A 113,366-nucleotide genomic window follows, 5' to 3' on the forward strand; every position below is an offset into this window, starting at 1 on the left:
ACCAGAACGTCCATATTAGTGGTCTTGTTTCTTAGGGCTCTGATCATTCCTTTGTGAAACCTTAGACCTGAGTAAAACTGGACTGGGATCGAGAAGATTAACTGCAGGAGTGGAGAGGCTGATAATAATACTAAGGAGGTGAAAATTGAAGAAACCACTAGCCTGGTCAACAAGTCTTTAAAGTCGGATTTTCTGCTTTGTTTTAAGTCTGTAATTTCTGCCTTATACCCTCTCTTTTTGAGCTCCTCTACAATGGTTTGAGATGAAGTACTCATTGGGTTTATTTCGACAAGGAGATTGTCTCTCCCAGACCTAACGCTGATTACTCCATCGAGGTTTTCTACTATCTCTTTGACTTTCCGTATTTCCTCCTCGCTTACGTCCAAGCTCACGTTGAATTTTTGTGTTATTACATCATATCCGGCTTTTCTAACGGCGTTTATCACGTCCTTCAGCTTCGCTCCTTCAATAACTATTTTCGCTTCACCTGAAGCTAGATTAACGTTAGCCTCCTCAACTCCAGGCACTCCTTTAATAGCTTTTAATACTGTAGATGCACATGTAGAACAGTGCATTCCTACGATTTTCAGCTCTTCTTGTTTCTTTATCCTGAGTTCCATTTCAAGGCATTCCCTGCGGGCCTTCTTTTAAGTACTTCTCTGGGTCTTTTTCAAACGCTTTCTTGCAGCCGTTACTACAGAAGTAATATACTGTTCCTTTATACATTGTCTTATAGGGAGTTGTGTCATCTACTTCCATACCGCATACGGGGCAAGTATGTACCATGATCTTATACTTCGCAGTGAGAATTTTTAGCCTAACGTTTACAACGTAAAATTGTATTCGTCATTGCGTAGCTTTTTGTAAAAAAGTGTTTAGTAACACGGTCAATATGAAAACAAAGTATATTATCAGCACGGGTTTAAGTTACATTATGGAAAGGAGTAAACTGTCTCAGTTAGAATACAAAGTTCTCCAATTGCTCAGAGAGGATGGGAGGAGGAGTGCCAGTAGTATAGCTAAGGAATTAAGCGTTAGTAGGGCTACTGTTGCGAAGGTGATTAAATCGTTGAAAGATAAGGGCGTTAAGTTTACAGTGGATTATCAGGAGGAGGGGGAGATAACATTGTTTTTAATTTCTCGTCAATGTGTAGAAGGAAGTGCGGAGTGTTATAAACTCATAGACGGAAAATACATTTCGTTAGTAAGGGGGAAATTGCATGAAATAGAGGAGATACTTAGTAAAGTTGAGGGCGAGAAGGAATACTTTATTTCAACCCAGAAGGTGAATACGGTTACGGTTATAAGAGGCGAGCTTCGCTGTGACTACTGCGGGGGAGAGATAAGGGGTGATCCCATCACTTTTAAGTTAGGTAAGAGGATATACTATGCATGCTGCAGGACTTGCGAAAAAGAACTCAGGAAGAGGTTGAGTAAGACTGGCGGCTAAAAGGGGCTGCTCTATTGTCTACCAGTGTGTAAGTTACTCTCTATTTCTAACCTGACACACGTATCCCCCTCAAGTGATCATACATATTTACGCTCAACTCGTTAAAACTAGACGTGGGGGAAATCTACCTTCTCATACGAATCTCTTACGCCCTCGTGAACTGAGCCCGTCATTATCTTGGAGGTGGTCAATAGAAAACTTGAGATTTTATAAACATAACCCACAGTGAGGAGTTGGAAGTGATTAAAAATTACATAAATTACATAGCGGAAATATTATAGTCTATGGAATTAATTCTAACGGGGTTTACCTCTGACGGTAGGATATTTAGAAAAGTGTATTATGATAAAGAGGGGAAGAGGCTGATAGAAATTCTCATAAGCGATAAGGTGATTGTTAAGGTCAGTGATTCAGTATATGATGGTATAAATTACCTGAACTCTTTAGGTTTAAAAGCTGAGTGTGAGAGGACTGATGTACTAGATCTCTTTATAAGGAATAAGAACGAAAAGGTCAAGTTTGCTTACTACTTGCATAAGGAGGACATGTTAGTACCTTTCGTAGGTGAAGCAGAGTTGGATAGGATTGCCCAGCAGATCGTGGATGGATACATTTTAGAAATTTTTGGGAAAACTGAAAAGCGATTAACTTAGTTGACTACTTGGAGAGTCCAACACTCTTTATCGGCATTTTCATTTTAATTCTTCGAATATCTTTTCGAAACCTTTTACTTCCCTTAAGGGTCTTCCGCTTCCGCCTCTTTCGACTGCAAGTATTTCAGCCACGATGCTCAAAGCAATTTCTTTATCACTTTTAGCTCCTATGTCTAATCCAGCAGGTATTCTCAACTTTTTGAGCTGTTCTATACTTATTCCGGCTTGTATAAGCCTTTTCATGATGACCTTAGCCCTTTTTATGCTCATAACGACTGCTATCTCTTTAGCCCCTCCTAAAATGGATTTCATTATAGCCCAAGTGTCGTAAACGTGTCTTGTTGCTATTATGACGTATTTATCCTTAACTACTTCGTCAGGTACTTTAAAGGAGTCTCCTTTTATCACCTCATCAGCCTCGTAAGATACATCATCAGCAAATGGATCTACTACGGTCACTTTATACCCTAAGTCCTTTAAATAGCGGGATAGAATGGGGGCTATGCTTATGCTTTTTCCTACGCATTTTGTCTTGTCCACTTTAACACTATCTCTGTCACAAAATACCGGTTCTTCGATTTCAGCTTCTCCACTTGAGGTGAATATGACTATGTCCATAAGACGATATGTGAAAAGAAAAATAAAAAGGATAATTAAGATACCTTATAAAAATCTTATATGCTAGTAAAGAATCTTTTCAGTCTTCTCCGTAAATTTCCTTAATCTGGGCAGTTACTTTGTCTAGTGCTGTCTTCTTCTCTTTGTACTCTTTGAGGAGCTCTAATAATTTCTTACCCTTATCAGTGAGGTAATACAGACCGTCCTTTGAGGTTATTAGGTCTTTCTCTACGAGTCTGTTTATATAGTTGTTTGTTAATTCATAGCTTAGATTAGCCTTGTACATTAACCAAGTCTTCTTTGCACCGTTCTCGCATTGAGATAGTATATCATGTATTATTTCATACCTTGTCCTCTTTTTTCTTCCCATTACAGTTTCTGTCATCAACATGTAATAGGATAAGAAACTTAAAAATTTTACTTCTATTTTGTTGGTGTTATAAAGGCAATATCAAAGATACTATCTCAATCTCAAAATCGTTATATACAAAAACAGTATGAGGAAAGTCTTATTGATGCTAAAGTTTTCCTCCAAAATTATGTTCAATATACTGAAAAATTTGACTAAATATTTCTAATTATTTATAATTCTCTCTAAACCTGGTAAAGAGGAGCCACGAGGCGTAAGAAGAAAGTAAAGACGATGAAAACACTTTTGAACTTAATATACAAATTATGTCACAAGAGATGACTAGTAAGCCGGTAGTTACTATCCACTAATTTAGTTTATAGTCTGTCTCGATAAAACATAAGATTTTTGGAAAGGAAATAAAGGAACTTAAAGACCAATTTAACTTTCCTGAACATATCGTAAAAGAACACATAGTACCCTACTTAAACTTGAGCTACAAACTTAAAGAAGTAGTGTATCTGCAGTCTGAGTAATGAACTCACTTTTTATACCGAGACTGTTAAGAGTAAATGAAGTGAAAGGCGAAAGTAAGGGTACAAAAAAGAGATTTCATTTCTATTTACCCGAAGAGAAGATTGTTCAATATGTCACAAAGGTCATAGAGGTTATTCTGCTTATAGCTATAGGAATAGTTATAGTGTACACAATAGTAGATATTTTCTTGTTAATTCCTTCAGGCCTGCTGGGCGAGATATTCGGACTTGTCGGTAACGCGTTTCTTGTTGTGGTGCTTCTAGAGCTATTTCAAAGTATAGTAGACTTTGGAAAAGGTAGAGGGAGAAGTGTAGTATACGTTATGGACGCTACCATGAGCTTCGTCCTAAGGGAGGTCATTATCGAATTAATTAACGGGGTGAATCCTTTTTCATAACAATAGAAATCTTTTTATATTCATTGAAATTAATTTCGTGAAGAGGATGATGAGAAGTAAGTAAGCTGTAAATCCGATGAGGTCAATCCCCCAAGGGTTAGAGAAGTGGTTAGGGATGTTGTTGCTGTGTTGAATCTACGCCTACGGGGTGATGGGGCAATGCCCCAAGCCCCGTACACGGAGATGTGAGCCCCGTGCCGTTGGGCTCGAAGGAGACCCATGACCCACCTGGTAGTGGTTGAGGGCTAAGTCCCTACACTTGATCATGAACATAAAATGAGTGAAATGAGAGTGTAGGGACAAACGGTGAACAGTTTGTCTGATCTTTTATATTTGGCCTCCATAATCCTGCTCATAGCATTCAGTAGGTTCCTGATATCTTTAAGGCTTACAAAAAAGAGGCGTGATCACTGAGTGCTTTTTCGTTGTTTTTGTTGAAAAGCTTTAATTTAATCACCACGATGTTAATGATTATGATAGACGTAAATGACTTCCAACCTGTATTGAGGATGGGCATTACGATAGATGAAGAGGAATATATTGCGAGGAAACTTTCCTCAATGATTGACATAAAAAAAGAGAGGATTTTGGACATAGCTCCGGGTAACTGTCTGATCCCTATTTATCTATCTTTAGAACTTAATAAGGAGATAAGCGGAGTTGACGACTGGAAGTATTTCCAAGAAGGATGAGGCTGAGAGATTAATAAGAAAGTATGGTGCCAGAGTGAATTTGTTTTATGGTCTCCCTCAAATCCCCTTTAAGGATAATAGTTTCTCTATAGCTTACAGCGTAATGTACTTTTACAACCTAAAAAGAGAGATAATGAAAGTACTCGTTTCGGAGATAAGGAGAGTTCTTGAAGGTCAAGGTACTGTTCTAATAGTAGATCCTATAATGACTAGAGGGAAGATAAGAAAGGAGATGGAAGAGGGGAAATTTAAACTTGTAGAATATACCGAAGCAAATGCGTTATCTTTTAGTAAATGGGAAAAAATTGCTTAACTTCGTCACTCCAGCCTATAGTTAAACTTAGATTTAGAGATAGCTAGGAGTACTATTCCAACTAGAAGGATGAGTGAAGGAATGTAAAATCTAGGCTCTGGTGCAAGCTGGTTAAAGTAAGGTATATAATTAATTGCGGGCGTTACGTCTATCACGAATATTATTATCGACAGAATAGTAAGGAATAAACCCATAATTAATATGGTATAAGAATACGTGTACTTTACGAATAGGTCATGCCAGTCTACCTATCTTGTCTTAACTAAGTAAGCTCCGTTCCGATCATGGCGAAACAGTTCATGCGACCGAAACCTAATTCCCTTGCTTCCTCATTACCCTTCTTGACGTTGAACTTTATTATGTCACCCACTCCTTTGGATTCTCCACGTTCTTACTTTCTATCACATTTCCTTGGTCATCAAATTTGATATGCCCAACATATCCCTTGAAAGTCATGTTAAACACCTCCACTATTCTCAATTGCGAATTTTATTACATAGTCCCAGTTAGTCTCCTTAGCCCTTAATTACTGCAAGCCCTAAATCATCGAGTATCATGGCATATCCTAATAAGGGGTCTAATAGCTTAAGTCTCTTTGCCTCTTCTTTTCCTAGCTAACTTAGATAAGTCCACTTTAGTGATGACCATTCCATAAATCTTCTCCAAGTGTTCACCGCTAAAACGGTAAACTGCAAGTAAACCAGGTATTTTTTGGAAAGTAACTTGTGAATATTTTGAATTTAGGCTTTGTTGCTGCCGCATTTATTTCTACAGTTATTACTGGATTACTCTACTATCAGCCGTCTTGCGCGTATCAGTCTACAATGAACATAATATACCACGTACCGTATGGGCCAGTACTTCTCTTCAGTCACCTTTACGGCGCTTATATAATGATAATTCTAGCACACATTCACATGTTCAGGAACTTTTACGTAGGTGCTTACAAGAAGCCAAGAGAGTTACAATGGATTACTGGAGTCCTTTTGTTGCTCTTAACACTAGGTGCGTCATTTTTCGGGTACAGTCTAGTTAGCGACGTGCTCGGAGTAAATGCAGTAGACATAGGAAGTGAGTTGATTGTGAATACTGGGTTCCCTGGTGCGACCGTAATTGTTAACTGGCTATTTGGACATGGTGGACTAGCAGCAATTTCAAGCAGTCCCTTAACTAGAGCTGAACTATTCGATAGATTACTTGGTTGGCACATAATATTTAGTAAAACAACCAGTTCTAGTGAACCTTATTGCTTTAATCCCACTTGGTATGTTCACTTTCATATGGGTCTACAAGCTCGGTAGGGCGATAATAAGGAACGAAGGCACAACAACCTCTATGGGAGGTGGATATAAGAGGAAAGACATTGCGTTTGTTGGGATAGTAGTTATTCTGATTATAGTAGCTATTTTGTGCGGTCTTATGTGGACTCTACCTTCAGTAGGTCCTCAAGCAACATATGCCGGTATGGACTTAGGAGTGATATTAATACTATTCGGAGGAGCCCTTCAATTATACCATTATATAATATATGTAAAATGATGAGTAACTAAAAATTATAAGTTAAGTATTTTTTTCCTCTTAAAGTATTGAGAAGCAAAGGGGAAATAGGTTCTCTCTTTGTCATCTCAAAGATAGAATTCTTGATAACGCTTCTTTAAACCATTCTAACTTATCAGGGTCTAGGTATTTTATCCTTTCATCATAAGGGAATATGAAAGATCTTTTGAAAACTCCTTTCTCATATATTAAATCTAAAACTTGATCTTCTACAAGGGATACATTTTCTGATGGTACCATGTTAACGACTAAGACTCTGTAACCGTCATCCCACTTTTTTGCATATTCAATAGTTTCGGAAAGTCTGGTCATGTCTGTCAGAAACACATTAATGTTTGCAGTTGTTATATTGTTTTGAAACTTTATTGGATCACTATGTGGATCAATGTTTGTGAGCATGTCTGAAACAAGCATATTCCAATTAGATCTATTATACATGGTTTGTAGCTTATCCTTTTCCACGTCAAGAAAATAATCAGAATAAAGGTACTTGTTTATATTAAAATAGTCCACAATATCGAACTCATCATCTACAAGAACTCTAACTGTCTGGAAGGGATCTAGCTCTTCTATCAAAAAAGGGATCTCTAATGACTTTAAATAATATGCTGTAAGAACTGTGAACGTTGACTTTCCTATCTTGCTTATGGAACTCAAGAACCGTACTCTCTTTTTCATATAATATGTCTTTATAACTTAATCAAAAATAAGTATTTAGCTTCAACATAATACAAATTCAGATATCTTTATACGCTCTTTACTCTTTATTAGAAATTAGTCTTGATTAGAAAAGAAAAATTATAATTATACTCTTTTCATTAAAATAAAATATTTCATACAGCAGATGAAATTTAAATAAAAGGCAAATCTTCTAGTCATATTGACCTTCTGGACTATGTGTGTTTTAGGAAAAAGTTTTAGTAACTATGCTAAGAGATATCATTGATGGCTAAATCAAAGAAGAGTAAAAAGGAGAGTAAGCTCATATACGTACCTTTCATCATATTCGTAGTAATATTAGCTATTCTAATAATCTTACCTTCTATAAAGCCTCCTACGACCCAGGCAAGCGAATCAGTTCCATTCCTACATTTTGTTAAGGTCTCAAATCAGGACTATGCGTCATCACCGAATGTTGTTGATGTTTATTTAGTCTCTTGGGAGGGATGTCCTTACGGAGCTGCCCAGTCATGGCCCTTGTATCTAGCCTTAAGCCACTACGGTAAAATTAACGCTACCCCAATATGGTCTGATCCAGAACCATTACCCTCACCTACTGGAGGTGTATCAGCACCAATGCAAGTACCGGGCTTATTATTTCAGTCTTTTATACCTAATGGAAGTGTACATTTTCATTTCTTCTACATGATAGGAAGGATGTTTACTAACAATAATAGTATTAGCCTGACAAACGGTACTATAGTCCCCTATTCTGGTGATTCCATAGTAACTTTAGAACTACAAGAACTCCAAAAAGATGTGCCTAATTGGGTCTATAACTTGATAGTTAAATATGAGCTTAACACACCATTTGGGCAGTATCCTAATTTAGCTGATGCTGGAAATCCTCCTCATATAGCTACAGTAATATTAATAACGGGACCTAACGGTACCTGGATGATAATTGGATATGACCAAACGGTGAACTCAGTAGCTCCTTATTACTTCGCTACCTCGGGTTATACGCCACAAGAACTTTATGGGAATATTTCAAAAGGAGTAATACCGAAGGTTAACGTTACCTCTAACCCTTACGCATTTGCTCAGCTAGAAACAACGTCTTATATACAAGAAGAAGCTCAACAAATATTGAACGTGATAAAAGAAGCTATGTAAGGTTACGTTTTTAGACCTATTTTAAAAGCTGGTTAACTAAAAATTCTACAGTAGGAATTCCCTGAACCACCCTTTCGTTATTTTATTCCATAGTTCCACCTTATCCTTTAGCTCACATTCAGTGCATAATAATGGATCTTGTCCTTTACTTTTGTAGTACCAGAAAGATATAGGGTCTACAATGTTTATTGATTCCTTGGTGACGTTCTTTACTAACTGGATGTCATATAATAAGTTCTCGAGTTCAAACACTTCCTTTACGTATTTTGCACCTATACCTTTGGATATTACACTGTTAACGAAGTTGCTCACTAGCTTGTCGAAGGCTGAGTATTCAATGCTAAAGTCCTTTTGGGCGGCTAAAAAAGACGAGAGTAAGTATGCGTTAATAGTAAACTTTCCTTGCTCATGGTAATCCAGTAAGTCGAAGCCTCCTAATCTTACGAATTGCTGGCCGTCATGGATGAAGTAACCTACATACAGTCCATTCTTTTTATTCTTAGAGTAATCGAGAAATTCAAGGGGTATAGGTTTAAGCCCTCCCTTAGAATTGGAAGTGAAGAATTTACCACTCCTTTTAGGGATTTTCTTACTCATGAACTCACCCTCACCAATATCTCCTTGATCTACGAACATTGCCGTAAAGAACGTGAAATTATCAAACGAAGATAATGGGTTCCCCTTTTGAAGGTCGAACTTTATCGTGCTTAAAACGTAATTTAACGTTTGTAAGTCTGGATTAATAGGCATTATAGCATCTCCTTTAACGTGCGATAATGATTTCACTATCTTATCCAGTGTAGTAAGGCTTAGGTTCTGCATAACCAATGAGATCAGTTTACCTTCATGGCTTAGTAACGGTAAGATATCGAATTCCTCAGGAAGTGTCCTCATCTGCTCTATTAGTAACTTAATGTCCTCCTTCTTGGGTCTGGGTTTCTCTCTCTTAACCTCCCTTTGTCTTGGCGTTCTTTTCTCTACACAACCTGGGAATGACGCCGAATTTGCGATATTTAACTCGTCTATTTGAGTCTGTAAGTAATCAGAGAGTTGGGTTAACAAGTCTAAAACGGCTCGATGTATCGTGGACTTATCAAAAGTTTCTCTTAGTTTCTTGACGTCTTCATCCTTACAAACATAAGCCAATACAGAAAATTCATCTTCCTTATTTAACATTATGGGAATGTTATTTGGCGTTGTTACCACTACGATTGAACCTGGCTGTGTGTGTTCAAGTAGGTAAGCGAGTAGGTCATAGGCTTTCATTTTACCCTTCTATTCTATGGTAGAATAGCAATTAATACGTTTTAGCCAAAGATGTTGAGGTTTTGGAAACCCTTGAATATTATGTAACCTAGAACAAATGTCATGGCAATTACCATTACATAGCCCGTTACTGGTTCCTGAGATAAGGGGTAAGGAGAAGGCGGAATATTGTAGAAGGGGTAGGATATTACCAAGATAACGGCTAGAGTCGTATCCCCTAACATCCACAAGACTAACAAAAGTAGCTTTTCGATTAACCTCATATTCTTAACACCCATGCCAAGTAGTACTCCTCCAAAAAACATCGATAACTCGTCGAGAGCTCTAAACGGAATTTCAGCACCTCCTAAAACAAAGAGCTGAGGAAAATGCCATAATACCACTAAGAGAGACCCTAGATAGCCCAATAATGAAGTTCTAAACTTATTACCCCAGTAGTAATACCCAATAAGTGAACCTGCGAACACTAGGGCATAATGTGATGCCATAAATACAAACTCTTCATTAAACATCAAGTCTTCAACCAATGGGTTGATGAATGCCAAGGTTAACACAATAGACACTATTAAAGGTCTCTTATCGTTGATCTGTAATTTCTTCATAACTTTAATTTTTCAAACTGTAAATAAAAGGCTTTTTTACTCTGGTTAGAATAGGATAAGTATGAAAGCTATAACGGTAAGGCCTAATAGTATAGGAGCGGAAGTAAGGGACGTCGTGGTAAAAGAGACTTTAGGTAGAGGCCAAGCGTTGATCAGAACAGTGATGACGGGGATATGCGGGACTGATAGGGGAATAGTAAGCGGAAAGATCTCATTTGCTTACCCACCTGAAGGTTATTCTTTTTTGATCTTAGGACACGAGGGTTTAGGTAGAGTTGAGGAGATAGGAGACGGTGTAGCTACACTGAAAAAGGGGGACTATGTAGTACCGGTTGTCAGGAGAGGGTGTGGTCAATGTTTGAACTGTAAAATAGGAAGGCAGGACTTTTGCGAAACGGGAAAGTTTGTCGAGGCTGGAATAAGAGGAAAACACGGCTTCATGAGAGAATTTTTTGTCGACGACGAGAAGTACCTAGTCAAAGTTCCAGAAGAGGTCAAAGATGTGGCTGTCCTCACGGAACCCTTGTCTAACGTAGTAAAAGCTACGGAAGAGCTTCTCTTCGTCCAGAGAAGAATGATATGGAATTGCGAAGACTCTACTTTCGAGTGTAGAAACGCCTTTATAGTAGGAACCGGTCCAATAGGGACGTTTTTCGCCATGACTTTGAGGACTCTAGGTTTTCAAGTGTATTTGCTTAACAAGAGGGAACCAAGCGAGACGGAAAGATACATCTCGGAGAAAATAGGGGCAGAGTTTTACGACACGAAATTAGGTATCGATAAATTACCCGATGCAGACCTCATAGTAGATACAAGCGGAGTTCCTGAAGCCTTCCTTCCGCTTATGAAAAAGATGAGACATAATTCAGCTCTAATCCTCTTCGGGACTATGGAAGGTGAAAAAGCGGAGATAATGTCAGATCTGGTTACCGAAATAGTGGAAAAGAACATACTGATAATTGGCAGTGTTAACGCCAGTAAAAAAGACTTCCAAGGTGCGTTGAATTACCTTTCCATATGGAGGTATCGTTATGGAGATGTTCTAAACCGTATGATAACCAGTAAAGTTGAAGTAGAGGAAGCACCTGAAGTTTTATCTAAAAAAATAAAAGGAGAAATAAAGACTGTGATTAAATGGTCCTGACGTAGTTTCTTAGAACTCCTATCCCAGTAACCTCTACCTCTATGACGTCTCCTTCTTGTAAGTATTTTTTACCTGAGAACTCAGCTACTCCAGCAGGAGTCCCTGTAGTTATTACATCTCCAGGCTCTAGAGTTATTCCCTTGCTCAAGTAGGCTATCATATCCTCTACACTAAAGATCATATCCTTAGTAGTACCATCCTGAACTATAGTTCCATTTAACCTCGCTATTATTCTGAGTGAGTAAAAGTCATTTATTTCGTCCTTTGTAACTATCCATGGTCCTACCGGTAAACCTGTATCGAGGCTTTTTCCCATAACCCAGTTCAGCCCATAAGGGTGTACTTCGGGAAACTGATAATCCCTGAAACTTACGTCATTAACAATCGTAAAGCCGAAAACATAATCCATGGCATCTTCTTTTCTTACGTTCTTAGCCCTCTTTCCTATTACAATACCTATCTCACCTTCATAGTCAACCCTCTTTAACTCCTTAGGGATCAAAATATAATCCTCAGTACCGATTATAGCATTTGAAAATTTTGTAAAGAAATAAGGAAAAGGTGGAGGATTCATGAGAGTCTCTGAGGAATGAGACTTAAAATTTACAGCTGGTAGAAACACCTTCTGAGGGGATATGGGTGGTAAGAGTTTTTTAACCTTAGTTTCTTTCAGCGGTAATCTCTCGACTATGTCGAAGGCTTTGATGACGTTATTAATGTTGCTAAATACACATTCCATCCCTTCTTTTTCGAATTCGAAGAATTTACCTTCTTTATAGACTACAACTACTTTTCTTCCGTCTTCGATTTGAGCAAAGCCTAATTTCATGTTTATTATAAACTCGTGATCAATTAAATTTGTGCTCATTATCAATGACGAGATAGAAGTAAGCGAGGATGAGAGAGTAATCCTTTTAGGTAAGAATGGTAGTGGAAAGACAACGCTCATAAAAAGGGCTCTGTGTCTTGGAGAACCAATTAAAGTGACTATTGACGGAGAAGACTTCTGTAAAAAGAGAGATTACTCTTTGCTCTCTGCAGTCTTTCAGGAGCCCTCTACACAGATTCTCGGGCTCACTTGTGAAGATGAGTTAAAACTTCAGTCCTTATTTCATGACGTAGACTTTTCAATCCCGCAGAGGATCATGGGTGAGTATTTTAACGTTAACTTCTATAAGTTGTCAGACGGGTATAAGAAGAGGTTCGTCATCTCTACAGTCCTAGCTTCAAGACCTAAGCACATAATGTTGGACGAGCCCTTCGCCAACCTCGATAAGTACGCGATTCCCTTAGTTAAGGAAGTGATCCCAAAAGGGAGCTTGATCACGGAGCATAGAGTAAAAGAGGTAAGGGACTGGGGTGACAGGTTTTATTTACTCACCAAGAAAGGGGTTAAGGAGATAAGTAGGGATAAACTTTACGATGAGAGGTTTCTGAAGGAGAACGGGTTGAGAGGCTTTAGTTTACAGCCGATCCAAACACGTTTAGGTAAAGTGATATTCGAACAAGATTGGATTAAGGTAAGAGAAGGTGAGGTATTCTGTATAGTAGGTAGAAACGGGATAGGTAAGACTACAACGTTGAAGAGTCTTGTTGGGAAAATTTACGTAGTTTTTCAGAACCCAGACTTGCAGTTCTTTAACCCTACTGTGAGAGATGAAGTTAAAGACGAGAAAGTTCTGAAATTATTTAAACTGGACGAGATTGCGGATAAGAGCCCTTTCCAGTTGAGTTACGGTCAGAAAATGAGGGTCCTAATTGCTTCGGCTTTCGCTTCCTCCTATAAGTTGATCGGTCTCGATGAGCCCAGCGTAGGTATGGATGGCGATGCGCTTATGAGTTTTTACGATATGATTAAGATGTTGAAGGAACAGGGAAGGGGTATAATAATAGCAACTCACGACGAAGATCTTATATCAATATGTGATACTGTGGTAGATTTAGAGGAAAGGCGACGCTTAAAACAAACGTGATAACCCCTAATAAGATAAAGAGTAAATCTAAGGAAGTTGGTCTTAGGTTTAATCTCCCCCTATATTCACCGTAGAGTTTTATAGTATAGGCTACGTACAAGTCTTCAGCTACCTTTACCATTTGGACGACTAAGGGCAGAAGGAGCTTAGAAGGTTTGAGACCTATCTTTCTTGCTTTTGCATTAAACATTATCTGAGATACGATCTCATTAAAGAGAGGAAAATAAGCCAAACCTACTACTAACGGGACCCCTTTCTCTTTTAGTATATTGAGGACTGTGTGGTAGTCTACATATTCCGACATCAGAAAGTACAAGTTTAAGTAAGTGAGTGCCCTTACGGTGAATATGTATAAGTTGAGTTTATGAAATTCCGAGAGAAGGAGAAAGGAGAGAAGAGAGATCAAGACCTCGATCAAGACTACATTTCGCTTTCTAAAGAGCAAAGCCAGAGTTATTAATAACGGTAAAATGGAATTGGACAGAGAAGTGGAGAGGGCTATGGTTACCAAGAAGGTGAGTGAGTAAAAGAATGACGCTTTTGTGATCTTTACCAAGTTAGATCACTCCTAAGGAGTGCGGCCGCCGGGATTTGAACCCGGGACCTCCTGCGTCTCCTGCGAGCTCGTGGCAGGCAGGCGTCCTAATCCAGGCTAGACTACGGCCGCACTGTGAGTTATTACTTATACTATCACTTATTAAAAATTTTCTCGTTAGCAATTACATGTGAAGTATACCTCGGCAGAGAACGTACTGTATACCTAATTTTATTCATGCTGTTATACTACGAGGTAAGGTAAAGATTTCGTTAGAGAATCGGTCTTCTTTTCATTCCACTGTGACTATATCCTTCTCCCTTGAACCTCTCTTCTTCCCAAACGTTGCCTCTTTCATGATATCCTCTTTCCTCCCAGAAACCGTCCTGATATTCTGATGTAAAGTGAATAGCAGTTAACCATTTAGCGCTTTTCCACGCATAAAGGTGAGGTATAAAGGGACGTGTAGGAAATCCTGACTTTTTGTCTAAAGGTTTTCCGTTCATCTTTAAAGCTATTATTGCATCCTCTGACAAAGCGTCTTCAATTGGGACTACTGAAATGTATCCGTCTAATGAGTAGAACATTACCCATTTTGCAGTGCCTTTCACCTTAGCTAAGGATGCTATCGTTTTCATCTTTATCCCTTCCCATTTTACACCAGCTACACTCCACCCAGTAACACAGTGGAAGTCCCTTACGTATTCCGTATCTATCATCTTCAGAAGTTCCTTATAAGTGAACTCCAACTTATTCTCCATTTCTCCTAATATCTTTAGTCTGTAACTTTGTAAATCAACTTCTGGGACTCCTAATGCAGCATAATATATGAATTTTTTAACGTATCTCTGACCAGGTGGAATTTGTTCTTGCATTAGTAAAAATAATGAGAGTGACTTAATAAAGTGGTGTTAAAATGATGCTAATACTCTGTATTTAGCCATTGTCTGGGCTTTGGAATAACAATTAAGAAGTTGCTTCACCGAGGTAGACCACCTGAAGTTCTCCTCCACCCTTCTTATACTATTCTCTCTGACCTTATCCCAAAAGTCAACACTTTCTGGTTTGAATATTAAGTTAGGGTTGTTAAGTATACTCGTATCTTTCTTCTCGGTAGCTATTGATAGCAGGAGAGACGTAGTGAGGGCTCTACCTAGCTCCCATATGTTTTCTGGCTCTACTAAAAACCCGGTTCCGTTTTCACTGTCTCCCCTTATGTCTACTACGGTCTCTCTCAGCCCTCCTACAGCATATGCTACAACCGGTACTCCTAAAGCCATGGCTTCCACGGAGACTAAACCGAATGGCTCCCATCTAGACGGTATCGCAAAGACAGATGCTGCATAGTAGAACAGTTTATAAATATCCTTGGGTAAGGATGAAGACATTATAATCCTAATATTTCCTCCCATTTCAGAAGCTTTATTAATTACGTCTTGAAGTAACCCATAATCTCCTGAAGGCAGTCCCGATATGATCAGTTTAGCGTTGGGAATTACATTAAGCGTCTCCCTGAATGCTCTTATCAATAAATCTACTCCCTTCTGGTAAACCATCCTTCCCGCAAAGAGAACTAAAGGTCCGTCATCGAGTCTGGCATAAGTCCAATCGTCTTTGATCCCTATCCTGAAGCGATTATTCCAAAGCATATTCCCCGTTAAGTAATCCTCAGGTATAATCCTCAATCTTTCCAGTTCCTCATAAAGTCTCCTCCTTACGATATTTCTATCTGTAGTGTTGAACCTAGCTTTAGCGTATTCTATCACCTCACTTATGTTCCAGTCGGTACCGTTGTATGTTACACAGCTCTTATTCTCTATCCAATTACCTATGAAGTTATAAACGTCGTAAGTTAGGTAACTCTTACTTACGGTTGCTATCATATCCGCTTCATAGGCTCCGAACTTTTCTATGAAACCCGAGGACAAGTCGTCCCACACTTGTCTCGTAGTGTATAGTTCGTGTTTTATTACTTTCCATATGTAATGCGGGCAATTCACCAGACCTGACCAGTCCTCTGAGGCGTAATGCCAAGGGAATCCTACCTTGTTAATTAGATGAATTGTATATACCAAAGGTACTATAATTCTCCTAGTTTCAAATACTTGTTTTGCCCCTACACCTGCTAAAACTGAGTGCCAATCATGGACGTGAATAATTGACGGGACGTTTGAGGGTATAGAGAACTCCGAATATTTCATTACACCTCTTGCTAATAAAGAAGCCTTCTCGGTAATGTTTGCGTAAATGCTCCAATTGTCCATTAAGACCCCGGTATTGTAGTCTAGTCCCTTTACTAGGATCACGTTAAACCCGTCAAGTTTTCCTTCTTCAAATCCCAACTTATAGTGATATCTATTTCCGTCAAGTCCAACTCTGTCTCCTTCTGCGACTAAAGGTAACTCCCTGAGAGAAAGAAACTCCCTAAATTTAGGGTCTAAATGCCTCCCGTGACTGGGCATCAACACCGTTACTTTGTAACCCTTCTCTGCCAAGATCTTGCTTAGGTTATAAACTACTGGACCAAGACCTCCTAAACTAGCCACCTTTGTGAGTTCGGCAGAAATCATCCAAATGCTCTTGATTTCGTCGGGCATCCAAAGCGATTCATATCTTCTCATTTAGACCACTCCTGGACATACTTCTCAAATTCCTTGTATTCGGGGTGGTTTTTTAATACCTCGTAAAATTGCTTCAAAGTCCACACTTCTTTTCCCCTTTGCCCATTTACGTTAAATATGAAAGGTTCATTATTTATTCCTAGTTTATTCCTCATTTCTTCTTGGAATAATGTTATGGCGTAAAACTCGTTAATGAATGCATCAATAGGTGAATTGAAAGAACTAAAATAGGAGTGAACCTCTGCGGGCCCACCACTGCCTAAGAACATATAGTAATAATGATCACTAGTAGTGAAGTACCTCCATGCCTTCATATAATCACCGCCTAACTCTTTAGCTAACATTTCCGTCCTCCTCACCATCTCATCATACGCCCATTGCATAATATTTCCTAACCAACTAGTCTCGTCTTTGTTTACGTCTGCCCAAGATACAGTTTGGTCTAATGGAATTTCGTCGTACACGTTTTGATAGACTTCCCGCGGTAAAACCATCTTAACGCCAGCTCTCTTCAGCTCTCTGGGTAACCAGCGTAGGAAGTCTAGGATTCCGCTTTCTGGCCAGTGATGCTCACCGAACGTCTCATAGTCTACAAAGATCATCCCCGTGTCTCCCTCAGACCAGCTTACCCAGTCTGCAAATTTCTTAGCTGTTAAGGGATACTGATCCCAGTTTCTGTTTGAAAATCTAAAGGCAATATCATCACTTAGTCTGTAGTTCCTCAGAAATAGGGATAGGTTCGTTCCCTTAACCCTATAAACGTGGTTCGGACTTCTCCCTTTCAACAAACTTTCCTTTCCTTCCGTGACTATTGCCTTGAAACCCATCTTCTCCACTTCTTTCGCTATCCTGAAGTTAGTGATCAACTCCGTATTCTCGAAAGTCACCGGTTTTTGATCAAAGAGTTCTTTTATTAACTCTATGTGCTTTTTCACTTGTTCTCTCCATTCGTCCAAATCTGCCCACAATGACGTGACCGAGTGGTAATAAGTTTGTGAGAGGAACTCGACTTTTCTGGTATAAGAGAGTTGTTGTAGGAGTTCTATTACTTCTCTCCCCCACTTTTCCGCCTGCTCCACAAAAGTGCCAGAGATAGAGTAAAAGAACTTTACGTCATATCCTTCATTTTCACCTCTTTCAATTTCCTCAAGGATTATCTTGGTTGCTGGTATGTAACATTTCCTCTTTACCCTCTCAAAGACCTCCTTATTAAGGGAGTCGTCAAAGTACTTCGATAAAACGCCACTTCTGTACATTGGATTCCAAAGAAAGTCCTTTCTTATTCTGAAAGGTTGGTGTACTTCAAAACCTATACTGACGTGCCTCATGTATATATATGTTTTATAAATCATTGTATAAAAATTATTAAGTAATGACAATCCACATAGAAGATGTAAAGGTAATAATCCCGATAGGAGGAGAAGCGACTAGACTTAGACCTTTGACAGTAGAGACATCAAAAGCCGCCGTTAGGCTTCTGAACAGACCTTTAATTGAGTACACTTTATTGGAACTAGCTCGACAAGGGATAAAGGAGATAATTTTCGGTGTTAGGGGATATGTAAACTATCGTTCCTTGTTCGACTTATATAAGGAAGGAATTGGTTTTTCAGCTAGGTATCACATCAAACCTAGAGTCCACTTCAAGTACCAGCCAAGGGTTGATAGTATAGGAAATGCAGATTCAGTGAGGATAAACCTCGAATACTATGATATTCAAGAGACCTTTTTAGTGGTTCAAGGGGATAACTTATTCAAACTTGACGTTAAAAAGGTTCTCGAGTTCCATGAGAACAAAAACGCGTTCATGACCATTGTGTTAAAGCCTGTTGAAAACGTGGAGGAGTTCGGAGTTGCTGAACTTGAAAGCGACAATAGAATTAAGAGGTTCGTTGAGAAACCTAAAAAAGAAGAAGCACCAAGTAATTTGGCAAATACTGGCTTATACATCATTAGTCCTGAAATAAGGAAGGTCTTCAAGAGCGAGGAAGTTCAGGAAATGTATAAGATGGGAAAAATGGACTTTGGTAAGGACATAATACCGTACTTGATAAAGAAGGGATATCCCGTTTATGGGTATATCACTAATGATTTATGGTTCGATGTAGGTACTCCCGGAAGGTATTTGGACGCGATGCTGACCTTGCTGAAGACACTCGATGCTAAAGACATGCACGGAATTAGAATTGAACCCAATAGAAGGATCTTTGTTCAAGGTACGAGTCCAGACTCGAGGAAGAGAAGACTAGCTATTAAGAGGATGTATAAGAAGGGAGAGCTGAAGCTAGAAGGTAACATACTTATAGGGAGACATTGTCAGATAGGTAAATATACATATATAGAGGAGTCAAGCATTGATAACTTTACGATCATAGGAGAAGGAGTGAAAATAGTAAAAAGCTCAGTGATGGACAGATGCTATATCGGAGATTATGCTATAATTGAGAACTCAATTATAGCAAGACATGTAGAGATAAGGTCGTCCAAATCGAGACCTACAAGAATTATAAACAGTGTAATTGCAGAAGACGTAGTAATAGGAGAGGGAAGCGAAATTGTGAATTCTAAGATTTATCCTCATAAGCTTATTAACGCCGAAAGTAAGTTATACGATACAGTGCTCACATGAGGGCTCTTAGCATAGGCAACGGCAAGATACTGGTTAACTTAGATGAGTTCGGTAGGATCATCGACCTTTACTACCCTTATATAGGGATGGAAAATCACACTAATGGTAAACCCGTAAGGCAGTATATATTTACAGATAGACTATACCAAGATATTGAATGGAAAACGAGCCTTTCTTATCTTGACAACACGAACATAGGTGAGGTTAAAGCCGATATAGACAACAAGTTATCTCTCATCGCCTACGATTTCGCTGACCTATACGAGCCTTTATTTTACCGGATTATTAAAGTATACAACAAGTCAACTGAACCAGTGAAGGCAAAACTGCTTTTTCTCTTTGATCTAGACCTTTACTCAAACCCTTACGGAGACACAGCATTCTATGATCCTGAGACAAATGCAATCATCCATTACAAGTCTAAGAGGTATATAGGAATAAAACTTCTGGGAATCATGAAAGACTTTAACGAGTTCACCGTAGGTAAAAATGACGTTTTTGAAGATGTAAATGACGGTAACCTGAAAGGAAAGACTATAGAAAACGGAAACGTTCAGTCAGCATTAGCCTTTTCCTTGTCGCTAAATCCTTTAGGTAGCGAAAAAGCTTACTTAACAATAGCTTTCGATAGGACATTACAAGGTTTAAGAAAACTTCTTAAGAGGGTTACATCGACGGAAATTGAGTCCTCATTCACAAACTCGTATATGTTCTGGAAAAACTGGTTCAATAAGTTTGAGATAAAAGAGATAGATGAAAAGCTCCGAGATTTATTCCAGATAAGTCTATTGGTAATAAAAAATCACATGGATCAGAACGGCTCAATCATAGCCTCTTCAGATTACAGCTTCGTGGGAGTCTATGGTGATTCCTACACATACTGCTGGCCTAGAGATAGTGCAATAGCTGCTCATGCACTGGACTTAGCTGGTTATGGGGATCTTGCTGTTAAACACTATGAGTTTATTTCAAAACTCATAAGTGAGGATGGATTCTTATTCCATAAATATAATCCAGACAGTACGCTAGCAAGTTCATGGCATCCTTGGTTGATGAATGGTAAGAGGATTTACCCGATTCAAGAAGATGAAACGGCTTTACAAGTTTGGGCTATCGCTAAACACTACGAATATTATAAGGATATAGACGTGCTAGTCTCGATTTACAAAGATTTTGTTAAGCCCGCCGTAAGGTTCATGATGAGATATATTGAAGACGGTTTACCGAAGCCAAGTTTCGATTTATGGGAAGAGAGGTATGGAATTCACATCTACACAGTATCAACTGTATTCGGAGCACTTAAGTCTGCATCAAAGCTAGTAGCAGACATGGGAGATGAGGTGCTCTCAGGAGATATGATAACTATTGCCAGATATATGAAGGAAGAGGCTCTAAAAAGGATGGTTCATAACGACAGGTTTGTAAGACGTTTGGACGAATACGGGAACAAGGATCTTACAGTAGATGCAAGCATGTATTCTCCTTTCTTCTTCGAGATGGTAGAGCCAGAACATGTGGTCATGAAAAACACAATAAAGATTATTGAAGACTTACTAACGGTTAACGGTGGGATCATAAGGTATGAGAATGACTACTACAGAAGGGAGAGGTCTCAGCCTAATCCGTGGATAATAACTACCTTATGGGTTGCAGAGTATTACGCTGAAATAGGGGATATCCAGAGGGCTATGAAGTACGTAAAATGGGTAATGGATAGAGCTTTACCAACCGGTTTGCTTCCAGAGCAAGTTTATCCAGATTCACTGCAGAGTTCGTCTGTAATGCCTCTAGTGTGGTCTCACTCTGAGTTTATCATTACCTTAGATAAACTAATAACTAATAAGTAGTAAATTAAAGTGTGTTACCGCCGGAGGAATGCGAAAGGCGAGAATGGCTCTTATCCCTTAGAACTGGAGGATATTCCTCTTCAACCATTTGTGGTATAAACTCAAGGACTTACCACGGGTATCTAGTAGTACCTTTGAACCAACCCCACAAAAGATATGTAATGTTGTCTAAATTCGAGGATTTTTTGATAACCGATGAGGGTGAATTTCCGCTAAGTACAAACCATTACGAAGGAACATATTACCCAGACGGATATAGGTACTTAAAGGAGTTCAAATGGGGCAGGAATTACGTAAGATGGGTTTACGAGGTTAATAACGTTAGGTTAGAAAAGACTTTAATAGCTCATGAATTTGAAAATGCTATAACTGTAGAATACAAGGCGACCGATGGACGAGTTAAAATTTGTCCTCTAATTACCTATCGCAGTCACCATCTTGTAACACCTAAATCTATATTCTTTGATGTTTACTTTCAAGGACAAAAGGCTAGGGTAGTAAAAGACGACATTCCCTTCCTGAACTTCCTATTTGAAAACGGTATCAATGCAGAGATGACCGGATACTGGTACTATAACTTCTTTTACATCTTAGACTATGAGAGAGGTTCAAACCACAAGGAAGATCTCTTCAACCCATTCTGCGTAACAAGTAAAGATAACACCTTAATAGTTCACGTATACTATGACAAGTCTGGTTACGAAAAACTAAAGGAAAATCCCTATGACGTTCTAAAGCTCTTAGCAAGTGCCTCAACTGACTTTCTGGCCAAGGGGAAAGAAGGTTGGGCTATCATTGCAGGTTATCACTGGTTTGACGAGTGGGGTAGGGATACATTCATATCCATGGAGGGAATTTTACTCTTAAACGGATTGTATAAACTTGCTGAAGATATAACTGCACGGTATCTGAGCTACTCAGAGAGGGGGATGTTACCAAACCACATAACACCCGAAGGTGAACCTATTTACATGGGTGTTGATGTCAGCTTATGGGCGATAAATGCAGTTTACAAAATTTACACCTTCAGTGGTGATAAGGAATTTATCAGGAGAATTTATCCTCAACTTCAGGAAATAGTTGAATGGTATTCTAAGGGAAACGGGATAGTTTACATTAAAGATAACTTACTATTTCATAAAGGAGCGCCGAGAACGTGGATGGATGCAAGTTATAACGGTAGGATAGTCACACCGAGAGAAGGTGCTGCAGTGGAAATAAACGCATTATGGTATAATGCGTTAATGGTGATGAACTTTTTTTCTAAACTTCTAGGAGATAAACAAGATTCTTATGTAGAAATGGCTGAAAAAGTTAGAAACGCCTTCAACGAGAAGTTTGTAGCAAGTTGGGGTCTTTACGATTATATTGACCAGTATATGATATCTGATAAGTCCATAAGACCTAACCAACTTTTCGCATTATCATTACCCTTCAACGTTTTACCCCCAGAAATGGGCAAGGTAATGCTTGCTACGATTGAGAATGAACTTCTGAGACCTTACGGGCTCAGCACACTTTCCATGAGAGATCCCAGATACAAGCCCATATATAGAGGAGATAGGGCTAGTAGGGATGAAGCTTATCATAACGGTCCTATATGGCCTTGGTTGATAGGAGCTTATATAGACGCTAAATTAAAAGTCGAGAGTGATCTGATAAAGGCAAAAATGCTTATCGACATCTTTAGACCCCTACTGGATGTCATTAAGGAGAATAACGGATATATTCCTGAGCTATTCGAGGATATACCTCCGTATCTAGCTGGTGGTTGTATAGCCCAAGCGTGGAGTGTAGCTGAAGTTTACAGAGGGTTTAACAAAGTGATTGGCATTTAGGGTACCTTGCTGACTAAAGGTAAGAATTATAAACGGCAAGTTGGAATAGAAAACCATGATAATAAAAACACTCATGCTTCCAGACCCTCCAATAGTTTCCGTAAGGGATAAACTAGCCGAAGCATTTAAGAAAGTTAACACGAGAGGTATAGGAAGAGTTATAGTAGCTAATGACTCAATTGAAGGGATTATTTCCACTCGTGATTTACTTACTTTCGTTACGGAAAGGTGTGAAGAAGGTTGTGATAGGGGAGATATATTTGCACTTATTGAAAAACAAGTCGCACAAGTTATGACGCCTAGACCCGTTTACGCTTATGAAGATGATGATGTGATGGATGCATTAACATTAATGGTAGCTAGAAACTTCGGAGCCCTCCCAGTTTTGAATCGAGAGAAAAAAGTATCGGGCATTGTAACAGAAAGGGAACTACTCCTAATTTTTCAAGATCTAGACGAGTTATTTCCAGTGAAAAAGTTCATGACCAAAAAAGTAAGTACTGTCTATGAAGACGTCCCCGTGTTTGAAGCTGTAAAATTAATGATCAGGAGGGGGTTCAGGAGGTTACCTATAGTTGATGACCAAAATAAGGTTAAGGGTATAATAACAGCGGCTGACGCACTAAAACTCTTTACTAAAGCTGTGGTTAAGAGTGATCCAGACATGTTCTTCTCAAAGAAAGTCTCACAAGTAGCTACTAAAGATGTTCTAACTATAGACCCAGAGAAATCTATAAATGAAGCCGCAAGTACTATGATCATGAAAAAAGTAGGTTCGCTTCTGATACTGAAGGAAGATGGTACAGTGGGTGGTATAATTACGGAAAGGGACTTAATCATAGCTTTACATTATCAACTACATATAAGAGGAAAATGATATCTTTTTCTGTAACTAACATACATGAAAAAATAGATAGTATGTTATTTCTAAGTTCTGTAAAATAGTACAATAAAAGTATTATAAACCAACTTATGCAATCTATATATAGATTAAGTTGTTACACTTTAAAAATTAAAGTTACAATGAGATGGAATTAAAAATTAATTCTTTGTAACCAATATTTATAATGATGAAATTGGAAAAAGAAATCAAAGTATCACATCAAGTCGATGTTGTGTTGCAGATATTAGCTGATCCAGGCTTCACAATTCCTAGGATATTTCCTAACATTAATAGAATAAAAGTAGATGGTGAAAAGTTTGAAGCTGATGGAAAAGTTGTACTATCCTCCTATCATTTAACTGGGAGAGTGTTCCCTGGTTACAATGAAGTGAAGTATGTATTTGATTATGATAATGATAAAGGAGGTGTACTTAAAATAAGTAAAGTTAATGAAAACGTGATTAGGATCACGTTAGAGTATGACAGTTCGCTTATAGCTAGAATAGGAACGTTCATACTTAATTCTAACCTTAACAAGCTGGAAAAGAATATAAACGAGGATATTAGGTTAGAGAGAATAAAACGTAAAATCTAGTTCCTCTTTCTTATCATATGGAAATAGTTTTCTCTCCAGATGCGCCTAAACCGATAGGTCCTTACTCTCAAGCAGTAAAAGTAGGAAATACAGTATATGTGTCTGGACAAATTCCAGTAGATCCTAAGTCTGGAGAAGTTGTTAAAGGAGGGATTAAGGAACAGACAAGAGTTGTACTCGAAAACTTGAAGGCTGTCCTAAAGGCTGCCGGATTTGAGTTAAGCGATGTTGTAATGAGTTTCGTGTACTTAAAAGACATGAACATGTTCTCAGAATTCAATTCCGTATATGCGGAATACTTTAAGGAAAAACCACCCGCTAGAGTTACAGTGGAAGTATCAAGGTTACCAAAAGATGTTTTAATAGAAATAGCTGCTATAGGCTCGAAAGGTTAGTTAAGAAAAAATCTTTTTCATTAGTCTTTCTACGTGGGGGCACCCGTACGGGCTTCCGTGCGTACCGTGCTCAATGCATGTCGCTGATATAGGTTTACCTTCGAATAATAATAGAGATGCTTCATCGTCCTCTATTATCTTATAGAATGCCCCCTCAAAGACTACTCTATATGCAGCTTCTGCCATGTTTATATTCACCTTTGTTGTCTTCTTTTAATCTTTATTATTATCAAAACTCAAATATAAGCTTTTCTATGCATAAGCTTAAGGATTCTTAATTCAAAAGATTTTCATTGTATATAGATAAGGCAAAAAAGATTTCACTTAATATTACGATTATTCCATTTAAATACGAGATTAGGAAGGTTACTTGCAGTCTGCATAGTAATTACGGTAAACGAATCTGTGAGGCTTTCAATATTTGCAGTTCTTCCCCTAACTAAGGTTAGAACTAAGTTAACTAGCCAAACCACTGTAGCTACATCGGCTATGAAGGCACCTATAGAAGCCACTAGTTCACCTGGTATAAATGTCTGTGATAGAGGGAATATTTCAGCCTTTCTTATAAGCCCGGTTAAACCGAGCTCATCAAAACCTAGTACTACCATAGAAGAACCAACAAGGTAACCATAAAAATGAATCCACATAAGCCTTGAAGAATACCAGCTCCTTCCTGTCATCATAGGTATCATCAAATAGATGACAGCAAAACCTGCAGGGACTATAGATAACAATATAAAGCCGTGAAAATGCCCCACTACCCACATGGTCTCGTGGATAACTGCGTCAAATGTGATGGTTGCATTCGATATTCCAGTGACTCCGGAAAAGATCGAACCAACGAAGGATAGTGAAGTGAAGGCAGTTAATATATTCCACTCAACTCTAGCCCCTTTTACAGTAGCTAGGAGGTTAAAGAAGGTCATCAATGAGGGTAGTACTACTCCGTAAGTTAATATTTCCGTTAACACCTTTATCGCTATTGGTAAGTCAACCATGTAAAGGTGATGAATAGGTACGTTGTTGGAGAATAATAGGTAAAGGACAGCAGCAACTCTAGCCATTTTATCGCTATATAAAGGCTTGTTGGCTAACATAGGTATAAGTAAATACATAGCACCTACTGCAGGTAACCAAGCCATGTAAACTACGGCATGCCACAGAATTCCGAAGGCTATTTGATTTGCTATAGCATTCATACCCACTAGCCCGTAAAAAGCTAGTATATCCCAAATATTAGCTACTGTTTCTCCTGAATAGCCTATGGCATATAATAAGACGTCCATTAGTGTGAATACTAAGAAAATCGGCAGTTTTTCTCTGCTCGGATTTTTGCTGTGAAGATAATAATGGTAAATAATCCACAAAGTCTGCATATAAGTAGCAACGTCTATTAACATCCAGCCGAAATACCAGAGGGGCGATACGACATAAAGAGAGTATTCTGGTAATCCTAGAGGAACCAGATAGTACCAGCCTTCTGACGGGAAGTAATTATCGAATCCTTGGGAATTTACTATAAGTATCGGTCCCTCAAGTAACATGAAGGCTATGTTAAATAAAATGAAGGACACATTAAAGAACCATTTAGCTCTAGGTTCCATCTTCAGCATTTTGAATGTGAAGTAAATGAAGATAGCAAACTCTAATTGCTGTGCAAAACCGAAAAGATCTCTCATTCCGTGCAAGGTAATAGAGGCGTAGTATTCTTGCGGTGTTAAAGGTAATGTTTGAGTAAGTCCCCACGAAGCTTCTTGTATTCTAACCATTAAGGCGTCTACAACTCCTAATGCTCCCCATACTATACTCATCACGATCATAGCCATCGTTATTCTCGTTACCCAATCCTTATCCAGTTGAAATATCGCGTTTACGATTGAAACTAATTGTTTCATGATTATCAGAGTTAAATGTAGTGCATTAAATATTTGAATTTATAACTTTTTTATGAAATTTTCTTTTTTGTAGAAAAATTTAATTTGCTAAATTGCAATATTTACAAAAAATAACTTATAGAAATGGTCATGAGTAGAAAAAGACGAGTCTTAATCACTACGATTAAGCTGACTCTTTAAAAGAATGTGGCTTAATAATACTGACATAATACCAAGGGCTCATATTTAAATGGTATTATTTGTAGGCATATTAAATACATTAACACGATAATCAGTTAATTATGTTCATACTTTTCACAAAGGATGGAGAATATTACCTATATCTAGATGGTACTTTGAGAAAGACCCAAGAGAGACCTAAACTAAGAGGGGACGTGATCGGCTATGTTATCAAGTATGAGAACGGTAAGGTTAAGCTAACCTCTACACCAGTTTACGACTCCTCTAAGCTTGACGGTTTGAAAGAGGCGGTACTCGTAGATCGTATAGAAGAACTTAACGCATATATCTTCCAAACTCCCGATTCCGTAATCCTACATTTCGGAGAGATCAGAGGTAATGTGGTTGAAAATATTCCTTACTTACTAGTTCACGGTGTACCCATACCTAAAGGAGACGTGAAAACCTTGATGAATTACATGGACACAAGTTATGAACTAACCAAGTACATGCTCAGGGAACACAATAACCCTGAAGTAGTAAGGGCAGCGGTAATCGCATTATCCCGCTTAAACAAGTGCAATGAGGCCATACAGCTCTACAATACTTTGACCTCGAAGTTCCCAGAGGAATCTTTAGCAGTAGCTGAGTGCTATGAGAAGGTAGGAGAAGAATTAGAAGCCCTGAAAATATACTCCTTCTTCTCGGAGAATAAATATAGGGAATTAGAGAAGAAGTTAAGGGAGAGAGCTAACAGCTTAATAGACGAATTTGATAGAACCAGTAACGTTAAAGCGTTATTTGAAGCCTTAAAGGTATTACCAACTTATGATGCTCCAGCCCTTAAACTGGGCTGGTACTTCTTATCTAAGAAAAACTATAAGGAAGCTGTTAAGTATTTCGAAGAAGCGGTCAAACTAAGAAGAGACTTCAGTAACTTGTTGGCTCTAGCTAACGCTTATGTTAAGAACCAACAGTACGAACAAGCATTGAAAGTGATCGAGGAAGCTGAGAAGCTAAGGAGGAACTCCTCCACGGCTTATCTGAAGGGCTTAGCCTATGAGGCACTTAATTCCCCTTCAAATGCTATGAAGGAGTTCTTGTTTGCTTGTAAAGAGGGGTTCGTTGAAGCATGTAGTAAAGTAAAACCTTATATGCTCTACACACCTAGGGACGAGTTCGACCCAAGCAGTTGGATAGGGTATGTCCTTTACGGTTACAAAGTAGAAAAAGTAATAGGTACTGGAGGTATGGGTTATGTCCTCCTGGTGGAAAAGGGGATGAGAAAATTTGCCATGAAAGTGGTAAAGAAGGAGTTTCGTTATGACGAGTTACTTTATGAAGTAGCTAAAATGCAAGAGATATCTAAGGGCTCAACTAATTTAGTAAGGATATTTGCAAGTTTTGTAGATGAGAATTTTACAGACTACTACTCATCTCCACCGGCAATAGTTATGGAATATATGGAAGGAGGGGATCTGAGGGAGATTTTAGTAAATTCGGAGTTTTCGACACTAAGGCATTCGAGTAAGTGGAGTCAAATAGTTGCCGTGATCTTTTCAAAAATAGCCGATGCCGTAATTCACATTAATAAAAACGGGTACGTGCACTGCGACATAAAACCATCTAACGTTCTGTTCACTTCAAGACTTCCTAAATACGGGGATGAGGCGCTTGATGTATTAACTACAGGTAGAGTTGAGCCGAAACTTTCTGATCTTGGGTCGGCAGTAAAATTGGGTCTACCGGTCATTCACTACACACCGTACTATGCTCACCCAATGCAAAGGTTCGGAGGAAAGGCTGAATATAACTTTGATGTGTACTCATTTACAGTCTCACTATACGTAGCTTTGACAAATAACTTCCCCTTCCCAGAGTGGTTAGAAAGGGAGATAGAGGAAGCAGTAACTGATCCATCTAAAAGAGAAATTGCTCTAAAAGACTTCTACAGCCTAGAACCCAGGTTGGATTATATTCCCGAAGAATTCCGTGACATAATTGAAAAAGGCCTTAAGGGAGAACTCTCTATGGAGATGATAAGTAGGGAATTAAAGTACATAGTACGTTATAACTATGGTATAGACCTACAAAGTAATAATACTGCTAGCACTACTGAAATATGACACGAGGACGCACTCCTTTTCTCAACATAATTGAAAAGTTTTTAACTATTTCCTTAATCTTTTGTCAAACTTATATTATTTAAAAATTTCCGATTATTGCGATTTTATTGAGTGTGTTCAACAATTTAAATTATTTGAAACTTATTCATAGATCAACCTCAAATCCGATGTTGTTTAATAACTCCTTTAATAAAAGGGTTATTATCAAGATTTTTTAACAAAAATCCTACGTTAGGTTAGGAAAGTTTTACTCATTTATTTTAGTAAATATTAATTTAACAAAATAGTTAGGCAAACTTATTTTATTACCGTAAAGCTATATGAGTTCCTAAATCGAATTACAACATTGTGGTTCTCTTAGTCACCCGACTGACCACAAAATGTAGTTCCGAACCGATGGTGGGAACTATAAACTTTTTTGGAACGGAATCCCTCATTAGAGGAAGTCAGATCAAATACAACTTAATCCTAAACTCCATAGGTAGTTTTTCAACGTTTCTGATAAGATTCATTAACCTCTCATCTTTATCTTGTTTGCACCGAGCCTTATAACTTCCTCAACAACCAACCCTACTAACCTTCCTAGCAGATCCTTCAGGTGAAAGGAGTGAATCCTTGAGAGTATAATCAAGTATTTGTCGTAACGTCGTTGAGCTTTTCCTCATATTTTTTTAAAACTTCCTCGATTTCTTTTTCTGCACTCTGGTAAATTTCTAGAATCTTATCTAACTTCTCAGATAATATTGTCCCTCCAGCTCCCTTTCCTCCTTTTTTGGTTTCAATTCCACCCAGAAGTCCTTCAATCTTCTTTACATACTCCCAAGCAAATTTATACGACACATTTACGTTTTTAGCTGCCTCAGCAATACTTCCAGTGCTCTTAATGTTCTCTAGCAGTTTGACCCCACCCTTACCCAAAATAGGTTTACCGTCATCTGTTTCTATCCAGATTTTGAACCTAATCTTCATAAGTCTAAGCCTTCAGGGTATATTAGTTTCATAATATTATCAATTTTTTGCTTAACATCCTCTAAATCCTCCCCTACAACGTTAACATGCCCCATCTTTCTCCTCTTCTTGACTTCACTCTTACCGTACCAGTATACCTTTCCAAATTTCAACACCTCATAAGGAACATTGTCAGTCCCAATTATGTTAACCATTCCACCATAAGAAAGTAGTGTTGTATCTCCTAACTCTATTTCACTTATAGCCCTTATGTGCTGTTCGAATTGAGATACGAAAGCAGCATCAAGTGTGTAATGACCCGTATTGTGGACTCTAGGTGCGAACTCATTAATTAATATTTCTCCTTTTCTTACAAAGAACTCAATGCCCATAGTCCCTACGTACTCCAGTGAGTCTGCTAATCTCTTTGCAATATCCTTAAAACGATCATCGTTAAGTGGTCCGTAATTATAAACTAGAATACCTTTCTCGTTATAGTTAAAAGTAGGAGGATAAACCTTGAAATTTCCCTTCTTATCTCTAACCGCGATTATTGATGCCTCATAGTCATAATCCACAAACTCTTCAACCACAAATTTACATTTCATATCTTTTATGAATGAGTATTTTTCCACGTCACCCTTTATGAAATAGTGTCCCTTTCCGTCGTATCCTCCTCTACTCTGTTTAATAACACCTACGTTATTGAACTGGTCTTTAAGTATCCTTAACGCCTCTTCCCCATCTTCCGCTACGTAAAATTTGGGGGTCGGTAAGTTATGATTCTTATAATACATCTTCTCCTTCCATCTTTCTCTTTTCAGCTCAACAGTGTTTATATTAGGGAAGAGCTTATCCTTCTCTTTAGCGTATTCCAGAGCTTCTTCTTTTACGTGCTCAAACTCAAAAGTCACAATGTCAACTTGGTTGATCATCTCTTTGTATTCTTCGAGCTTGAAACACTTATCTGCAACCCTGCAAGCTGGGGCATTAGGTTCATCCATCACGTAGAAAGTGAAAGGGAACTTCCTCCCTTCAAGGATCATCATTAAACCTAGTTGTCCTCCTCCTAGAATTCCAATCTTCCTTTTATTCGAGTCTTGTATTAAGGACTTCATTTCTCATATCCTCTATGAACTTCTTTACTTTTTCAGCTATATCCGGATACTTAATACCTAAAATCCTTAAGGCGAGTAATGCAGCGTTTTTAGCTCCACCTATAGCTACTGTAGCAACGGGTACGCCATAGGGCATCTGGACTATTGATAGTAGGGAGTCTAACCCATTGAGGTTTTTAGACGGAATTGGTACTCCGATCACCGGTAAATGAGTTAAGGATGCAGTCATACCTGGGAGATGGGCTGCACCTCCAGCCCCCGCTATTATAACTTCAATACCTCGCTTATCTGCGGTTTTAGCAAATTCTACCATGAATTCTGGCGTTCTATGAGCAGAGACTACTCTAACCTCGGTTTCTACTCCGAAATTCTTGAGAATTTCAACGGCTTCTTTCATATATTCCCAATCGGATTTGCTCCCCATAATGACGGCTACTTTTGGCATGGTTATACTTTATCAAGAGGAAATTTAAGCTAAAATGTTAATTGAAAAAATTTATTTATGTTCATGTAAATACTAATTTTGAATGAACGAAATAACGCTATTACGTAGGGCTGAAGAGATTATCCTAATGCTTTCCAAAAACGATTTCTTAGAGAGTCTAGGATTTCAGATAGAAGATAATGAGACATTTGAGACTTCAATTCTTAGTGTGAAGATAAAAGGTAAAATAATGAAGAAGATTGAGGAAAACTCAGTGTCAATTCTCCTTCACACAAAACTTGGGTCTTGCAAAATCGACGTAGTAATTATTCCACTTGACGAGTACTCTAGCAGAATTAAAGTTAACGTAAGTGGTTGGGGCTTTGCAGGCAAAATTATGAAGAACAAAGTTATAAATAATTTGATCAACTTCGTAATCAAGGCTGAATTTGAGCCTAGTAGTATGATACAGAAGAAGCTAAAACTTAAGCTTTATACGAACTATATGGGATTTTTAAAACTCCTTGAAACACTGCCTAAGGATGAGTCTGTATACTACTTTCTAGTGGTTAATAAGTCTTATATAGTGGAAATAGTTAACGGGATACCTCTATATGGGGAGGAGATCAAAAAGAACTGTGAAGATATATGTTATATAGAACTTTATGAGTTTAAGCCAACTACTATTTAAATCTTTCTATCACAATAATATAACTGTATGGACGTTTACTCAGAAGATGAACTATTTAAAGTTATCAGAGGCGCTTATGAAGAGGGGCTTAAAATCCAGGTTTTAGGTAATGGTAAACACGGGAAAAAAGTAGGTGTAAACGAGTATGTCTACACTAGAAAGATGAACTGGTTTGAAATTAAAAACGGAGTTGTGGAGGCTTTAGCGGGAGCTGACGTAAACGCGATCAGAAAAGAGGCTAGCGAAGAAGGTTTACTTTTACCAACACTATACGATGGGACAGTAGGAGGATTACTTGCTACGAATTTTCCTTCACCACTTTCTACAGCTTACGGTAAGCCTATAGATTTTACTAATTGGGTAAGAGTGCTTACTCCTTATGGAGGTATTAAGTGGAAGATGTTAATTGGTTCCAAAGGGATTGTGGGAGCAATTTCTAGAGCTGAACTTAAACTCTACCCAAAGCCCTCAAAGATCTTAACTTACGAGAGGGAGGAGGTAGTTGATAGAGACATATCAAAACTAATGAGCCTTTCACCCCTAGTATTACTGGTAGACTATCAGGGAGGGAAATTTAGAGTTCATGCCTCATACACTAAAGAGGTAATGCTAAAGGGTTATTCAGTTGACGAGGGAGTTCCTCTAGTTGAGGTAAATGACGAGAGGAAAGAAGTTATAGTCGAAGGGGACGACTTCGAGAGTTTCAAAAAGGTTGTAGAAGTATCACAGCCTTTATACGCCTACTGGATATGGAAGAGCGGAATTTTTGTTTTGGTAAATGCGGATACAGAAATGTTAAAAGAGGCTCATATAGAGTATTATACTAAGGATCAACCGAAAGAGGTTTACGTTAAACTTAAGAGGTTGTTAGACGCTAGGAGTATCTTTGTTTAGGGGTCTTAATGACTAGACATTTCATAATAGATTGTGATACTGCAGAAGACGACATAATGTCATTATTTGCTTTAATTAAGAACGGGATATCAGTAGAGGCTTTAACGATCGTAGAGGGTAACATATCTTACGAACAAGAAATAAATAACGCATTATGGGCGTTAGAGTTCATCGGAAAAGACGTTAAGGTCTACCCTGGAAGCGATAGACCGTTAGTTAAACCGTTTAGGAGTGTTGAGGAAGTCCACGGAAAGGGTGGTATAGGAGATGAAATAGTCAAGCCCAGTAAGCTTAAGCCGGAGAACAAGAGAGCCATGGACGCAATAGTGGAGCTAGCCGACAGATACGCTGGGGAATTAGAGTTCTTAGCTATTTCCCCTTTGACAAACTTAGCACTAGCCTATTTGAAAGACAAGAGCATAGTTGATAAGATCAAGAAAGTTTGGGTGATGGGAGGTACCGCGTGGGGAAGAGGTAACATAACTCCGGTCGCTGAGTACAACATATGGGTAGACCCGGATGCAGCTAAGATAATATTCAATGCGGGTTTCGACATCACTATGGTACCTTGGGATGTCATTGTAAACTACCCCATTAATGACGAGTTGTGGAACAAGATAAAGAGCATGAACACAAAGATGAGCCAGTTTTACATCAAAATCTACTCCCACTATAGAGATTACTCGATGAAGAACGAGAAGATAGGTGGCACTCCTCACCCGGACTTGATAACCACAAGTATTGCTATAGACAGAAGTATTATTAAGAAATCAGAGAGACATTATGTAGATATAGAGAACTGTGACTGTCTGACTAGGGGGATGACAGTTATCGACTACTTAGATCTGTGGAAGAAAAAGGCGAATACCGAGGTAGTTTATGAGATCCACTTCGACAAATTTCTCAACCTACTCTTCGACCTGCTAAAGTGGTTTTAACAAATTTAGTTAAGTTTAGATTTTTTAAACAAAAGTTTTAGACAGACGTGATGAGAGTAAATAGCCTCACTTGAAAGCTTAGTTTATAACAGTTTTTAAGGCTCGGCATGAAGATTAACACATGGACTTGGAAAACCTGAGGGACAAACTAAAATCTTTTTATTTATCTTCTGGAGGGTTTTTCTTAGACGGTTATGATCTCTCAGTGATATCCTACGCACTACTTTTCATTGTTAAGGAAATGTCCTTAACTCCTTTGCAAGAGGGTTTAGTCACCGCTTCTTCCTTGATGGGTATGGGAATCGGTGCTGTACTATTTGGATACTTGTCCGACAAATTAGGAAGGAAAAAGTTATTTGGACTCGACCTCTTCTTCTTCACCGTATTTGCGATCCTATCAGCTTTGTCCACCAATGTGTGGGAGCTTTTCGTCTTTAGGTTCCTTCTTGGCATCGGTATAGGTGGAGATTACCCTATAAGTAGTACTATTGTCTCTGAGTTCTCTCCCTCAAAGAGTAGAGGAAAGTACCTCGTGGGTTCAGTGGCTATGTATTGGTTAGGGACCCTGTTTTCGGCTATAGTGAACCTGGTCTTCCTAGGCACTGGAGACTATTTCTGGCGTTACTCCTTCGCTGTAGGTGGGATATTAGCTATCCCAATAATCCTAGGTAGGATATCCTTTTCTGAATCCCCAAGATGGCTTGTTTCCAAGGGGTTCATAAATGAGGAGGGTCTACCTACGCAAGAGGAAGAAAATAAAGGAGTTACAACCAAAGACTTACTAAGGGGAAAGGCAGGCTTAATGCTACTATCCCTTTCAGTTATTTGGTTCTTATTCGACGTGGCGTCTTACGGAATTGGACTATACTACCCTTCGTTACTACATCAGTTTGCATTCCCTTCTAAAGTAGAGACTCTTTACGGTACGATGCTAATTTCAGTAGGGGCTATAATAGGGTATGTAATAGCCGTGGCAATTATCGATGAAATAGGAAGGAGATTTACATTATTTTCAGGACTGGGCTCCATGAGCTTTTTGCTGGTCTTAGGCGGTCTGGCTAAGGTATCTGGAGTAATTCTCTTACCTTACTTCATGGTATTCGTTGCAATGGAGCAATGGGCGGGAGCAGTAACACTATTTTATCCAACTGAGATCTTCCCGACCTCTGTAAGGTCAACCGCACAAGGAATTACTACCGCCGCAAGTAGGATAGGGGCAGTACTGGGGGTCTTCGTGTTTCCCTCTATGGTCAAGTCTTTGGGGCTTGGGAATTCATTTTTACTTTTCGGCGCCATATCGCTTCTCGCCCTACTCATAAGCATTGCTAGTGTAAAAGAGACTAAGAAGAAGAAGTTAGAAGAGGCAAGTTTAGGAAAAGTAATGAGAGCTAACAATCGAACTTAGTGCACACAGAAATTTCCATCTCTCTCACGAGGTCTCTCAAGATGATGTAGTTCTTGTAGAGTTCTTCCAGCCCTTGTTCTGTTATACCGAATATAATGTCGCCATTCCCTATGTATGCTTTCTTTGCTATGAATCCTTTTTTCTCGAGCTCTTGTAGAGACTTGGCTATCCTCCTTCTTCTCACTCCCAGATACTGCTCAATCTCCCTGATACTCATCTCGTCCTCGGACAACACCGTAAGGATGGCTAGTTCAAGTATGTCCATATATGATAGACTTAGAGCTGAAGTATTTAAATCGCTTTTCAGAATTATCAAGTACGTAAAGTTACACAGCACGTGTACTGCTATTTACAGATCTCTTACGATTCAAACCGTTCAACTAGTTAACTAATTACAGTTTTAGTTCCCTACCCGTTAAGAAAAGGAATAATGCTAAAGTAAGGGACACTCCAGAAGAAATGAAGAGAGATAATGCTGGAGAAAAGGAAATAGCACTCGCTATGAATCCCATCAACCATCCTATCTGTTGCAGGGAATTGATCGAGGCATAAGTTTCGGGGCTTCTGCTATCAACTTCCTCTAACGCACTGGGGATAATAGCCTCCCATGAACCGAAAAGTATGGAAAAGAAGGGAGACACTAACATAAGTGGTAATAAAGAAAATATGACTAGATAGACCGGTAGAAAAGGTCTCCTAATGTAAGACGAGATAAAAGTGAGAGACATCCCAAAGATTTCCGCTAAGGTAGCTAAAACTCCTACGAAAAAGTCGTTAAGGTTGTATATGGTCTTAATCTCCAGATATACATAAGGAAAAACTAGGGAAATAGGAAAAATAACTAGGATTGGGATAAGTGATTTTCTATTAAACGTTATCTTACCTCTGGGTAAGACCTTCTCTTCTAGGAATAAGATCGGAACAGAAGAGACCCAGTTAAACACTCCTGCAATGAGGAATACAAGACTTATTCCAAAATAATCAGCTAAAAATCCACCTATTACGGGGGTAAACAATGAAGGTAAAATGGAAAACCCCCAGACTCTCGTTATTACACCCTTGCCGCAAGAGCTCATGTAGGAGTAGAAGTTAGGTAGCGAGAGGAATGTGGTATAAGTTATTATAAAGCCAATAGCTAACTCAGCGAAGTCCTTAGCAAAAGCTACTATCAGATAACCGAAACCGGATATGAACATACCTAACCACATGGTTTTTACTACTCCTATACTCCTAGAAATCTTAGCCCCGAGAACTGGCATTGGTATTGCAAAGAGGGTGAAAAGTACATATAGTAAACTAACGTATTGACTGGGTATGAACGACGTTGCGTATATTGAAATAAACGGGTAACTGAGATAATAGGAAATCCCCCAGAAGACCCAACTCAGCACTATTACCCCTACTTTCTTCATCCTCCTATTCTTCACATTAAAGGTAAAAGCTTTTTATGAGTGTTTAAACAATTTATACTGATCCATATGGGTGAAAAACTGTCGGAACAGTTACAACAATTAGGCGAGAAAAATCTAGAAGAGAAAGCAGATTATAATATGAGATATTATCTATATTTATACAAAAAGAGCGTTGAAGACCCTGCAGGATTCTGGGGAGAGTTAGCTAAAGAATTAATAGACTGGTTCGAACCTTGGCGAAAGACGTTCGTCCAAGAAGAAGGGTTACTCACCAAGTGGTTCGTAGGTGGGAAACTTAATGCTTCTTATAATGCAGTAGACAGACACTTAAACTCTCATAGAAAGTACAAGGCTGCTATAATATGGGAAAGCGGCAGAGGAGAGAAGAAAGTAGTAACTTATCAAGACCTTTATTACGAAGTTAACAAGTGGGCTAACGCGTTGAGGCAGCTGGGGGTACAGAAGGGTGACAGAGTAACAATATACATGCCCTTAACTCCAGAGGGTGTAATTGCGAAGTTAGCTGTAGCTAGGTTGGGGGCAATCCACAGCGTAGTATTTGCCGGCTTTGGAGCACAAGCATTAGCTGATAGAATTCAAGACGCTGGATCCAAAGTAGTTATTACAGCCGACGCTTATTATAGGAGGGGTAAAATTGTTGAGTTAAAGAAGACTGTAGATGAAGCTCTACAGATACTTGGGAATAACAGCCCCGTCCAAAAGGTTCTTGTGTACAAAAGAACGGGGACTGAGATCCCGTTTGACGAGAAGAGGGATGTCTACTTTGATGAAGTCGGTAAGTTTAAGCCTGTAGAGCCTGAACCGGTAGAAGCCACTCAACCCTTATTTATCTTGTACACCTCTGGGACTACGGGTAAGCCTAAAGGAATCGTTCACAGTACCGGAGGTTATCTGGTTGGTACTGCAGCAATGCTCCTTTGGAGCTACGGCCTAAGTCAGGATAACGATGTATTGTTCAACACCTCTGACATAGGTTGGATTGTAGGTCACTCTTACATAACTTACTCACCCCTAGTTATGGGTAGGACAATAGTAATTTATGAAGATGCCCCAGATTATCCGTACCCAGACAAGTGGGCTGAGTTAATAGAGAAGTATAAGGCCACGACATTCGGTACTTCAGCAACGGCTATAAGGTCGTTCATGAAGTACGGAGAAGACTACGTTAAGCAACATGACTTGTCTTCACTGAGGATTATCGTCACTAACGGAGAGCCCCTTAACTACGCCCCATGGAAGTGGGGACTAGAAGTCGTAGGAGGAGGAAAAGTATTCATGTCCCACCAGTGGTGGCAAACAGAGACCGGAGCTCCCAATATCGGTTACATACCTGGTGCAGTTTACTTGCCGATGAAATCAGGACCTGCCGTAGGCTTTGCTTTGCCTGGAAATAAGGTTCAAGTACTTAATGAAGAGGGCAAGCCAACTGCCCCGAGAGAGAGAGGATATCTCGTAATGTTACCACCGTTCCCGCCTATGATGATGATAGGAATGTGGAACGATCCGAATAACGAGAGGTTAAAGAAGACTTACTTCAACAAGTTCCCCGGAATTTATTATTCTGGAGACTATGCGATGATAGACGAGGACGGTTACATATGGGTAATGGGAAGAGCAGACGAGACAATAAAGGTAGCTGCTCACAGAATAGGTGCGGGAGAAGTTGAATCGATTGTGACAGCCCATCCGGCAGTGGCAGAAGCAGCAGCTGTAGGAATTCCAGATCCAGTAAAAGGTGAGGCTGTACACTTATTCGTAGTGTTAAAGTCCGGATATTCAGCGTCCCCCGAGCTAACAAAGGATATTCAGAATCACGTAAGGAAGTACATGGGAGCAATTGTTACGCCTGAGGTTCACTTCGTGGACAAGCTACCTAAGACAAGATCAGGGAAAGTAATGAGAAGAGTAATTAGGGCTGTAATGATGGGACAAAATGCAGGAGATATATCAACTCTTGAAGACGAGGCATCTATGGAAGATATAAAAAAGGCTGTAGAAGAGTTTAAGAAATCGCTAAAAAGCGAATAATAAGTTTTTATCTAAATTATCTATTTTATATATAAAAAGCAAACAACTTACGACTTTATTTTAAAACACACACAGTAAGTATAAACTCTCTATATGTATACTTTAGCTGCTTTATGCCCAGACCGGTATTTATAACTCCATTTTTACTAAATACTCTGCCTAACTAAATTTAATAAAAAGAGGGGAAGAGTGGACACTAGACACACAACTACCCATACATAAAATCCTGCAATAGATGGTATTATTAACTCATTCATTCCAATACCTATTTGTATTGCGTTTACCACAGCCAGTGAAAGAGAGGAATTATCACTCTTTACGATATCAACAACCAAGGAATAAATTACCGAAATACTCATCTCATTAAAAAATCCCATAATGAATAATCCCACCTCATAGTATTGTGTATACAAGGAGATTACCGGTATCACACCAAGTAACCCAGTTATTACGATCCACTTTATTTTGTCCCTTCTTTCTATTAACGCAGATAGAGCTCCTCCGAGTACTGAGGAGAGAAGTAGAATCGACGAGATTGATCCAGTTATTATTGCAGATCTACCTAGTACGTAAAATGAGAATGAAGGAAAATACTCGCTCACTACATAATAGGAGCCCCATATACCTGATGTAGCTAAAGCAATGATAGCTACCCTAACGTCTTTTATGACCTTAAAATTCGGCCTACTATTAGGATATGAAGCAAACCAGTTTACAATACCCATTAGAGCTGTTAATGAACCTAAGAACATAGAAGCAAGTTTGAAACCTAATATAGAGTCTACGAAACCCCAGTTTAACCCTAATATACCCCCAACTGCAAACATAGCGTTGTAAAGACCGAGGGCAGTTGTAACTCTTCCTTCATTTAAAACTGCTAATGTGCCTCCAGCTGATGAGAAAAAGAACGATGCTCCAAAACCAGTAAAAGCGTATAGAATTAGTACTGCATATGGTTCTTTAAATAAACTGATGAGGAAATCTGATACTCCCATAATTATAAGACCTATTGTATAAGTTCTTTTCATACCAAGCTTTGTAGAAATAATTGCGGCAGGGACTTGCATTATAGCAGCTGAAGCAAAGAAGGACAAGGGAATTAAGCTCACAAAATAATGAGGCGCATTTATACTTCTAATTAAATACGGTAAATAAGGAGAAAGGAAGAACCAACTTATCCCATAGACTGCCCTCGCGAGAAGTATTGGAATGCCTCTCAATTTCCATTAATGCCTGATTATGTGTTTAAAACATTATCTCTGTATTCGGAAAATTTTTAAAGGAAATGAACCGTAATCTACCTCGTGTTTATTAGAGGAAATAGAAAATTCCTCAAAACTCTAGCGTTGACAGTTATTTTCACTTCTTTATTTTTGCTCACATTAGCTTCTTCACACCTTACCGCAAAAATATGGGCTAGTGATTACGGTTACGGGTCCCCAACGACGCAAATAATTAACTCTACAGTCGTTAGTACTCAATCCACTACTACTCTAACCACTTCCTCGCAGGGAAAAATTACTCCTGACCAAACTATCACTTGCACTAAAACTATTACATCTACAGTGACCATAACTTCTACAATTATGAGTTATGTTACGGTCCATGTTGTAACTTCAGTCATAACTTATATAACCACAAGCGTTACAAACAGTGCTGAACTGTACAAAGGAGTTATAATAACTATAGCTATAGAACTTATAGGGTACCTTCTTTTAAGGAAAAATAAGAAAACAACTTATAGGAATTTGCGTGGATAGTTCCTTCTACTTTATTCTCCAGTTTTTCTCCCTTAACCAGTTTCTTACGTCATATATAAATATGTTGTCATGAGGACAAGCTTCAATGCACTCTCCTGCACCAATACACTTAAAAGACTTGAGTTCACCCTTCCTTAAAAAAGAGGCCCTCATGTCTGTTATTCCGACTGGGCAAGATAGGTTCGGAAACATTTCCGGTTTAGAATATATGTTATCAAGTTCAACAGATATATACCCAGACACTCCTACTTTTACATTGGCTAATTTAACGTATGAGAGCAAACACCTTTCACTACTAGCTTACGAATACCAGAACAGAAATCACCAACCATTGCAAGCTCTACCCCAGAACGTATACCAGTTATGGCAGGAATACGGACACGGTTCAATACCCTTCATATACGTAGCTGGTCTTTTTTATCAAGTAGGTTCCACGGCCAGTGCGTCCATCATTTCTGGTAAAAATTGGACATATGCATTCTCTCAGCTTAACAATTTATCGTCTCCTTTTGCTCAACAAGTTTATTCTACTGCAAATATCCTAACCGCCGAGTTCTGTATTGCTACCAATAACTAACCATATAATGTGTGCGGAATACATGAAATACAGATACTGGAGCACAAGTTAATTAGTAAAATTTCTGGAAACAGTAGTCTAGTTCCTCAAGTATACGCTATTCATGATACATTTAATCCTACAACCGATAGCGAAATGATAATAACTGCAATTAGTCCCAATCCAAGAAATTCATTTAGACACCCACCTGCTGAATCTTATTGAAAGATAGTAAAAAACCACTGTTTCTACGACTAAAACAGTAAAGCTTTGGATCATTAAGATTAAGCTAGTTTTTATAAGTCCCGTTAAGTTCTGTATTAAAATAGACGCTAAAGTAGTGGGTAAAGGGTATATCAGCTCGAAGATCACGTGAGGAAGTAAATAATATGGATAATATACTGGAGGTAAGATGGTCAATAAGGTTCCAGCTATCGCTCCAATCCCCCAAGAGTAACGAACGTGGGAAATCAAACTCCCTATGAAAAAGCCTATTGCTGAAGTATTTAGCAAAAGTATCAACAATGTTATAAACACAAGTAAGAAATTGAAGGGATTTAAAAGGTGATAGATAATAGCCAAAGTTACATATGTTAAAATACCTGGAGATGAGTAGATAAGGTTCGATAAAGTCAATGCCAAGATGTAATCACCTGCACTTATTTCAGTAGCTACAAGAAGGTCTTGTATTTTAAGCTCTAGTCTTAGAAAAGCGAAATCGGCAATGAACGAAAGACCATTAGATGCAATGACTGTTATTAGCCCTCCATCAACAGCGAACTTTACAAATTCTCCTTTCGTTATTACGTAAATTAAGAAGAGTTCTGCCAAAGGTACTGTTAAGTAAGAGAGTACGTAAACTATGCCCCTCACTAAGGGAGCCACACCATAAAACCTAGCAAAGGCTAAAATGAACTTAATCTTCAAGGGTCTCACCAGAGTATATTATAAAGAGATCTTCAAGTGTTATTGGTCTCACAATGTATTTACCTAGATACTTAACAGCTTCTTCTCTGTCCACATAAGATATTCTGAGCTTACCGACCAGTAGGTCTCCTATACCCTCGACTCTCACCTTATTTTCGAATTTCGACAAAAGCTCCTTAACACTACCCTTGGCGATCAGCTTACCTTTGTGAAGTAATACTACTTCGTCCGATAACTCTTCTGCCTCCTCCATATAATGAGTTGTTAGGACTAGTTTCACGTCACTCTCTTTCAGCACTGACCATACTTCTGTCCTTGAATAGGGATCTAGACCTACTGTGGGTTCATCAAGTAAGATAACTTCAGCACTTGAAGCCAAAGCCATAGCAACAAATATCTTCCTCTTCATCCCGCCAGAGAGCAAATCTGAAGGTTTATCTTTAACTTCCCAAAGACCAATTTCCTTTAAAGTCTTTCTAGCTATCTGGGAAGCTTCGGACAAGGAAAACCCCCTTGCCGTAAGATACATTAGTAAGTGTTCTAATGGGGTAGCGAATCCCACTGGGTGAGCCTCCTGAGGAATTGATGCGATTATTTTCCTTACTTTCTTAGCGTCCTTTACAACGTCATACCCCTCTATAAGGGCTGTACCTTCTGTGGGTAAGAGCTGAGTGGATAGAATTCTGGTAAGGGTGGTTTTACCTGCTCCGTTCCTACCCAATATGGAAATGCTCTTAGCATTCGTACTAAAGGACACATGGTCTAAAGCAGTTGTACCGTCATTATATCGCTTCGTCAGATTAACAGTTTTTAACACGGGGTTATCATAATTTTTAACCTAAAAACCTTAACTATTTCTCCCTATAGTAAAGATCAAATTTTTTATATTTGATTTTTTAATAACAGTATACAATCATGGAAGAAGAAAAAATAGTATTCCCTGATGGTAGGAGCGTTGAGATACATGAATTCTTAGCATTTATGTATGGCTTATCCTCAAGTGACGTAAGCGTCTTGCACTTATTGATGGTTAAAGGGAAAAAAATGACCTCTGATGAGATTTCCGAAGAATTAAACGTAACTAAGGCTTCTATCAATAAGTCGTTGAACAACCTCCTTGACAAGGGCTTGATCATGAGGGAAAAGGAGGAGAGTGAGGATAAAAAGAAAGGTAGACCGGGTTATCTTTACTGGGTTGATAAAAACAAATTATATGAAAAATTAGAAAAAGATCTTGAAAAACTTGCGACTGAAGTGAGGCAAGGATTAGAACAACACTTACAATAAAATGTCATCATAACAAAATCTCTTTTACTCTTGCTTTTTCTCTTCTGGTGATTTCTGTTCTTCCTTCTTTTGCTCCTTACCGGATTCCTTCTTCCCTTCTTCCTTCTTTATCTTCTTTATTCTTTCGGTCTTAATACTAATATTTATCTTAATCTTTTCACCACTACACTCCCTTACCAGTAACCCGTCTTTTTGGTTATAATCCCCGCATTTCACTTTCTCTTTAGAAATTAGTTCCTTCACGAACTCTTTAGCGTTCTTCAAGTGCCTGAATTTCCTCTCTATTTTCTCCTCTTTATCGCCTTTAGTAATTTGCACTGTGAGGTGATATTTTACCACTTTCATACCCTTACCTATTTACCTTAACTATAAAAATCTGATTCACGTAGATCAACTTAATGTTCATAATCCCAGTTACTAAAAGTGAAATAGTCTATGTAATCATAGCCTTTCTTTTAGGGCTTTTAATCGGTTTTTTAATAAAGAACGTCCTAAAAATAGGGATAGTCCTTTTAGCTATAATAATCTTACTTATAGTAATAGGCGTAGTCTCACCTAACACGGTCTTATCGTTTATAAAGACCTCAGTTACGACGATTACACCAGAAGCAGAGAGATATGCTAGTGAGGCGTTAACTTACCTTCCCTATAACTCCATCTTCTTCATAATAGGACTTGTTATAGGACTATTAAAAGGGTAGAAAAATATTTGCTGTAATTAGACAAATAAAAATGATAACTTTTTTTCTTCTAATTATGCCCTAATTACACTTTTGTAAATCATTTGAGCCCTTTTTGCGGGATCAGGGTGAGTAGCCAAAATATCTGAGAAAGGGGAAGGTTTCTCATTTAGCCACTCCTCTACCAGTATAGATGGATCTGTTTCCTTTACTTTTACGGGAGGTGCAGTAACAATGATCCCAGTGAAAGGGTCTAACCTAATGTTCTGCATATATATTTCTATTTTAGCTAAGGCATTTACTAGATTTATCGCATCCTTTCCGAACAATTGAACTGCATGAAAGTCCGCATAACTTTCTCTCAGCCTATTAAACCACAGTACGAAAAGTTGGAGTCCTAATGTTATAATAAACAAGGCTCCCCCAATGGCGAGCATAACAATTCCCAAAAATAAGTCTGTCTCATCTACAGCAAATATTAAGCTCACCCAGCCTAAATTGAGGAGTAGATTACTTACGAAACCCAAGACTGAAGGTATCAAGCCTATAGCCATACCTATTTCCACGTCATTATGCTTAATGTGTCCTACCTCGTGTCCGATCACAGCAGCAAGTTCCTCCTCGCTTAGTATGTTAAGCAGAGGTCTGGTTATTCCTATTCTCTTCCCTGTTACATAGTTCCCGTAGGCAAAGGCGTTAGGATAAGGTGCGTTTACGATAAATACCCGCGGGGGTTTGATCCCAGATGCTATCGCGATCCTCTTCACCATTTCGTAAACCCTCCCATAATAAGGATGATCTTCTGTTATCTCAAAAGAGTCTCTGGCGACCAAGTAAGGTGAAATAAGCCACTGAATTAACCAGAATAAGCCCAGAAACGGTATAATGGCAATTACGGGGAAATTAAGCAGTTGTAAGAGAATGTAAGTTACAATCGCTTCAGAGATTATCGTCAAGACAAGTGATAGGTATATTTTAAACCTCAGCTCGGGTAAAGTTTCCATTTAAAGATAGTGATCCTTCGGAAGGAAAAATAGTTTATTGATTAAAATACAGGTAGTGAGACGTTAAGGTTCTCTTTTACCCACGTAGTGTTTATGTAATGCGGAGCCTTCCCTATTAGTATATCGTGAAATAGTACAGCTCCATAAACTGACAATACACTAGGTTCATCTATAAGGTCTACCGCGAGTCCGGATATCACGTAAACTTTACCATCACGAACTGCTGATGTAGTACTATAATATTTTTCAATTAATTGTATAGTATAGGTGTAGTTGTAAACACTCTGTGCTATTATCACTTGCGGGTTTGCAATAAGTATATTCGAAACAGTTACAAGCGGGTAACCGGATTCGTTAGCAAACACGTTTTTACCTCCAGCCAAGACTAGAAGATTATTTATAAACACGTTACCCCCAGCTGTGTAAGCTTCACCGTTAGGCTCTATCCAGATTAAATACGTCACGTTTACTGAAGGGGTATAGTTAATCATATGTGAGTTCATCCAATTAACTATCTCTTTACCAACTTGCGTCTTGTTAAATTGTTGGGCAATATTAAGGATGTTTTCCTCGATTTGTGCAAGGGATAAAGCGTAATCGGTGTTTGTAACGAGTAAATTCAATCCTGCTTTTTCCATATCTGGTATGTATTGGTAGTCTAGCCCATACTCAAGAACTACTATGTCTGGATGAAGGAGTAAAATACCCGATATGTTAGGAGGGCTGATAGAAGAGAACATAGTCACGTTAGATGGTATCAGCGACGTTTCGTTCAAGTCTTGTAAGAGCTCGAAGGAATATTCGTCTAAGCCAACTATATTTTTGCCGAGCCCTAAGGAAATTAAGATCTGAGTATCTGATGGGGCTAAACTAACGATTCTCAAGGACTTTTCTGGAGTTGTCACTATGGGCTTGGAGTGAGTACCCATCTTGCTGTAGTATTGAGTATAAATTAGAATAGAAGATATCACTATCAGCACTAGAATTATTCCAATTAAGATTAAGCCTCTCATAAATATGGATAGGTTATCCAATACATATAAATTTTTTGTTGCCTTTAACTTGTATGGAAAAGTTTATTATATGGATAGGTTGACCATTTCTCGTGAATAAAAGTATTCTGAAGTATTTCTTATTTCTCTCTATTATACCGTCTTTTATCTTGGCTCTTATCGTAGGGGAAGTTGTAATTCCAATTAATGATTTGATTCACCCAAACGGTGTATATTCAATTATACTTTATAGAATAAGGCTGCCTACAATAGTAACCGCTATGTTAGTAGGCATAACACTATCAATAAGCGGGGCCATTATGCAACAACTATTGAGGAATCCTATTGTAGACCCTTATATATCAGGAACGGCGTCAGGAGGAGCATTAGGTGCAATAATTTCATATTTCTTGTTAAACTACTTTATAATGCCCTTCCTCCAGCCCCTATTCGCTTTTGTTTTTTCTCTTCTCTCCACCAGTTTGACAATAATAATAGGAAAAAGGGGAGGAGTATACGGCTTAGTGGTCGGGGGTGTTATAGTCTCTTACATCTTCACTTCAATTTATACAATATTACTTACTATCCTAGAGTACAAACATCCTAATATACCTCCCTTGTTGTTCTGGCTCCTAGGAGAGATTAGTATTGTTGGGTGGGATCAGGTCATCCCCCTGATACTAATTTCAGCCATGCTTGTAATACTATCACTAATTTACTCGAAATCTATCGACTTAGTTGCAATAAGTGACGAGTTGAGCTATGCCCACGGCATTAACCCCCAAAGGTTCAGAATCTTCTGGCTAGCCTTCATAAGTTTCGTGGTATCTTACGAGATATCCTTGGTAGGAGTGATCGGTTTCGTGGGCATTCTCATCCCTCATCTGGTGAGAAAGGTCGTTGGAGGAAATATGAGGGATCTTACTGTGTACTCTTCTGTCACCGGTGCATCCCTTATGTTAATAAGTAACGTAATATCTCATGGTGTCTTCGGGACTATTATTCCAGTAACTCCAATAATCGCCCTAATGTCCTCCCCGGTTCTTGTTTCGCTCATGGTGAGGATAAATGATGGTCAAAGGGTTGAGAGTTAAGTTCGGTAATAAGATCGTAATAGATAACATAACTTTCGAGCTTAAGGAAGGGGTGACGCTTCTTTTAGGGCCAAATGGATCAGGTAAGACCACCTTACTCAGGAGTATAATAGGTATGGTTAAATTGGACGAGGGGGAAGTTTCCGTAGACTTAGAAAAACTATCCTATTCACCTTCCGAGTTCTTTTCTCCTTCCATGAAAATCTGGGAAGTCTTAACAGCAGGGAGAAAGAGAGGAAATTACGATAGATATGTTAAACTATTAGGGTTGGATAAGCTCATGCAAAGGGATTTCTCCACGTTAAGCAGTGGAGAGAAGAGGTTAGTGTTAATAGCTAAAGCACTTGGTGAGGGAAACTTGGTCATAATGGACGAACCATTCTCTAACTTGGACTTTGCTAACAAATTCAAGATAATAGCTATAATGAGCCAGCTGAAGAACGAAAAGCTATTCCTTATTACAGCCCACGAGCTGGAAGTTATAAACTATGTCGATAGAGTGATCCTTCTGAAGAACGGAAGGATTATCTACGATGGAAAGCCTAAAGACCTCTCGGATGAGTTACTGTCCTTTGCGTATAATTATAAAATAAAGAGAGTTGACTTAAACGGAAAATTCTTTTTCACTCCAGAATTTTAATACCTCATCAATTTATCATTAATAAATTAATAAATTATTACACGATTCTAACATCGGTTTACTAAGTTATACACTTACGTTTAACACTGTTAATTGAAACTGACTTTCGATATTATACTCAAATTCTATTAAAAATAGATGCAGAATTTCAACTATGAGAAAGATTACCACACCATGCGAAGATGCATTTAAGATTGTAGTTCCAGTATTAAGGTTAGCAATTGCTAAAAGACTCATAGAGAAAGGAGTGCCGGTAGTTAAAGCATCAAAGGAGGTAGGTATTTCAGCAACTACTTATGAAAAGCAGATAAAGATGAAAGGAGAACAAGTCAAGAAGGTAAACAGTGATGAAGAGATAAGTGATATGCTGGACTCCTTAGTTGGAAGAATATTAAGTGGACAGACCATAGAGACCACTTCTTTCTGCATTTTATGTTCAAGGTCTAGGAGGATCTTCAATCTTCCTCCGTGTCCGAACCTTTAAATAAGAAAGAAAGGGAAGCTATTATTATCCCAGCTACTAAACTTATTATGAAAAAAACCAAAGATAGAGAATAGACAACGTAAATCGGCGAATCATTTATGAGTACAAATCCTACAAGCACTCCTTGTGTGTAATTGTTTTTCAATAGTAATTGCGAATTGTAAAAACCTTTTCCGAAAACATAATATATCCCGTTACTATACGTTGTGTTTATTATTTGACTATTTACTGGGATTACTTGTAACGGTTCGGACGTGTTGTCTTTGTATTCAAAGACAAAGCTGGAGTAACTAATACTAATAGTGTAATTTCCCTCTGCTTTAATAGGTATAACACCCTTTATGTACGAGCTCTTTGACAGGGTCAGATGTAGGTATAAGAAAATTAAACCTACTATGATAAAAACTAGACCGATTACTAGAAAGCTCTTTTTCACAGTGATATTTTATTATGGAGAAGAGACTATAATTTTAATCCTACTATCTTAGTGTTAAAACGTTCTGTAAAATGACATTAATCTGAGTGAATAATAAGAGGCGATAGGGAAAAATTACCTAGCTTTAATTTTTTGAATCTCCTTAACAGTCCTCATGACTACCTTTATTATCTCACTCCTAGGAGGCTCTTCGTATGTGCCTTTACAAAAAGCGTCAATTGCAATTATATACGTATTGAGAGTAGTGTCCAACACCTTTATTTCGGGTTCCTTAACTATGAAATCTAATTCTTTAATCCTCTTCTTTAGTTCTGGTATCAAGTCATCTGGATCTATGTCTTTCGTAATCTCATACTTAGTCCGCACTAGCCTATACTCCTCCTTATGAACAAATATTGCAGCCTGAATCATTATGTTATTAGGTATCTTCATAATAACATTCTCGTCTGTAACTATGGTAGTGTACATCAGACCGATGTCAGTTACAATACCAGTATAACCCGGGATCAAGAAATCGTTGCTCCAAAACTTTGGAGGATAAGTAGGTGCTAAAAGTCCATATTGCCATGTAGTTATAGTTACTCTGTCTCCTATCTCGAAGGGTCTGCTGAATATTAAAAACAGTCCCGAGAACACGTTAGCCAATGAAGTCTGTAAAGCAAGACCTGCAACCAGACCGAATACAGTACCTCCAAACAGTGCACTAGTAATGCCCACGTGCAATGCTGTTAACGCAATAACCCCGACTACTGAATACCCTAGTATTTCAACGAGGAGACTAAGAGTCTCGCCGGTCGTCTTTCCAATAACATTACCGACGTGTTGCTTAAGAATCCTAGCTATAATTGTGATCATCGATATCCCAACTACAGCAATTATCAAAGCAGTTACTACGTCTTGAACTTCCAGAGGAACATGAAGTACGTTTGCTACCACATACGACGCTGCAACCCCTAAGGCAATTACTATTATCGTAAAAATAATTATATTAACTAACTTGGTATTCATAACACGTTTTAAGACTAAATTAAAAAACTAATTATCAGGGAGATATCTTACTATCACTAGCTATAATCTTCTTTGCCACCCTATTAATTATCAGAAGGATAAAGGCAAAAAGTGAAGTTCAGATAGTTAGTGAGAAACTGGATAATAGAGATCTGCTTATTATGGAAGCGATAAAGAGAGGATATAAAACTTTGACCGAGATCTCTGATTTTACCGGCATCCCAAAGTCGACTACATATAGGAGACTCAAAAAGCTCACTTCCTTAGGCTACTTACAAGGAACCAGGGAGTATGGCAGAGTATACTATGATCTCAATTTAGGGACAAGAGGTATAAGTACTAAAATTAACAAAGGCATAGAAGAAAAGATTAGGAATAATGAAAAATAGGAGAAAAGAATTATAATTTCTTATATAATTCTTATAAAAACATAGAAACACTTTTGTTTTTCTACTTTGTTTCACAGATATAGTTCTAGCGGAAATTTCGGGAAAAAATTGTTTCAAGAGATCCTTATATATTCGACATCCTTATTTTCTTAATGTGAAAGCTTTAGGAACTGTAATAGGGATTATAATACTCCTGCTAATAGTTTTAGCTTCAATAGCCATAATTCTCGCGTATTATGGTGCATTCGAGGAAATGGGTGCACAACTTTCTCAAGCCCAAATAAACATCTACGATCACCAAAACGAGAACTTGGAAGTAACTGCTATAGCGTACTATAATAACGTCTCCCATAGTGATTGTGGAATAGGCAAAGGTGCATATCACGGTAAGGCACTCGGTATTTATAAATACAATTTAAGCAACATTACGGTAACAATAACAAACGTAGGTAATGTGCCTAGTACAATTACTTACATTGCAATATCGAATCAGTCCGGAGTTCAATTATTTATAATGTATGTGGGAAAAACTCTTCCTCCTTCGCAAAGTATAAACATTACGATATATCCTCAGCAATTATACTATCCTTACTGGCCTAATTGGATGTCAGCACCTATAGACCAGTACATTCCTTATCAGATAGTAATAGACCAGTGTCATAACCAGCAGACTCCGTATTATCAAGTTCCAGTAATAGTAGAGACTCAATACGGAAATATGTTCTATAATAATCTTAACTATAACCTAGTCTAAACTAAAAAAAGTAGAGTTTTTTATTAGAATAAGTGAGCCACTGCTATACCAAACAGTCCTAAGATAAACGCTATGATAACGTATATTATTACTGCTAACAAAGCTATTGCTATAGCTCCTAGCCATCCAGTCTCAAATATAGCCTTAAATACGGCTAGTATACCTATGATCCCCACTATTACGCCTATACGTGGAAGGCCTATGAACCCGAAAATGAATGTTATTATGGTAAAGACTATGAATGCAAAAAGAGTGGCAATTAGTGCATCTCCGAAAGAGTTTTCCTTCGATACTGCCTTAGATGCTAACCATACTGGGATGGACGTAAAAATCCATGCTATTAAAAACACTATTATAGCTCCTATTATACCGTGTAAATCTATATGCATAGTAGTATAGTTAAACTCCACATTTATAAAATTACTCTGACCTCAAATAAAATTTGTAAATTAACCCTATTTGTAACAGAACATTCAATTTTAAATGACATCAAAATAATACATTTTCTAACTTAATCTAAATTGAACTAGTAGAGAAAAAATCATCGAATGAGCTGAAGAATATAGTTCATTCCGGTGGTATCTCCTTATAGACTAAGTCAATATCTATTCCTTCCCTACTCCTCACTTTTTTAGCGCTGATATAAGTTATCAGTCCTAGACCCACTAAGGAGATAATGTAAGCTGTAGCTATCCAATTAACCCCACTAGTCCTCACTGCGCTGAAGCTGTAGTTGTTATAGGGGTCTAAGATCTCACCTTCCATTAATAACATTATCGCCGTAGATAAAGCGGAACCTATTATTAGTTGCCTATTTCTCTCCTCAATACCCACCTTAATACCGGTAAGTGAGACTAAAATAAGGTATGCCAGAGCTAAAGGAGTATACGAATATAGTGCAGTTGCACCGCTTACGGAAATTATTGGAAGAGCTAGGAATACTAACGTGGTAGCTAAGTCGAGGAGATGAGCGTAAACCGGAGATGCGAACTTGTTAAGCTTTGCGAATATCGCTGGGAATAGTCTGTCAAATGCAAATGCGAACACATATCTTGCAAATACTACTACACCGAAAGCCATAATAAAGAAGTTCCAAGCTATCAGACCAAGACCTAGAATCCATTCGAGTATCTCATTGTGTGAGAGAAAAATTGCTAAACTCCAGAAATTATAGGTATATGTAGGATAGTAAGCTGTGTTCGTGGGGCAACCGATTTCGGCATACATCTCGAAGAAAGGTATTGTGATCATGAGGAACGTCATTATACTACCTAGATACAGATTCCATTTTAACGATCCTTCTTTAGCCTCAGCAGCTACTGCTGGTCCCGCATAAAGCCAGATATATGCAAATGATAAGAAAAATGGGATCATGTAGAGTGTTGAAGCCCAGCTGAAAGACCAAGGAGAAGTGTTTTGTGGAGAAAGTTGGAACTCACTGATGAAATTAGGGATTTGAGACCTCACTGAACCAGCGTTTAAGGCTAAAACTAACATTGCGAGGATTAGAGTAATTGTGGAGAATATACCGAGAGCGGTAGTTAGGCTAAAGCCCCACTTAGGTCTTATTATATTTATGAGGATGATTATCACAAACGCTATAGCACCTAGAGCGTAAATTAGGAGGTCTTGAGTAAGCGTGAGAGTTCCGTAAGGGTTAACAAATACCGTATTTGAGAGGTTAATCAGTTCCTCTTGATGGTTAAGTATACCGATCTCGTACAGAACTAGGTTTATTGCTGAGACTGAAAAGAACGCTGATAGTGCGAAATAAGGTGGCATATTAAATGCAAATGCTACTCCCATTATAGCCCCTATCTTACTGTTTAATTTCCTTGAAATCCATACGTAATCTCCCCCAGTTCTCGGCATCCTCATTAAGAGGCTCGTATACGTGTAGACAAGAGGTAATGTGAGGATAAAGGTAAGCAAAGAGGTTAACCATAGTATTGAGCCCGGTTGAATATAGGGAGAAATTCCTTCGAAAACTGCTAGACCAGCTCCCATATTTGCAACGTTCAACATAACTAAGTCTTTTAGTGTGACATTCTTCACTAACCCGGACGACTCTCTCAAAAACAGTTTTGACATAAATCTGATTAAGTTAGTGAAATTAAAAAGCGAACTCAAGTTCGCCTTTAATTATCTATTATTTATTCGTTTATTCACAGAGATAGTAATTGTTTTTAATCTAAATCAAAAATGTGAAGCAAGATTAGAATAGAAGAAAAATAATAATTTATGTACTACTTAGAATCATCTTTAGGATAAAAGATTTAGCTCGATTAAAAACAACTAGACAAAATATATAAAAATCACTAATCGTGAGGAATTTTAACTTTACCCTCTGGAAATAAGTTTCACCTTTTATCTATAGGGACGTAATGTTTATACTCTGGACCCACATATAGCGCTCTGGGTCTAATGAGTCTATGTTGTTCTTCTACATACTCTATAAAGTGGGCTAACCAACCTAAGGTCCTCGAGAGAGCGAATAACGCCGTATACATATAAATCGGGAAGCCCAACCCATAGAAAACTATCCCGGAATAGAAGTCTGTGTTCGGGTAGATACCCTTTGAGCCGAAAGTTTCAATTCCTAGTTTTTCTAGCCTTTCCGCAATTTCTAAGTACTTCTTTATCTCAGGGTTTTGCTCGCCCAGCTGCTGTGCTAATTTCTTAAAGATCTTCGCCCTAGGGTCATACATCTTATATACTCTGTGACCGAAACCCATTAATCTCTTTCTTCCCTCGACGATGTTTGTCTTAAACCACTCATCTACTTTATCTGGTGAGCCTATCTCGACGAATTGCTTAAACGCTTCTTCGACAGCCCCTCCGTGCAGAGGCCCTTTAAGTGCGGCTAACGCAGCGACTATGCAAGAGTACATGTCCGAAAACGTAGAAGAAGCTACTAAACCGGCTGTAGTTGATGCAGGAACCTCATGATCAGTATAGAGTATTAACGCTGCGTCCATAGCTTTGATTTCTTTTTCGCTTACTTTTCTGTCAAAGGAAGCTTCAAGAAAACTCTCGGCATAACTTTGAGAAGGTGATGGTATCTTAGGCTTCAGTCCTTCTTTAGCCCTAAAGACGTTTGCTACGACTGTGGCTGTTTTAGCTATTATTTGGATAGCGTTATCTCTATCTTTCTCCTTATCCCACTTAGGGTTATAGACTGACGCCATTATGCCAAAGGCACTCTCCATAATCCCTATTGCGTCGCAATCTCTCGGTAGGGAGTAAATTACGTTAATTACTTGCTCCGGTACTTCGTAACTCTCGTTGAGCTTAGCCTTCACTTAGTTTAGTTGCTTCCTATTGAGAAGCTCTCCATATAACATTAGATAAATTAACTCCTCGTAGGAAGAGTACTCAACTAAATCGTTTATATCGTAGCCTCTATAACGCAATACCCCGTGATGACCGTCAATGAAGGTAAGTGAAGTAGTCTTTATGAGTACGTCCTCAAGACCCCTACTTATTTCAACCAACCTCAGTCACCCCCTACCCATTCCTCATCTGATTTAGTTGAAATTGCTGAAAGCAGGTGCTTTTCACTTATGATATCACGGATGGAGATTATACCCACTACATTATCCTTACCATCTACGACTACGAGGTGCCTTATGTTATATTGATGCATCAGTCTTGCCGCGTTAGAAAGAGGTTCGTCTTCCCTGATCGTAATTAGCTTACCGTAAGTACCTAATTTCTCTACAGGTTTATTTAAGTCCTCTCCTTTAGCTACTGATTTCAGGAGGTCTCTTTCGGTAAATATTCCTACCGGTTTGTCACCATCCACAATCAGAACTGAGCCTACGCTATTCTGAGCCATGAGCTTTACAGCATCTATGGTCTTAGTCCCTACGGGAACTTTAAGAGGGGATCTATTGATTAAAACCTTTACTTTAACTTGACTCATAAATACTTATATTGAATTCGTAAACTATAAATCTTTCCCAAGTTAATAATGAAAGAAAAATATTAAAATTTTAACAAAAAAAGCAACGTTAACTCAGAGAACGTTCAAGATTTTACTCCTTCCTTAGCTAACTCCCTATCTAAGTTCTCGTAAAAGTAGTAGTTTATAATCTCGTATTGCTCTTTTCTGGTCATCATTTTGTCCATTAAGTTCTTTTGCGTACCTTCCTTGAGCAAAACTTCTAATGCGTCTTTCATGGCCTTAGCTGCGACCCGAAATATCGTAACGGGAAAAATAACGTACTTATAACCCATAGCCTTGAATTCCTCAGCACTTATTAGGGGGGTCTTGCCGAACTCGGTCATGTTAGCTAAGAGGGGAGCTCTCACTTCCCTTGCAAACCTTTCGAACTCTTCCTTGCTCTCTAATGCCTCAGGGAAAATTACGTCAGCCCCAGCCTCCAAGTAAATCTGAGCTCTGGTAATGGCATCGTCTAAACCATAAATAGCCCTAGAGTCCGTCCTGGCTATAATCAGCATATCCTTCCTAGCTTTCAGTGCAGCTTTTATTTTAAGCACCATGTCCGTAGGTCTCACTACCTCCTTACCTTCTAAATGACCGCACTTCTTAGGTAAGACCTGATCCTCGATCTGAATAGCGTTAGCCCCCGCACTCTCCAGCACTTTTACAGTCCTATATACATTCACAGCTTCCCCGAAGCCTGTATCTGCATCGACAATTATAGGAATATCTGTAACTTCCCTAATCCTTCTCACCATCCACGCCAACTCGTCTAACGTAATTATGCCTAGGTCTGGCATACCGAGGGAAGAGGTTAAAGCTCCTCCTGAAAGATAGACTGCCTTAAACCCAACCTTTTGAGCTAAAAGGGCAGTAAAAGGGTTAAAGACCCCGGGTATAACTAAGAAGTCAGACTTCCTTAAGACCTCTGACAAACTCTCTCACCTTTATACTATCAAAATTTTTAATAAGTTCAATTTGTTTCTTGCTTAAACCCAGCCTACTCGCCTTTTCCTCTAACTCCTCATCACTCATCGGGTTAGCGTAATGCCCTCTGGGTATTTTGACCTCCTTACTGAACTCTCCCTTATCCGTGATAACTGTTATCCTAGTAGGAAATTCTTTAGGATAAACTGAAGTGTAATCGTCTCTCTCAACTACCTCTATTAAGTCCATAAGCTTTTCCAATGTGGGCTCTCCTATTAAAGAGTAAGAATCAAGCCAGAAGTCTTTCCTGATTAAGCTTACCGCAACTATAAAGGGTAGACTATGATCAGCTGTTTCCTTGTTTTGAGGTCTCCACTTTTCACGGCTGTCAGCAAGAATAGTTTTCCCAGCCTCATAAGTCTCTACTACCACTTTCCTTATCTCACCGTGGTATTCCAGTCCAATTGCAGCCTCCACTGCGGCTTGCGCATGGTATTCTACAGGGTACTTTTTGATCATGGTCCTCAGGATCCCTCTTCCGTCTGGTCTAAACTTACTCAAGTCCATATCCCTAGCCACTATGGAGGAGAAACCGAAGACTCCGGAAAACGGTAACTCGGGTGCTGTAAAACCGGATTTAGCTAAGAGAGTTACGAATACAGCGTTCCTGACAGCCTCAGCCGCTGCTCCAGCCTTCCACATGGAGAGCTTACCACTCCTCGTCTCCCTCAAAGCCACGTGTGGGATTATTGAAAGGGATATGGCATTCTTTGCCTTATTCCGGTCTAACCTAAGGAGGTTTGAGAGGGCTGAAGCTGCTGCTATCCCGAGGAAATTTACGTGGTCATAACCCTTCTTTCTTAGGGAAGTAGTGTCACATAAGTTAACACCCACATCGTAGCCCACGGCTATTGCCCTGATTACGTCCTCACCCTTTGCTTCAGGGGATACCGCTAACAATCCCCCTATCATGTCGCTGGGATGTAGGGGCTCTAAGCCTAGATAAGTGTCGTTGAAGTCTAAGTATCTTATTAATAAAGTGTTGTAAAAGGAGGCAAAGTCAGGAGTGGTGGAAAAGTTACCCAAGGTATGAATATTTCCGGGATAAAGGTCACTTATGCTCTCGACTATTTTTGCTGGAGGGGAATCTCTAGAGGCTAGTGCAATAGCCACTGAATCCAGCACTCTCCTCTTAGCCTCTGCATAAACTTTATCTTCGACTTCCTGAACCGAGACTACGTATTCAGCTATTATATCCGAGAGATCCATAACTAATTAGTTTAATTAATGATAATAAATTTAATGAGGTAAATTTAAATAAGATTGATGAGAAGTTTCTCATGTGATAAATCATGACAAAAGTAGCCTTTATTGGATCTGGTAAGATAGGGCAAACAATAGCATTTAACGTCATAATGGGGAGTTACATTGATGAGGCAATAATTTACGATATAATCCCAGAACTACCTGAAAAGTTTGAGCATGAACTCAGGCACGCATTGGCTTCGAGAAAACTCAAGGTAGAAGTGCTGGGGACAAACAACATAGAGGACGTAAACGGTGCAGACATAGTAGTGATCTCTGCAGGAAAGCCGAGGAAGCCTGGAATGAGCAGAAGGGACTTATTTGTTGACAACGCGAGGATAATGATAGATCTAGCTGATAAATTGGCTAAGAGAAATAGGGGAGCACTTTACATCATGGTGGCAAACCCAGTAGATATGATGGCTTCAGTCTTCATGAAATACTCTGGGGAATATACGATTAGTACAGGTGATCAAGTAGAGACGATGAGGATGAGGTCTTACATAGCTAAGAAGTTAAAGGTTCATGTGACCGACGTAAATGGGTATGTGGGTGGGGAACACGGAGAAGACGCAGTAGTACTGTGGAGCACGGTAACTGTGAAAGGGAAACCGTTTGATGAGAGTATGGGAGTGAGTAAGCACGAAGTAGAGGAATATGTAAAGAAAATACCGGGAGAGATAATAAGGGTAATGGGAGGTACTACTTGGGGGCCAGGTACGATCATTGAGGAAATTATAAGGGCTGTGGTTTTAAACGAGAACAAGGTAATGAGCATAGCGTTCCCGCACAAATACGAAGACGAGATCATTCACATAAGCGAGCCCGTTGTTGTAGGGAGGACTATAGGACCTTCATTGGAGCCCTTATTAGACGAAAAAGACAGATGGCACTTAATGGCTTCTATTAAGGACTTCTACAGCGTATATAAGGAGAACTTGAAACAGCTCGAGCAAAGTCTAACCGCAAAACAGTAAAAGATCTTTCACGTAAACTTTCTTTTTATCCTCTGAACTAGTTGTAATTTAACACGTTTTTGTAAGTGATTATATTCTGTTTCTTTTTCTTTTTTCTTTGGTTTATACTTATATATTTCGATATCATAAGTGATATCTATGAGAAGGAAGAGAAGGCTACAACACATTATTCTATCTATCCTCAGCAATAAAGGAGCTATGACTGGCGCTCAGATAATGAGGGAGATAGAAAAAATAACTCAAGGATTTTGGAAGCCTTCTCCGGGCGCTATATATCCCACTCTAGACAAGCTCCTTGAGGAAGGTTACGTCTCTATAGCAAAAGTAGAGGGTACTCAAAAGTTTTACCAGATTACTGAGGCAGGGAAAGCGCTGTTAAGTCCCAAGCATCATTTAGAGACAGTGATAGAGGAAGTCCTTTCAGACCTAAGGTTTATCCTTGAAAATAAGGGTGAACTTGACGTAGAGTTGAAAGAGAAGTTGAAAAAAGGGCTTAAGGAGGCGATAAGTAGTCTTGATTGAAATAGAACACATATCAAAAACATTTAAAGTCAAATCGAAAGAGATCCGAGCTTTAGACGACGTGAGCTTTACAATTCCTAAGTCTAGCGTAGGGGCGTTAGTGGGTCATAACGGTGCAGGAAAGACCACATTGATAAAGATCCTATCAACCCTGATTATCCCTGATCAAGGAGACGCAAGGATAAACGGAATCAGTATCAGAGAAGAAAAGAAAGTAAGAAAAAATATAGGTGTAATGATGGTAAGTGAGAGAGCTTTCTACTTCAGGCTTTCGGGCTTTGATAACCTAGTCTTCTTCGGGATCGTCCAAGGCTTGTCAATTTCCGAAGCGAAAAAGAGGGCAAAGGAGCTCCTAGATTTAGTTGGTCTATCTGAATTTTCCAATATTCAATATATGAAATATAGCACCGGAATGCAAAGGAAACTGGCTTTAGCGAGAGCACTCTTATTAGACCCACCGGTGATTCTTTTAGACGAACCTACGCTAGGTATGGATCCGGTTAGTTCAAGGGATTTTAGGAGTCTGGTTAAAGAGTTGTCTAAGGAGGGTAAAACGATCCTAATGACTTCACATAACATGAAAGAGGTTGAAGACCTAGCCGATAAAATAGTCTTATTAAAGAGAGGTAAGGTAGTTGCTCAAGGTACTAGAGAAGAAATTACTTCAAGCATAGGGAAGATCAAGGTAGTTATGACCGATAGTATACCAAAAGGTTACGAGAAATACGTAAGCGGTTTCGTTCAGGGAAAAGTTATACTGAGGGTCCCGGAGAAAGGAATAGAGGTAGAAGGTGAGGTATTAGGTGAAGAGGAACCTACACTTGAGGATGCGTTTGTCTACTTTACAGATGAGGAGATCGACAACCCTAAAAATAGGAGGAGAGGGGGAGGGTTCAGGAGATGGGAGTAATAGATAAACTTTACGCTTACATTTACTTGCGGGGTTTTAAGATATGGACTAGCTACAAAACACAGCTTATCCTGAACTTATTGTCTTGGGTCTTACCAGTCTTCACTTATTACTTTGTAGGTACTTCTTTAGGTAATATTGTAGTCAGTTCTATGCATTTTAAAGGTGCATCTTATGTTTCGTTCATGGTAGTCGGACTAGCATTCCAAGGTTATATTTCGTCTGTAATAACGACCTTAAGTGGTAGGTTACGCAACGAGCAACTTTACGGTACGATAGAGTACTATGTAATGTCATCTGGTGGAGTACTCTCTTTTTTGATTTATTCAGCTTTGTGGGGGTTTACAATAAATACTGTAAACGCAGTAGTAATCTTGCTCATAGGCTACGCTTTAGGTGTTAAGTATGACGTTAACATCATTTCAGCTATAATCCTTATCTTTCTATTACTTACCTCTTCCTTAGGTCTCGGAATGATTTCAGCCGGATTTACGATGATTGTTAAACAAGGAAACCCAATATCTTTCTTCTTTTCTACGTTCACTACACTGACGACCGGTGTTGTATTTCCCGTGTCAGTCTTACCAGGTTTTATTAAGTTAGTCAGTTACGCAATACCCCTCACGTGGGCTCTCGAAGGTCTCAGGTATGCCCTGCTTGAGGGTTATTCGTTATCGCAAGTCAGCGAATATGTAATAGCTTTGTCATTATTTACATCCGTTCTGATCCCATTAGGTATCGCATTCTACTCTTATGCCTTTAAGAGGGCTAGATATAGGGGGACGTTAAGTGAGTACTGAGACCACTAATTTTTAAAAGGGAGGAAATTTTATACCGATACTGAAAGTATTCGAAAACAATAATATAAATATTCAGATGTTCGCTCAGGATATTGAAAACTCATTGAAGGATTAAGGGTGGCAAACTAGCTTAATGCAAAATGGTCCTAACGATTATATCATAAGGGCTGAATCCTTTTTATAATGATAGAAATCTTTTATGTTCGTTTATCCTGAATTAATTTGAACGAGATGCCCAAACCCTGCAGGGTGATGGTGGCAATGCCACAAGCCCTGCAGGCTTACACGGAGATGTGAGCAAATGCCTTTTGGCTCGAAGGAGTCCCATGACCCACCTACTGTTAAGCTTGGTAGGTGGTTGAGAGCTAAGTCCCTACACTTGATACATAAAATGAATAAAATGAAAGTTTAGGGACTAACGGTACAAAAAGGCTGGTCATATACACCACAAGGTAGAGGAGATAATAGTAAGGATAATGGGAGACCTAACAATGTTATCGTAGTGGTTGAAGAAGACAACATAGGGGCTTTCGGTAGGATGTGGATAAACGCTAAACTAATGGGAGAAATGGAAAGGAAAGTGAAAAACGGTTTCTACTCTATGTAAGATTAGACGATAAGAACAGCGTCTTTTCCTTCTCCGTCGTTATTTACCCTTTATTTTCTTTCCTATGCCTATCCTTAAACCCTTCCATTCTGGACTTCGCAGACTTGGTTATGGACAGAAGGGCTAACTCCATTATAGCAGCTCTTATTCTTTCCTTTTCAGCCTTAGTCCACTTCTTTATTACTTTTACAGCTTCTAAGTCTACGTTCTGGATTATATCTTTAGCTATCTCCTTCGACTTCATGAAAACGTCGTCCGCTATGTAATCAACAATCCCTATTTGTTTAGCTTCCTCAGCAGTAATGGCTTCCCCGTGATCGCCAGCCTGTTTACAGCCTTCCCCCAGTACTTATGCCCTACACTTATAGCCATGGGCGGTATAAGACCCAGTTTTGCCTCAGGTATAGAAAATTTAGACTCTTTACTCCCTACCACCACATCACAGAACAGCAATATTTCACAACCTCCTCCGTAAGCTAGCCCATTAACCGCACATATGAGAGGCTTTTCGAGCTCGATCAGTGACTCCACGGCATAGTAAAGGGTGTTAAAGAACTTCTTAGCATCATCAGCGTCTTTAAGTTCAGCCATGGCAAATATATCGTCCCCAGCCGAAAACGCCCTCCCCTCCCCTGTTAAGACTACCACTTTCACTTTTCTATCGTTATTAGCAGTTCTCACCTTATCCCCTAATTCCTTCCAACTCTCCTCGTCAAAGGCGTTTAGTCTATCAACTCTGTCTAACGTAATCCACGCTATGCCGTCCTCATCCACTTTGTACTTCATTCCTACTCGCCTCTTTAATAGCTCTTATTATATTTACGTAACCAGTACACCTACAAATATTTCTTATAGAGTACTTTAACGACTCATCAGCCGCTTTCGGATCTACATTCTTTAAATAATCATAACTAGCCATTAGAAAACCATGCGTACAGTATCCACATTGAGAAGCATAGTTACGAACAAACGCATTCTGTAGCCACTCCACATTAAGACCTTTTACCGTCCTTACATCGAGGTTAACGGCTTGAACTGCTAGAAACAAGCAAGATTTCACAGAAACGCCGTTAATAATAACCGTACAAGCCCCCGCACTTACCTTCATCGCATCCTTTCTTTACCTCAGTAAACCCGTGTTTGCGTAAGAAGTCTACCAGTAAGGTTCTACCCTCTATTCTGTCCTCTATCAACACCCCGTTAACCCTGGCTTTAATTTTGGCTTCATCAATCACTCTCATTCTTTCTCCAGTCTTCCAGTTTATCTTCCTGTCTTCGACTAATCTCAACTCGTAGTAACCTTGGTCAAACGTGTTGATCATTTCTCTTGCTAGCTTTAGCCTACCTTCTCCACTCATATGATGATCTGACATCGGTTTTTCGCCAACACTTTCAAGCGCCTTTATCAACTCTTCTTTACTCTCTCCCTCTAGGGTTATTGGTTTCGGAAAAACTCCTCCTATAGAAGCCCTGAGTTTTCCGTCCTTCATCTTAACTACGGCGAGTATAGCAATAGGATACGCTGAACCTCCTTTCTTTATTGCCTTAAAGTAAAACTTAGAGTTATCGGGTTTACTGAGAGTGACCTCAGTTAGTAACTCTCCCTCCTTTAAAGTAGTATAAGGTTCTACGTACAGATCTTTAACTTTAATTTTTCTACTCCCCCTTTTACTTAAAACTTTAACCTCGCCGTCTAAGACGAGCAGTGCTGGGTAATAGTTGGCAGAGGGGTCTGCGTTAGCAAGAGAACCACCTATAGTTCCTCTATTCCTCACCTATAAGTCCGCTATACTGATGGCTACGTTCCTTAAAAGAGGGAGGTTCGAAGCTATCTCACTGTGTCTAGTTAAAGCCCCGATTCTGTAAACGTCGTCCTCTTCTTTTACATAATCTAAATCTAACTCGTTGATATCAACCAATGTGTCAAAGGGGATCCTTAATCTCATCATCGGGATAAGACTTTGCCCACCTGCTAACGGTCTCCCTCCTTCTTCTAAAGCCTCTAGAGCTTCCTCTAACGTCTTCACTCTAACGTATTTGAAAGGTCTAGGGACTCCAAGTACATACATTTAGGTCACCCTTATGGGAATTTCACTTACCCTTCTCTTTAACAATCTAGACACTGCGTTGGCAATAGCAGCTGGAACACCCATTATGGGGCCTTCTCCACCTCCATACGCACCGGAAGGGATATAAGGGGAAGGAGTTTCAAAATGGATATATTGGATCTCGATATCGACTAGATCCCCTAACGTGAGTGACTCATAGGAATCAAAAGTGGTAACTAATGGATTTCCCCTCTCGTCATACTTCATCTCTTCATACAGAGCCATGTTAATCCCGTGGACTATACTCCCAGTCATAATACCCTCCAGAATGTCCTTTTCCAGGATTTTACCTATATCGTGTGCAACAACATATTTGACCGCTTTAACTTGACCGTCAACAATCTTGACTACAGCAAGGTGTGCGTTAATCCCATAACCCAGAGCCGAATTAATCCTATCCCCCTCGACCGGTTTTAAAAGCGGTGAATAAAAATAACCAGTTGATACAAGAGGAAAGTCGACGTTAAACGCCGAAGGATTCCAGTGATAAGCTGAGACTAACCTCCTGATGTCTACGGACTTTTTCGGGTTTTTAACGTCTACAAATTGCCCGTTCTGAAATGCTACTTCTTCAGCCTCTAGGTACTTTTTAGCTAAGGTAGTTAGCTTTTTCTTCATATCCTCAATAGCGAGAATTAACGCACTTATGATTACTGGAGCAAACTTACTGGAATAACTACCGCTAGCCAAGTTCCACGGCTGATCTGTGTCGACTTGATTAGTAACTGACACTTCATTAGGCTTCAACCCTAACTCTTTACAAACGATGTCGACTATAGTCGTCTCGTGTCCGAGCCCTTCGTTCGTACCATTTACGAACACAGACAGAGTACCGTCGGGGTTGAAGCTTAAGGTGACGTAGTCTGCCGAAGCTGAGTGCGGATTCCTCCTATTATTTAATGCCAGATCCACGTAGGCTAAGTTAGTAACAGAGGGCTCAACAAAGACAGCTAAACCTACTCCTACATCCTTTTGCCCCTTCCACCTCTCGTATTCCTCCCTAATTGCATTAACAACCCTTAAGTAATCTTGTTTCGGGTAAAGACCTCCTCCGGGAGTCTCATAAAACTCTACACCATCTATTACTCTATCAAAACGAGTTATTAGGTTCTTAATCCTTAATTCTAACGGATCTAAACCCAATTCGTCGGCTAGGTGATCGATAGCAGTTTCTAGAGCGAAGAAGAATGGCGGTCCTCCATAGCCTCTATTAAGACCAGTAGGGCTCTTGTTAGTGACTACCACTCTATATCAACCTGAGATGTTCTTTACGTCATAAGCGCCATTTAGACACCCTTGAACCCTAAATAAAGCTCCGGGCTCAGGCGGTCTTACGTAAGCTCCGACATCTTCTATAAAGTTATATCTTATCCCTAGAATCTTTCCGCTTTTAGTAGCCGCTATTTCGACCTCTCCTTTTCTTTCAGCTCCAGCGGAACTCGCGATAAAGTGTTCTGTTCTGCTTTCCACCCATCTGACGGGTGCTTTCAGGAGCTTAGAGGCTGCAGCTGCCAAGGTTATGTAAGGGTAAATTTCATATTTGATACCAAAACTACCCCCTATGTCCTTAGGGGTCTTCATCTTCAGCTTAGTTATAGGTATGTTCAACGCCTTGGTAATAAAATAGGCCTGGAGCATTGGACCTTGAATGTTAGCCCATACGTTCAGTTCTTCCTCAAAGTGAACGAGAACACCATACGGTTCAAGAGGCAATGCCGAATGACGTGCAAATTTAAATGGATGTGTGATTATCACTTCAGCCTTAGAAAAGACGTCAGGATCACCAAAAGAGAAAACTTTGTCCATCACGACGTTAGTACCGATCTCCTCATGGACTAGAGAATTCCCTTTGAGCGCGTCGTCTATAGTTACTACCGGCGTTAACTCCTCAAAGTCTACTTGAACGTAATCCAGTAGGTCTACTGCTTTATAGTAATCCTTTGCGAGGACTAGGACTAAAGGCTCTCCTACGTACCTCACCTTCCTCCTCGCAAAGGGGAAATACTCGATCTTTTTGTCGACAGTAGTAGGAAAGGGATTTATAATCACTTTGGAAAGGTCTTCTGGGGTCAGGGCGATTCCTCCGTGGCAGAAGACGTCCTTGACATCTATTCTCTTAATTATACCATGAGCTATAGAACTCCTGAAAATGACCATTTGAAGAGTCCCCGGTAAGTCCGGAATGTCATTAATGTACACCCCTTCTCCTTTTACTGCTCTTTCTCCTTCGATGTACATATAATATCCACATTGTATTGAAACTTAATAAAATTATTAAAGCTAGTCAACTTTTGTTAAGGTATAAGTAGTAAACGGTACGGAAAAATAAGGATAAAACCTTAATATCAAAAGAGTGTACCTTGATATCATGAGCTCGGAAGGAGAAAAGGACTTTAAATCAAATGAAAAGGTCGATAAGTGGAGTATAGTATTATTTCTTGTAGAGGTGTTTCTACTAATAGGGATTGTAGCATCGCTAATTGGGATCTTGCCGGTACTAGCTCACACGTAGGAGACCTTCTCAAAGCCCTTAATGTTGAACTGGAGCAAAACCGTGATTACGAACAATCAATACTACATCTAAAAATTCATGGTTGGAATTTTTGAACTTACGATTATCTATTTAAGGTCAGGGATTAAATATCAGATATGCCATTAACTCCGGTTGTTGAATTACATAACGTTAAGAAAGTCTATTACGGAAAAGTGCCAGTCGTTGCATTAAAAGGCGTAACTTTGAACATCTATGAAAGGGAAATAGTTTCCATTCAAGGGCCCTCTGGTTCAGGTAAAACCACACTTCTCACAATTATCGGAACTTTGAGTAAACCCACTGAAGGGGAAATTTTAATTTACGGTAAGGACGTGACTAAACTTCCCGATAAGAAAATAGCTAAGTTGAGGAACAAGTACATAGGCTTTGTCTTTCAAAGCTACAACCTGGTAGACAGACTTTCTGCATTAGAGAACATAGAATTACCTCTTATTGCAAGAGGAGTGCCCAGATCTGAGAGGAGAAAGATCGCACTAGATATCCTTGATAGGCTAGGTCTGAAAGACCTTGCTAAGAAAAAGCCTAGCGAAATGTCTGGTGGCCAACAACAGAGAATCGCAATAGCCAGAGCATTAGCCCAAAATCCCAAAATACTTCTTGCAGACGAACCTACTGCAAATCTAGATACAGCCTCCAGTAAGGTTGTCATGGACACGTTCTTAAGGGCGAATAAAGAGTTCGGTACCACGGTTATTATCGTCACTCACGAACCTGACATAGCCGCTTACGGGCAGAGGAAAATTCACATGAGAGACGGTCAAATAGAGAAAATAGACTAGGTGAGAGCAGTGAATAGAAAAGCAATAATGTTATTCCTCTTAACTCTAATACTTTTCTCTACTTCATTTGATACCGTTTACCACAGAACAACATTTTCTGCCCCTTACGGTAATTTTCCACCTATTACTGCTATAGAATGGGGTTCTTTAGTACAGCCTCAGAACGTAACTCCAGGGGACTTTAATGTGCCATTATATGTCGTGATAAAGGCCGATGTTATAGGAGCATCTTTATTATCGACCACCTATCAGCCTTTCGGTCAGGCCCTAATTCCTATAAACGGTTACATACTTTCAGCTAATAAGACACAGTCTGTAATCGTATTCTTCGTAACCGTACCTCTCAACGTTTCCCCAGGCTTGTACAAAGTGTTTTTGTCCATAAACTACACATATGACAACAGTATATTTGAGGCCACTACTCAAATACCAATTTACATTTCCTCAGTAATTTATCCTAAGGTTATATTTCAATGGGGTAATGGTGAATTTGTATCGCCCGGACAAGGAATATCACCCCTTACAGTAACGGTAGAAAACCCTAGCAATAAAGTAGTAAGTAACGTTATCATTTCGGCTGAATTACCCAAAGGAATTTACAGTCTGACAGGATCGAGAATTATAAACTTTACAGTCTCGGCGGTTCAACCATATTCGGCTATAAGTGTATCACAGTATGTAAACGTAACCTCTGAAATATCTCCAGGTTCGTACCGTGTCAATTACACACTAACTTTTACAGATGAGTTAGGAGGAGTCCATATGGCAACATATAATAACGGAACCTTAGTCCTATTCCCCAAGGAGCCACTCATTGCTAAAAGCTACCCTATCTCCTTAAAACCTGGACAAATATCTACCTTCATTGTATACCTTAACTCAACAGGTGCGCTACTTACGTCTTTTAGTGTAAATTCCCAAAGTGTAATGATTGTGGGGTATAACGTAACGACTCCTATAACTTTTTCAGGGGTTTTGCCTATATCTATAAGCGTTTACGTACCTTACGGCACCACCCCTGGAATCTACCCACTCACTATAACTGGGACTTATATTTACGGAGGAACACAGTATTCCTTCACCATACCTGACTATGTGGAGGTGGGAATTAACACGACTGGGCCCGAAGTGGTGAGCCTAGAGTGGGTCTCATATCCTTATCTTGGGAGCAGTTCACAAGCAGAGTTGACGGTGTTTAACCCCTTACCTTACCCCATCTACTCCGTGAATGTCTCAACCCACTCTGTTGAGACCGGACAGCCCTATTATGTGATTCAAGAGATTCCTCCCTATGGAAATGTGCAAATTCCCATTTCGTTACTTGTACCAGATAACGCGTCTTCATTATTATGCCTTTATTTTAATATTAATTACTACTCCGAGTACGGTGAATTCACCTCTTCCAGCAAAATAATAGTCCCGGTTTACTCAAAGCCTTTAATTAGCTTGTCATTAGTCCCATCTACAGTAGTTCAGGGTCAGCAGTCAGAAGTGCTACTCGAAATAAGGAACTTAGTTAACCAGAGCTTATTTGACCTCCGCGTAAACGTATTATTTAGCGATATCCAAGTGGTGGGAGCTACGAATACTACGATATACCAACTTAGTCCTTCTTACACCGACTCAATACCTTATAGCATTTACGTCCCCCCTTACCTCTCTCCTGGAGTTTATCCCGTGCAGGTTACAATATCTTACTACTACTCGGGAATACAGAATACACAAGTGTTCACACTACCCTTAGTAGTTACTAGCGCACAGAACGGAATTAACGTCTACATCTCTCCTTCTACCTTATATTACCAAGTTAGCCAGAATCTGACTATAACGCTGTTTAACAACAATAACTACACTGTCACCAATGCCTTTTTAAAGATATTTACTAACTCACAACTACTATCGCTTTCCCAGACTCAGTTCGAGATCAACGCTATACCTCCATACCACAATTACACGATCACCGTCCACACGTTCTCACCAATATCGGCTACGGAAACCTTACCACTTTCACTGAGCTTACAATACCAGACACCCAATGGTTTTGTAACTTACAACGAAAACTTGTCATTATTAATTACCGGACTCATCTCAATCCAAATACTCCAACCATCAGTTACTGAGGTAAACGGTTCTTACATCTTCCAGGCTACTTTGCTGAACGATGGAAACACACAAGCTAATAACGTTATCATCTATTACCCCGGAGGGAGCACTTATATCGGTCAGCTACCAACAGCATCACCTCTCCCTATATCTCTGACCTTAACCTCCAACTCTTCTCATATTCCTATCGTCATTTTATACCAGACGCCGACCTACCAGACCGTTAACATTACATACACTTATAACGGTCCCATCACAGTGTTACAAACTACAAATACTACTACATCACATCAGAACTTGTTTGGTGTAGCATTGTTATTCGGGATTCCAGTAATAGTAGTAGTGATCATAATTTACTTATTACTCAAGAGGAGGAAGACAGATGAAAACATCTGATGTTATAAAGTTCTCATTTGACGCACTGTTAGAGAGGAAAACTAGAGCGGTCTTAGTGATTTTGGGCATAATGGTAGGCCCTTTTATAGTTGTTTCACTCGTGGCTACGATTCAAGGGTTCGACATAGGTCTGAACCAACAGTTAACTAACTTCTTCTCGCCCTTAAACATATACTTAGCACCGAAAAGCCAAGGAACCCTAAACCAATATGTCATTGATGGGATCTCCCACTTACCGGGAGTAAAAGCAGTTGTACCGTACTATCTTATACCTGCATACATAGACACTCCTAAGGGACTAGAGGCGACTGTAGTTTTCTCAATGGACGTCTCCGAAATTAATTTAGTAATGCCCGGTCTAAAGCTTCAAAGCGGTTCATTACCCTCGCCTAACTCTTTTGACGAATTAGACGTGGGCTATTATATTGCAAACCCCCAATATTCTGGTCAACCTACTTATCACACTGGGCAGATTATGGTTGTCTACCTGATTAACCTTGAAGGAGAGAGGGTAAGTAAGACATTTGTAGTCGTAGGTCAGTTGGCGCAAATAGCTTCTTTCGGAGGGGCTAACTTTAACCAAGCATTGTATGCTCCTTTCTCTCTCGGACAGTCTATCTGTGGGACAAATTACGCTGGGGCTATAGTAGTAGCATCGTCCCCGAGTGAGGTTGAAGGTTTGGTAAATATCATCAAAGAAAAGTACGGTAATTACGTTCAGGTCACTTCAAGTCAGCAAATACTAAACCTAGTAAACGAGGAAATCTCCTCTTTCGAGGCTCTACTAGTAGTTGCAGGTGTAGCGTCGTTTGTAGTGGCGTTTTTCACAGTCTTAGCTACTATGATTACTTCTGTTGTTGAGAGGACTAGGGAAATAGGACTGTTAATGTCATTGGGATTTGAAAGGAGGCAAGTAATGCTAATGTTCCTATCAGAGGCAACAATAATGGGAATAATAGGAGGAGGAATAGGAACAATAGGAGGATACTTCAGTTCCTTCCTACTGGCGTCAATTGCATCGAACTCGTTTGAAGGAAGAGGTGTAGCCTTTAACGTTGTTCCCTCGATTTCAGTAGAACAGTTAGTGTTTATTTTCTTGGCTATTATTGCTATTACCACTTTTGCTGGACTTATCCCTGCTTACAGAGCGTCAAAAATAGAACCAGTAAAAGCACTAAGATACGAAGTATAGGTGAGGTTATGAAAAGTTCAGATATAGTCAGGTTTGCTTATAGAGCTCTTTTCGAGAGAAAAACTAGAGCTATCCTGACTATTTTGGGAATAGTAGTTGGTCCTCTCATCATTACAACTATAACGGCGTCTGTTCAAGGGTTGAGCCAGTCAGCTATAAACCTTATCCTAAGAGATGTCTCTCCTGAGGTAATATTTGTCACCCCCCTCAACGGTTACCTATCATCTTATACGATCACACAAATCTCCCACTTAAATGGAGTCGCTTACGTAGTCCCATTTTACACGATACCCGTAACGATCTATACTTCCAAAGGAGAGATCAGTACTACAATTTTGTCGGTTAACATCTATGACTTGCAAAAAGTCTTGCCAGGAATTAGCATTAAAAGTGGGACGGCCCCTTCAGCTCAAAGTTATAATCAAGTCGCTATAGGTTACGATCTTCAGAATCCTCCTTCTCCTAACCAACCATCTCTACATGTAGGTCAGGAGATATCTGTGAGCATAGTATTACCTAACGGGGATCAGAAAACGGAGACTTTATTGGTGACGGGAGGGCTTAGCGATTTCGACGTTAATCTGGGGACTATTAGTATTAACAAAGCACTAATTATGTCTTATTCAATAGGTGAAGAGATATATGGGACAAAATATTCAGGAGCTATAGTTTTAGCTTCCTCATTACAAGATGTAAGTAAAGTTGTGTCTGAGATCCGTCAGTATTTGGGCTCTTACGTAAGTGTAAACTCCGCACAAGATGTAGTATCCTTTATAAATCAACAAGTAGCGTCCTTCAACCTACTACTACTTATAGTCAGTTCTGCGTCTTTTATAGTAGCTTTCATAAGCGTACTAACTACTATGATTACTTCTGTTGTTGAGAGGACTAGGGAAATAGGACTTTTAATGTCCTTGGGATTTGAAAGGAGGCAAGTAATGCTAATGTTCCTATCAGAGGCAACAATAATGGGAATAATAGGAGGTGGAATAGGAATAATAGGAGGATACTTCAGTTCTTACGGTTTTCTCGACTTCCTTCTCAGTTCACCTCTCTTCAAGAGCTTACACGCCCAACCAATATTTACCGTTACCCAAGCCTTGACCCTTTTCCTATTTATAGTCCTCATTTCCACTTTCGCTGGGCTCATCCCTGCTTACAGAGCGTCAAAAATAGAACCAGCAAAAGCACTAAGGTACGAAGTATAGTAATAAACGTTGCAAGACAAGGTATGATGAAAGAAACACCAGATACAATACGTGTAATAAAGGAACTAAAGAAACTAGGTTATTCTTCTTTCGCGTTAATAGGCCCTACAAATAACAGGTTCAACATAAAAGACTATCTTACCTACGGGCTGAATCCTTTTTCATAACAATAGAAGTCTTTTTATATTCATTTATTGACTAATTTCTTGAAGAGAATGATGAAAAACTAAGTAAGCTGCAAATCCGATGAGGTCAATCCCCCAAGGGTTAGAGAAGTGGTTAGGGATGTTGTTGCTGTGTTGAATCTACGCCTACGGGGTGATGGGAGCAATGTTCTAAGCCCCGTAAACGGAGATGTGAGCCACATGCCTTTTGGCTCGAAGGAGACCCATGACCCACCTGATAGGTGGTTGAGAGCTAAGTCCCTACACTTGATCATGAGTGAAATGATTGAAATGAAAGTGTAAGGACAAACGGATATCAAATACTTCGGAAAGATAGGGGACAAAATTTACCTTTATTCTCTGATGAAATCCTCAAAGATAATGATATATCCCTCTTACGTGGATTCCTTTGGAATAGTAGTTGCCGAAGTACTCGCAAACGGCTTACCGGTAGTTGTGTACGACATCCCAGCAATAAAACACTATTATGGAGATTGCAAAGCTGTTAAAGTAGTGAGGTCTGGAGATAAAGAAGCACTGTTTGAAGCCGCAGTTGAATTACTGGGTAATTATAAAGAATTCAAGCAGATCGCGATTGAATGTGCTAAGAAGTATAGTTGGAATACAGTTTACGCGTTCTCCAGTAAAGTCCTTCAAAGATAAATTAAAGATTAGATAATAATTAACGTGATAATTAAGGAAAAATTTACTGTTCAGCAAATAGTATCGTCACATAAACAAATTATATTATTAAACACACAGAGTTTTATCAGGTGATCAAATGAAACTAATTGAAATCACTAAAGATGAAATTAAGGGTAAGATTGGCCTAATGCCTTTAGGAAGCATAGAACAACATGGACCCCATTTACCAATAGGAACAGATGGAATTATAGTTGAATGGATAGCCCAAAAAGTTGAGGAGAGATTTAGAGATCAACTAATTCTCTATCCTACCATCTACTACGGTTGTTCTAAAGAACATTACGGGTTCCCCTTCATCTCAGTGGGTTATATAAACATGATAAACTTCTTACTAGATATCGTTAATAGTTCAAAAAACGCTGGAATTTCCTCTCTTATAATCATTAATGGTCACGGAGGAAATGAGTCCGCATTAGACATAATCAGAAGAGAAGTTAATATGAGTAATGATAAATGTTTTAAACTCCACATATTCTCTATAGTAGGAAGAGATAGAGACCTCTTTCCTAACATAATAGACATGCACGCTGGCTCCGTAGAGACTTCCAGAATATACGCAATTAATAGGCGACTGGTAAGAGAGGACAAGCTAAAGGAGGTAGACGATTTTACTATAAAAGATGGAGTATTTAAGACAATACCAACCAGCGAGGCAAACAAATACGGGATTATTAATGTTGGTGGCAGGGTGGAGGTTGATGAAGAAAAAGGAAAAATGTCGTTAGAGAGTGCTGTTAAAGATCTCTCAGACTTAGTACGAAAAGTCCTTGAGCAAGTAAAGAATTGTAATAACAATGCTTAAATTCAAAAGGAGAGAAAGTCAATCTTAAAATGACAGAGTTTGAACGATATTAATAAGATAGCTCTTATAGGAGCGTTCAGAGCCTTAGGCGGTTCGTTAGTCTGGCCTTTTATAGGGTATGCGCTCTATTCAGTTTACAAATTACCACTCGCATTTGTCTCGATTTTCTATCTCTTACAAGGTATCATAAATTTAATAGCTTACTATATCGGCGGGATTCTTACAGACAGTTTGGGAAGAAGGAAAAGTATGACAATAGCGATAGTGCTCTCCTCAATTTCGCTTCTTCTAGCATCTCAAATATCTCTCCCAATTTTAGTCTCATCGCTAATTCTAGTACAAACTTTTTTCAACGATATATACTTCGTCTCTTCTACGTCAATCGTCGGTGATATTTTTGAAAATAAACTCGACAGTTTGATCAGAGCTTTCAGCAGGCAGAGGGTTGGGATCAACGCCGGTTGGGCTGTCGGACCCCTCATCGGTGGTTATATTTTTCAAGTCCTTGGCTTTAATAAACTCCTTTTCATTGCTTCAATTATAGCTTTAGTCCCCTTATATTTCGTGAGGATGCTACCAGATTTTAAAGGTGGTGTTGAAGTGTCATTTAAAGTCTCAAGAACACTATTAACGTTTCTTATCCCTACTGCATTAATATTCATGCTAATGAGCCAACTTGGCTTTGGTTTAATTACCTATTATACAACAATTCCTCATTTCTCAGTAATTCAGGTGAGTTTGCTCTTCATGGTAAACGGCTTAATGATAGTAATGCTTCAGGACTATGTAGGGAAATTGATAACAGACGTCAAAAAATACTTGCCTTTAGGATGTGTTATTTACGGGGTTTCGTACTTCTTGGTAGCTTTTATAACAGACTACGTAGAGGCTGTGGTAGACATAATATTCATAACATTAGCTGAAATCATAGTCTCCCCTCTGGTTCAAGCTGTAGCAACATCATTAACTGAGAGGAGACAGAGGGGAAAACAAATAGGGGTTTTCGGTATATTTACTTCCTTAGGCAGAGTTCTGGGCTCTTCTCTCACCAGTTACTTAATGACGTTCTTTCTTTACTCTCCCGTCATTTTGTGGGGGTTGATTAGCTCACTAGGATTTATTTCAGCCCTACTCTTCTTTCTCTCATTAAGATCATTCAAACCAGCTCAGAGTCAAATACGCTGAATTTTTTACCAACTCAACTACATTTAACATTTCGTTCTTAGTTAGCCCCTCCATGAACACTATTTTGGCTATTTGAACCGACTTTGGTATTTCAGCACAGGTGGGATTAAAGAAAAACTCTATACTTTATTAAAGAGATGATAAATAATAGGCAGAGTTTATTAAATATCCACATGAGATTAGAAGACTTGGAGAGAATGAGAGAACTTGCTTTGGAATACGATAAACTACTGAACGAGGTGCTAAACGAGATACAACCTCTAGCAAGAGAATGCCTAGCACTTGAGTTAGATGATACATTATCACCGGTCTTCGCAGTAGAGAATGTTAGGACACAGAATGCTATTTTAGCTTTCCCGTACAAGTGCGGGGAAAAGGTAGGTTATTTAGTCATAACAAAGGAGGGGAAAGTATATTTTGAAGATTTTCAAGGTAATGTAGAAGAAAGAGGTGAATTATTTGTTAAAGAAAATAGTTAACAAAAAAGGAATGCTATACGAGGGACCAGTATGGTTCAAAAACACTCTGTATTTCGTAGACATACTCAAAGGAGAAGTCCATACATTAAGGGGAGATAAGCACACGTGGATTAAAGTAGGAACTTACGTCAGCTCCCTTCAGCCTTACAAGAAGGGAGGACTGGTTGTCACAGCGGATAAGAGTTTTTACCACGTGAGTGAAGAGGGCGTAAGAACAATTTATGAAGTAAAGGAGTGGGATAACAGAAACAGGTTTAACGATGGTAAGTGTGATGCCATGGGAAGATATTGGGTAGGTACTATGAACCTCGAGGAAAAATATCCTACCGGTGCACTGTTCGTGTTGGACAAGGGATTGAGATTTAGAAAGGTTCTTGAAGGGATTACTGTCTCTAACGGATTAGCGTGGAATTTAGACAACACTAAGATGTATTATATAGACTCGCCTACTAAGAAAGTGTTTGAGTTTGCCTTTAACCTTTCTACTGGAGAAATAAGGGATAGAAAGATTCTAGTCGATCTAACGAGGTTTCAAGGAGTCCCAGACGGGATGACGATCGATTCAGAAGGATATCTATGGGTAGCAATATACGGAGGAGGAAAAGTAATTAGAGTGAGTCCTAAAGGTGAAATAGTAGGTGAGATCAAAGTCCCTGCATCTCACACTACCTCTGTTACGTTCGGGGGGAACAATATGAGAACTCTATTCATAACTACAGCAAATGACGACCCTGAAGGCGGTTATGTATATGCTGTGGAAACTGATATAAAAGGAGTTGAAAGTTTTGAGTGCGAATTTTGAGCTAACCTTCCTCAAGATACCTAAATAGAAAGGAGTTTAAGACTAATAGTATTCCAGCTATAACGAAGTCTATACCGTAGCTTAGATAATGAGTAAGGTATCCTGAGAGTATTGAACCGACGAAAAGAGATACCCCTACTATGGTACTATATACTCCTAACCCACTGCCTTGGCTCCTTTCTCCTACGATTTTAAACACGAGAGTGCTGGATGACGAATAAAATAATGAGTATGCAATCCCAGCTGCTAAAGGATAAAATATCAACCCTGAAACGAAAACTGGAAGGCCGAAAAACAGTTCTGTTACTATTCCCATTACTACGTAAGATACTCCTCTAAGAAGTAGCGAGAGATGAGCTATTTTCTTCTCTTCAGCTCTTACTAACAATCTTTCTGAAATTTTAAATCCTAAAATCTGGAAGATCATTCCAATTGTGATCACAGTTAATACACTAGATTTATCTAAGCCTTTTACATAAAGGCCTGCTGGATACACAGTATTAAAAATTCCACTACTAATGTAGAAGATTACAATACCAAGATAAAGGAGTGGAATATAATTTGTAGGTTTTATCCTCAATCTCTTTAAAGAGAACATCTTAAAGGAATGAGGGTTGGGTAAATGAAGGAACATCATAGGCAAATGTCTCATTCTTATCATGAAGGATTCCTTATGATGTAAAATTGCTACCCTCTCAAACGTTATAACTGGTTTTGGAATTAGCTTTAATCCCGTAACAAGAGTGATTAAAGCGATTAACCCCAAAATTTCCTCTATTTGATAGATCTTGAGAAAAAGTACAAGGACAGTTGAGATTAACAAGCCTATTAGCATACCTAGAGAGGACAAGAAAGAGAACTTTGAAAACAGTTGACCCCACTGCTTTTTCTCAGCTGATTCCATCACAAGTAAGTTAAAGGGAGTAGTAGAGGCTGTACTCATGAACGTAACTAGAGAGTAATCAGCTGCTAACAGAGGTATTGAATTAACAAGTGGCATAAGAAGTAAAGATACTGAAGTTCCGCCCATGCTTATAAGGATCTGTTTCTTTCTATCCATTCTATCAGCCATAAATCCCCAGAAAAGCGAAGATGGTATTAAGACTGCATTACTCAAGGATATAGCAAAAGATACGTCAAGTGCATTACCACCTAAAGTTAGAATTTGAAGAGTAATGAGTGTAGACAAGGGTCCGGTAGATGCGTTAAACGGCAGTACTAGCCACATCCATCTTGTGTCCTTGTACTTTATCATTCTGCTTAAATGACCTTACTAATATTTAAAAAATTTGTTGAAATGTTAAATGTAGTTAAACCGTTAATACCTTAGAGAATTGAAGGTTAAACTTCTGCCTGAAAATTAAGCAAACTTAGAAAATGTAGAGTAAACTTCATTAGCCTTTGGTCTGGTATTGGGTTCACAGGAAAGCATACTGGCTATCTCGTGGAAGATCTCTTTTTCGATCAAAGGTATTGAGATAACCCACTTACACAATGCATTTTTTGCTTCCTTTACTTTTTCCAACGCTTTTCCAACATCGCCCTTAAGGTAATAGTCTACTCCCTCGTTTAGAGATAAAATATCAGGCCTATCATTTCTACCAGTGAGTAAAACGTACGAAACAATCCCGAGAGCGAAAATATCCATAGAAGTCTCAGCACCTTTACCGAGGATTGCATTTTGCAATTGATCTGGCGGAGCATATTCTGCTGTAAGCTGTTTTATGTTACCTCCTGTTCTCGTTGAGCTACCTAAGTCCCCTATCTTAATCATTCCCTTGATCCTAGAGTACACTTCTTCTCCGGTCTTACCTACCGGTTTTGCTAAAAATATGTTCTGAGGTTTGAAATCTAAATGAACATAACCTTGTCTGTGAATATGGTCAAGTGCTAAAGCGCTTTCAGCTATAATCGAATACACGATTTTCCTCCATTTACTTGAGTATCTTACATTAGGATTGTTAAAGAGATCCATTACCGTCCCTCCTTCCATAAACTCCATTATTAGCCTAGGGGGATCCCTGAGATATAATTCAGTATTACCCTTCAGAATTTCTTTAATTGAGTTTTGATCTACGTTAATGGCATAGATCTTTACCGTATATTGGCTGTTGGAAAGGGCAATTAAGTTCGAAGCTTCTACTTGTAAATCGTAATAATAACCTTTTACTATAGTGGTACCCCTAGTATTGGAATTCAATTTAAGGACTTTGATAGCGTAAGGAACGTTATCGTAGATACCTTTTAGTATATAACTCGTTCCACCCTCACCTATTATCGAAAGGACATTATAAACGCCTAACGATTTACCGACCCAAAGTTTTGGATCCCATTTCTCTAAAGGAGGAAGCTTGATATATGGTTGTACTTTCGGTGGTGCTGAGCTTTGCGAAGAAGCAGGTGAACTAGTTACAACTCCAATCTGTAAGTCAGCATACTCCCCGGTGGAGAAATATAATCTTAAAGGTAAGACATTCGTTTTAGGTAGTGGGAATCTAAAACTAATTGATACTTTATTTATGCCTATGTTAAGCATATTTGGACTAAAATCAGTAGTAACGATATTATTAACAAGGGATTGTACTCCAGTTATTGTTAATGGTCGATTGACATATAACGTGAGGTATATTGTAAATCCCCAAGTATAATCGTCTATTATCCCATCTAACAACTTTATCCTAAGGGGTATCTTGTAAAGGTTTATAAAGGGGGCTAAGAAGTCCGGTATCGGAACAAGAGGACTATTACAATGGGGACAAGTGTTATAGTTATCCGGAAGGGTTACTCTACACCTTTTGCAATATTTGGCCATACTTATTGATGTAAATACTCAAAGAGTAAAATAAGTTATCAAAAGAGGTTTAGATTAATTTAACATTTCCGTTCTTAACATATATACGTAGATCGTCATTTTCCTTCTCATTAGCGGAGTTTATAATCGTAGGAATAACGCTATTTAAGGTATCAAACTTATCGACGTAGATATATAGTTTTGATGCCGATATCCTATCTAAGAGTTCTTCTATTCTTTCTTTTATTTTGTCTAAGTGCTTAATACCGTCGAGAGACAATATAATTATTGTTTTATCTTTGCGATGTATAATTATCTTACTCTTAGAATAGAAGAACGCAGTATTAGATAAATAATACTCCTTATTCTTCCTTAACAGCCTACTTAACAAACTCGAGTTATCCTCTTCTACATAAACAGAATTCAGGTCTTCCTTGTATCTAATTGCTAATTTTGAACTTCTAACTTTATTTTCGAAGACGAATAACTTATAAAGATCTTTCAGAGTCATAGGGATTCTCAATTCCTCACCTATTACGACCTCTGCAAGAATTCTTTCAAAGTCTGTAAGCTTAATTTTCGGAGCATAAATTATAATATCAACTGGTAAAGAAGCGAACCTATCCTTATATGACGATATATACTCATTACCGTCACCGTTTAAAAATATTATCACAAATAATACCTCTTTACCATTAATTATTAATCTTTCTATTTAAAACTTAATGCTTTCCCTAAATCTAATATAAATTAATAATACTTCTTTCAGTCGTGTACAGATAAACAAAATTCATTTTCCTCCATTATGCCAAGAAGGAACCCTTGGATTTTCTATCCTATCCCAAGTATCATAAGGTTTAATATCTAATACTGGAGTTCCGTCATACGCGTTTACACCTTTGACCGTTAACACGTTCTCTTCTATCCTTATGAGTTCAGCAACTGAGATACCAATAGGGTTTGGCCTAAATTGAGACCTAGTAGCGAAAACTCCTACCTCTCTTGAACCCCTAACTCTTTTTAGTCTGCCGTCGAAAGAGGCTAAGTGTAGGTGGTAAATTAAAATTATATGGGAAAATTCCTCGATACCTTTTAAACCTTCTTGATATTTCTTATCAATAATAACTCTTACTTGAGCGTCACGAGAGGCTGAATTGTCATCCCTTTTTATATACCCTATATAATCAAAACAGCATTTCACATGATAGTTTTTCCGTCTATAGTTTATAAAGTATTAAACTGAATGGGTCAAGTTGTCTATTCTTCCGCCATCAACTACTATTACCTGCCCAGTAATATACCTAGCTTTTTCCGACACTAAAAATGAAACCACGTGTGCAACGTCCTCAGGTTTTCCTGTAGTATGTAAAACCGTTTTATTTCTGAAGAATTCCCTTAATTTTTCAACTTCTTCCTCACTTTTTCCTCCTATTGTCATGTCAGTCTCGATCCACCCAGGTGCTACTGCATTTACTCTGATTCCGTATTTGCCTAATTCGAAAGCCAACCTTCTGGTCAGTATTATTACCCCCGCTTTAGTAATTGCATAGAATGTAGTGCCTTCTGCCGCAGTCCCTATTCCTGCGTTAGATGCAATGTTTACTATAGAGGCATTACCTGCGTTTTTAAGTAAAGGTAGGAACTCGTAAGTCGTGTATATTACTCCGTTGAGGTTAACTCTCAACATTTTGTCGTATTTTTCTTCGTCAAAATTTTCAAAGGGCATTAAATACCATAGACCGGCGTTATTCACTAATACATGCAATTTATCTGTTATCTCCTCAACTTGCTGCTTAGCTCTTCTTACTTCTTCTCTTTTTCCTACGTCACATTTTAGAGTTATAATCCCTTCTTTTTCTAGTTCCTTAGCTTTCTCCACAGAAGAGTTATAAAATATGATAGTCTTATATCCTTCTCTATTCAAAGTTTCTGCTATAGCTCTACCTATACCTCTTGATCCTCCAGTTACAAGTGCATATTTCATAACTTATCGCAAATAGAATAAAGTAAGGATATAAAAAAGAGTGATCAATTACAATATAAAAAATAGGAGAATATTTTTCACTTTTTTTCTTTATATATTTCTTAATTTTTTCAGCTAAGTCTTGATTGATCTGTTTTAGGCCATGAGCTTTTTGGGCGTGTATTTTCAAGATCTCTATAATCTCCTCCTCGCTTGAGGCTCCTCTTATTTCATACCCACAATTCATTCCTATATCGGCACAGCTAAAGTTGTACTTCTTTTTTCCGAATAGCATAAAAATACGTCAATAAAGAAGTATATCTTAGTTTATTAGAAAATTTTTAACATTTAATCCGTTATAAAAGTAAAAAATTCTAACATCAGTTTAATACTACTAAGCACGTTCTGACAATTATGAAATACAATTTCAGATGTGAAGACATAGGGATGAGTTGCGGATACGAAATAAGAGGAGCCTCTACAGAGGAAGAGTTACTAGAAGAACTGAAAATCCACGCAAAAATGTCACATAATCTGAACTCTATACCTCCGGATGTATTAGAAAAGATAAAGAGAAATATAAAGAAGGGTGGAAAGTATAGTTTTAGTTGTGCCGATGTAGGAATGAAATGCGGTTTTGAGATAATTAACGCGGATAGTGAAGAAGAACTACTGAACGAACTAGCAATTCACGCCAAACTCAGCCATAACATGACAACTATTCCACAAGATACTCTAAATGCGATAAAGTCCAAAATAAAAGTCATGTAATTTTTTTACCTCCTTCACTAATTTTGCCTTTTTATCACAGAAACTATAAAAGGTTTGATTATTGTGTAGAATTAAATCAATCATAAATGATACGAATTATCTTGCTACACATTATGACGGTTCAGCTCTCTATTACACACAGTCTATTTCACGATTAACATTGGTTATCCTTCCTACAAGGTTATATCTTTGATATTATTACATTGTTATTGGTCAGAAGATACTTCTCCAAATATAGAAAAAGAGTAAGAGAACAAAAATGATAATGACGGGTTAAGCACTCCTATGTGAATTATCTGAGAAGATAATATAGAAAGAATTATTAGTTTAGAATTAGAGCACGAAAAGAAATTATGATACTCCTTCTCTAACCTTTTTACCTTAATTCTGGAGGAAAGAACAGTTTAGCTCTGTTTAAGAGAACAGTTTTTAGATTAGCTAAGAGTGTTCTTATTTGGGATATTTGGTCTGGAAAATTTGATAGGCTTAAAATCTGATCGGCTATACTTACCATTTGCAGATCGTTTTTGTATATTTCATCTAATTGTTCCGTATAGATTTTATATCTAGCGTAAATATCAGCTCCTCCTCCTTGAGTTGAGTTTAATATTCCTATTAAAGTTCTAATTTCGGATATTGTATCCTCAATATTTTTGAGTAAAGGTGAAAAAGGTTGACTTCTTACTATTTGAGACTCAGTATTGGCCAGATTATTTATCGCAGTTTCCAACTTCATTATCGTAGCTTGTCTAACTAAGAAATCGTCTTGTCTTATTAGATCCTTAGCTTTGTAACCCCTATACCCCGGTACTAGTAATTGTAATTTTTCAAGCGGAGTTAACTCCTTAGGCATAGACTAATTATAAATTTTCAAGAAATAAATTTTACGTTTTATTAATTTGGGCTCTGCTGTTGTGAATTGGAAGTCTGATTGGTTGTTTGCTTACACCTCGTAAAATATCCTGCTGAAACGACTACGACCAATAACCCAATTACACCAAGGACTACGGACTCAACACCAGTGGTCTTAAAGCCTAGATAAATTAATATAAAACCTATACCTTCAATAGCTGGAAAAAGTACCTTGTTCCTTAATTCGCTAATCATAAGGTATTTTGACTTAATCATTCTATATAAAATTCTTCCTAATGTTCCTTTTTCTTAGGTCTGAAAGAGTGAGCGTGAGAAGGGTCATATACGCTCGACCTGATTTGATCTTTATAACGAGAGGGGTCTGCTATCTTTCCTACTAATATCATACTATCTTTTGTTATCTTCTCGGCCTTAACCTTCTGAGCTATGTCCCCTACAGTTCCGCGTATAATTTTCTGGTCTGGCCATGTAGCCTTATAAACTACAACAACGGGCATATCGTCTGGTACTCCTCCCTCTTTCAGTTCTCTAACAACTTTGTCTATAAGTTGGACTCCAGTATATATAGCCATAGAAGCCCCTTTCATCAAGTGAGGGGCATAGTCCTTTATAGAACCTTCCATGGGAACTGCTCCAGAAGCTCTAGTTATAATAACAGTCTGAGATATTTTTGGTAAGGTCAGTTCAATTCCCAAAACACTTGCTGCCCCAATTGCTGCAGTTATCCCAGGTACTAGTTCATAAGGGACTCCAGCATCTTCTAACGCCCATATCTCTTCGATCAAAGCCCCATATATGGAGAAGTCACCTGACTTCAGCCTTGCTACGAGCTTACCTTCCTTAGCCCTCTTTATCATTATATCAGTTATTTCCTCTAGTGTTAGTGAAGCAGTGTTAACTATTTCCGCATCTTTCCTTGCCCACTTTAACACTTCTGGATTGACTAGGGAACCGGCGTATAAAACTACGTCTGCTTCTTCCAACCTGTTCTTAGCTTTTACAGTTAGTAACTCCGGGTCTCCAGGTCCCGCTCCTATAAACACTACTTTACCCATTTTCACGTTTTTTCACCCCTATTATCATAGAAAAATAATCCTTATCTGAAATCGAGGGATCCCAAGGAATTATTTTCTCTCCTTCTAAATAACACCTACGAGCATAAATAAGCTTATATTGGGACTCTAGTAATGCCGTTATGTCCCGAAGATTAACATTAGCCTTTAATACTATTATAGTATCGAACTTGCCGTTAGCTTGTGATATAAGGTCTAGCCTATCCGCTGGAATAATTGCAATACCTTCGTTCCCTAATGCTATAGGTAACTTACCCTTATTTGCACAAGCTGCTATCGACGAGACCCCGGGAATTAGGTCGATTCTATCTATACAGTTAATAAATTTGGAAACTCTGTAGTAAGTACTGTAGAGAGATGGATCACCTAAAGTTACAAACGAGTTAACCCCGTCCTCAACGTTATTACAGATATCCTCCCCTATCTTTCGTAAAGAGCCCTCATCTACTTCTTTACCCATAGGGAAACCAAGAGGAACCACTTTCGCCGTTTGGGAGATATAAGGAGAAATGACGCTTAATGCCAGACTTCTGTTAGTGGTAGTTGAGTAAGGGACAAAAACTACTTTAGATAAGGAGAGAATCTTACTTGCCTTTATCGTTACTAACTCGGGGTCCCCTGGACCCAGACCTATAACAAATAACTCTTTAGTCAAGCCTTCTCACCATAAATAATGAAAACGGGATTCCTAGATATCATTGCATACCCTTTACTTGTCTTCATACCTTTCGCCACAATGATCTCTATAATCTCGGTTTTGTACCCTAGCTCTAATAACGCATTAGTCGCATTAACCGCAGTCTCTAATAGTATAGCGTCGGCAACTATTCTACCTCCTTTCTTCAGTTTTGGGTCTATAGCGTTTATTATTTCCCTTATCCTCTCCGAACCCCCACCGATAAACACGGAGTCCAGTTGCTCGTTAATTTCACTTATAGCGTCCGGAGCTTCTCCTTTTATAACTACCACGTTCTTTACGTTAAACTTTTGGAGGTTTTTCAGAGTAAGGTTATAAGCTAAATCGTCCTTTTCTATGGCGTAAACTCTACCTTCATCCCCTACTATCAACCCAGCCTCAACTGTCACACTACCAGTACCGCTTCCTACGTCTAAGAATCTAGCTCCGGTAAAGAGCCTCGCCTTTGATAGGGCTAAAACTCTGATCTCTTCTTTCGTCATTGGTATCTTCTCTTCCCTTATGAACTCCTCGTCCGGAATACCGGGTACTCTCACGGTTCATTCACCCTAGCAAGAACTTCTCCTTCCTCTGATAAGGCTATTACTTCAACACTCATTTTAGTAATGGATTTAAGCCTCTTTAACGCCCGCTCCGCGACTACTTTCATAACTTTCACTCTCTCTTCCTTATCTAGGTAAGTAAGGGCTTCTGACACTGTCAACGAGTTCGCTACTTTACGTATTTTCTCCACTTCTATACCCGCGAGGACTGAAGCGTAAGTTATGGTTTCAACCCTTGCATCACCATATTTATTATGGGTGTTCATAATTCCAGCGGCGACCTTCACTAGCTTTCCGGGTAAACTGATCAACGTCACCTTCTCGAATCCCATTTCTTCGGCGAGCTTAATAGTATCGCCCACTCTATCACCTATTTTTACCACTATATCTCCGAACATTCTTTTACCTATTTCAAAACTAACGTTTCCGGGAGCCACAACGAGACTTTTACTCCCCGAATGCTTTATGACGCAAATTTCCGTCCTAAGGTGATCCATATAGTCCTCGTCACTTACAGGGTATTCTATACCGGTAGTCCCAAGTATTGATATACCGTCTACTATACCGATTGACGGATTCATAGTATTTCTAGCGATCGTCCTTCCATTGGGAACTGATATCTCTACTTCAACGTTTTCATCCGTAACCTCTTTGACTGAAGCCTTGATCATCTCCATCGCAGTGGGACTTATAGACTTACTCCCTACCTCACCCCTCAAGCCAGGTCTAGTTATTACGCCTATTCCTTCTCCTCCCTTGATCGTAAATGATGAACTCCTTTTAGAGCAAGATACAATCTCCAACCCGTCTAAAACATCAGGATTATCTCCTGCAAACTTCCTAACAGTTGCACAATACTTGTCGTCCCTCCTTTCGTATTTATCAACGGGCACCTCTATTCTAAGTCCGATAGGAGTTGGGATCGTTACACTCTTTGGATTCTCTCCCCTAATCAAATAGATGACTGAAGCTTTAGAGGCAGCCGCAGCCGCCCCTCCGGTCGTTATTCCGAATCTTTTAAGAGTCGTTATTAAGCTCAAAGTTATACCTCCTATCATACCCTCTGGGCGTGATCATTTTACCGTTACACGTATAAGTCCTTGAATTCCCGACTATCATCGTAGTTATCATGTTTATTATTCCCTCATGCCTCTTCCAATCGGAAAGGTTTGTAATTATCACCTGCTCGTCTTCTCTATAAGCACTCTTAACAATCCCTACCGGTGTCTCGGGCTTTCTATATTCAGATATGATAGCCATAGCCCTTTCCAGTAAGGGCTTGTTTATAGGGTTATAGAGAACTATAACGAAATCTCCCTCAGCCGCTTTCTTCACTCTGTGAAGTATCTCTTCCGCTGGTACGAGTAAGTCGCTCAAGCTTATGGAAGCAAAGTCCATGGCTAATGGTGAACCCAACTTGGCTGCCGCAGCTAGAGCCGCGGTAACGCCTGGTACTATTTCGAAGTCCAAATCTAAATTGTTCTTACACATCATCTCCAATGCTGGACTCGCCATACCGTATACTTGGGGGTCTCCGCTGGAGATCAGAGAAACGACCTTGCCTTCTTGAACCTTCTGAATCGCGACCTTAGCTCTATATAATTCCTCTTTCATTCTAGCCGTTATTACTTCTTTCCCGTCTACGAGGTCTCCTATTAATTTAGCATAAGTAGTATAGGCTACTATCACGTCACTCTGCTTAATTGCTTCTACCATCCTGAACGTCCTTATAGGAGGTGCACCGGGACCCGTACCTACTATGAACAGTTTCCCTTTCATTTCATAGCCACCCTTATTAACTCGTTTACTATTGCCACGGCTATACTACTACCACCGTAAGTGCCTTTAATAACTATGGCTGGTATACCGCTTTTTATCAGCTCCTCCTTAGATTCAACTGCGTTAGTGAAACCAGGGGGAGAGGCTACTATCAGAGGTATTTCTAACGACTTCTCCTTCTGTACTCTAAGTGTCTCCACTAATGCGGTAGGTGCGTTCCCTATAACTACTATTTTTGGTGAAGTCAATCCCATCCTAATACTCGCAGCTGTCCTAGTTATACCTAATTTCTTTGCTAGCTCACCGGAAGAATCTAAGTAGTTCTCAACCTTTTTCCATCTTATCCCAGCCATTACCATTTTAACATCTGTTAGTATGGGAAGTTGAGCCTTCAAAGCTTCTATACCGCTGTTTATAGCTTCAGGAGATATGTATACTTGTTTTGATATCTCTAAGTTTCCACTAGCATATACAGCCCTACTTATAATTTCCAGCTCTTCCCCGTCTACCCCGAGATCCTCCTTAACCTTTTCCCTAATTATACTCATAGTCCTCTCCTCTATTTCCTCTGGATCCTCAATATACTCTTGCCTTTCGTCAGTATCAAACGCGTTCTTAACCCGGTAAAATAGGGCGAGCTTTACAAGTTCGGAATCAGCTAGAGGGCGTGTAAAATATACGTTTATCTCTTTGTCCTTGTATTTGGTCATTGTCCACTGATAAAACTCAGAAGCCCCTATCTCTCCCATTATGTCTTTTGCTACGTGGTTACCCCTCCCTAAAAAGGCTAAAGCAAATACAAAGTGGTCGAATCCCTTCTCAGTAAGGTCTAGGAGAAGGTTTCTCCAATTGGGCTCCGTATATTCATTATGTGATAAAAAAACTGGGACTTCAAGTTTTTCTTCGAGGTATGTAGCTAGTTTCTGCATATCTTCTACGAAAGCGTGTCTCCTTGAACCGTGAGTTATCATAATGATTGCAGATTTTTTCACAATACATGGATAGTCTATCCATATATTTAACCTTTGTTAACAGTTTTTCATGAGTTTCTTAAACAGTTGGGTACGTGTACTATTATTAGGTCACTAAACTTTAAATCGCCCTTAATTACGTCCTCGGCTTTAATTCTGTATACTTTTTCGTCAGGAAAACTCAACCTCTCCATCACGGTAAGAACTGGGTTACAGCCTATCTGTAATAGCTTTTCTGCTACTTTCCTCACTCCGTCAGGATAGGGTTCTGGAATAATCAACAAATCACGCCCGATCTCTAACGCTTTCTTTATTTCGTCATAATCTAATTCACCTCTAACGTGAAAAGTAATAAATACAATCTGAGCTAGATCTTTTCCGATTATAGCGAGAGCCCTTAGTACTGAAGGTATACCGGAAATTATAATGTATTGTACACCTTGCCTATCGCATTCCCTTTTTATCCTATTAAGGAATTGGTAATCTGAGACCATGGGATCGCCGTGGAATAACACTGCTACATCTCGTTCTCTAGCAATTCTAACTATTTCCGGAATCTGTACTTCCTGCTCTTTATAGTTAAGATAAATTAACTGTTTACCGTCCATTTTGAGAAAATCAAACCTGTCCACAACATTTCTCCAGCCTGCGATAACGTCCACTCTTTTCAAAACATTAAGTGCTTTAATTGTTATTAATTCAGGATCCCCACTACCCACACCCACAATATAAATCAAGTTACTCACCAGCTGTGGCTACTGCAACAGTGACTTCTCCTTTGTATGATATCTTCCTTAAAATCAATTTCGAATCCTTTCCCCCAGCTATGAGGGCGGAAACTTCAGCAACTCCTTTCAGCCCTAGCTCAGTGAGTTTCTCTGAAGGTGGTGTTAGACACTCGTCATTAAATGAGTTGATCTCTTCAAGGGTTACCTTCCTGAAAGGAATTCCAAGCTCTTTACTCGCAATTTCAGCCTGCTCCCTAATAGACGCTATGACCTTTACTCTTCTCTTATCAAGGGAAAGGAGATCTAAAACGTAAAATATTGCCTCCTTGATGGTTTCAGGTGAAGTCTCCTTCTTACTCCCTACTCCTATTGCGACACTCAATGGCTTCAAACACACAATGTTCTCATCATCACACCTATTGTTGTTTGTAATAATCACTGAGTACTTGCAACCATCGCCTATGACGTAATTACCTTTTACTTGCGGAGGCAGAGATGAAATTCCTTTCACGCATACTCTCTCCCCTCTTAACAGAGCTGAAGTAACTTTAACTATCGCATTGACGTTAACGACCTTAGCTATGAGTAAATTTGCAAGCTCTTCTATACTAGTTACACCCATTTGTTCACTTGCCGTAGTGATAACTAGAGTGGAGTTCAGGGCTTGGGATATCTCCCTAGCAAGATCGTTTGCGCCCCAGTGAGAACCGATAACGGGGATTACAAATTTTAACTCGTCGTCTATAGCTATCACTGCTGGATCCTTGTCCTTTCCTTGAGCGAACTTACAAATACTCCTTACCACTCCCCCCAGAGCCATTACAAAAACTAGTGCGTCATAACATTTCCATAACTTCTCCACGTTTTCTAAACTATAGCGAAATAGGGAAACGGGATAGCCCTTATTTTTTATTACGTCGGCAACCTTCTTTCCACTCTGCTCATTAGAAGCGTAAATTACTGCAATACCCCTACGCCACCACATCCACTTAAATCTAATATTAAGGAATAAATACGTTACTTTTTAAAATGTAATTAACGGAGATTCTATCTTAAAAAGAAGAAAGGGAGTTCAAAGCTAAGATAATAATTAATCAGCAAAGTAATAATTACTTCTATTTTGTCCTTTCGTCCTCTTGTTCTTGTCTCGCCATGTCTATTATTTCGGCTACCATAAATCCTGCCAATAACCAAAGCACGAAAGCTCCTAATGTCACTTCCGTACCGGAGGGAATTGAGGTTATCATAACATACATTGTGAATAACGCAGCTCCTAAAGATAGAGATATCTCTACCTTTCTCTTCTTTAGTCTCTTCAAGGATATCCTAGTTAGAGAGAAATCAGTTGCTAGGTGAACGTATAAGTTACCAAGCAAGGATACGAAACTTACAGTTAGAAAAGCATTGTACGCGTTGCCACCAAACACGATTAAGGACAGCATTACTATTAACCAATAAGCTCCCACTGTAACTAACACCGCATTGAACGGCTCTCTACCGTTCTTGAGTTCTGCGAGTTTTTCGTGGAAGAATCCGTTTACTGTCATAGCATAAATTGTTCTAGACGTAGCAAACATAAAAGTTAATGTAGCTAGTACCCCGTCGTTAATTGCAGCTAGTGTTGCAAACGCTAGTGTAGCTAAACCGAATCTATCCTGAATTAGTGTAAGGAGGGATATCGGAGAGCTTAATTGTAAGTGGTAATATATTATATGGTCTACAATAGCATAGACATCAAATGATGCTAATAGACCTCCTAATAATATTACTGTAACTATGGCCCTTGGGACTGTCTTCTTGGGGTCTTTTACCTCACCGGATAAAGGAGTTATTGAACCATATCCAGTTGGAATGCTAGAGCCGAATATAACCGCGGCAGCTAATGCGGAAAGTGGTGGGATTTTAGATACTGGATTGTAAAAGGTAAAATGAGTAGAATATAAAAACGTTATTGCTAAGAACCCCATTATTACTATTTCTAAAGTACTGGCAAACATTGCATATTTAAATGAAGGTTTCTTTCCCAATAGGGCAAATGCTGAAGACAAAACAAGGAATACAAGCGCTATTTGATAAGTGTTGAAAAATGGTAATATAGTAGAGAGTACGGCAACTGCACCTAACACATACGCGCTACCGTATAAGGCTGAATACAACAAGTAAGTCCAGCCTGTCTCAAAACCGAGACGTTTAGTTAGGGAGTAATACGAGTACGTGTAGTAGCCTCCACTCTGAGTAAACTTAGTTGAAAGTTTATATGCTACTAGACCGTTGAGTAGAACTAACAAAGTACCCAAAATAATAGCTACTGGTGCAAATGATCCACCATACGAATAAGAAGCCACGCCGTAAACTAATATGCTCAGGAAAGGTGCTTGTCCTCCAAGACTCATGAAGACTAGGTCTCTTAGCCCTATCTCTCTAGTCGGCTTTTGAACTCCTCTCTGTGACGACTTTGACATACGCTAAACTTCTTCATCACCCTTTTCACTAAAAAAACTTACTACTAAAATTTAATTAATACAAGTTATTAAGAAAAATCACTAATTATTTATCTGATATAGCAAAGAACAATAGGAGCTTATAAAAATCTAGATAATAAACACGTTTAATGGAAACAATTTTAACTACGCAAGGAGTACTATTGCCTACAGATGAAAACACTACTTATATCTACATGGACTAACATATCAACTAATGAGCAAGAGTATAATGTTGTTGACTCTAGGGGAAACGAAAATGAACACATGATAAAAGACTATAAACCTTCACTAGCAGAATATAGTTTTTTAAAGGAGGATGTAAAAGACGTTAAAATGATAATCCTATTGCCTTCTTTTCTTACGGTGCACCTAAACGACTTGCCAGACTCTTATTCCCTTCTTGAAAACTCCCTTAAGGATCTCGTAGTCCAGAAATTCCCAGCAGCAAGGGAAGCTGACGTTTATGTTTTACCATCGTCAGGAACATTCAAATCCAGTAAAAATATTATTCACATACATGACGGCGGTATCGGAAACCTTAATTTCTTTATTTACATGGATATCTATGAGGAGTTAAGGAAAGAGGATCCCGAAGTCGTAATGGTAGACCTTAGTGAAACCTCCTCCTACTTATCTTACATCACGTCAAACGCAGTTAGGCTAGCAATTGAAGATTACGCATTTAATAATAAGAAACAACTAATGCTTATTGAGTTAGCGTCAGACTTCTCAAATAGGATTGTTACTATGAGAAAGACGTTAATAAAGGACGTAAATATACACCAATATCTAACGTCTGATATTAAACTCGCTAAGGGAATGAGCACCCAAGGGAAAAGCGAGCTTTACGGTATAGGAAAGGCATTAGAATTAGGATTTCCATTAGCCCTAATATACTTACTTAGGGAAGCTGTTGATCTAGTTTCACCAGAAGAGTTCAGGAAAAAAGTCCTTGAAAGCGTACAAGTTCTAAAAAATAACGGAACTTACTCCGTAATCGCTTCCCTTAGGGCGAGTATGACCTCACCATATTACTTTATGGGTTATCATTTTGTAGAAGCCAACAGAAAACTCAGTGAAGGTGAAATAACTCTGAATAAATTAAACGAGTTAATGGATAACTATACTGGAGCAACTAGAGCGTTAATTAGGAGGGAGATCGAGATTATTAGAAAATTGAGCCAACTTGTCAAAGACGGAGAATATTTACTTGACTCTTTGATAAGGATGGGAAACACCAGAGTTCTAGACTGGCTAGATGGTAGGGTATATGAGGGGAGTAAGGTTAGATGCGAAATAACAGAGGAAGAGATGGTATCCCATGCCGGTATGGGAAGAAAGTTCACTAAGGTAAGTAAGGACGGAAACAACATAATGGCTAAATATGCAGAAGAATGTCTTGATAATATATTGTCATGGATAAAGAGTTTAGGAAGAGAAGAATAACTATCTTTACCAACCGATTTAACATTAAATAATCTTCACTACTTCGGAAATTGTAGTTAAGACGAAAGTACTTCCAAGAAATAAATATATCATAGAAGGCTTCATTTTATTAGCCAATCTAGCGAAAAAGTATCCAACAATAAGGGCGGTAAAACCGATTATGATTGAGTCAACTAAGTTTAACAACCCAACGGTAAAATAATCTATTGCTCCGCTAGTTGCCGAGAATAACATGGCTAGTGTAGCAGTTCCTATCATTTTCTTTATACACATTGTGGAAAACAGAATTATCATTACAGCTATGAACATGATACCTCCGCTGGCCCCCAAAGTTCCGGTAACTATACCTATTAACACAGCCATGAGAAAGCCTACGGGGTAGGAAAACTTACCCAAATTCACGTGCCTTAACTTTAAGCTAGGATTTTTAGACCTCCTGAAGGAAATGTAAGCCATTACACTAGTGAATATTGCAAATGTAGTTTCTAGTAATTTTTCCGGAGTTACTATAGCTATTCTTACCCCTATCTGAGCACCAGTTACAGCACCTAGAGCTAATACTGCGCTTATCCTGAAATCTACGTTTTTGTTCTGGATATAAGCTATAACTACTGATACTGTAGTTATCACGTCCACCAGCAGGCTCGAGCCTACAGCGCTCTTAAAAGACAGACCTAGATAGGATAAAGCTGGAACCACTATCAAAACACCACTAGACCCAGTTATTCCCGTTAAAGCCCCTACTCCTATCCCTATTAATATTAAGACTAAAACAAATATTATACTCAACGTGCTTCGTCCAAGATGTAATGTATTAACCTAAAAATTCTTAGTCTATTTATTTTTATAAGACTAGCTTATAGTGTTTTAAGACTAGATAGATATATGGCACTTGCACCGGAACCGTTAGAGGGCAATATAAAGTTCTACAACCTGAAAAAGCTCGAAGATTTAGGTTATGATATTTTTTCCTTACCTTACTCCTTAAGAATTCTTGTAGAAAATGTAATTAGAAACTTGGATAACAAGAAAATCACAGAGGAAGACCTTGAAAAAATTGCTAGATGGAAAGTTGGTGAAGAGTTCTCATTTATGCCTACAAGAGTAATAATGCAGGACTACACTGGCGTACCACTCCTTGTTGATCTTGCAGCCATGAGAACCGAGTTGGCTAAGAGAGGGAAAGATCCCTTGAGAGTTAATCCCATAATACAGTCTGATTTGGTCATAGACCACTCTGTTCAAGTGGACTATTACGGAACGTCTTATGCCCTAGTACTTAACATGCAGAAGGAGTTCGAAAGGAATGTGGAGAGATATACATTTCTTAAATGGGCACAAAGCAGTTTCAGAAACCTCAGAATAGTACCACCCGGTAACGGTATAATTCACCAAGTTAACCTAGAATTTCTGAGTAAAGTAGTTGACGTGAGAGAGGTTAAAGGAGAACAAGTAGCCTTCCCAGAAATAGTAATAGGAACTGATTCCCATACGACTATGGCTAACGGTGTAAGCGTCTTATCTTGGGGTGTAGGAGGGCTTGAAGCCGAGGCAGTAATGATGGGAGAGCCTTACACAATGGTAGTCCCAGAAGTAGTAGGAGTTAAACTAGAGGGAGAAGTCAGGGAAGGAGTTACCCCCACGGACGTAGTGTTATATATAACTGAAGTATTAAGAAAGAAGGGAGTAGTAGGAAAATTCGTTGAGTTCTTCGGACAGTCTCTATCAAATTTGTCCGTACCAGATAGAGCTACAATAGCTAATATGGCTCCAGAGTACGGGGCTACTGTAGGTTACTTTCCAATTGATGAAAGAACAATCAATTACTTATACGTTACCGGCAGAAACTACAAACTTGTTGAGAAATATGCAAAAATACAAGGACTATTTTACGATGGAGAGCCAAAGTATACAGAGGTTGTTACGATAAACTTGTCGGATATTGAACCCTCTGCAGCCGGGCCTAAAAACCCTGATGAAAGGGTTACGCTAAAGGAGTTGAAAAAGAAAGTCCAAAAGAATAACAAGAAATCGGGAACATACGTAAAGGACAATGACGTAGTTTTAACTGCAGTAACCAGTTGTACCAACACTTCCAACCCCACATTAATGATAGGAGCTGGGATCTTGGCTAAAAAAGCCGTTCAGCTCGGGTTGAGGACTAAGCCCTATATAAAAACTAGTATGGCACCAGGTTCACCTATCGTAGTTGAGTATTTAAAGGAGGCCGATTTATTACCTTATCTTGAAGCCTTAGGATTCCACGTTGTGGGCTTTGGTTGTACTACATGTATAGGAAACGCCGGTCCCCTACCTCCTAAAATTGAGAACGACATAAAAAATAACGGTCTGGAGGTCTACGGAGTTATAAGCGGAAACAGAAACTTTGAAGGAAGGGTTAATCCTTACTTGAAGGGAGTGTTCTTAGCCTCACCAATCCTTGTGATTGCTTTTGCACTTGCTGGAAGAATTGATATTGACTTCTTTGAAGAACCGATTGATTATGATCCTAATGGAAAACCTGTCTACTTAAAGGACATTTGGCCGTCGATGAAGGAGATAGCAGATTATATGAACCTAGCGATGAACCCTGAACTCTACAAGTCGAGGTTCGATAAGATCTTCGAAGGAGACGAGAATTGGAAGAACCTCAAAGTTCCAGAGTCAGAACTGTACAACTGGGATAATAATTCAACTTACATAAGGATGCCTCCTTGGTTTTCCATCGAAACTAAATTTGGAGATATAAGGGGAGCGAGAATACTCTTGCTCTTGGGAGATAAGATCACCACAGACCACATCTCTCCAGCTGGACCAATAGACCCCAAGTCTGTAGCTGGTCAGTATCTTAAACAGCTAGGTGTTACGGAACTCAACACTTACGGTGCCAGAAGAGGAAACCACGAAGTTATGTTGAGGGGAGGTTTCGCAAATCCAAAACTTAAAAATATGTTAGTCGATCAGCCGGGAGGTTATACGAAACACTTCCCTGACGGCAAAGTTATGAGTGTATATGAAGCTTCCGAACTGTATAAGAAAGAGGGCGTTCCGCTCGTGATCGTTGCCGGTAAGCAATACGGCTCCGGAAGTTCTAGGGATTGGGCTGCTAAGGTTACCGCACTTCTAGGTGTTAAGGCCGTTCTAGCTGAATCATTTGAGAGGATACATAGGAGTAATCTGGTTGCTATGGGAGTAGTCCCAATAGAGATCCCTGACTGGAGAAGTTTAGGCATCAAGGGAGATGAAATAGTAAACATAGAGCTCAACAACCTTACTGCTAAGGGGAAAGTAAAGGTGGAATTCTTGAAGGGTGATGAAAAGATAGAGATAGAAGGCAGAGCTAGAGTTGATACAAACGTAGAACTAGAGTACATTAAAGAAGGTGGAATTTTAAAGTATGTCTTCAATAAGTTATTACATGAGGGTTAGGATTAGGGGAATTTATAGTACAGCCTTAACTTATTTATTCCTTAAATCCGGGTACACCATCGTTCAACAGACTCCTCAGATCGTTGAAAGATTCGGCATTGACGTAATTAATGAACCTGCAGATGTAACGGTAAAGGATGGAGTGGACAAAGGGGAGATAGTATCAATCGGAGAGGATATTTATGATTTTTTACGGTCTACTTTGAAGTACTCCTCCATTTGGAAGTCTCCCGTGAAACTTTATTCTGTCATCGAACCTAAAAACTGTGAATACATGGGTTATCAAGTGGAGCCGTGTATGGAGAAGGGAACTGTTATAAAGCCACCAGTTGAGGGAAAAATAGTGCTCTCACCGGTAAGGGCTGTTGGTAAAACAGCTATGGTATGGCGAGGCGAGGGAAAAACCTTCTTTTCAGAACACATTAAGGGGGAAGTCAGAGAGAAATTGCAGAGTATAAGTTCGCCCTTGAATAGAAAAGGATATAACGTTAAATGGAGAAGTAATGCAGCTTTTATGCAATATTCAGAACTAAAAAAGGAACTTGAAGAGCTCGTAATGAAGTATGAGTCTGAAGATTTTAGAAACCAAGGAGAGGAGTTCATAAGAATAATCTTGTCTCTAGAAGACAAATTATTTCTTGATGGAATAAGGAGTTTAGTAGTAAAAACAATGAAGTTTCATCATATGCTCAAATATAGTTACCACCATAATGAAGTTGACGAGGAAGAACAGAAGGAAAATCCAGATCCCTCGATATTATTACAGAAGTTAGTAAGAGATACTATGTACATAGAACACCTAAAAGCTGACGGTAAAAAATATGTACTCAAGGAAGGTAAAGTAATTTACAGCGAGATAAACAAGGACTACTATATAATTAGACTCAAAAGAGAGCTTAACGCAGGAGGACAGTATGACGGATTAGGAGTTCCGATAGAGCAAGGAGATTATGATATTGTGGAGTTCGACTCAAGACAGTGGTATCAAATACATAAATATTACAACGCTGATGGAAACCTTAAAGGAATATACGTTAACATATCAACTCCTCCTGAACTTTTGCGAGGAAAAATCAGGTATCTTGACTTAGAAGTGGACGTAGTAAAAAAGGAAAATGAAGTAAATGTAATAGACCTTGAGGAGCTGGAAAAGAAAAGAGAATTATTGGGGGAAGAATTATATAAAAAAACTATACTAACTTTGGAAAGTGTTAAAAACTTATTAGTGTCCTTCTAGTTCCTCCCTGCTAATCGGTATAATTTTCACTGTATCTTCCTTTTCGTCATATATGATTCTTACCAAATCTCCTTCTCTAATGTTGATCTTTTGCCTTATCCTTGAAGGGATCGTTACCTGGAAATTCCTAGATACTTTTACTACATCTTCAACAGGCATTCTAATCCCTTTAATATGCTTAGAACTCATGCTATAAAAATTTTATATAAAAAAACTTTGTCTCTATGACCTTAACTTCTTTGTAACCTCGCTAGACACTTCTTTCGATAATTTTTTGGTTTGTTCAGTATTACCTAGTCTTCTTGTAGTCTCTAGACTCTGTTGCAATCTCCTAGTAGTTTCCATTAACTCTATCTTTCTCGTCTGTTGGGCTAATTGCTGCATTTGCTGCAGAGTCCTAGTAGCCTCGGTTAAGTTGTTAGTACTTAAGTCTGAGGACAGCTTATTCATCAGTGCATAGTACTGGTATTCACTAAGTAGATCATTATTTATGCCACTAAGGAAAGACTGGGTATCTCTTGCTGGGGTTATTTGAATTATACTCACTTGAGAGTCAGGCCTACCACTCGCTGGATCTTCATAATTTACTTTTACCGTCATCAAATTACCAGTATAGTTTGGAGGTACTGTTACTTCTCCCAATATTCTCACAACACCTTCAATAGCCCCTAGTTTGACTGGCGGACCAGGGTAATTAAGAAGTTTTACCGGAGACTCCGATATTATGTCAACCGTTACATTTTTAGCACCTATTTCGGTTACTGCAGCTTGCGGAAGAGCATTTGCTACTTCCATAGGGTCATTAATATGGTTCAATATACCTCCACTTTTATCAGCCAAAGTCTTAAGTAATTGTTCATTATAATCGTCACCAATTCCAAATGCTATGACTTTGAATCCAGGAGGCAATGCCACCTTTTCATAAGGTGTAATATCGGTTACGTCGGTGGGTTGCCCGTCTGTTAACAATATAATGTATCCGGGCGTCTCATATTTCTTAGCGATTTCTATAGCTTTACCGAGGGCTGTGTATAGTACTGTTTGTCCTCCAGCATTAATTTGCTGGATTTGAGAGACTAAAGAGGGGGCATCAGCATACTCGCTTAGGACATTAACAGAGCTCGAGAACGTTATAAACGTTATCTTATTGCCTCTTGGAATTCTCTGAAGAAGTTCTATTGCTCCGTTTTTTGCCGTGTCTAATTTTACACCATACATCGAACCTGACGTATCTAACAGTATTATATAATGAAAACCAGTTGCAGTAGTTACCCTTTCTGGCACAATTATTATTCTGAACACTGCTCTAACTTGTGAATTGAAAGAATACTTATGGCTGACTTCCACCCTACTAGAAATAGTCATAAAAAACACCTTGTTAATTCCTTCATTCTTTAATTATCTTAATCATGGTCTGGTTTCCTAATTTTATTATAGAATTAGGTTCTATCTTTTGTTTACCTTTTACAGGTTGGAATATCTTGCCGTCATAAACATAAGTACCGTTTGTACTATTCAGATCTTCAATGTACAATTGACCATTCTCTAGAGATATTATTGCATGCCTCCTTGAAATCTCTGGATCTGGGACAATTATTACGTTTTCCGGACTTCTTCCTACCGATATCGTAGGGAATATATCAAATGATAGGGGTACTCTCTGATTTATCAGACTGGCATAAGGCGTATTAATGAATAGTATATAATACTTACCACTTGTAGGTGTCGGAGGAGCTGGAGGTATTGTTGGTGCTGGAGGTTGGGGAACTGGAGGCTGTGTTACAACTTGCTGGGTAGGCACTGGTGCTGGAGGGTTTGAAGGAGAAGCTGTCTGAGCAACAGTTGGTGAAGGTGGAGCTTGAGTTGGTTGAGGTGGTGCAACTGGAGTTGGTGGAGCTTGTGGTACTGTAGTTTGTTGAACATCAGTGGGGGCAGATTGAGAAGGTTGTTGAGTTGTTACAGATGGTTTCTGTGTACCACACTTTATACAATACAAAGCGTCATCGTCGTTTTCATAACCACATACGGGACATTTCCACGGCATGTATAATGTTTTTGTATAAAAGAGTATTTATAGTTTTACTTACATAATATCTTATTCGGATATGACAATAAGTGTAAAGATCAAGAGCTCGACAAATTACGTCGCTTTCGATAAGCCTACAGAGGTAGATTTAATAATAAGAATAGTCCCCGAGACCTTCGTTAGATTTGCTGGAATTAACTACGTTATTCTAATAGACAATAGTCCTTCTATGAGGAAAGAAAACAAAATGCAAACAGCAATAGTTGCAGCGAATAAGCTTGCCAACGAGATTCCGTCAGGGAATTATCTTTCTATTTATTTATTCTCAAATGATCTAGAAAAACTTTATGAAGGACAAACCGGAACACCAATAAACATACCTATGGAGGTGAAAAAAGGATACACAACAAACTTCCATAAAGCAGTGACTAAGATACTAGATATAATTAAGGGATATTCTACTCCAGTAAAGCTCATTATTTTGTCTGACGGGAAGCCAACTGATAAGAGAAATGTTAAAGACTACGAGAATATACAAGTGCCCTCTCACGTTCAAATTATATCCATAGGTATCGGAAACGATTACAATGAGGCTATAATGAAGAGACTAGCAGACAAGGGTGCAGGTGTATACTATCATATTTTAGACCCCTCTCAATTACCAACATTGTTTGCTCAACAAAAAGTATCAGATGTAGCTGGGTACAATTTAGTAATAAATGTACCACCAAGTTTCGAAGTACTAAACTACGAAATGCCAGTCAATATACCGATTATAGATAAAGCAATTACTATTTATGCCGTAGGTAACGTTCCACCTGGAAATCAGCCAGTAGTTCTTACTGTGACCGGGAGCTACTACGACCCCGCCAGAGGAAGTATGATTCAGATAAATGAACCAATATATCTACAGAGAGCGAGTCATGAAATGGTACAACAGAATATAAACCAGAGCGTTGTAGCAGAAGTCAGGTATTTCAACCTCCTTAGACAATACGGAAACGCCCTTATGGTAGGAAATAATAAGGAGGCCACACAAATAGCTCAAGAACTCTTGAGTGCAGCTGAACAGACCAGGAGGGAAGACTTAATAGAAGAAACGAGAAAGTTAACCGGTGATAAAAAAACTGACTTATCTGAAATTACGAAGACGATGAGAAAACAGTAAATAGATGCTTTTTAAATCTTCACTGGTTTCTTAAACATATGATTAAGTTAACATTTTTCCATGATGTAATTTGTCCCTTCTGTTATATGACTTCTAAAAGGTTGAGAAAAGTTGTAAAGGAGTTTAAAGGAGAAGTAATAGTAAAGCACAAGGCTTTTGCAATAATTTCGTCATTAGAGGACTTAAAGGCTATAGCTCCTACTGAGGAAGATGCCAGACAAGTATTTCTTAATGAGTTCTCTATTTTGAAAAGATACATACCAGATTATGATCCTGAAAAGGTAATAGGTAAAGGAAAAATAAAGTACGTATGGTCTATTCCTCCTTTGATGGCGTGTAAGGCAGCGGAATTCCAAAAGGGTGATGAAGGACACTGGGAGTTTTTTGATAGAGCTCAAGATAAGTTCTTTCTTGAAGGCGAGGACATAACAGACGAAAAGGTACTAATATCTATAGCTGAGGAAATTGGATTGGACGTTAACAAGTTTAAAGAGGATCTGAATGCTAAGAGGACAAAACTAGCTGTGATAGAAGACGAAGAAGAGGCAAAAGCTATGGGAATTAGAGGAGTCCCTGCAATATTAGTTAATGACACTTGGTTAATAAGGGGAGTACAAGAGGAAAATTACTATCGAGCTGTTATAAAGGACATATTAGAACACGGAGAACCTAAGGAAATAAAGTTGAAAGCTTATTGGGAAAAAGACTAATATTTTTCTAGTCTGTTACAACACCTCTAGTCATTTTAAAAGTGAATTTTAGAATATGAAATAAACTACCAGTACTTTTTACATAGATAACATTATATCATGCTATTTTTGCTAAGGATCAAAAGGAAAGCTTATTTGGATAGAGAATAGATAATGACTTATGAAAACTGTTAAGAACTATATGTCGTCACCAGTATTTCAGGTTGAGGCAAATACCTCAATTCAAGAAGTATGTAAGTTAATGATGGAAAGAGAAGTAGGGTCTGTAATAATAACAGAGAATGGTGTACCAAAAGGTATCTTCACTGACAGAGATGCTGTAAAAGCGTTTTCGCTTGGTTTAAGCCCCAATGATGAAGTAAGACTCGCTTCAACGCTCGGTCACCTGATCACTGTAGATGAAGACACGGACCCCTTCACCGCAATTGATATTATGACAAAGAACAAGATCAGGCACTTACCAGTAAGGGATAAAAAAGGAAATATAATAGGAATGTTTGCTGTAACTGATATCTCAAAAGTAATGCACGATATGACCCCTTAACTTAAAAAATTCCAGTCGAAAATATTTTCAAATGAAAATAGTAACTTTGTTACCGTTATCAGCTAAGAATTTGAAAGAGGTAAATGAAGCAATAGTATCATCTTTAGATAACAAACATAAGTACGAACTTTTCTCCCTTTCTTACCAAAAGATATCCGTGGTGGGGCAAAGTAGCTATGATATGATCTTTTCTCCAGAACTTCTTGAGGGCGAAATGTCCCTATTACACATTCTTTCTCCTTTAGTTATCACTACAAACTCATCCTTATCTTTTCATACTCCCCGACTTAGGCCTTCATTAGAACTCGAATTAAAGGGAAAGAGTCTGTTGATTGGCTCACCTCTAATTGAAGGGTTAATAAGTGTTATTAGTGATGATTGCTTGTTGAGTGCAGACGAGGAGATAAGGGCTGTTTATCCTTTACCGTTTAGAGATGAAGCATTCGACAACGTAATTCTTTCCGAGATAATGGATTATGACTTAGCGAAAGAAGCTTATAGAGTTACTAAGAGAGGAGGGAAAGGGTTTATCATCGTTCCCTTTCATGTAGATCCTGTTAACGCCCTTAAGGTATTGTCAGTAAAGTTTAGAATAATCAACGCTATGGCAAAGAACCGCTTCTGGATTATTGAAGGAATTAAGAGTGACTCGAAGCGAGTGTAACTACCTACTGAAAATCCCGTCTTTTAGGGCTAGGACGTCAAGGTTTAACCACCTCATTTCTTCGACATTATTTTGAGAAAAGAAAACATTTTTAATTCTCGTACAGTTAGCAATACTAAATGGTCAAAGTATACAAGTACGGAGATTATTATTTTGCAGGAGTAAGTCACGTTATTCCAGGTTATTTGCAAGACGTAGTTTTCGTTTATAAACAAGGTAATAACTGGACTTCAATAAGTGCTGAGAAATTCAGAACTAATAATGGGTCTTTAATACAAATAGCCGAAAGAATAAAGTACGCTACTCACGAAGACGATATAGAAAAAGCTGTAGCAGAGTTAAAAAGGATGGGGATAAAAATCGAGCAAGTAGATAAACCGCCTTTTCCGCTAAAGATCTTAGAAGGGAAGAAGAAAATACAAGCGGAGTTCGACTAATCAGGCCCAGATTCAGTCATCATTTTTCAGTTCCGCAGAGACTCTTCATCTAGATATAGAGGTTATTCAGGGTTAATTAACAGACCTTTAAGCCCTGCTTGTTTTAATTCATCTTCGTTTAAATATAATGAATACGAGATTTAAAACCATGTCAGTATTGTTTAAGGAAGGAACTCAAAGAGAGAGTGGTATAGAAACAATAAAGTCAAACATTTTAGCAGTTAGGACATTAGCAGAGATGCTAAAGACTAGCTTGGGACCCAGAGGTATGGACAAGATGCTGATAAGTGGGACTTCTGACGTCACCGTAACTAACGACGGAGTTACGATAGTAAAGGAAATGGATGTTCAACACCCGGCAGCTAAGATAATAGTAGAGGCTGCTAAAGCACAAGATACACAAGTTGGTGACGGTACCACATCAGCCGTAGTACTAAGCGGTTTCTTAGCTGAACAAGCTGAAAAATTACTAGATCAGAAGATCCACCCGGTCACAATTATTGACGGGTATAAAAAAGCTCTTGAATTCTCACTTGAACTTGGAAAGAAGTTCGCCCTCAAAGTCAATCCAAATGACAGAAAGGTCTTATCTCAAATAGCATATACTGCACTTAGTAGTAAGTTCTTCTCCTCCTCTACTACTTTAAACAAGATCATAAACATCTCAATCGATGCTGTACTGAGCGTGGCCGAGAAAGTAGGAGACCAATACGTAATTGATATGTCAAACATTAAATTCGTGAAAAAGAGAGGAGAAAGTGCCGATGAAACAGAACTCGTAAAAGGATTCGTCTTAGATAAAGAGGTAGCTCATGAAGGGATGCCGAGAAGAGTTGAAAAGGCTAAAATTGCCGTAATAGATTTCGGCTTAGAAGTAGAAAAGCCAGAGATTTCAGCTAAAATGAGCTTTACCGATCCTGAACAGATAAGAGAGGCATTAGAAGAGCAGACAAAGTATGTCAAATCGCTTGTGGATACATTAGAAAAGCTCGGAGCCAAAGTAATCATAGGACAAAAAGGGATGGACGATATAGCATTATACTTCTTAGCAAAGAAGGGAATAATCGCAGTAAAGAACGTAAGTAGAAGTGATTTAGAGAAAGTAGCTAAGGCAGTTGGGGCTAAAATAATATCGTCAATTAAAGACGCTTCGCCTGACGACTTAGGCTATGCTGAAATTATAGAAGAAAGAAAAATTGGCAACTCGAAGGCAATATTTATTGAAGGGGCTAAAGACGCTAAAGCTGTTACAGTTTTAGTGAGAGGCTCCAGCGAGATAGTGATGGACGAAATCGAGAGAAGCTTCCAAGACTCAATAAATGCAGTTAAGAACGTTCTAAACTACCCGTACATAGTAGGCGGTGGAGGAGCTTACGAAGTTGAGCTTGCTATGAGATTAAGGGAGGAAGCTAAGAAAGTAGGAGGAAAAGAACAGCTAGCAATCGAGGCCTTTGCAGATGCATTAGAAGAAATAGCTACAACTTTAGCTGGAACCGCAGGGATTGACGAAATTGAAACTATAGTTCAGCTCAGGAACTTACATGCAAAGGGTTATAAATTCGCGGGAGTAAATGTAGAGAGTGGAAAGATAGAAGAAGACATGATGAAAATAAACGTCATTGACCCGTTAGTAGTAAAAGAAAGTATTCTAAAAAGCTCGGTAGAAGCTGTAACAGCATTATTAAAAATTGATGACTTCATAGCAGCAGCCCCCATGAAACAAAATCCACAACAGCAACAACCTTACGGTTAAATAATTAAGTCGTGAAAGAGTTTTTTATCTATAATATTGTATTATGCAGTTGATGAATAAGCTGGCTCTCATAGGAGTTATTCTAATTATCATCGGTTTAGTACTATTTGTACTAGATTCGACCGTAGCACCAACCTTAATAAAACCCTCAGTTAGTGGGAGCACAGTTATCCCTTCTAAAGGAGAATTCAGACTCCCATTAGCTGGAAATTCTATTACCGCTGTCCAATACAATTCTTCCGGAACGTTACAGCTAGAGAATCTACCCAGTACTTCCGTTAAAGAGAATTTGTCTCAGGGACATCTAGTAACAGTTGAAAACTTGAACTCAACTCCTAGCTACATCGTATTTTACAATCCGAATTCCTATAACGTTACCCTAACTTACAAGGAGTCAATTGTAAATATAGGACAAGCAGCGACTATAGGTATTCTGTTTATAGGGTCAATTGCCATGTTTATAGTAGGAGTAGTAATAGTAATATTTGGGTTTATAAGAGGTAGAAGGAGAGCATCATAATAAATAATAATATTTTGTTTACTTAATACTGTTCTCTCATGAGGTATAACAAACCCGTTTTAGCAGTACATGGTGGTGCTGGAGATTGGAGAAAAAGAGATAGTGAGAGAGCATTAAGCGAGATTAAGAAAGCATTAGAGATAGGGTTCGAACAGTTTAAGACGGGGACTTCAATTGAGGCTGTGGTCGAGGCTATAGCCTACATGGAAGATAGCGGAGTTTTTGATGCCGGAGTAGGAAGTGTGAAGAACCTAAAAGGGGAAGTAGAAATGGACGCAGGAATAATGCATGGTAACACTATGTCTGTAGGTGCAGTAGCCTCTACGAGGGCCAAAAACCCCATTAAGGAAGCGTTAAAAGTAATGAAACTTACTAAACACGTACTACTGGTAGGTGAAAGAGGAGACTTAACACTAAAAGAACTAATAGGTTCCAGCACAATATCTGGAGATACAGTAGGGGCAGTGGCTTTGGACAAAGACGGGAATTTGGTAGCAGGAACTAGTACTGGAGGAATTTCCGGTAAACTACCTGGGAGGGTAGGGGATTCTCCAATACCTGGTGCAGGTTATTATGCTACTGAAAGAGTTGCAGTTTCCTCTACGGGTATAGGGGAGATAATTCTGAAAATTTTACCCGCAAAAGAAGTAGATATCCTTGTTTCAATGGGGGTTAGGCTTGAAGATGCGATAAGGAGTGTCGTTAATAAAATAACTGACAGATTTGGAACGGATAACGTAGGGCTCATAGGTGTTGACTACAGAGGTTTCGTATCGGCTCATTATAATACAAAAGGTATGGCTAGGGGTGTAAAAGATCAACAAACCCTCCGTGCTTTCATATTCGAAGGAGAACTCTAATGAATTTCTATAATTTTACTTAGGAAGTGATCTCTTTACTTTTAAAATAAATTAACACTCGAGAATTATTATTTTAAAAATTAAATACTATATCGCCATGAAATGGTATGAGGTACTTGAATCTCATTGATAGCAATAATTTGAAAGAATTTACTGCTTTAACGTAATCCCAACAAAAGAACCTAAACGGAGGAGAAATCACTCCTCTTACGTTTTTTACCGCATCTCCAACAATCAGAATCTCTCCATTATATAATGCTATATGCCCTTGAGTGTGTCCAGGGACATGGAGAACTTTGAAGTCACCTAATTCTTCTCCTCCCTTTAGTTTAACATCAACATTTACTGGTGTAAACTCCATGGAATTTATCCTCTTAAGAGTGCTTTCGAATTCCTCTTTACTTACTTTTAATTCGTTCTTTACATCTTCATAAAATAAGTTAAAAGACTGCTCGTTTTTGGAAAGATATGGGACCTCGAGTTCGTGAGCGTAAACTTTAGCCTTTGAAAGTTTCCTTATCTCTTCAGCATTTCCAGAGTGATCTATGTGATAGTGAGTAATCACTATATCTGAAATATCTTCGATCGAATACCCGAACGATTTTAGACCATTTTCTATCATATTGAGGTATCCGGGTAGACCTGTATCTATAATCATTAACCCTCCTGATGGCCCATTCTCTATTACTGTTATATTATGATTAAGTACAGTTCCGAAAAAATTAGGTTCGAACAGTTCAATGATCCTTACTCCCTTCGTTAAGAGCATCTCTACCAAACCTCGGGATCAGATGTACTGGTGGTTTAATTTTAGGTAAGTTAATTTCGGAAAGTGGTTTTTCATTAACAGTAATCACTTTTTCCGCAATTATATCACAATATCTACAATCCTCACAACTTCTTGTTTCGCAAGAATTATATTTAAAATAAGATAACCAATTAGAGGGAAACTTGGTATTATCCACATAGACTTGTGTCAGAATGTCATAATCATTAGGTCCATTAATTTTCTTCATAACTGAAGGAACTGCCCTACCTTGAGGGTAACTAACTATATCTAATAAATTTCCGTCGTACTCACCTTCAGAATACGCTTTGACAGCCCTTATTATCCACTCAGTTTTCTTATTCCTACTCGCTATTTTAAATCTATCAATACCTATCTCTTCGTAATACTTTAAGTCCTCTGGTCTTATCCACCTCATTCTGATTATATTTGCTAAATCATTCCTCACGTCTGTTGCACAAAATAGGATTGGGTATTCGAACCAAATGCTATCATTAAACTCTGAGTTAGAGGTAATTGATGATATAATATCATGAGCTCTTCTATAAGGACAACCCCATAAACAAGAATTATTTACAATAAGCTCAATATCCACCTTATTTATAAATTTTGAAAGGGCGTTTAATAGTTCGAAGTTTCTATTATCATCCTCATGAAGAATTATGGTATCGGCTCCCATATTTACATACTCCTCAAATTCTCTGATGTTATAAACCCTAGAAAATGAGGATACAGAAACCTCGATATTGGGATACTCATCCTTTATGAGGTGAATAAGGAGGGGTAATGCGACTATAAAGCCGTCAACGCCTAGATTAACTAATTTCTCAATTTCCTTTTTTACTTCATCCATAAATTTTTGCGAATACTCTTTACCATTAAGTGTTGCTGAGTTCATCGTATAGAGAAATTTAATTCCAGCCCCGTGAGCAACACTTATGTGCTCTTTAAGTCTTTCATCATCTACTTTTGGTAAGACAAAAGAAGCCCTCCCATGACCCGTAATAGTTTTTGTCTTACTCCCGAAGATGTATTTAACGGGATATTTCCTTAATTCATCTATAAGTTTGTCATCAAAATTTGTCCCTACTACAAGTCTCATAAATAAGCTTAGAATTACCTTATTTTTAAAATTTTTTATTATTAACAGAGTTTATTAATAATTACATAGTAACTTTTTAAAGCTAGTTTATAAAGAGGAAGGTAAATACAACATAACGTTTTAATATTCGTTATTTTACAAAACTCGCAGAAAATGCTTTGTTGTGAGTGGTTTAGACAAAATTAGGTCTCACACTCTTTTCCTTCGTTAAACTATATATAGTCATATTGTAACAATTATTCGTGACTCTAAAGAATAAGGGAGAAGTACTGAAGATCTCTTTCTCAGCATTCTTTGCGGATTTAGGATATCAAGCAGCAGTCGGAGCCTTACCTATATTACTTGTAGTATACTTCAAAGCGCCAGTCGTTATCTATGGAATTGTAGAGGCTTTAAACTACGGTGGGGGGAGTTTAATCTCTCTATTGGGAGGATACATGGCAGATAAAATAGGAAGTAAAGTCATTGCAGTTATTGGCAACGCATTGATCATAATAGTATCCTTTACCGGATTATCTCAGAATTACGTAGAAGCTGCCATATTATTTGTAGCCGGATGGTGGTCACGGAACTTCAGGACTCCCGCAAGGAGGGCAATGTTGGCTGAAGTTACTTACGAAGAGGAGAGGAAGGAGGCCTACGGCATTTTACATTCTTTAGATATAGCAGGAGCAATGTTAGCTGTAACTTATTTGACGCTATCACTCTATTTCAACATATGGATAGGTTATGTGTTATTATTTACTGCAGTTCCTCTCACAATTTCTACGTTACTATTATTGATAGCGAAAGCAGGAAGAAAAAGTACAGCAAGGAAACCCAAAAAAACAGCCCTATTTCTAGTTATTTCTACCATGTTCTTTGGCTTCAGCCAGTATAGTTTCGGATTCCCAATACTTACAGCATACGATTTCTCACATAAAACCTACTTAGCTACTGTAACGTACGGAGTTTTCTTAGGTTTCTCTTCCCTTTTCGGATATATCTTCGGCAAGATAAGACTGGAGAGTTATAAAGGACTTGCTTTCTTAGGTTATTTATTGGCAAGTATAGCTACTCTGGGTTTTGCCCTTCTATCGTCAGGAGGTCTAATCTTCATATACTTGTTATCGGCAATAATGGGGATCGCTGTAGCGTCAACCGAGACTTTCGAACCCACGATTATGTCGAAACTAAGCCCAGAAGGTTTAGGCTCAGGCATGGGTGCTCTATCCTTCGGGAGGAGTATAGGACTCCTTATTGGAAATTCGTTAATGGGCTTTTTATACCAAATTAGTTATGTATACGCCTACTTATTTGCGTCAATAATGTCGTTCATTGCGTTCTTAATAGTCATTTATAAAGTTAGAGAGGGTTAAACAAATAGAGATTTTTCGTTTTAATTCTAACAATTAAAGGATTTTAGTTCTTTTTCCATAAAGATAGAATTCCACAATGTTTTAATTTTCCATAAAATATAATTATAAATATGGCAGAGGAATATTCAAGAGATCTTGAAAGAGCAGAAGAGTACGAGCAAACTACAGCTAGAGCAACAGCTCTAGGAAAAAACAAGATGGAATTAAGTACTGGGCTTATTATAGCTGCCAGATATGCAGACAAACTCAGGAGAGTCGCTCTAGTAGCTTTCAGTAAAATGGTTCCAAAGGAAGTAATTATTAGAGACATCGCAGAGTTAAATAAACAACTCTACGACAAAATCGTTAATGAAATGAAGCTTGACAAGCTTAGCGTGATTAAGATTATAGTAGATGCGGAATATGACGAACAGAATAATAAGTTAGTATTCTCTAATTTGAGGATTTTAAGGTATTATAATGAAGATGAAATTAAAACATTGTGTAAGAGTTATGAAGATAAGATAAAAGCATTAGAGGACGATATTCAGAACTTCAAGACAAAAGTAGCTCAAATAGAACAACTCCTGAAGTCAATGGAGTAAGATAGTTTACTGTTTCTTTCCTCCACTATTGCTCTTCTCCTCTTGTTTTTTGTTAATACTTTCAACATATTTTACTAATGCATCTACGTTCTCTTTGTGAACACTTTTCCTCCTCTTATCAATTCTTATATTTAATTTCTTAGCTTGTGGTAAAGTGAGCTTTGCTTCCTTTATTTCGCCTAGGCTAAACCCCCTTCCTTCTTTAGTTTCCTTTCTCTCATACTTATACTCGAAATGGTAGTTAGGCCTCTTGACGATAGGCCTAAGCTCCATATCAAGATAAATTATATACGTCTCACTTTAAAATTAACGTCGAAGTGAGTTTTAACTAAAGAACCTAACTTAAAAATATACATCATACTTTTCTACAGTGTCTAACTAAGCGAAGGAAGAAAAACAATCTGTAAATAAAATGAGTGCGTCCAACAATTTTGTTTTTCTATAAAATTTTAGTAGGGCGATAAGGTGGTAGTATTGGGAAATTAGTATGAGCAGTAAGTTGGAACCCCTAACCGCCCTAATGCTAAGTTATGTTTTTCATTAAACATTTCTCCTCGTTTTTACACTAAGGATGAGATTACCAGAGTATTATCGGCTTATTACTTCGGTCTTTCGTTGAAAAGACCTAACTTCACGTTAGCGAAGAGTGTCGTTCACTATCACTGGAAGAGGTTAGCTGACTACTCTTCATCCCTCATTCTCAGCGGTTATTACGCTGTGGACGAGACTGGGATTAAGGTGGTTAATAACTTGGTTTATTGGCTGTGGGAAGAGGTCTTGACACAAGGAGAGTAGTTGCAGTAGGGCTTTCCGAAACTAGAAGCGGATCAGACGTCATACTGCTTTTCGAGAGATTAAGCTTGAGAAGAATGGTAAAATACTTCATGGCGGTGGAACCGTAGCATAACATACTCTCTACTTTTGGTGTAAATCACGAGCATGAGACTTTCGGTTAGAGGAACTTGGTACAACAAGTGTTTAGGAGTTTCAAGTTAAGGCTCTCAAGTATGGATAAACACAAAACGTTAGTAAGGCTTCAATTCTGAGGTAGGTTAACACGTTGCCAACCTTATACAACAAGGTGAATGAAATTGTTGAACACACTGAATAAAATAAAATCATAAGTTATATAAATTAAATCATTACATGATAGACAATATATAAACGATAATTAAGCTATCTGAGACTAAATTGTTGAACATTTATAAATAACTACGAGTATAAATAACTACGAGACGTTCCTCTTAGGACAGCCATAGTATAAACCGTTTACACTTTACTTCAATAATGTTTTTAAACTCATAAGAGAATTTTAAAATCTGAAGAAGTGATATGTCAATTTCAATAAGAGGTCAGGTAATTTCTACTGAATTAGATAACGGATCTTCAGCAATGGCTCAGGATGTAATAATTTTCAGATATCCTAAAGAAAATATTACCTCAAAATCTATAATAATAGTACAACCAACTGAGAAATGTGTAGTGGTGATCCAAGGTCAAATAGCTGCTGAACTACCACCTGGAACTCATAACATACAATCACCAGCAAATCCGGTCTCAGCGTTTCTTTCTAAGTTCAGATATAACCAACTACCTTATGACACCATAGTATATTTCGTTTCTACTACACGACATGAAGTTAGGTTAACAGGTGTTAGTCAAACAGACGACCTTGTACCACTAGAATACGAAGTAGCTGTATATTTCAGAGTCCAGAACCCCTCATTGCTAATAACTAACGTTCAGTTCGGTGCTCAGTTTTTCAGAGACGCTGATCTAGCAGCCTATATATCACCCATAGTAGACCAAGAGGTAAGTCAAGTGTTAAATCATGTGAAGCTAATCGAAGTATTCAAGAAGTTTGGCGATATAACTACTGCCGTAACAGCCGGTCTCAAAACGTTCTTATCTGAGATAGGAATCGAGTTAATATCAGTAAGAATGATAAAGCTAATCCCTCAAGATCCCGAGCTCAGAAGGATCTTACAATTGAGAGATCTAGGTATTGAAATATACGATGCAGTAAGGTTAGGATTAGCGAGGCTTCTTGCTGAGAAAAGCGACCCTGCAAGCGTAAACATGGCTTTAGGCATACCTTATTTCCCAGAATTATCAACAATAGTAGTTAGCGGTGCACCGTACACTACAACCGGAGTAATGCTAGGGAATCAAGGAGGAAATACGCCAGGTGGACAATCCTCTGGAGGAACGAACCCCTCACTGTTCCAGGCGGCGATAAAACAAGTCTTCGGCGACGTAAAGACCAGTGGGACTAAAAATGATGAACAGTAGGGATCTAGGCTGGAACATAGCTTCAGGTATAGGTTTTTCTTTCGTATTAACCGTAATCATGGCGATCGTTGCTTTAGCCGTTAAACTTTTCTATCCACCGTCGATAATCTCAATCTCACCTATAATATCTCTTGTTATCACACCGGCTCTTGGAATAGTACAGTTAATAGTATTGGCTCTTAGCATAGCCTTTGTAACACCTATCAGGTCGAACTTAATTGCAAGAGAGCTTGGAGGAACTAGAAAATTAGGGTTCTACATAGGTGTGGGTTATTTAATATTTTCCATTCTACCCTATGCTTTTCACGTACCCTATATTCAGACGTATGTGGGATTAATAATTGCATACAACATAATTAACGGGACTGTCGGAGGCTTTGCCTCGTCAGTAAGTTAAAAAACTTTTTTACAATATATCTTCTCATGGAGATAAGGAAAGGCGACTCTAAGGCAGTCATTCTAGAGAAAGGTGCTTATTTGTTCAGCTTGACTTTGAAAGGTAAGGAAGTTTTACTTCAAGGAAAGGAGAGACAAACAAGAGGGGGAACGGCATTGCTGATACCGTTCGCTAATAGGATAAAGGGCGGAAAGTACACATGGAATGGAAAAGAATATTCATTACCAGTAAACTCTGAAGGAAATGCAATACATGGGCTAGTTATGGACAAAATATGGAAAATAACAAAATCAAGCGACACCAATGTATCGCTGTCATTACGCCTCGACTCTGAATATTATCCAACCACGTTAAAGGTTAATACTATCTACGAAATCGACTTTGACAGTATCCTTATCAGACTTCAAATAAACAACGTTGGTAACTCTAACGCACCGCTTACAGTAGGTTTTCACCCTTACTTTATTGTTAAGGGATTATGGGATCTAACCCCCAATAAGGGAAAGAAATGCGTAAGTATAAACAAAATACCTACTGGGGAGATGATTGAGGAAGATATAGACGGAACTAAGCAATATGATGATTGCTTTTATATGCCTGTTGAGGAGTTAGTGCTTTCCTCTGAGTACTCGGAGGTTAAAATAAATAAGAGAAATTTGGACTATGTGCAAATATACACTACCCAGAACGCAGTAGCAGTTGAGCCTATGAGCGGAGCTCCAGATGCTTACCATAACGGTATAGGTCTTAAGGTCATACAGCCTGGAGAAAAAGTTAACTACGAAGTAAAATTTGAATTGTTAAGATAAGGGGTTATTACCCTATTTTTGACAAGAAAGAGCTTTGCTGGGAGCTTGGACTCATAGAAAAACCTTAGGTTTTCTTCCTTATCGTCATAAACTTCGATGTCCCCCTTAAAAATAGAGATTATCTGGGCTTTCCATTCTTCATCCTTCATCTTCATTTCGTCATCTGTCCTACAAATGACTCCATTTACTATAAGGCCGTGCGATAGTAGGGAGAAATCAACATAACTCCTCACGGAACAATGCCTAGCCGTTAAAACAAAAACTTTATCCCCTTGTTTAATCCTTAGTTTCAGATACTCAATTAAATCGCCATTAGGCTCTGCTAAATAGTGGTATTTAGTATAGGCTAGAGAGTATATTGCACTCTTATCAGGCCTTTTCTCCTTTTTCACTTGTTCCCCCGTTAGTTTCTGGCCCCATAATTCAAGAGCTGCTTGTTCCACACAAGGGTCTGTATTGAAGAGAGTGTTATCGAAATCAACTAAAAGAATTTTGAATGACACTAGCCATCTTGTTCTCAATATTATTTAACTTTTTATTCAAAACTCGTGTTCGTGGAGAATATCACTCTCAAACTGTATAGTTACATGCGTAATATCGAATTTCTTTTTCAATATATCCTCTGCCATCTCTCTTTTCTTATCCAACTCGCTCAATGTAATATCAGGACTTTCCCTTACGTGTAGCGTAGCGATCCTAATGTGATTACATAAGTTCCAGACGTGTATATCGTCTATTTCCTTAAAAATTTGATTCAGATCTCTTTTCACTTCATTAACATTAACCGGAGAGCGTTCCATAAAGACATAATAAGAATTCTTTAAAACGTTAACAGAGAAAAATAGGATTACAGGAATCGTTAAAATTGCGGCAATTGGGTCTAGGAAGTAATATTTTGTAAATACTATTGCTAGTCCCGTTACAGCACCTATCAAGTATACTAAACTATCTTCAAAAGCATGAAATAAAATTCCGGTATTTTTGTCCTCATCTTCTCCGCTTTTTACTATTAGTAATGAAATAAAAAGGGACACTAATGAGGAGAGTAAAAGAATGTAAGGGTTATCAGTGACTCGATTAAGAAGGAATATAACAGCAAAAACGGCTCCTAGAGTTGCACCAATTATTACGGTAAAAATATTAAGTAAAGCACTCAGTACTTCTAATCTGTGAAGACCGTAAGTATACATTCCATCCCTCTTATTGACTACTTTAATGATATATGCAGAAATCGAGACTACTAGGGCATCAAGTAGTGCATGTATTGCTTCTGTTCCTAAAGTAACGCTCCTACCTACAAA

The 113,366-nt window shown here is 38.7% G+C and carries 126 protein-coding genes, 1 tRNA gene and 7 pseudogenes (2 of these 134 running past the window's edge); 65 read left to right on the top strand and 69 right to left on the bottom strand.

The features are described from left to right. Together D1868_RS03095 and D1868_RS03100 are read right to left on the bottom strand one after the other, a co-directional pair. A protein-coding gene (locus D1868_RS03095) for a heavy metal translocating P-type ATPase (RefSeq protein ID WP_156005448.1) crosses the window boundary here: on the bottom strand, positions 1–620 show its 5' portion. 1,582 nt of this gene lie to the left of the window's left edge; 620 of the gene's 2,202 nt are visible here — the first part of the coding sequence; its start codon is at positions 618–620; its stop codon lies off the left edge, out of view. 1 nt (position 621) lies between these two features. After that, the gene (locus tag D1868_RS03100; protein ID WP_156005450.1) at positions 622–786 is read right to left on the bottom strand and encodes a YHS domain-containing protein; all 165 of its coding nucleotides are present in this window, start codon (positions 784–786) and stop codon (positions 622–624) included. A 148-nt stretch (positions 787–934) separates the two neighbouring features. Here D1868_RS03100 and D1868_RS03105 point away from each other — a divergent pair, with 148 nt between their 5' ends. Then, positions 935–1,450 carry a TRASH domain-containing protein gene (locus D1868_RS03105; RefSeq protein ID WP_156005452.1) on the top strand — a complete coding sequence of 172 codons (516 nt, stop codon included), beginning with the start codon at positions 935–937 and terminating at the stop codon, positions 1,448–1,450. A gap of 284 nt (positions 1,451–1,734) precedes the next feature. Further along, complete coding sequence (locus D1868_RS03110) at positions 1,735–2,103, top strand: hypothetical protein (protein WP_156005454.1); 369 nt, start codon at positions 1,735–1,737, stop codon at positions 2,101–2,103. A gap of 39 nt (positions 2,104–2,142) precedes the next feature. Here the strand turns inward: D1868_RS03110 and D1868_RS03115 are convergent, their stop codons facing one another. Next, on the bottom strand, positions 2,143–2,721 hold the full coding sequence (locus D1868_RS03115) for an XdhC family protein (protein WP_156005456.1): 579 nt from the start codon (positions 2,719–2,721) through the stop codon (positions 2,143–2,145). A gap of 79 nt (positions 2,722–2,800) precedes the next feature. Then, positions 2,801–3,106 carry an Sso10a family chromatin protein gene (locus D1868_RS03120; RefSeq protein ID WP_156005458.1) on the bottom strand — a complete coding sequence of 102 codons (306 nt, stop codon included), beginning with the start codon at positions 3,104–3,106 and terminating at the stop codon, positions 2,801–2,803. A gap of 499 nt (positions 3,107–3,605) precedes the next feature. Here D1868_RS03120 and D1868_RS03125 point away from each other — a divergent pair, with 499 nt between their 5' ends. The 3 genes from D1868_RS03125 (at position 3,606) to D1868_RS03135 (ending at position 5,009) form a co-directional block, all read left to right on the top strand. After that, positions 3,606–4,004 (top strand): phosphate-starvation-inducible PsiE family protein, encoded by a 399-nt coding sequence (locus D1868_RS03125; RefSeq protein ID WP_156005460.1) that lies wholly within the window; start codon positions 3,606–3,608, stop codon positions 4,002–4,004. Between the two features lie 473 nt (positions 4,005–4,477). Then, on the top strand, positions 4,478–4,696 hold the full coding sequence (locus tag D1868_RS03130) for a hypothetical protein (protein WP_156005462.1): 219 nt from the start codon (positions 4,478–4,480) through the stop codon (positions 4,694–4,696). Beyond that, positions 4,665–5,009 carry a class I SAM-dependent methyltransferase gene (locus tag D1868_RS03135; RefSeq protein ID WP_156005464.1) on the top strand — a complete coding sequence of 115 codons (345 nt, stop codon included), beginning with the start codon at positions 4,665–4,667 and terminating at the stop codon, positions 5,007–5,009. Before D1868_RS03130 ends, D1868_RS03135 begins: the two co-directional genes overlap by 32 nt. A gap of 5 nt (positions 5,010–5,014) precedes the next feature. On the opposite strand, the gene D1868_RS11020 is transcribed toward D1868_RS03135, so the two are convergent. After that, positions 5,015–5,203, bottom strand: a complete 189-nt coding sequence (locus D1868_RS11020) for a hypothetical protein (RefSeq protein ID WP_231112443.1) — start codon at positions 5,201–5,203, stop codon at positions 5,015–5,017. Between the two features lie 555 nt (positions 5,204–5,758). Here D1868_RS11020 and D1868_RS11320 point away from each other — a divergent pair. Together D1868_RS11320 and D1868_RS11325 are read left to right on the top strand one after the other, a co-directional pair. After that, positions 5,759–6,223: pseudogene (locus tag D1868_RS11320) on the top strand (cytochrome b N-terminal domain-containing protein); the annotation flags it as partial. 52 nt (positions 6,224–6,275) lie between these two features. Beyond that, complete coding sequence (locus D1868_RS11325) at positions 6,276–6,548, top strand: hypothetical protein (protein ID WP_420824481.1); 273 nt, start codon at positions 6,276–6,278, stop codon at positions 6,546–6,548. Between the two features lie 81 nt (positions 6,549–6,629). Here D1868_RS11325 and D1868_RS03150 read toward each other — a convergent pair whose 3' ends face one another. Then, positions 6,630–7,244 (bottom strand): hypothetical protein, encoded by a 615-nt coding sequence (locus D1868_RS03150; RefSeq protein ID WP_156005466.1) that lies wholly within the window; start codon positions 7,242–7,244, stop codon positions 6,630–6,632. A gap of 267 nt (positions 7,245–7,511) precedes the next feature. Here D1868_RS03150 and D1868_RS03155 point away from each other — a divergent pair, with 267 nt between their 5' ends. Then, a complete protein-coding gene (locus D1868_RS03155; protein ID WP_156005468.1) occupies positions 7,512–8,402 on the top strand; it encodes a DUF929 domain-containing protein in 891 nt (296 codons plus the stop codon). Between the two features lie 45 nt (positions 8,403–8,447). On the opposite strand, the gene D1868_RS03160 is transcribed toward D1868_RS03155, so the two are convergent. Both D1868_RS03160 and D1868_RS03165 read right to left on the bottom strand, forming a co-directional pair. Next, positions 8,448–9,668 carry a hypothetical protein gene (locus D1868_RS03160; protein WP_156005470.1) on the bottom strand — a complete coding sequence of 407 codons (1,221 nt, stop codon included), beginning with the start codon at positions 9,666–9,668 and terminating at the stop codon, positions 8,448–8,450. A gap of 41 nt (positions 9,669–9,709) precedes the next feature. Then, positions 9,710–10,270, bottom strand: coding sequence for a DUF1404 domain-containing protein (locus D1868_RS03165; protein ID WP_156005472.1), 561 nt, complete (start codon positions 10,268–10,270; stop codon positions 9,710–9,712). A gap of 61 nt (positions 10,271–10,331) precedes the next feature. Between D1868_RS03165 and D1868_RS03170 the strand changes: the two genes are divergently transcribed. Beyond that, positions 10,332–11,414 carry a glucose 1-dehydrogenase gene (locus D1868_RS03170; protein ID WP_156005474.1) on the top strand — a complete coding sequence of 361 codons (1,083 nt, stop codon included), beginning with the start codon at positions 10,332–10,334 and terminating at the stop codon, positions 11,412–11,414. On the opposite strand, the gene D1868_RS03175 is transcribed toward D1868_RS03170, so the two are convergent. Continuing rightward, positions 11,401–12,243, bottom strand: a complete 843-nt coding sequence (locus tag D1868_RS03175; RefSeq protein ID WP_156005476.1) for a fumarylacetoacetate hydrolase family protein — start codon at positions 12,241–12,243, stop codon at positions 11,401–11,403. The two genes, D1868_RS03170 and D1868_RS03175, sit on opposite strands and share 14 nt — an antisense overlap. A gap of 31 nt (positions 12,244–12,274) precedes the next feature. On the opposite strand from D1868_RS03175, the gene D1868_RS03180 reads away from it, so the two are divergent. Continuing rightward, positions 12,275–13,387 (top strand): ABC transporter ATP-binding protein, encoded by a 1,113-nt coding sequence (locus D1868_RS03180; protein ID WP_156005478.1) that lies wholly within the window; start codon positions 12,275–12,277, stop codon positions 13,385–13,387. On the opposite strand, the gene D1868_RS03185 is transcribed toward D1868_RS03180, so the two are convergent. The 5 genes from D1868_RS03185 to D1868_RS03205 all read right to left on the bottom strand — a co-directional run bounded on the left by D1868_RS03185 (position 13,326) and on the right by D1868_RS03205 (position 17,871). Then, complete coding sequence (locus D1868_RS03185) at positions 13,326–13,943, bottom strand: hypothetical protein (RefSeq protein ID WP_231112445.1); 618 nt, start codon at positions 13,941–13,943, stop codon at positions 13,326–13,328. The genes D1868_RS03180 and D1868_RS03185 overlap by 62 nt on opposite strands. A 20-nt stretch (positions 13,944–13,963) precedes the next feature. Then, positions 13,964–14,054: transfer RNA gene (locus D1868_RS03190), tRNA-Gly, on the bottom strand. 140 nt (positions 14,055–14,194) lie between these two features. Further along, complete coding sequence (locus D1868_RS03195) at positions 14,195–14,797, bottom strand: sulfite oxidase-like oxidoreductase (protein WP_156005480.1); 603 nt, start codon at positions 14,795–14,797, stop codon at positions 14,195–14,197. Positions 14,798–14,833: 36 nt separating this feature from the next. Beyond that, entirely contained in the window at positions 14,834–16,543 is a 1,710-nt protein-coding gene (locus D1868_RS03200; RefSeq protein ID WP_156005482.1) for a glycogen/starch synthase, read from the bottom strand. Continuing rightward, complete coding sequence (locus D1868_RS03205; RefSeq protein ID WP_156005484.1) at positions 16,540–17,871, bottom strand: glycoside hydrolase family 57 protein; 1,332 nt, start codon at positions 17,869–17,871, stop codon at positions 16,540–16,542. Before D1868_RS03205 ends, D1868_RS03200 begins: the two co-directional genes overlap by 4 nt. A 44-nt stretch (positions 17,872–17,915) precedes the next feature. On the opposite strand from D1868_RS03205, the gene D1868_RS03210 reads away from it, so the two are divergent. The 6 genes from D1868_RS03210 (at position 17,916) to D1868_RS03235 (ending at position 24,730) form a co-directional block, all read left to right on the top strand. Beyond that, positions 17,916–19,172, top strand: coding sequence for a DUF4954 family protein (locus D1868_RS03210; protein ID WP_156005486.1), 1,257 nt, complete (start codon positions 17,916–17,918; stop codon positions 19,170–19,172). Then, positions 19,169–21,019: a glycoside hydrolase family 15 protein gene (locus D1868_RS03215; protein WP_156005488.1), complete on the top strand. Its 1,851-nt coding sequence runs from the start codon at positions 19,169–19,171 to the stop codon at positions 21,017–21,019. The genes D1868_RS03210 and D1868_RS03215 overlap by 4 nt, the downstream gene beginning before the upstream one ends. A gap of 11 nt (positions 21,020–21,030) precedes the next feature. Then, positions 21,031–22,857: an amylo-alpha-1,6-glucosidase gene (locus D1868_RS03220; RefSeq protein WP_156005490.1), complete on the top strand. Its 1,827-nt coding sequence runs from the start codon at positions 21,031–21,033 to the stop codon at positions 22,855–22,857. 55 nt (positions 22,858–22,912) lie between these two features. Beyond that, a complete protein-coding gene (locus D1868_RS03225; protein WP_156005492.1) occupies positions 22,913–23,734 on the top strand; it encodes a CBS domain-containing protein in 822 nt (273 codons plus the stop codon). A 193-nt stretch (positions 23,735–23,927) separates the two neighbouring features. Further along, a complete protein-coding gene (locus tag D1868_RS03230; RefSeq protein ID WP_196770268.1) occupies positions 23,928–24,335 on the top strand; it encodes an STK_08120 family protein in 408 nt (135 codons plus the stop codon). Between the two features lie 17 nt (positions 24,336–24,352). Then, positions 24,353–24,730, top strand: a complete 378-nt coding sequence (locus D1868_RS03235; RefSeq protein WP_156005496.1) for a RidA family protein — start codon at positions 24,353–24,355, stop codon at positions 24,728–24,730. Here the strand turns inward: D1868_RS03235 and D1868_RS03240 are convergent, their stop codons facing one another. After that, positions 24,731–24,916: a hypothetical protein gene (locus tag D1868_RS03240; protein ID WP_156005498.1), complete on the bottom strand. Its 186-nt coding sequence runs from the start codon at positions 24,914–24,916 to the stop codon at positions 24,731–24,733. A gap of 134 nt (positions 24,917–25,050) precedes the next feature. Continuing rightward, on the bottom strand, positions 25,051–26,625 hold the full coding sequence (locus D1868_RS03245; protein WP_156005500.1) for a cbb3-type cytochrome c oxidase subunit I: 1,575 nt from the start codon (positions 26,623–26,625) through the stop codon (positions 25,051–25,053). Positions 26,626–26,906: 281 nt separating this feature from the next. Here D1868_RS03245 and D1868_RS03250 point away from each other — a divergent pair, with 281 nt between their 5' ends. Then, complete coding sequence (locus D1868_RS03250; protein WP_156005502.1) at positions 26,907–28,910, top strand: protein kinase domain-containing protein; 2,004 nt, start codon at positions 26,907–26,909, stop codon at positions 28,908–28,910. 627 nt (positions 28,911–29,537) lie between these two features. Here D1868_RS03250 and D1868_RS03255 read toward each other — a convergent pair. From D1868_RS03255 to purE, 3 genes are read right to left on the bottom strand one after another with little or no spacing between them, the layout of a single operon-like run. Beyond that, positions 29,538–29,879, bottom strand: a complete 342-nt coding sequence (locus D1868_RS03255) for a winged helix-turn-helix domain-containing protein (protein WP_156005504.1) — start codon at positions 29,877–29,879, stop codon at positions 29,538–29,540. Continuing rightward, positions 29,876–30,976 (bottom strand): 5-(carboxyamino)imidazole ribonucleotide synthase, encoded by a 1,101-nt coding sequence (locus D1868_RS03260; RefSeq protein WP_156005506.1) that lies wholly within the window; start codon positions 30,974–30,976, stop codon positions 29,876–29,878. Before D1868_RS03260 ends, D1868_RS03255 begins: the two co-directional genes overlap by 4 nt. Next, positions 30,948–31,421 carry a 5-(carboxyamino)imidazole ribonucleotide mutase gene (gene purE, locus D1868_RS03265; RefSeq protein WP_156005508.1) on the bottom strand — a complete coding sequence of 158 codons (474 nt, stop codon included), beginning with the start codon at positions 31,419–31,421 and terminating at the stop codon, positions 30,948–30,950. Before purE ends, D1868_RS03260 begins: the two co-directional genes overlap by 29 nt. Before the next feature lie 82 nt (positions 31,422–31,503). Here purE and D1868_RS03270 point away from each other — a divergent pair, with 82 nt between their 5' ends. From D1868_RS03270 to D1868_RS03285, 4 genes are all read left to right on the top strand, one after another. Then, a complete protein-coding gene (locus D1868_RS03270; RefSeq protein ID WP_156005510.1) occupies positions 31,504–32,091 on the top strand; it encodes a hypothetical protein in 588 nt (195 codons plus the stop codon). Positions 32,092–32,118: 27 nt separating this feature from the next. After that, the gene (locus tag D1868_RS03275; RefSeq protein ID WP_156005512.1) at positions 32,119–32,985 is read left to right on the top strand and encodes an FAD-binding protein; all 867 of its coding nucleotides are present in this window, start codon (positions 32,119–32,121) and stop codon (positions 32,983–32,985) included. A gap of 8 nt (positions 32,986–32,993) precedes the next feature. Next, positions 32,994–33,923 carry a nucleoside hydrolase gene (locus D1868_RS03280; RefSeq protein ID WP_156005514.1) on the top strand — a complete coding sequence of 310 codons (930 nt, stop codon included), beginning with the start codon at positions 32,994–32,996 and terminating at the stop codon, positions 33,921–33,923. A gap of 121 nt (positions 33,924–34,044) precedes the next feature. Continuing rightward, positions 34,045–35,328 (top strand): MFS transporter, encoded by a 1,284-nt coding sequence (locus D1868_RS03285; RefSeq protein ID WP_156005516.1) that lies wholly within the window; start codon positions 34,045–34,047, stop codon positions 35,326–35,328. Here D1868_RS03285 and D1868_RS03290 read toward each other — a convergent pair. Further along, positions 35,312–35,593: a MarR family transcriptional regulator gene (locus tag D1868_RS03290; RefSeq protein WP_156005518.1), complete on the bottom strand. Its 282-nt coding sequence runs from the start codon at positions 35,591–35,593 to the stop codon at positions 35,312–35,314. The genes D1868_RS03285 and D1868_RS03290 overlap by 17 nt on opposite strands. Positions 35,594–35,720: 127 nt before the next feature. Then, positions 35,721–36,740 (bottom strand): MFS transporter, encoded by a 1,020-nt coding sequence (locus D1868_RS03295; RefSeq protein ID WP_156005520.1) that lies wholly within the window; start codon positions 36,738–36,740, stop codon positions 35,721–35,723. 66 nt (positions 36,741–36,806) lie between these two features. Between D1868_RS03295 and acs the strand changes: the two genes are divergently transcribed. Continuing rightward, positions 36,807–38,789, top strand: a complete 1,983-nt coding sequence (acs, locus tag D1868_RS03300) for an acetate--CoA ligase (protein WP_156005522.1) — start codon at positions 36,807–36,809, stop codon at positions 38,787–38,789. Positions 38,790–38,935: 146 nt separating this feature from the next. Here the strand turns inward: acs and D1868_RS03305 are convergent, their stop codons facing one another. Next, complete coding sequence (locus D1868_RS03305) at positions 38,936–40,009, bottom strand: MFS transporter (RefSeq protein WP_156005524.1); 1,074 nt, start codon at positions 40,007–40,009, stop codon at positions 38,936–38,938. 84 nt (positions 40,010–40,093) lie between these two features. On the opposite strand from D1868_RS03305, the gene D1868_RS03310 reads away from it, so the two are divergent. Then, positions 40,094–40,549, top strand: coding sequence for a hypothetical protein (locus D1868_RS03310; protein ID WP_156005526.1), 456 nt, complete (start codon positions 40,094–40,096; stop codon positions 40,547–40,549). A gap of 6 nt (positions 40,550–40,555) precedes the next feature. On the opposite strand, the pseudogene D1868_RS11025 reads toward D1868_RS03310, so the two are convergent. Continuing rightward, positions 40,556–40,726, bottom strand: a pseudogene (locus D1868_RS11025) (4Fe-4S ferredoxin); the annotation flags it as partial. Positions 40,727–40,757: 31 nt separating this feature from the next. On the opposite strand from D1868_RS11025, the gene D1868_RS03315 reads away from it, so the two are divergent. After that, positions 40,758–41,126 (top strand): DUF929 family protein, encoded by a 369-nt coding sequence (locus D1868_RS03315; protein WP_231112446.1) that lies wholly within the window; start codon positions 40,758–40,760, stop codon positions 41,124–41,126. Between the two features lie 171 nt (positions 41,127–41,297). Here D1868_RS03315 and D1868_RS03320 read toward each other — a convergent pair whose 3' ends face one another. Continuing rightward, a complete protein-coding gene (locus D1868_RS03320; RefSeq protein WP_156005530.1) occupies positions 41,298–42,041 on the bottom strand; it encodes an ABC transporter permease in 744 nt (247 codons plus the stop codon). After that, positions 42,022–42,849: an ABC transporter ATP-binding protein gene (locus D1868_RS03325; RefSeq protein ID WP_156005532.1), complete on the bottom strand. Its 828-nt coding sequence runs from the start codon at positions 42,847–42,849 to the stop codon at positions 42,022–42,024. The genes D1868_RS03320 and D1868_RS03325 overlap by 20 nt, the downstream gene beginning before the upstream one ends. 98 nt (positions 42,850–42,947) lie before the next feature. Here D1868_RS03325 and lrs14 point away from each other — a divergent pair, with 98 nt between their 5' ends. After that, positions 42,948–43,319 (top strand): Lrs14 family HTH-type transcriptional regulator, encoded by a 372-nt coding sequence (gene lrs14 / locus D1868_RS03330; protein ID WP_156005534.1) that lies wholly within the window; start codon positions 42,948–42,950, stop codon positions 43,317–43,319. Between the two features lie 24 nt (positions 43,320–43,343). Here the strand turns inward: lrs14 and D1868_RS03335 are convergent, their stop codons facing one another. After that, a complete protein-coding gene (locus D1868_RS03335; protein WP_156005536.1) occupies positions 43,344–43,664 on the bottom strand; it encodes a hypothetical protein in 321 nt (106 codons plus the stop codon). Between the two features lie 53 nt (positions 43,665–43,717). Between D1868_RS03335 and D1868_RS03340 the strand changes: the two genes are divergently transcribed. Then, positions 43,718–44,020 (top strand): hypothetical protein, encoded by a 303-nt coding sequence (locus D1868_RS03340; protein WP_156005538.1) that lies wholly within the window; start codon positions 43,718–43,720, stop codon positions 44,018–44,020. 53 nt (positions 44,021–44,073) lie between these two features. Here D1868_RS03340 and D1868_RS03345 read toward each other — a convergent pair whose 3' ends face one another. Both D1868_RS03345 and D1868_RS03350 read right to left on the bottom strand, forming a co-directional pair. Further along, on the bottom strand, positions 44,074–45,003 hold the full coding sequence (locus D1868_RS03345) for a zinc metalloprotease HtpX (protein WP_156005540.1): 930 nt from the start codon (positions 45,001–45,003) through the stop codon (positions 44,074–44,076). Between the two features lie 41 nt (positions 45,004–45,044). Next, entirely contained in the window at positions 45,045–46,016 is a 972-nt protein-coding gene (locus tag D1868_RS03350) for an ABC transporter substrate-binding protein (protein ID WP_156005542.1), read from the bottom strand. A 92-nt stretch (positions 46,017–46,108) separates the two neighbouring features. Between D1868_RS03350 and D1868_RS03355 the strand changes: the two genes are divergently transcribed. The 3 genes from D1868_RS03355 to D1868_RS03365 all read left to right on the top strand — a co-directional run bounded on the left by D1868_RS03355 (position 46,109) and on the right by D1868_RS03365 (position 48,213). Beyond that, the gene (locus D1868_RS03355; protein WP_231112448.1) at positions 46,109–47,089 is read left to right on the top strand and encodes a FecCD family ABC transporter permease; all 981 of its coding nucleotides are present in this window, start codon (positions 46,109–46,111) and stop codon (positions 47,087–47,089) included. Continuing rightward, positions 47,064–47,729, top strand: coding sequence for an ABC transporter ATP-binding protein (locus D1868_RS03360; RefSeq protein ID WP_156005544.1), 666 nt, complete (start codon positions 47,064–47,066; stop codon positions 47,727–47,729). Before D1868_RS03355 ends, D1868_RS03360 begins: the two co-directional genes overlap by 26 nt. 154 nt (positions 47,730–47,883) lie before the next feature. Further along, the gene (locus D1868_RS03365; protein WP_156005546.1) at positions 47,884–48,213 is read left to right on the top strand and encodes a transcriptional regulator; all 330 of its coding nucleotides are present in this window, start codon (positions 47,884–47,886) and stop codon (positions 48,211–48,213) included. Here the strand turns inward: D1868_RS03365 and D1868_RS03370 are convergent. Continuing rightward, positions 48,185–48,649 (bottom strand): hypothetical protein, encoded by a 465-nt coding sequence (locus D1868_RS03370; RefSeq protein ID WP_156005548.1) that lies wholly within the window; start codon positions 48,647–48,649, stop codon positions 48,185–48,187. The two genes, D1868_RS03365 and D1868_RS03370, sit on opposite strands and share 29 nt — an antisense overlap. 114 nt (positions 48,650–48,763) lie before the next feature. Next, a complete protein-coding gene (locus tag D1868_RS03375; RefSeq protein ID WP_156005550.1) occupies positions 48,764–49,657 on the bottom strand; it encodes a mechanosensitive ion channel family protein in 894 nt (297 codons plus the stop codon). Between the two features lie 137 nt (positions 49,658–49,794). Here D1868_RS03375 and D1868_RS03380 point away from each other — a divergent pair, with 137 nt between their 5' ends. Continuing rightward, entirely contained in the window at positions 49,795–50,046 is a 252-nt protein-coding gene (locus tag D1868_RS03380; RefSeq protein ID WP_269194913.1) for a winged helix-turn-helix domain-containing protein, read from the top strand. Positions 50,047–50,200: 154 nt separating this feature from the next. Continuing rightward, the gene (locus D1868_RS03385; protein WP_156005554.1) at positions 50,201–50,800 is read left to right on the top strand and encodes a hypothetical protein; all 600 of its coding nucleotides are present in this window, start codon (positions 50,201–50,203) and stop codon (positions 50,798–50,800) included. Between the two features lie 23 nt (positions 50,801–50,823). Here D1868_RS03385 and D1868_RS03390 read toward each other — a convergent pair whose 3' ends face one another. From D1868_RS03390 to D1868_RS03415, 6 genes and pseudogenes are all read right to left on the bottom strand, one after another. Continuing rightward, entirely contained in the window at positions 50,824–51,189 is a 366-nt protein-coding gene (locus D1868_RS03390) for a hypothetical protein (protein WP_156005556.1), read from the bottom strand. A 178-nt stretch (positions 51,190–51,367) separates the two neighbouring features. Next, the gene (locus D1868_RS03395) at positions 51,368–52,891 is read right to left on the bottom strand and encodes an APC family permease (RefSeq protein WP_156005558.1); all 1,524 of its coding nucleotides are present in this window, start codon (positions 52,889–52,891) and stop codon (positions 51,368–51,370) included. Between the two features lie 269 nt (positions 52,892–53,160). Then, a pseudogene (gltA, locus tag D1868_RS03400) lies at positions 53,161–54,294 on the bottom strand (citrate synthase). 2 nt (positions 54,295–54,296) lie between these two features. Further along, on the bottom strand, positions 54,297–54,725 hold the full coding sequence (locus D1868_RS03405; RefSeq protein ID WP_156005560.1) for a CBS domain-containing protein: 429 nt from the start codon (positions 54,723–54,725) through the stop codon (positions 54,297–54,299). Between the two features lie 104 nt (positions 54,726–54,829). Continuing rightward, entirely contained in the window at positions 54,830–55,681 is an 852-nt protein-coding gene (gene prpB / locus D1868_RS03410) for a methylisocitrate lyase (RefSeq protein ID WP_156005562.1), read from the bottom strand. Next, entirely contained in the window at positions 55,656–56,942 is a 1,287-nt protein-coding gene (locus D1868_RS03415; RefSeq protein ID WP_156005564.1) for an MmgE/PrpD family protein, read from the bottom strand. Before D1868_RS03415 ends, prpB begins: the two co-directional genes overlap by 26 nt. A gap of 83 nt (positions 56,943–57,025) precedes the next feature. On the opposite strand from D1868_RS03415, the gene D1868_RS03420 reads away from it, so the two are divergent. The 4 genes from D1868_RS03420 (at position 57,026) to D1868_RS03435 (ending at position 60,187) form a co-directional block, all read left to right on the top strand. Continuing rightward, a complete protein-coding gene (locus D1868_RS03420; protein WP_156005566.1) occupies positions 57,026–57,955 on the top strand; it encodes a lactate/malate dehydrogenase family protein in 930 nt (309 codons plus the stop codon). Positions 57,956–58,093: 138 nt separating this feature from the next. Next, positions 58,094–58,477, top strand: a complete 384-nt coding sequence (locus tag D1868_RS03425) for a PadR family transcriptional regulator (protein ID WP_156005568.1) — start codon at positions 58,094–58,096, stop codon at positions 58,475–58,477. Continuing rightward, positions 58,470–59,387 carry an ABC transporter ATP-binding protein gene (locus tag D1868_RS03430; protein WP_156005570.1) on the top strand — a complete coding sequence of 306 codons (918 nt, stop codon included), beginning with the start codon at positions 58,470–58,472 and terminating at the stop codon, positions 59,385–59,387. The genes D1868_RS03425 and D1868_RS03430 overlap by 8 nt, the downstream gene beginning before the upstream one ends. Then, positions 59,378–60,187 (top strand): ABC transporter permease, encoded by an 810-nt coding sequence (locus D1868_RS03435; protein ID WP_156005573.1) that lies wholly within the window; start codon positions 59,378–59,380, stop codon positions 60,185–60,187. The genes D1868_RS03430 and D1868_RS03435 overlap by 10 nt, the downstream gene beginning before the upstream one ends. A 650-nt stretch (positions 60,188–60,837) precedes the next feature. On the opposite strand, the gene D1868_RS11030 is transcribed toward D1868_RS03435, so the two are convergent. The 6 genes and pseudogenes from D1868_RS11030 to D1868_RS11295 form a co-directional block, all read right to left on the bottom strand. Next, positions 60,838–61,038, bottom strand: coding sequence for a hypothetical protein (locus D1868_RS11030; protein WP_231112450.1), 201 nt, complete (start codon positions 61,036–61,038; stop codon positions 60,838–60,840). Positions 61,039–61,070: 32 nt separating this feature from the next. Continuing rightward, positions 61,071–61,580, bottom strand: coding sequence for an enoyl-CoA hydratase/isomerase family protein (locus D1868_RS03440; protein WP_231112451.1), 510 nt, complete (start codon positions 61,578–61,580; stop codon positions 61,071–61,073). Beyond that, the gene (locus tag D1868_RS10910; protein WP_231112453.1) at positions 61,561–61,902 is read right to left on the bottom strand and encodes a (2Fe-2S)-binding protein; all 342 of its coding nucleotides are present in this window, start codon (positions 61,900–61,902) and stop codon (positions 61,561–61,563) included. The genes D1868_RS03440 and D1868_RS10910 overlap by 20 nt, the downstream gene beginning before the upstream one ends. Next, a pseudogene (locus D1868_RS11035) lies at positions 61,865–62,863 on the bottom strand (FAD binding domain-containing protein). Before D1868_RS11035 ends, D1868_RS10910 begins: the two are co-directional and overlap by 38 nt. Beyond that, entirely contained in the window at positions 62,864–64,045 is a 1,182-nt protein-coding gene (locus tag D1868_RS11290; protein WP_338055772.1) for a xanthine dehydrogenase family protein molybdopterin-binding subunit, read from the bottom strand. Further along, positions 64,019–65,140, bottom strand: a pseudogene (locus tag D1868_RS11295) (xanthine dehydrogenase family protein molybdopterin-binding subunit); the annotation flags it as partial. The gene D1868_RS11290 and the pseudogene D1868_RS11295, both read right to left, overlap by 27 nt. Before the next feature lie 130 nt (positions 65,141–65,270). Between D1868_RS11295 and D1868_RS03455 the strand changes: the two are divergent. The 10 genes and pseudogenes from D1868_RS03455 to D1868_RS03500 all read left to right on the top strand — a co-directional run bounded on the left by D1868_RS03455 (position 65,271) and on the right by D1868_RS03500 (position 73,990). Continuing rightward, complete coding sequence (locus D1868_RS03455; protein WP_156005575.1) at positions 65,271–65,414, top strand: hypothetical protein; 144 nt, start codon at positions 65,271–65,273, stop codon at positions 65,412–65,414. 137 nt (positions 65,415–65,551) lie between these two features. Continuing rightward, positions 65,552–66,235, top strand: coding sequence for an ABC transporter ATP-binding protein (locus D1868_RS03460; RefSeq protein WP_156005577.1), 684 nt, complete (start codon positions 65,552–65,554; stop codon positions 66,233–66,235). A gap of 9 nt (positions 66,236–66,244) precedes the next feature. Then, the gene (locus tag D1868_RS03465) at positions 66,245–68,734 is read left to right on the top strand and encodes a COG1361 family protein (RefSeq protein ID WP_156005579.1); all 2,490 of its coding nucleotides are present in this window, start codon (positions 66,245–66,247) and stop codon (positions 68,732–68,734) included. After that, the gene (locus tag D1868_RS03470; protein WP_156005582.1) at positions 68,721–69,926 is read left to right on the top strand and encodes an ABC transporter permease; all 1,206 of its coding nucleotides are present in this window, start codon (positions 68,721–68,723) and stop codon (positions 69,924–69,926) included. The genes D1868_RS03465 and D1868_RS03470 overlap by 14 nt, the downstream gene beginning before the upstream one ends. Positions 69,927–69,934: 8 nt before the next feature. Then, a complete protein-coding gene (locus D1868_RS03475; protein WP_156005584.1) occupies positions 69,935–71,134 on the top strand; it encodes an ABC transporter permease in 1,200 nt (399 codons plus the stop codon). 26 nt (positions 71,135–71,160) lie between these two features. Then, positions 71,161–71,301 (top strand): hypothetical protein, encoded by a 141-nt coding sequence (locus D1868_RS03480; protein ID WP_156005587.1) that lies wholly within the window; start codon positions 71,161–71,163, stop codon positions 71,299–71,301. A gap of 94 nt (positions 71,302–71,395) precedes the next feature. After that, positions 71,396–71,601 (top strand): annotated as a pseudogene (locus D1868_RS03485) (hypothetical protein); the annotation flags it as partial. A 60-nt stretch (positions 71,602–71,661) separates the two neighbouring features. Beyond that, the gene (locus D1868_RS03490) at positions 71,662–71,961 is read left to right on the top strand and encodes a glycosyltransferase (RefSeq protein ID WP_231112455.1); all 300 of its coding nucleotides are present in this window, start codon (positions 71,662–71,664) and stop codon (positions 71,959–71,961) included. A 118-nt stretch (positions 71,962–72,079) separates the two neighbouring features. Then, complete coding sequence (locus tag D1868_RS03495) at positions 72,080–72,805, top strand: creatininase family protein (protein WP_156005597.1); 726 nt, start codon at positions 72,080–72,082, stop codon at positions 72,803–72,805. A 39-nt stretch (positions 72,806–72,844) separates the two neighbouring features. Next, positions 72,845–73,990 carry an MFS transporter gene (locus D1868_RS03500; protein ID WP_156005600.1) on the top strand — a complete coding sequence of 382 codons (1,146 nt, stop codon included), beginning with the start codon at positions 72,845–72,847 and terminating at the stop codon, positions 73,988–73,990. Here D1868_RS03500 and D1868_RS11300 read toward each other — a convergent pair. Further along, positions 73,958–74,113, bottom strand: a complete 156-nt coding sequence (locus D1868_RS11300; protein ID WP_156007940.1) for a DUF2299 family protein — start codon at positions 74,111–74,113, stop codon at positions 73,958–73,960. The two genes, D1868_RS03500 and D1868_RS11300, sit on opposite strands and share 33 nt — an antisense overlap. A gap of 50 nt (positions 74,114–74,163) precedes the next feature. On the opposite strand from D1868_RS11300, the gene D1868_RS03510 reads away from it, so the two are divergent. Beyond that, positions 74,164–74,469 (top strand): hypothetical protein, encoded by a 306-nt coding sequence (locus D1868_RS03510; protein ID WP_231112457.1) that lies wholly within the window; start codon positions 74,164–74,166, stop codon positions 74,467–74,469. 10 nt (positions 74,470–74,479) lie between these two features. Next, positions 74,480–75,271 (top strand): SMP-30/gluconolactonase/LRE family protein, encoded by a 792-nt coding sequence (locus D1868_RS03515; protein ID WP_156007941.1) that lies wholly within the window; start codon positions 74,480–74,482, stop codon positions 75,269–75,271. Between the two features lies 1 nt (position 75,272). Here D1868_RS03515 and D1868_RS03520 read toward each other — a convergent pair whose 3' ends face one another. From D1868_RS03520 to D1868_RS03545, 6 genes are all read right to left on the bottom strand, one after another. After that, positions 75,273–76,526 (bottom strand): MFS transporter, encoded by a 1,254-nt coding sequence (locus D1868_RS03520; RefSeq protein ID WP_156005607.1) that lies wholly within the window; start codon positions 76,524–76,526, stop codon positions 75,273–75,275. A gap of 105 nt (positions 76,527–76,631) precedes the next feature. Further along, on the bottom strand, positions 76,632–78,083 hold the full coding sequence (locus D1868_RS03525; RefSeq protein WP_156005609.1) for a protein kinase domain-containing protein: 1,452 nt from the start codon (positions 78,081–78,083) through the stop codon (positions 76,632–76,634). Positions 78,084–78,132: 49 nt separating this feature from the next. Further along, entirely contained in the window at positions 78,133–78,738 is a 606-nt protein-coding gene (locus D1868_RS03530; protein WP_156005611.1) for a hypothetical protein, read from the bottom strand. A 114-nt stretch (positions 78,739–78,852) separates the two neighbouring features. Next, positions 78,853–79,263: a tRNA (N6-threonylcarbamoyladenosine(37)-N6)-methyltransferase TrmO gene (gene tsaA, locus D1868_RS03535; protein WP_156005614.1), complete on the bottom strand. Its 411-nt coding sequence runs from the start codon at positions 79,261–79,263 to the stop codon at positions 78,853–78,855. Between the two features lie 33 nt (positions 79,264–79,296). Next, the gene (locus D1868_RS03540) at positions 79,297–80,046 is read right to left on the bottom strand and encodes an SDR family oxidoreductase (protein ID WP_156005616.1); all 750 of its coding nucleotides are present in this window, start codon (positions 80,044–80,046) and stop codon (positions 79,297–79,299) included. Beyond that, on the bottom strand, positions 80,003–80,320 hold the full coding sequence (locus tag D1868_RS03545) for a DUF1059 domain-containing protein (protein ID WP_156005619.1): 318 nt from the start codon (positions 80,318–80,320) through the stop codon (positions 80,003–80,005). Before D1868_RS03545 ends, D1868_RS03540 begins: the two co-directional genes overlap by 44 nt. 116 nt (positions 80,321–80,436) lie before the next feature. Between D1868_RS03545 and D1868_RS03550 the strand changes: the two genes are divergently transcribed. After that, positions 80,437–80,796, top strand: a complete 360-nt coding sequence (locus D1868_RS03550) for a DUF1059 domain-containing protein (RefSeq protein ID WP_156005622.1) — start codon at positions 80,437–80,439, stop codon at positions 80,794–80,796. Positions 80,797–81,172: 376 nt separating this feature from the next. On the opposite strand, the gene D1868_RS03555 is transcribed toward D1868_RS03550, so the two are convergent. The 11 genes from D1868_RS03555 to D1868_RS03605 all read right to left on the bottom strand — a co-directional run bounded on the left by D1868_RS03555 (position 81,173) and on the right by D1868_RS03605 (position 89,921). Next, positions 81,173–81,649 (bottom strand): hypothetical protein, encoded by a 477-nt coding sequence (locus D1868_RS03555; RefSeq protein ID WP_156005625.1) that lies wholly within the window; start codon positions 81,647–81,649, stop codon positions 81,173–81,175. A gap of 41 nt (positions 81,650–81,690) precedes the next feature. After that, entirely contained in the window at positions 81,691–81,903 is a 213-nt protein-coding gene (locus tag D1868_RS03560; RefSeq protein WP_156005628.1) for a hypothetical protein, read from the bottom strand. Between the two features lie 38 nt (positions 81,904–81,941). Next, the gene (gene cobM / locus D1868_RS03565) at positions 81,942–82,724 is read right to left on the bottom strand and encodes a precorrin-4 C(11)-methyltransferase (RefSeq protein ID WP_196770297.1); all 783 of its coding nucleotides are present in this window, start codon (positions 82,722–82,724) and stop codon (positions 81,942–81,944) included. Continuing rightward, entirely contained in the window at positions 82,717–83,397 is a 681-nt protein-coding gene (locus tag D1868_RS03570; protein ID WP_156005633.1) for a cobalt-factor II C(20)-methyltransferase, read from the bottom strand. Before D1868_RS03570 ends, cobM begins: the two co-directional genes overlap by 8 nt. Next, a complete protein-coding gene (gene cbiT, locus D1868_RS03575) occupies positions 83,394–83,975 on the bottom strand; it encodes a precorrin-6Y C5,15-methyltransferase (decarboxylating) subunit CbiT (protein WP_156005635.1) in 582 nt (193 codons plus the stop codon). Before cbiT ends, D1868_RS03570 begins: the two co-directional genes overlap by 4 nt. After that, positions 83,972–85,039, bottom strand: a complete 1,068-nt coding sequence (cbiD, locus tag D1868_RS03580) for a cobalt-precorrin-5B (C(1))-methyltransferase CbiD (RefSeq protein WP_196770271.1) — start codon at positions 85,037–85,039, stop codon at positions 83,972–83,974. The genes cbiT and cbiD overlap by 4 nt, the downstream gene beginning before the upstream one ends. Next, entirely contained in the window at positions 84,999–85,760 is a 762-nt protein-coding gene (locus D1868_RS03585) for a precorrin-3B C(17)-methyltransferase (RefSeq protein WP_156005637.1), read from the bottom strand. The genes cbiD and D1868_RS03585 overlap by 41 nt, the downstream gene beginning before the upstream one ends. Then, entirely contained in the window at positions 85,757–86,752 is a 996-nt protein-coding gene (locus tag D1868_RS03590; protein WP_231112458.1) for a precorrin-8X methylmutase, read from the bottom strand. The genes D1868_RS03585 and D1868_RS03590 overlap by 4 nt, the downstream gene beginning before the upstream one ends. 47 nt (positions 86,753–86,799) lie before the next feature. Then, positions 86,800–87,477 (bottom strand): cobalt-precorrin-7 (C(5))-methyltransferase, encoded by a 678-nt coding sequence (locus D1868_RS03595; protein WP_156005641.1) that lies wholly within the window; start codon positions 87,475–87,477, stop codon positions 86,800–86,802. Continuing rightward, positions 87,470–88,444 carry a cobalt-precorrin 5A hydrolase gene (gene cbiG, locus D1868_RS03600; RefSeq protein ID WP_156005643.1) on the bottom strand — a complete coding sequence of 325 codons (975 nt, stop codon included), beginning with the start codon at positions 88,442–88,444 and terminating at the stop codon, positions 87,470–87,472. The genes D1868_RS03595 and cbiG overlap by 8 nt, the downstream gene beginning before the upstream one ends. Before the next feature lie 130 nt (positions 88,445–88,574). Next, a complete protein-coding gene (locus D1868_RS03605; RefSeq protein ID WP_156005645.1) occupies positions 88,575–89,921 on the bottom strand; it encodes an APC family permease in 1,347 nt (448 codons plus the stop codon). Positions 89,922–90,113: 192 nt separating this feature from the next. Here D1868_RS03605 and D1868_RS03610 point away from each other — a divergent pair, with 192 nt between their 5' ends. Then, positions 90,114–91,388: a TM1812 family CRISPR-associated protein gene (locus tag D1868_RS03610; RefSeq protein WP_156005647.1), complete on the top strand. Its 1,275-nt coding sequence runs from the start codon at positions 90,114–90,116 to the stop codon at positions 91,386–91,388. 24 nt (positions 91,389–91,412) lie between these two features. Here the strand turns inward: D1868_RS03610 and D1868_RS03615 are convergent, their stop codons facing one another. Beyond that, on the bottom strand, positions 91,413–92,177 hold the full coding sequence (locus D1868_RS03615) for a sulfite exporter TauE/SafE family protein (protein ID WP_231112459.1): 765 nt from the start codon (positions 92,175–92,177) through the stop codon (positions 91,413–91,415). A gap of 96 nt (positions 92,178–92,273) precedes the next feature. Between D1868_RS03615 and acnA the strand changes: the two genes are divergently transcribed. Both acnA and D1868_RS03625 read left to right on the top strand, forming a co-directional pair. Continuing rightward, positions 92,274–94,817, top strand: coding sequence for an aconitate hydratase AcnA (gene acnA / locus D1868_RS03620; RefSeq protein ID WP_156005649.1), 2,544 nt, complete (start codon positions 92,274–92,276; stop codon positions 94,815–94,817). Then, entirely contained in the window at positions 94,807–96,054 is a 1,248-nt protein-coding gene (locus D1868_RS03625; protein WP_156007944.1) for a ribonuclease FAU-1 family protein, read from the top strand. Before acnA ends, D1868_RS03625 begins: the two co-directional genes overlap by 11 nt. Here the strand turns inward: D1868_RS03625 and D1868_RS03630 are convergent. The 3 genes from D1868_RS03630 to D1868_RS03640 form a co-directional block, all read right to left on the bottom strand. After that, positions 96,040–96,213: an AbrB/MazE/SpoVT family DNA-binding domain-containing protein gene (locus D1868_RS03630; RefSeq protein WP_156007945.1), complete on the bottom strand. Its 174-nt coding sequence runs from the start codon at positions 96,211–96,213 to the stop codon at positions 96,040–96,042. The two genes, D1868_RS03625 and D1868_RS03630, sit on opposite strands and share 15 nt — an antisense overlap. Before the next feature lie 63 nt (positions 96,214–96,276). Continuing rightward, positions 96,277–97,419 carry a vWA domain-containing protein gene (locus D1868_RS03635; protein WP_156005651.1) on the bottom strand — a complete coding sequence of 381 codons (1,143 nt, stop codon included), beginning with the start codon at positions 97,417–97,419 and terminating at the stop codon, positions 96,277–96,279. A 22-nt stretch (positions 97,420–97,441) separates the two neighbouring features. Next, positions 97,442–98,098 carry an FHA domain-containing protein gene (locus D1868_RS03640; RefSeq protein WP_156005653.1) on the bottom strand — a complete coding sequence of 219 codons (657 nt, stop codon included), beginning with the start codon at positions 98,096–98,098 and terminating at the stop codon, positions 97,442–97,444. 61 nt (positions 98,099–98,159) lie between these two features. Here D1868_RS03640 and D1868_RS03645 point away from each other — a divergent pair, with 61 nt between their 5' ends. From D1868_RS03645 to D1868_RS03680, 8 genes are all read left to right on the top strand, one after another. Then, positions 98,160–99,248 (top strand): VWA domain-containing protein, encoded by a 1,089-nt coding sequence (locus D1868_RS03645; protein ID WP_156005655.1) that lies wholly within the window; start codon positions 98,160–98,162, stop codon positions 99,246–99,248. Positions 99,249–99,286: 38 nt separating this feature from the next. Continuing rightward, the gene (locus tag D1868_RS03650; protein ID WP_156005657.1) at positions 99,287–99,958 is read left to right on the top strand and encodes a DsbA family oxidoreductase; all 672 of its coding nucleotides are present in this window, start codon (positions 99,287–99,289) and stop codon (positions 99,956–99,958) included. Between the two features lie 160 nt (positions 99,959–100,118). Then, positions 100,119–100,502, top strand: coding sequence for a CBS domain-containing protein (locus D1868_RS03655; RefSeq protein WP_156005659.1), 384 nt, complete (start codon positions 100,119–100,121; stop codon positions 100,500–100,502). A gap of 31 nt (positions 100,503–100,533) precedes the next feature. Then, a complete protein-coding gene (locus D1868_RS03660) occupies positions 100,534–101,166 on the top strand; it encodes a class I SAM-dependent methyltransferase (protein ID WP_156005661.1) in 633 nt (210 codons plus the stop codon). Positions 101,167–101,285: 119 nt separating this feature from the next. Then, on the top strand, positions 101,286–101,603 hold the full coding sequence (locus D1868_RS03665; RefSeq protein ID WP_156005663.1) for a hypothetical protein: 318 nt from the start codon (positions 101,286–101,288) through the stop codon (positions 101,601–101,603). A gap of 148 nt (positions 101,604–101,751) precedes the next feature. Then, on the top strand, positions 101,752–103,356 hold the full coding sequence (gene thsA, locus D1868_RS03670; RefSeq protein WP_156005665.1) for a thermosome subunit alpha: 1,605 nt from the start codon (positions 101,752–101,754) through the stop codon (positions 103,354–103,356). Between the two features lie 52 nt (positions 103,357–103,408). Further along, a complete protein-coding gene (locus tag D1868_RS03675; protein ID WP_156005667.1) occupies positions 103,409–103,876 on the top strand; it encodes a hypothetical protein in 468 nt (155 codons plus the stop codon). A gap of 38 nt (positions 103,877–103,914) precedes the next feature. Then, positions 103,915–104,736 carry an isoaspartyl peptidase/L-asparaginase gene (locus D1868_RS03680; RefSeq protein WP_156005669.1) on the top strand — a complete coding sequence of 274 codons (822 nt, stop codon included), beginning with the start codon at positions 103,915–103,917 and terminating at the stop codon, positions 104,734–104,736. Positions 104,737–104,809: 73 nt separating this feature from the next. Here D1868_RS03680 and D1868_RS03685 read toward each other — a convergent pair whose 3' ends face one another. Together D1868_RS03685 and D1868_RS03690 are read right to left on the bottom strand one after the other, a co-directional pair. Beyond that, complete coding sequence (locus D1868_RS03685; RefSeq protein ID WP_156005670.1) at positions 104,810–105,505, bottom strand: MBL fold metallo-hydrolase; 696 nt, start codon at positions 105,503–105,505, stop codon at positions 104,810–104,812. Continuing rightward, on the bottom strand, positions 105,474–106,625 hold the full coding sequence (locus tag D1868_RS03690; protein ID WP_156005672.1) for a peptidase U32 family protein: 1,152 nt from the start codon (positions 106,623–106,625) through the stop codon (positions 105,474–105,476). Before D1868_RS03690 ends, D1868_RS03685 begins: the two co-directional genes overlap by 32 nt. A 242-nt stretch (positions 106,626–106,867) precedes the next feature. On the opposite strand from D1868_RS03690, the gene D1868_RS03695 reads away from it, so the two are divergent. Further along, a complete protein-coding gene (locus D1868_RS03695; protein ID WP_156005674.1) occupies positions 106,868–107,983 on the top strand; it encodes an MFS transporter in 1,116 nt (371 codons plus the stop codon). Between the two features lie 110 nt (positions 107,984–108,093). Then, positions 108,094–108,567 carry a DUF2258 domain-containing protein gene (locus tag D1868_RS03700; protein ID WP_156005675.1) on the top strand — a complete coding sequence of 158 codons (474 nt, stop codon included), beginning with the start codon at positions 108,094–108,096 and terminating at the stop codon, positions 108,565–108,567. Between the two features lie 6 nt (positions 108,568–108,573). Here the strand turns inward: D1868_RS03700 and D1868_RS03705 are convergent, their stop codons facing one another. Continuing rightward, complete coding sequence (locus D1868_RS03705) at positions 108,574–108,840, bottom strand: 50S ribosomal protein L13e (RefSeq protein WP_156005677.1); 267 nt, start codon at positions 108,838–108,840, stop codon at positions 108,574–108,576. Between the two features lie 208 nt (positions 108,841–109,048). Here D1868_RS03705 and D1868_RS03710 point away from each other — a divergent pair. From D1868_RS03710 to D1868_RS03725, 4 genes and pseudogenes are all read left to right on the top strand, one after another. Further along, positions 109,049–109,586 (top strand): annotated as a pseudogene (locus D1868_RS03710) (IS6 family transposase); the annotation flags it as partial. Positions 109,587–109,899: 313 nt separating this feature from the next. Next, positions 109,900–110,859: an SPFH domain-containing protein gene (locus D1868_RS03715; protein ID WP_156005679.1), complete on the top strand. Its 960-nt coding sequence runs from the start codon at positions 109,900–109,902 to the stop codon at positions 110,857–110,859. Beyond that, the gene (locus tag D1868_RS03720) at positions 110,846–111,256 is read left to right on the top strand and encodes a hypothetical protein (protein WP_156005681.1); all 411 of its coding nucleotides are present in this window, start codon (positions 110,846–110,848) and stop codon (positions 111,254–111,256) included. The genes D1868_RS03715 and D1868_RS03720 overlap by 14 nt, the downstream gene beginning before the upstream one ends. Positions 111,257–111,282: 26 nt before the next feature. Further along, a complete protein-coding gene (locus tag D1868_RS03725) occupies positions 111,283–112,065 on the top strand; it encodes an aldose 1-epimerase (RefSeq protein WP_156005683.1) in 783 nt (260 codons plus the stop codon). On the opposite strand, the gene D1868_RS03730 is transcribed toward D1868_RS03725, so the two are convergent. Together D1868_RS03730 and D1868_RS03735 are read right to left on the bottom strand one after the other, a co-directional pair. Then, positions 112,035–112,568, bottom strand: coding sequence for a hypothetical protein (locus D1868_RS03730; protein ID WP_156005685.1), 534 nt, complete (start codon positions 112,566–112,568; stop codon positions 112,035–112,037). The genes D1868_RS03725 and D1868_RS03730 overlap by 31 nt on opposite strands. A gap of 36 nt (positions 112,569–112,604) precedes the next feature. Continuing rightward, positions 112,605–113,366, bottom strand: the 3' portion of a protein-coding gene (locus tag D1868_RS03735) for a cation diffusion facilitator family transporter (protein WP_196770272.1). It continues 57 nt past the right edge of the window; 762 of the gene's 819 nt are visible here — the last part of the coding sequence; its start codon lies beyond the right edge, outside the window — the gene reads right to left on this strand; its stop codon occupies positions 112,605–112,607.

This window comes from Stygiolobus azoricus (assembly GCF_009729035.1).
Classification (GTDB): domain Archaea; phylum Thermoproteota; class Thermoprotei_A; order Sulfolobales; family Sulfolobaceae; genus Stygiolobus; species Stygiolobus azoricus.

What these genes read in the sequence shown, in the direction of transcription:
- D1868_RS03100 (WP_156005450.1), bottom strand. Translation starts at nt 786, where the DNA reads ATGGTACATACTTGCCCCGTATGCGGTATGGAAGTAGATGACACAACT.
- D1868_RS03105 (WP_156005452.1), top strand. Translation starts at nt 935, where the DNA reads ATGGAAAGGAGTAAACTGTCTCAGTTAGAATACAAAGTTCTCCAATTG.
- D1868_RS03110 (WP_156005454.1), top strand. Translation starts at nt 1,735, where the DNA reads ATGGAATTAATTCTAACGGGGTTTACCTCTGACGGTAGGATATTTAGA.
- D1868_RS03115 (WP_156005456.1), bottom strand. Translation starts at nt 2,721, where the DNA reads ATGGACATAGTCATATTCACCTCAAGTGGAGAAGCTGAAATCGAAGAA.
- D1868_RS03120 (WP_156005458.1), bottom strand. Translation starts at nt 3,106, where the DNA reads ATGACAGAAACTGTAATGGGAAGAAAAAAGAGGACAAGGTATGAAATA.
- D1868_RS03125 (WP_156005460.1), top strand. Translation starts at nt 3,606, where the DNA reads ATGAACTCACTTTTTATACCGAGACTGTTAAGAGTAAATGAAGTGAAA.
- D1868_RS03130 (WP_156005462.1), top strand. Translation starts at nt 4,478, where the DNA reads ATGATAGACGTAAATGACTTCCAACCTGTATTGAGGATGGGCATTACG.
- D1868_RS11020 (WP_231112443.1), bottom strand. Translation starts at nt 5,203, where the DNA reads ATGGGTTTATTCCTTACTATTCTGTCGATAATAATATTCGTGATAGAC.
- D1868_RS11325 (WP_420824481.1), top strand. Translation starts at nt 6,276, where the DNA reads ATGTTCACTTTCATATGGGTCTACAAGCTCGGTAGGGCGATAATAAGG.
- D1868_RS03150 (WP_156005466.1), bottom strand. Translation starts at nt 7,244, where the DNA reads ATGAAAAAGAGAGTACGGTTCTTGAGTTCCATAAGCAAGATAGGAAAG.
- D1868_RS03155 (WP_156005468.1), top strand. Translation starts at nt 7,512, where the DNA reads ATGGCTAAATCAAAGAAGAGTAAAAAGGAGAGTAAGCTCATATACGTA.
- D1868_RS03160 (WP_156005470.1), bottom strand. Translation starts at nt 9,668, where the DNA reads ATGAAAGCCTATGACCTACTCGCTTACCTACTTGAACACACACAGCCA.
- D1868_RS03165 (WP_156005472.1), bottom strand. Translation starts at nt 10,270, where the DNA reads ATGAAGAAATTACAGATCAACGATAAGAGACCTTTAATAGTGTCTATT.
- D1868_RS03170 (WP_156005474.1), top strand. Translation starts at nt 10,332, where the DNA reads ATGAAAGCTATAACGGTAAGGCCTAATAGTATAGGAGCGGAAGTAAGG.
- D1868_RS03175 (WP_156005476.1), bottom strand. Translation starts at nt 12,243, where the DNA reads ATGAAATTAGGCTTTGCTCAAATCGAAGACGGAAGAAAAGTAGTTGTA.
- D1868_RS03195 (WP_156005480.1), bottom strand. Translation starts at nt 14,797, where the DNA reads ATGCAAGAACAAATTCCACCTGGTCAGAGATACGTTAAAAAATTCATA.
- D1868_RS03200 (WP_156005482.1), bottom strand. Translation starts at nt 16,543, where the DNA reads ATGAGAAGATATGAATCGCTTTGGATGCCCGACGAAATCAAGAGCATT.
- D1868_RS03205 (WP_156005484.1), bottom strand. Translation starts at nt 17,871, where the DNA reads ATGAGGCACGTCAGTATAGGTTTTGAAGTACACCAACCTTTCAGAATA.
- D1868_RS03210 (WP_156005486.1), top strand. Translation starts at nt 17,916, where the DNA reads ATGACAATCCACATAGAAGATGTAAAGGTAATAATCCCGATAGGAGGA.
- D1868_RS03215 (WP_156005488.1), top strand. Translation starts at nt 19,169, where the DNA reads ATGAGGGCTCTTAGCATAGGCAACGGCAAGATACTGGTTAACTTAGAT.
- D1868_RS03225 (WP_156005492.1), top strand. Translation starts at nt 22,913, where the DNA reads ATGATAATAAAAACACTCATGCTTCCAGACCCTCCAATAGTTTCCGTA.
- D1868_RS03230 (WP_196770268.1), top strand. Translation starts at nt 23,928, where the DNA reads ATGAAATTGGAAAAAGAAATCAAAGTATCACATCAAGTCGATGTTGTG.
- D1868_RS03235 (WP_156005496.1), top strand. Translation starts at nt 24,353, where the DNA reads ATGGAAATAGTTTTCTCTCCAGATGCGCCTAAACCGATAGGTCCTTAC.
- D1868_RS03240 (WP_156005498.1), bottom strand. Translation starts at nt 24,916, where the DNA reads ATGGCAGAAGCTGCATATAGAGTAGTCTTTGAGGGGGCATTCTATAAG.
- D1868_RS03245 (WP_156005500.1), bottom strand. Translation starts at nt 26,625, where the DNA reads ATGAAACAATTAGTTTCAATCGTAAACGCGATATTTCAACTGGATAAG.
- D1868_RS03250 (WP_156005502.1), top strand. Translation starts at nt 26,907, where the DNA reads ATGTTCATACTTTTCACAAAGGATGGAGAATATTACCTATATCTAGAT.
- D1868_RS03255 (WP_156005504.1), bottom strand. Translation starts at nt 29,879, where the DNA reads ATGAAGATTAGGTTCAAAATCTGGATAGAAACAGATGACGGTAAACCT.
- D1868_RS03260 (WP_156005506.1), bottom strand. Translation starts at nt 30,976, where the DNA reads ATGAAGTCCTTAATACAAGACTCGAATAAAAGGAAGATTGGAATTCTA.
- purE (WP_156005508.1), bottom strand. Translation starts at nt 31,421, where the DNA reads ATGCCAAAAGTAGCCGTCATTATGGGGAGCAAATCCGATTGGGAATAT.
- D1868_RS03270 (WP_156005510.1), top strand. Translation starts at nt 31,504, where the DNA reads ATGAACGAAATAACGCTATTACGTAGGGCTGAAGAGATTATCCTAATG.
- D1868_RS03275 (WP_156005512.1), top strand. Translation starts at nt 32,119, where the DNA reads ATGGACGTTTACTCAGAAGATGAACTATTTAAAGTTATCAGAGGCGCT.
- D1868_RS03280 (WP_156005514.1), top strand. Translation starts at nt 32,994, where the DNA reads ATGACTAGACATTTCATAATAGATTGTGATACTGCAGAAGACGACATA.
- D1868_RS03285 (WP_156005516.1), top strand. Translation starts at nt 34,045, where the DNA reads ATGGACTTGGAAAACCTGAGGGACAAACTAAAATCTTTTTATTTATCT.
- D1868_RS03290 (WP_156005518.1), bottom strand. Translation starts at nt 35,593, where the DNA reads ATGGACATACTTGAACTAGCCATCCTTACGGTGTTGTCCGAGGACGAG.
- D1868_RS03295 (WP_156005520.1), bottom strand. Translation starts at nt 36,740, where the DNA reads ATGAAGAAAGTAGGGGTAATAGTGCTGAGTTGGGTCTTCTGGGGGATT.
- acs (WP_156005522.1), top strand. Translation starts at nt 36,807, where the DNA reads ATGGGTGAAAAACTGTCGGAACAGTTACAACAATTAGGCGAGAAAAAT.
- D1868_RS03315 (WP_231112446.1), top strand. Translation starts at nt 40,758, where the DNA reads ATGTTATCAAGTTCAACAGATATATACCCAGACACTCCTACTTTTACA.
- lrs14 (WP_156005534.1), top strand. Translation starts at nt 42,948, where the DNA reads ATGGAAGAAGAAAAAATAGTATTCCCTGATGGTAGGAGCGTTGAGATA.
- D1868_RS03335 (WP_156005536.1), bottom strand. Translation starts at nt 43,664, where the DNA reads ATGAAAGTGGTAAAATATCACCTCACAGTGCAAATTACTAAAGGCGAT.
- D1868_RS03340 (WP_156005538.1), top strand. Translation starts at nt 43,718, where the DNA reads ATGTTCATAATCCCAGTTACTAAAAGTGAAATAGTCTATGTAATCATA.
- D1868_RS03345 (WP_156005540.1), bottom strand. Translation starts at nt 45,003, where the DNA reads ATGGAAACTTTACCCGAGCTGAGGTTTAAAATATACCTATCACTTGTC.
- D1868_RS03350 (WP_156005542.1), bottom strand. Translation starts at nt 46,016, where the DNA reads ATGAGAGGCTTAATCTTAATTGGAATAATTCTAGTGCTGATAGTGATA.
- D1868_RS03360 (WP_156005544.1), top strand. Translation starts at nt 47,064, where the DNA reads ATGATGGTCAAAGGGTTGAGAGTTAAGTTCGGTAATAAGATCGTAATA.
- D1868_RS03365 (WP_156005546.1), top strand. Translation starts at nt 47,884, where the DNA reads ATGAGAAAGATTACCACACCATGCGAAGATGCATTTAAGATTGTAGTT.
- D1868_RS03375 (WP_156005550.1), bottom strand. Translation starts at nt 49,657, where the DNA reads ATGAATACCAAGTTAGTTAATATAATTATTTTTACGATAATAGTAATT.
- D1868_RS03390 (WP_156005556.1), bottom strand. Translation starts at nt 51,189, where the DNA reads ATGCATATAGATTTACACGGTATAATAGGAGCTATAATAGTGTTTTTA.
- D1868_RS03395 (WP_156005558.1), bottom strand. Translation starts at nt 52,891, where the DNA reads ATGTCAAAACTGTTTTTGAGAGAGTCGTCCGGGTTAGTGAAGAATGTC.
- D1868_RS03405 (WP_156005560.1), bottom strand. Translation starts at nt 54,725, where the DNA reads ATGAGTCAAGTTAAAGTAAAGGTTTTAATCAATAGATCCCCTCTTAAA.
- D1868_RS03415 (WP_156005564.1), bottom strand. Translation starts at nt 56,942, where the DNA reads ATGGATCTCTCGGATATAATAGCTGAATACGTAGTCTCGGTTCAGGAA.
- D1868_RS03420 (WP_156005566.1), top strand. Translation starts at nt 57,026, where the DNA reads ATGACAAAAGTAGCCTTTATTGGATCTGGTAAGATAGGGCAAACAATA.
- D1868_RS03425 (WP_156005568.1), top strand. Translation starts at nt 58,094, where the DNA reads ATGAGAAGGAAGAGAAGGCTACAACACATTATTCTATCTATCCTCAGC.
- D1868_RS03435 (WP_156005573.1), top strand. Translation starts at nt 59,378, where the DNA reads ATGGGAGTAATAGATAAACTTTACGCTTACATTTACTTGCGGGGTTTT.
- D1868_RS11030 (WP_231112450.1), bottom strand. Translation starts at nt 61,038, where the DNA reads ATGAAGTCGAAGGAGATAGCTAAAGATATAATCCAGAACGTAGACTTA.
- D1868_RS03440 (WP_231112451.1), bottom strand. Translation starts at nt 61,580, where the DNA reads ATGAAGTACAAAGTGGATGAGGACGGCATAGCGTGGATTACGTTAGAC.
- D1868_RS10910 (WP_231112453.1), bottom strand. Translation starts at nt 61,902, where the DNA reads ATGAAGGTAAGTGCGGGGGCTTGTACGGTTATTATTAACGGCGTTTCT.
- D1868_RS03455 (WP_156005575.1), top strand. Translation starts at nt 65,271, where the DNA reads ATGAGCTCGGAAGGAGAAAAGGACTTTAAATCAAATGAAAAGGTCGAT.
- D1868_RS03460 (WP_156005577.1), top strand. Translation starts at nt 65,552, where the DNA reads ATGCCATTAACTCCGGTTGTTGAATTACATAACGTTAAGAAAGTCTAT.
- D1868_RS03470 (WP_156005582.1), top strand. Translation starts at nt 68,721, where the DNA reads ATGAAAACATCTGATGTTATAAAGTTCTCATTTGACGCACTGTTAGAG.
- D1868_RS03475 (WP_156005584.1), top strand. Translation starts at nt 69,935, where the DNA reads ATGAAAAGTTCAGATATAGTCAGGTTTGCTTATAGAGCTCTTTTCGAG.
- D1868_RS03480 (WP_156005587.1), top strand. Translation starts at nt 71,161, where the DNA reads ATGAAAGAAACACCAGATACAATACGTGTAATAAAGGAACTAAAGAAA.
- D1868_RS03490 (WP_231112455.1), top strand. Translation starts at nt 71,662, where the DNA reads ATGAAATCCTCAAAGATAATGATATATCCCTCTTACGTGGATTCCTTT.
- D1868_RS03495 (WP_156005597.1), top strand. Translation starts at nt 72,080, where the DNA reads ATGAAACTAATTGAAATCACTAAAGATGAAATTAAGGGTAAGATTGGC.
- D1868_RS03510 (WP_231112457.1), top strand. Translation starts at nt 74,164, where the DNA reads ATGAGATTAGAAGACTTGGAGAGAATGAGAGAACTTGCTTTGGAATAC.
- D1868_RS03515 (WP_156007941.1), top strand. Translation starts at nt 74,480, where the DNA reads ATGCTATACGAGGGACCAGTATGGTTCAAAAACACTCTGTATTTCGTA.
- D1868_RS03520 (WP_156005607.1), bottom strand. Translation starts at nt 76,526, where the DNA reads ATGATAAAGTACAAGGACACAAGATGGATGTGGCTAGTACTGCCGTTT.
- D1868_RS03525 (WP_156005609.1), bottom strand. Translation starts at nt 78,083, where the DNA reads ATGGCCAAATATTGCAAAAGGTGTAGAGTAACCCTTCCGGATAACTAT.
- D1868_RS03540 (WP_156005616.1), bottom strand. Translation starts at nt 80,046, where the DNA reads ATGAAATATGCACTTGTAACTGGAGGATCAAGAGGTATAGGTAGAGCT.
- D1868_RS03545 (WP_156005619.1), bottom strand. Translation starts at nt 80,320, where the DNA reads ATGCTATTCGGAAAAAAGAAGTACAACTTTAGCTGTGCCGATATAGGA.
- D1868_RS03555 (WP_156005625.1), bottom strand. Translation starts at nt 81,649, where the DNA reads ATGCCTAAGGAGTTAACTCCGCTTGAAAAATTACAATTACTAGTACCG.
- D1868_RS03560 (WP_156005628.1), bottom strand. Translation starts at nt 81,903, where the DNA reads ATGATTAGCGAATTAAGGAACAAGGTACTTTTTCCAGCTATTGAAGGT.
- cobM (WP_196770297.1), bottom strand. Translation starts at nt 82,724, where the DNA reads ATGGGTAAAGTAGTGTTTATAGGAGCGGGACCTGGAGACCCGGAGTTA.
- cbiD (WP_196770271.1), bottom strand. Translation starts at nt 85,039, where the DNA reads ATGATAGGAGGTATAACTTTGAGCTTAATAACGACTCTTAAAAGATTC.
- D1868_RS03585 (WP_156005637.1), bottom strand. Translation starts at nt 85,760, where the DNA reads ATGAAAGGGAAACTGTTCATAGTAGGTACGGGTCCCGGTGCACCTCCT.
- cbiG (WP_156005643.1), bottom strand. Translation starts at nt 88,444, where the DNA reads ATGTGGTGGCGTAGGGGTATTGCAGTAATTTACGCTTCTAATGAGCAG.
- D1868_RS03605 (WP_156005645.1), bottom strand. Translation starts at nt 89,921, where the DNA reads ATGTCAAAGTCGTCACAGAGAGGAGTTCAAAAGCCGACTAGAGAGATA.
- D1868_RS03610 (WP_156005647.1), top strand. Translation starts at nt 90,114, where the DNA reads ATGAAAACACTACTTATATCTACATGGACTAACATATCAACTAATGAG.
- acnA (WP_156005649.1), top strand. Translation starts at nt 92,274, where the DNA reads ATGGCACTTGCACCGGAACCGTTAGAGGGCAATATAAAGTTCTACAAC.
- D1868_RS03625 (WP_156007944.1), top strand. Translation starts at nt 94,807, where the DNA reads ATGAGGGTTAGGATTAGGGGAATTTATAGTACAGCCTTAACTTATTTA.
- D1868_RS03630 (WP_156007945.1), bottom strand. Translation starts at nt 96,213, where the DNA reads ATGCCTGTTGAAGATGTAGTAAAAGTATCTAGGAATTTCCAGGTAACG.
- D1868_RS03635 (WP_156005651.1), bottom strand. Translation starts at nt 97,419, where the DNA reads ATGACTATTTCTAGTAGGGTGGAAGTCAGCCATAAGTATTCTTTCAAT.
- D1868_RS03640 (WP_156005653.1), bottom strand. Translation starts at nt 98,098, where the DNA reads ATGCCGTGGAAATGTCCCGTATGTGGTTATGAAAACGACGATGACGCT.
- D1868_RS03645 (WP_156005655.1), top strand. Translation starts at nt 98,160, where the DNA reads ATGACAATAAGTGTAAAGATCAAGAGCTCGACAAATTACGTCGCTTTC.
- D1868_RS03650 (WP_156005657.1), top strand. Translation starts at nt 99,287, where the DNA reads ATGATTAAGTTAACATTTTTCCATGATGTAATTTGTCCCTTCTGTTAT.
- D1868_RS03655 (WP_156005659.1), top strand. Translation starts at nt 100,119, where the DNA reads ATGAAAACTGTTAAGAACTATATGTCGTCACCAGTATTTCAGGTTGAG.
- D1868_RS03660 (WP_156005661.1), top strand. Translation starts at nt 100,534, where the DNA reads ATGAAAATAGTAACTTTGTTACCGTTATCAGCTAAGAATTTGAAAGAG.
- D1868_RS03665 (WP_156005663.1), top strand. Translation starts at nt 101,286, where the DNA reads ATGGTCAAAGTATACAAGTACGGAGATTATTATTTTGCAGGAGTAAGT.
- thsA (WP_156005665.1), top strand. Translation starts at nt 101,752, where the DNA reads ATGTCAGTATTGTTTAAGGAAGGAACTCAAAGAGAGAGTGGTATAGAA.
- D1868_RS03675 (WP_156005667.1), top strand. Translation starts at nt 103,409, where the DNA reads ATGAATAAGCTGGCTCTCATAGGAGTTATTCTAATTATCATCGGTTTA.
- D1868_RS03680 (WP_156005669.1), top strand. Translation starts at nt 103,915, where the DNA reads ATGAGGTATAACAAACCCGTTTTAGCAGTACATGGTGGTGCTGGAGAT.
- D1868_RS03685 (WP_156005670.1), bottom strand. Translation starts at nt 105,505, where the DNA reads ATGCTCTTAACGAAGGGAGTAAGGATCATTGAACTGTTCGAACCTAAT.
- D1868_RS03690 (WP_156005672.1), bottom strand. Translation starts at nt 106,625, where the DNA reads ATGAGACTTGTAGTAGGGACAAATTTTGATGACAAACTTATAGATGAA.
- D1868_RS03700 (WP_156005675.1), top strand. Translation starts at nt 108,094, where the DNA reads ATGGCAGAGGAATATTCAAGAGATCTTGAAAGAGCAGAAGAGTACGAG.
- D1868_RS03705 (WP_156005677.1), bottom strand. Translation starts at nt 108,840, where the DNA reads ATGGAGCTTAGGCCTATCGTCAAGAGGCCTAACTACCATTTCGAGTAT.
- D1868_RS03715 (WP_156005679.1), top strand. Translation starts at nt 109,900, where the DNA reads ATGTCAATTTCAATAAGAGGTCAGGTAATTTCTACTGAATTAGATAAC.
- D1868_RS03720 (WP_156005681.1), top strand. Translation starts at nt 110,846, where the DNA reads ATGATGAACAGTAGGGATCTAGGCTGGAACATAGCTTCAGGTATAGGT.
- D1868_RS03725 (WP_156005683.1), top strand. Translation starts at nt 111,283, where the DNA reads ATGGAGATAAGGAAAGGCGACTCTAAGGCAGTCATTCTAGAGAAAGGT.